This is a genomic window from Pseudomonas khavaziana (assembly GCF_019145205.1).
GTDB lineage: Bacteria > Pseudomonadota > Gammaproteobacteria > Pseudomonadales > Pseudomonadaceae > Aquipseudomonas > Aquipseudomonas khavaziana.
In genome coordinates this window covers 1-113,300 of sequence record NZ_JAHSTT010000014.1, presented here as the reverse complement: position 1 = coordinate 113,300, position 113,300 = coordinate 1, and the positions used below count along the sequence as shown (strand labels likewise).

General features: G+C 59.6%; 109 protein-coding genes and 3 pseudogenes (1 of these 112 running past the window's edge). 49 read left to right on the top strand and 63 right to left on the bottom strand.

Annotated elements, in window-relative coordinates; genetic code table 11:
- From sucC to sdhC, 8 genes are all read right to left on the bottom strand, one after another.
- Positions 1-248, bottom strand: partial view of an ADP-forming succinate--CoA ligase subunit beta gene (gene sucC / locus KVH01_RS25175; protein WP_003190011.1) — the start only. Its footprint begins 919 nt before the window's first position; 248 of the gene's 1,167 nt are visible here — the first part of the coding sequence; it begins with the start codon at positions 246-248; its stop codon lies off the left edge, out of view.
- Positions 249-452: 204 nt separating this feature from the next.
- The gene (gene lpdA, locus KVH01_RS25170; RefSeq protein WP_043051007.1) at positions 453-1,898 is read right to left on the bottom strand and encodes a dihydrolipoyl dehydrogenase; all 1,446 of its coding nucleotides are present in this window, start codon (positions 1,896-1,898) and stop codon (positions 453-455) included.
- 99 nt (positions 1,899-1,997) lie between these two features.
- A complete protein-coding gene (gene odhB, locus KVH01_RS25165) occupies positions 1,998-3,233 on the bottom strand; it encodes a 2-oxoglutarate dehydrogenase complex dihydrolipoyllysine-residue succinyltransferase (protein ID WP_057014101.1) in 1,236 nt (411 codons plus the stop codon).
- A 44-nt stretch (positions 3,234-3,277) separates the two neighbouring features.
- The gene (locus tag KVH01_RS25160; protein WP_043051005.1) at positions 3,278-6,109 is read right to left on the bottom strand and encodes a 2-oxoglutarate dehydrogenase E1 component; all 2,832 of its coding nucleotides are present in this window, start codon (positions 6,107-6,109) and stop codon (positions 3,278-3,280) included.
- Positions 6,110-6,371: 262 nt separating this feature from the next.
- Positions 6,372-7,076: a succinate dehydrogenase iron-sulfur subunit gene (locus KVH01_RS25155; protein ID WP_034118919.1), complete on the bottom strand. Its 705-nt coding sequence runs from the start codon at positions 7,074-7,076 to the stop codon at positions 6,372-6,374.
- A gap of 11 nt (positions 7,077-7,087) precedes the next feature.
- Positions 7,088-8,860 (bottom strand): succinate dehydrogenase flavoprotein subunit, encoded by a 1,773-nt coding sequence (gene sdhA, locus KVH01_RS25150; RefSeq protein WP_003190007.1) that lies wholly within the window; start codon positions 8,858-8,860, stop codon positions 7,088-7,090.
- Between the two features lie 3 nt (positions 8,861-8,863).
- Positions 8,864-9,232, bottom strand: a complete 369-nt coding sequence (gene sdhD, locus KVH01_RS25145; RefSeq protein WP_003172805.1) for a succinate dehydrogenase, hydrophobic membrane anchor protein — start codon at positions 9,230-9,232, stop codon at positions 8,864-8,866.
- The gene (gene sdhC / locus KVH01_RS25140; RefSeq protein ID WP_003190005.1) at positions 9,226-9,600 is read right to left on the bottom strand and encodes a succinate dehydrogenase, cytochrome b556 subunit; all 375 of its coding nucleotides are present in this window, start codon (positions 9,598-9,600) and stop codon (positions 9,226-9,228) included. Before sdhC ends, sdhD begins: the two co-directional genes overlap by 7 nt.
- Before the next feature lie 365 nt (positions 9,601-9,965).
- Here sdhC and gltA point away from each other — a divergent pair, with 365 nt between their 5' ends.
- Positions 9,966-11,255 carry a citrate synthase gene (gene gltA / locus KVH01_RS25135; protein WP_012723087.1) on the top strand — a complete coding sequence of 430 codons (1,290 nt, stop codon included), beginning with the start codon at positions 9,966-9,968 and terminating at the stop codon, positions 11,253-11,255.
- 562 nt (positions 11,256-11,817) lie between these two features.
- Here gltA and KVH01_RS30495 read toward each other — a convergent pair.
- From KVH01_RS30495 to KVH01_RS25120, 4 genes and pseudogenes are all read right to left on the bottom strand, one after another.
- A pseudogene (locus tag KVH01_RS30495) lies at positions 11,818-11,940 on the bottom strand (outer membrane lipoprotein carrier protein LolA); the annotation flags it as partial.
- 594 nt (positions 11,941-12,534) lie between these two features.
- On the bottom strand, positions 12,535-14,193 hold the full coding sequence (locus tag KVH01_RS25130; protein WP_217883286.1) for a cation acetate symporter: 1,659 nt from the start codon (positions 14,191-14,193) through the stop codon (positions 12,535-12,537).
- On the bottom strand, positions 14,190-14,501 hold the full coding sequence (locus KVH01_RS25125) for a DUF485 domain-containing protein (protein WP_057014105.1): 312 nt from the start codon (positions 14,499-14,501) through the stop codon (positions 14,190-14,192). Before KVH01_RS25125 ends, KVH01_RS25130 begins: the two co-directional genes overlap by 4 nt.
- A gap of 231 nt (positions 14,502-14,732) precedes the next feature.
- Positions 14,733-15,584, bottom strand: a complete 852-nt coding sequence (locus KVH01_RS25120) for a glycine betaine ABC transporter substrate-binding protein (RefSeq protein WP_046069092.1) — start codon at positions 15,582-15,584, stop codon at positions 14,733-14,735.
- Between the two features lie 333 nt (positions 15,585-15,917).
- On the opposite strand from KVH01_RS25120, the gene KVH01_RS25115 reads away from it, so the two are divergent.
- Positions 15,918-17,471, top strand: coding sequence for a glycoside hydrolase family 17 protein (locus KVH01_RS25115; protein ID WP_217883285.1), 1,554 nt, complete (start codon positions 15,918-15,920; stop codon positions 17,469-17,471).
- 106 nt (positions 17,472-17,577) lie between these two features.
- On the opposite strand, the gene KVH01_RS25110 is transcribed toward KVH01_RS25115, so the two are convergent.
- On the bottom strand, positions 17,578-17,946 hold the full coding sequence (locus tag KVH01_RS25110) for a hypothetical protein (protein WP_217883284.1): 369 nt from the start codon (positions 17,944-17,946) through the stop codon (positions 17,578-17,580).
- Between the two features lie 235 nt (positions 17,947-18,181).
- Here KVH01_RS25110 and KVH01_RS25105 point away from each other — a divergent pair, with 235 nt between their 5' ends.
- Both KVH01_RS25105 and KVH01_RS25100 read left to right on the top strand, forming a co-directional pair.
- On the top strand, positions 18,182-19,480 hold the full coding sequence (locus KVH01_RS25105) for a serine protein kinase PrkA (protein ID WP_005786557.1): 1,299 nt from the start codon (positions 18,182-18,184) through the stop codon (positions 19,478-19,480).
- Entirely contained in the window at positions 19,473-20,261 is a 789-nt protein-coding gene (locus KVH01_RS25100) for an MlaA family lipoprotein (RefSeq protein ID WP_217883283.1), read from the top strand. The genes KVH01_RS25105 and KVH01_RS25100 overlap by 8 nt, the downstream gene beginning before the upstream one ends.
- A gap of 57 nt (positions 20,262-20,318) precedes the next feature.
- On the opposite strand, the gene KVH01_RS25095 is transcribed toward KVH01_RS25100, so the two are convergent.
- Entirely contained in the window at positions 20,319-21,233 is a 915-nt protein-coding gene (locus tag KVH01_RS25095) for a DUF808 domain-containing protein (RefSeq protein ID WP_217883282.1), read from the bottom strand.
- A gap of 134 nt (positions 21,234-21,367) precedes the next feature.
- Here KVH01_RS25095 and KVH01_RS25090 point away from each other — a divergent pair, with 134 nt between their 5' ends.
- On the top strand, positions 21,368-21,973 hold the full coding sequence (locus tag KVH01_RS25090) for a TetR/AcrR family transcriptional regulator (protein WP_043051311.1): 606 nt from the start codon (positions 21,368-21,370) through the stop codon (positions 21,971-21,973).
- A gap of 119 nt (positions 21,974-22,092) precedes the next feature.
- Here the strand turns inward: KVH01_RS25090 and KVH01_RS25085 are convergent, their stop codons facing one another.
- Positions 22,093-22,533, bottom strand: a complete 441-nt coding sequence (locus KVH01_RS25085) for a GlcG/HbpS family heme-binding protein (protein ID WP_217883281.1) — start codon at positions 22,531-22,533, stop codon at positions 22,093-22,095.
- Positions 22,534-22,790: 257 nt separating this feature from the next.
- Here KVH01_RS25085 and gcl point away from each other — a divergent pair, with 257 nt between their 5' ends.
- The 9 genes from gcl to KVH01_RS25040 all read left to right on the top strand — a co-directional run bounded on the left by gcl (position 22,791) and on the right by KVH01_RS25040 (position 33,636).
- The gene (gcl, locus tag KVH01_RS25080) at positions 22,791-24,566 is read left to right on the top strand and encodes a glyoxylate carboligase (protein ID WP_034118907.1); all 1,776 of its coding nucleotides are present in this window, start codon (positions 22,791-22,793) and stop codon (positions 24,564-24,566) included.
- Between the two features lie 10 nt (positions 24,567-24,576).
- Positions 24,577-25,359 (top strand): hydroxypyruvate isomerase, encoded by a 783-nt coding sequence (hyi, locus tag KVH01_RS25075; RefSeq protein ID WP_217883280.1) that lies wholly within the window; start codon positions 24,577-24,579, stop codon positions 25,357-25,359.
- A 174-nt stretch (positions 25,360-25,533) separates the two neighbouring features.
- Positions 25,534-26,424 (top strand): 2-hydroxy-3-oxopropionate reductase, encoded by an 891-nt coding sequence (locus tag KVH01_RS25070; protein ID WP_043051307.1) that lies wholly within the window; start codon positions 25,534-25,536, stop codon positions 26,422-26,424.
- Positions 26,425-26,590: 166 nt separating this feature from the next.
- Entirely contained in the window at positions 26,591-27,871 is a 1,281-nt protein-coding gene (locus KVH01_RS25065; protein ID WP_217883279.1) for a glycerate kinase type-2 family protein, read from the top strand.
- Complete coding sequence (gene pyk / locus KVH01_RS25060; RefSeq protein ID WP_046069100.1) at positions 27,861-29,276, top strand: pyruvate kinase; 1,416 nt, start codon at positions 27,861-27,863, stop codon at positions 29,274-29,276. Before KVH01_RS25065 ends, pyk begins: the two co-directional genes overlap by 11 nt.
- Before the next feature lie 105 nt (positions 29,277-29,381).
- Positions 29,382-30,257 carry an urea transporter gene (locus KVH01_RS25055; RefSeq protein ID WP_217883278.1) on the top strand — a complete coding sequence of 292 codons (876 nt, stop codon included), beginning with the start codon at positions 29,382-29,384 and terminating at the stop codon, positions 30,255-30,257.
- A gap of 31 nt (positions 30,258-30,288) precedes the next feature.
- Positions 30,289-31,113: an ion transporter gene (locus tag KVH01_RS25050; protein ID WP_046069102.1), complete on the top strand. Its 825-nt coding sequence runs from the start codon at positions 30,289-30,291 to the stop codon at positions 31,111-31,113.
- Between the two features lie 94 nt (positions 31,114-31,207).
- On the top strand, positions 31,208-32,209 hold the full coding sequence (locus tag KVH01_RS25045; RefSeq protein WP_217883277.1) for a sulfate ABC transporter substrate-binding protein: 1,002 nt from the start codon (positions 31,208-31,210) through the stop codon (positions 32,207-32,209).
- 230 nt (positions 32,210-32,439) lie between these two features.
- The gene (locus tag KVH01_RS25040; RefSeq protein WP_217883276.1) at positions 32,440-33,636 is read left to right on the top strand and encodes an MFS transporter; all 1,197 of its coding nucleotides are present in this window, start codon (positions 32,440-32,442) and stop codon (positions 33,634-33,636) included.
- Between the two features lie 133 nt (positions 33,637-33,769).
- On the opposite strand, the gene KVH01_RS30490 is transcribed toward KVH01_RS25040, so the two are convergent.
- The 4 genes from KVH01_RS30490 to KVH01_RS25025 form a co-directional block, all read right to left on the bottom strand.
- Positions 33,770-34,888, bottom strand: coding sequence for a M10 family metallopeptidase C-terminal domain-containing protein (locus KVH01_RS30490; protein WP_318836586.1), 1,119 nt, complete (start codon positions 34,886-34,888; stop codon positions 33,770-33,772).
- Positions 34,818-35,720, bottom strand: a complete 903-nt coding sequence (locus KVH01_RS30085; protein ID WP_225924350.1) for a hypothetical protein — start codon at positions 35,718-35,720, stop codon at positions 34,818-34,820. Before KVH01_RS30085 ends, KVH01_RS30490 begins: the two co-directional genes overlap by 71 nt.
- A gap of 299 nt (positions 35,721-36,019) precedes the next feature.
- Positions 36,020-37,714 (bottom strand): M10 family metallopeptidase C-terminal domain-containing protein, encoded by a 1,695-nt coding sequence (locus tag KVH01_RS25030; protein WP_217883275.1) that lies wholly within the window; start codon positions 37,712-37,714, stop codon positions 36,020-36,022.
- A 917-nt stretch (positions 37,715-38,631) separates the two neighbouring features.
- The gene (locus KVH01_RS25025; RefSeq protein ID WP_217883274.1) at positions 38,632-39,255 is read right to left on the bottom strand and encodes a M10 family metallopeptidase C-terminal domain-containing protein; all 624 of its coding nucleotides are present in this window, start codon (positions 39,253-39,255) and stop codon (positions 38,632-38,634) included.
- 238 nt (positions 39,256-39,493) lie between these two features.
- Here KVH01_RS25025 and KVH01_RS25020 point away from each other — a divergent pair, with 238 nt between their 5' ends.
- Positions 39,494-40,210, top strand: coding sequence for a hypothetical protein (locus KVH01_RS25020; protein ID WP_217883273.1), 717 nt, complete (start codon positions 39,494-39,496; stop codon positions 40,208-40,210).
- An 836-nt stretch (positions 40,211-41,046) separates the two neighbouring features.
- On the opposite strand, the gene phnN is transcribed toward KVH01_RS25020, so the two are convergent.
- From phnN to ccmA, 12 genes and pseudogenes are all read right to left on the bottom strand, one after another.
- Positions 41,047-41,619 (bottom strand): phosphonate metabolism protein/1,5-bisphosphokinase (PRPP-forming) PhnN, encoded by a 573-nt coding sequence (phnN, locus tag KVH01_RS25015; RefSeq protein ID WP_217883272.1) that lies wholly within the window; start codon positions 41,617-41,619, stop codon positions 41,047-41,049.
- Positions 41,619-41,815: pseudogene (locus tag KVH01_RS30075) on the bottom strand (alpha-D-ribose 1-methylphosphonate 5-triphosphate diphosphatase); the annotation flags it as partial. The gene phnN and the pseudogene KVH01_RS30075, both read right to left, overlap by 1 nt.
- Before the next feature lie 266 nt (positions 41,816-42,081).
- Complete coding sequence (locus KVH01_RS25010; RefSeq protein ID WP_043050426.1) at positions 42,082-42,477, bottom strand: hypothetical protein; 396 nt, start codon at positions 42,475-42,477, stop codon at positions 42,082-42,084.
- A gap of 15 nt (positions 42,478-42,492) precedes the next feature.
- Positions 42,493-43,677 carry a c-type cytochrome biogenesis protein CcmI gene (gene ccmI, locus KVH01_RS25005; RefSeq protein ID WP_217883271.1) on the bottom strand — a complete coding sequence of 395 codons (1,185 nt, stop codon included), beginning with the start codon at positions 43,675-43,677 and terminating at the stop codon, positions 42,493-42,495.
- Positions 43,670-44,143, bottom strand: coding sequence for a cytochrome c-type biogenesis protein (locus tag KVH01_RS25000; protein WP_217883270.1), 474 nt, complete (start codon positions 44,141-44,143; stop codon positions 43,670-43,672). Before KVH01_RS25000 ends, ccmI begins: the two co-directional genes overlap by 8 nt.
- Positions 44,140-44,676, bottom strand: coding sequence for a DsbE family thiol:disulfide interchange protein (locus KVH01_RS24995; RefSeq protein WP_057014552.1), 537 nt, complete (start codon positions 44,674-44,676; stop codon positions 44,140-44,142). Before KVH01_RS24995 ends, KVH01_RS25000 begins: the two co-directional genes overlap by 4 nt.
- Positions 44,673-46,658 (bottom strand): heme lyase CcmF/NrfE family subunit, encoded by a 1,986-nt coding sequence (locus KVH01_RS24990; protein WP_217883269.1) that lies wholly within the window; start codon positions 46,656-46,658, stop codon positions 44,673-44,675. The genes KVH01_RS24995 and KVH01_RS24990 overlap by 4 nt, the downstream gene beginning before the upstream one ends.
- 3 nt (positions 46,659-46,661) lie before the next feature.
- Positions 46,662-47,129, bottom strand: a complete 468-nt coding sequence (gene ccmE / locus KVH01_RS24985) for a cytochrome c maturation protein CcmE (protein WP_043050431.1) — start codon at positions 47,127-47,129, stop codon at positions 46,662-46,664.
- Positions 47,126-47,302 carry a heme exporter protein CcmD gene (gene ccmD, locus KVH01_RS24980; RefSeq protein ID WP_043050432.1) on the bottom strand — a complete coding sequence of 59 codons (177 nt, stop codon included), beginning with the start codon at positions 47,300-47,302 and terminating at the stop codon, positions 47,126-47,128. Before ccmD ends, ccmE begins: the two co-directional genes overlap by 4 nt.
- Positions 47,299-48,054, bottom strand: coding sequence for a heme ABC transporter permease (locus tag KVH01_RS24975; protein WP_043050433.1), 756 nt, complete (start codon positions 48,052-48,054; stop codon positions 47,299-47,301). The genes ccmD and KVH01_RS24975 overlap by 4 nt, the downstream gene beginning before the upstream one ends.
- Positions 48,055-48,142: 88 nt before the next feature.
- Entirely contained in the window at positions 48,143-48,811 is a 669-nt protein-coding gene (ccmB, locus tag KVH01_RS24970; protein WP_043050434.1) for a heme exporter protein CcmB, read from the bottom strand.
- A complete protein-coding gene (ccmA, locus tag KVH01_RS24965) occupies positions 48,808-49,443 on the bottom strand; it encodes a cytochrome c biogenesis heme-transporting ATPase CcmA (RefSeq protein WP_217883268.1) in 636 nt (211 codons plus the stop codon). The genes ccmB and ccmA overlap by 4 nt, the downstream gene beginning before the upstream one ends.
- Positions 49,444-49,643: 200 nt before the next feature.
- Here ccmA and fliK point away from each other — a divergent pair, with 200 nt between their 5' ends.
- Positions 49,644-51,221: a flagellar hook-length control protein FliK gene (gene fliK / locus KVH01_RS24960; RefSeq protein WP_217883267.1), complete on the top strand. Its 1,578-nt coding sequence runs from the start codon at positions 49,644-49,646 to the stop codon at positions 51,219-51,221.
- Positions 51,218-51,547: an EscU/YscU/HrcU family type III secretion system export apparatus switch protein gene (locus KVH01_RS24955; protein ID WP_043050437.1), complete on the top strand. Its 330-nt coding sequence runs from the start codon at positions 51,218-51,220 to the stop codon at positions 51,545-51,547. The genes fliK and KVH01_RS24955 overlap by 4 nt, the downstream gene beginning before the upstream one ends.
- A gap of 146 nt (positions 51,548-51,693) precedes the next feature.
- Here KVH01_RS24955 and KVH01_RS24950 read toward each other — a convergent pair whose 3' ends face one another.
- A complete protein-coding gene (locus KVH01_RS24950) occupies positions 51,694-52,920 on the bottom strand; it encodes a molybdopterin molybdotransferase MoeA (protein WP_217883266.1) in 1,227 nt (408 codons plus the stop codon).
- Entirely contained in the window at positions 52,904-53,443 is a 540-nt protein-coding gene (gene moaB, locus KVH01_RS24945) for a molybdenum cofactor biosynthesis protein B (RefSeq protein ID WP_043050439.1), read from the bottom strand. The genes KVH01_RS24950 and moaB overlap by 17 nt, the downstream gene beginning before the upstream one ends.
- A gap of 76 nt (positions 53,444-53,519) precedes the next feature.
- On the opposite strand from moaB, the gene mobA reads away from it, so the two are divergent.
- Positions 53,520-54,122: a molybdenum cofactor guanylyltransferase MobA gene (gene mobA, locus KVH01_RS24940; protein WP_217883265.1), complete on the top strand. Its 603-nt coding sequence runs from the start codon at positions 53,520-53,522 to the stop codon at positions 54,120-54,122.
- A gap of 79 nt (positions 54,123-54,201) precedes the next feature.
- Entirely contained in the window at positions 54,202-54,423 is a 222-nt protein-coding gene (locus KVH01_RS24935; protein ID WP_005786486.1) for a YgdI/YgdR family lipoprotein, read from the top strand.
- Between the two features lie 55 nt (positions 54,424-54,478).
- On the opposite strand, the gene KVH01_RS24930 is transcribed toward KVH01_RS24935, so the two are convergent.
- The 3 genes from KVH01_RS24930 to KVH01_RS24920 all read right to left on the bottom strand — a co-directional run bounded on the left by KVH01_RS24930 (position 54,479) and on the right by KVH01_RS24920 (position 56,085).
- A complete protein-coding gene (locus KVH01_RS24930) occupies positions 54,479-55,369 on the bottom strand; it encodes a pseudouridine synthase (protein WP_217883264.1) in 891 nt (296 codons plus the stop codon).
- Positions 55,370-55,438: 69 nt separating this feature from the next.
- Positions 55,439-55,774, bottom strand: coding sequence for a transcriptional regulator (locus KVH01_RS24925; RefSeq protein ID WP_217883263.1), 336 nt, complete (start codon positions 55,772-55,774; stop codon positions 55,439-55,441).
- Positions 55,775-55,848: 74 nt separating this feature from the next.
- Entirely contained in the window at positions 55,849-56,085 is a 237-nt protein-coding gene (locus tag KVH01_RS24920) for a glutaredoxin family protein (RefSeq protein ID WP_217883262.1), read from the bottom strand.
- Between the two features lie 153 nt (positions 56,086-56,238).
- Here KVH01_RS24920 and KVH01_RS24915 point away from each other — a divergent pair, with 153 nt between their 5' ends.
- Entirely contained in the window at positions 56,239-57,975 is a 1,737-nt protein-coding gene (locus KVH01_RS24915; RefSeq protein WP_217883261.1) for a cation:proton antiporter, read from the top strand.
- On the opposite strand, the gene KVH01_RS24910 is transcribed toward KVH01_RS24915, so the two are convergent.
- Positions 57,962-59,170 (bottom strand): ammonium transporter, encoded by a 1,209-nt coding sequence (locus tag KVH01_RS24910; RefSeq protein ID WP_217883260.1) that lies wholly within the window; start codon positions 59,168-59,170, stop codon positions 57,962-57,964. The genes KVH01_RS24915 and KVH01_RS24910 overlap by 14 nt on opposite strands.
- Positions 59,171-59,514: 344 nt before the next feature.
- Between KVH01_RS24910 and KVH01_RS24905 the strand changes: the two genes are divergently transcribed.
- The 7 genes from KVH01_RS24905 (at position 59,515) to KVH01_RS24875 (ending at position 67,163) form a co-directional block, all read left to right on the top strand.
- Positions 59,515-59,829 carry a DUF883 family protein gene (locus KVH01_RS24905; RefSeq protein WP_005786475.1) on the top strand — a complete coding sequence of 105 codons (315 nt, stop codon included), beginning with the start codon at positions 59,515-59,517 and terminating at the stop codon, positions 59,827-59,829.
- A 5-nt stretch (positions 59,830-59,834) separates the two neighbouring features.
- A complete protein-coding gene (locus KVH01_RS24900) occupies positions 59,835-60,239 on the top strand; it encodes a phage holin family protein (RefSeq protein ID WP_043050447.1) in 405 nt (134 codons plus the stop codon).
- Positions 60,236-60,577 (top strand): hypothetical protein, encoded by a 342-nt coding sequence (locus KVH01_RS24895; protein WP_217883259.1) that lies wholly within the window; start codon positions 60,236-60,238, stop codon positions 60,575-60,577. The genes KVH01_RS24900 and KVH01_RS24895 overlap by 4 nt, the downstream gene beginning before the upstream one ends.
- Positions 60,578-60,742: 165 nt before the next feature.
- Positions 60,743-62,074, top strand: a complete 1,332-nt coding sequence (locus KVH01_RS24890) for a deoxyguanosinetriphosphate triphosphohydrolase (RefSeq protein WP_046071610.1) — start codon at positions 60,743-60,745, stop codon at positions 62,072-62,074.
- Positions 62,075-62,242: 168 nt separating this feature from the next.
- A complete protein-coding gene (locus KVH01_RS24885) occupies positions 62,243-62,635 on the top strand; it encodes a response regulator (protein ID WP_217883258.1) in 393 nt (130 codons plus the stop codon).
- A 257-nt stretch (positions 62,636-62,892) separates the two neighbouring features.
- Positions 62,893-63,519 carry a response regulator transcription factor gene (locus KVH01_RS24880; RefSeq protein ID WP_043050451.1) on the top strand — a complete coding sequence of 209 codons (627 nt, stop codon included), beginning with the start codon at positions 62,893-62,895 and terminating at the stop codon, positions 63,517-63,519.
- Between the two features lie 8 nt (positions 63,520-63,527).
- Positions 63,528-67,163: a transporter substrate-binding domain-containing protein gene (locus tag KVH01_RS24875; protein WP_217883257.1), complete on the top strand. Its 3,636-nt coding sequence runs from the start codon at positions 63,528-63,530 to the stop codon at positions 67,161-67,163.
- Between the two features lie 66 nt (positions 67,164-67,229).
- Here the strand turns inward: KVH01_RS24875 and KVH01_RS24870 are convergent, their stop codons facing one another.
- Both KVH01_RS24870 and KVH01_RS24865 read right to left on the bottom strand, forming a co-directional pair.
- A complete protein-coding gene (locus KVH01_RS24870) occupies positions 67,230-67,712 on the bottom strand; it encodes a GAF domain-containing protein (protein WP_217883256.1) in 483 nt (160 codons plus the stop codon).
- A complete protein-coding gene (locus KVH01_RS24865; RefSeq protein ID WP_043050454.1) occupies positions 67,709-68,599 on the bottom strand; it encodes an ATP-binding protein in 891 nt (296 codons plus the stop codon). Before KVH01_RS24865 ends, KVH01_RS24870 begins: the two co-directional genes overlap by 4 nt.
- A 165-nt stretch (positions 68,600-68,764) precedes the next feature.
- On the opposite strand from KVH01_RS24865, the gene KVH01_RS24860 reads away from it, so the two are divergent.
- Positions 68,765-71,074 (top strand): hybrid sensor histidine kinase/response regulator, encoded by a 2,310-nt coding sequence (locus KVH01_RS24860; RefSeq protein WP_217883303.1) that lies wholly within the window; start codon positions 68,765-68,767, stop codon positions 71,072-71,074.
- Between the two features lie 19 nt (positions 71,075-71,093).
- Here the strand turns inward: KVH01_RS24860 and KVH01_RS24855 are convergent, their stop codons facing one another.
- Together KVH01_RS24855 and msrB are read right to left on the bottom strand one after the other, a co-directional pair.
- Positions 71,094-71,579: a glutathione peroxidase gene (locus KVH01_RS24855; protein WP_043050455.1), complete on the bottom strand. Its 486-nt coding sequence runs from the start codon at positions 71,577-71,579 to the stop codon at positions 71,094-71,096.
- 155 nt (positions 71,580-71,734) lie between these two features.
- Positions 71,735-72,133 carry a peptide-methionine (R)-S-oxide reductase MsrB gene (gene msrB, locus KVH01_RS24850; RefSeq protein WP_043050456.1) on the bottom strand — a complete coding sequence of 133 codons (399 nt, stop codon included), beginning with the start codon at positions 72,131-72,133 and terminating at the stop codon, positions 71,735-71,737.
- Positions 72,134-72,335: 202 nt separating this feature from the next.
- Here msrB and KVH01_RS24845 point away from each other — a divergent pair, with 202 nt between their 5' ends.
- Both KVH01_RS24845 and htpX read left to right on the top strand, forming a co-directional pair.
- Positions 72,336-73,547, top strand: a complete 1,212-nt coding sequence (locus KVH01_RS24845) for a pyridoxal phosphate-dependent aminotransferase (RefSeq protein ID WP_217883255.1) — start codon at positions 72,336-72,338, stop codon at positions 73,545-73,547.
- Positions 73,548-73,850: 303 nt separating this feature from the next.
- Positions 73,851-74,738 carry a protease HtpX gene (htpX, locus tag KVH01_RS24840; RefSeq protein WP_043050458.1) on the top strand — a complete coding sequence of 296 codons (888 nt, stop codon included), beginning with the start codon at positions 73,851-73,853 and terminating at the stop codon, positions 74,736-74,738.
- A 54-nt stretch (positions 74,739-74,792) separates the two neighbouring features.
- Here htpX and KVH01_RS24835 read toward each other — a convergent pair whose 3' ends face one another.
- A complete protein-coding gene (locus KVH01_RS24835) occupies positions 74,793-75,449 on the bottom strand; it encodes a thiopurine S-methyltransferase (protein ID WP_217883254.1) in 657 nt (218 codons plus the stop codon).
- Positions 75,450-75,552: 103 nt separating this feature from the next.
- Between KVH01_RS24835 and KVH01_RS24830 the strand changes: the two genes are divergently transcribed.
- The gene (locus tag KVH01_RS24830) at positions 75,553-76,320 is read left to right on the top strand and encodes a DODA-type extradiol aromatic ring-opening family dioxygenase (RefSeq protein WP_217883253.1); all 768 of its coding nucleotides are present in this window, start codon (positions 75,553-75,555) and stop codon (positions 76,318-76,320) included.
- 82 nt (positions 76,321-76,402) lie between these two features.
- Here the strand turns inward: KVH01_RS24830 and KVH01_RS24825 are convergent, their stop codons facing one another.
- Positions 76,403-78,076 (bottom strand): DEAD/DEAH box helicase, encoded by a 1,674-nt coding sequence (locus tag KVH01_RS24825; RefSeq protein ID WP_043050461.1) that lies wholly within the window; start codon positions 78,074-78,076, stop codon positions 76,403-76,405.
- A gap of 410 nt (positions 78,077-78,486) precedes the next feature.
- Here KVH01_RS24825 and KVH01_RS24820 point away from each other — a divergent pair, with 410 nt between their 5' ends.
- Positions 78,487-79,278, top strand: coding sequence for a crotonase/enoyl-CoA hydratase family protein (locus KVH01_RS24820; RefSeq protein ID WP_217883252.1), 792 nt, complete (start codon positions 78,487-78,489; stop codon positions 79,276-79,278).
- A gap of 529 nt (positions 79,279-79,807) precedes the next feature.
- Here the strand turns inward: KVH01_RS24820 and KVH01_RS24815 are convergent.
- Entirely contained in the window at positions 79,808-80,563 is a 756-nt protein-coding gene (locus KVH01_RS24815; RefSeq protein ID WP_217883251.1) for a spermidine synthase, read from the bottom strand.
- 123 nt (positions 80,564-80,686) lie between these two features.
- Between KVH01_RS24815 and KVH01_RS24810 the strand changes: the two genes are divergently transcribed.
- Positions 80,687-82,033, top strand: a complete 1,347-nt coding sequence (locus KVH01_RS24810) for a class II 3-deoxy-7-phosphoheptulonate synthase (protein ID WP_217883250.1) — start codon at positions 80,687-80,689, stop codon at positions 82,031-82,033.
- 18 nt (positions 82,034-82,051) lie between these two features.
- On the opposite strand, the gene KVH01_RS24805 is transcribed toward KVH01_RS24810, so the two are convergent.
- Together KVH01_RS24805 and KVH01_RS24800 are read right to left on the bottom strand one after the other, a co-directional pair.
- Entirely contained in the window at positions 82,052-83,263 is a 1,212-nt protein-coding gene (locus tag KVH01_RS24805) for a winged helix-turn-helix domain-containing protein (protein ID WP_217883249.1), read from the bottom strand.
- A 45-nt stretch (positions 83,264-83,308) separates the two neighbouring features.
- Positions 83,309-83,515 carry a DUF1127 domain-containing protein gene (locus KVH01_RS24800; RefSeq protein ID WP_043050810.1) on the bottom strand — a complete coding sequence of 69 codons (207 nt, stop codon included), beginning with the start codon at positions 83,513-83,515 and terminating at the stop codon, positions 83,309-83,311.
- 70 nt (positions 83,516-83,585) lie between these two features.
- Here KVH01_RS24800 and KVH01_RS24795 point away from each other — a divergent pair, with 70 nt between their 5' ends.
- Positions 83,586-84,467, top strand: coding sequence for a LysR family transcriptional regulator (locus tag KVH01_RS24795; protein ID WP_217883248.1), 882 nt, complete (start codon positions 83,586-83,588; stop codon positions 84,465-84,467).
- Here the strand turns inward: KVH01_RS24795 and KVH01_RS24790 are convergent.
- Positions 84,457-85,206 (bottom strand): sulfite exporter TauE/SafE family protein, encoded by a 750-nt coding sequence (locus KVH01_RS24790; RefSeq protein WP_124411841.1) that lies wholly within the window; start codon positions 85,204-85,206, stop codon positions 84,457-84,459. The genes KVH01_RS24795 and KVH01_RS24790 overlap by 11 nt on opposite strands.
- Positions 85,207-85,314: 108 nt before the next feature.
- Between KVH01_RS24790 and KVH01_RS24785 the strand changes: the two genes are divergently transcribed.
- The 3 genes and pseudogenes from KVH01_RS24785 (at position 85,315) to KVH01_RS24775 (ending at position 87,539) form a co-directional block, all read left to right on the top strand.
- Positions 85,315-86,265 (top strand): LysR family transcriptional regulator, encoded by a 951-nt coding sequence (locus KVH01_RS24785; RefSeq protein WP_217883247.1) that lies wholly within the window; start codon positions 85,315-85,317, stop codon positions 86,263-86,265.
- Between the two features lie 80 nt (positions 86,266-86,345).
- Positions 86,346-86,797 (top strand): annotated as a pseudogene (locus tag KVH01_RS24780) (MarR family winged helix-turn-helix transcriptional regulator).
- A gap of 322 nt (positions 86,798-87,119) precedes the next feature.
- A complete protein-coding gene (locus tag KVH01_RS24775; protein WP_034126737.1) occupies positions 87,120-87,539 on the top strand; it encodes an organic hydroperoxide resistance protein in 420 nt (139 codons plus the stop codon).
- A gap of 65 nt (positions 87,540-87,604) precedes the next feature.
- Here KVH01_RS24775 and KVH01_RS24770 read toward each other — a convergent pair whose 3' ends face one another.
- Positions 87,605-88,177 carry an elongation factor P gene (locus KVH01_RS24770; RefSeq protein ID WP_003172723.1) on the bottom strand — a complete coding sequence of 191 codons (573 nt, stop codon included), beginning with the start codon at positions 88,175-88,177 and terminating at the stop codon, positions 87,605-87,607.
- A 49-nt stretch (positions 88,178-88,226) separates the two neighbouring features.
- Positions 88,227-89,360: an elongation factor P maturation arginine rhamnosyltransferase EarP gene (gene earP / locus KVH01_RS24765; RefSeq protein ID WP_217883246.1), complete on the bottom strand. Its 1,134-nt coding sequence runs from the start codon at positions 89,358-89,360 to the stop codon at positions 88,227-88,229.
- Between the two features lie 131 nt (positions 89,361-89,491).
- Here earP and KVH01_RS24760 point away from each other — a divergent pair, with 131 nt between their 5' ends.
- Positions 89,492-89,860: a hypothetical protein gene (locus KVH01_RS24760; protein WP_217883245.1), complete on the top strand. Its 369-nt coding sequence runs from the start codon at positions 89,492-89,494 to the stop codon at positions 89,858-89,860.
- Between the two features lie 5 nt (positions 89,861-89,865).
- The gene (locus KVH01_RS24755) at positions 89,866-90,348 is read left to right on the top strand and encodes a GreA/GreB family elongation factor (RefSeq protein WP_217883244.1); all 483 of its coding nucleotides are present in this window, start codon (positions 89,866-89,868) and stop codon (positions 90,346-90,348) included.
- A gap of 117 nt (positions 90,349-90,465) precedes the next feature.
- Here KVH01_RS24755 and cysB read toward each other — a convergent pair whose 3' ends face one another.
- The 5 genes from cysB to KVH01_RS24730 all read right to left on the bottom strand — a co-directional run bounded on the left by cysB (position 90,466) and on the right by KVH01_RS24730 (position 94,371).
- Positions 90,466-91,440, bottom strand: coding sequence for an HTH-type transcriptional regulator CysB (gene cysB / locus KVH01_RS24750; protein WP_003189876.1), 975 nt, complete (start codon positions 91,438-91,440; stop codon positions 90,466-90,468).
- Positions 91,441-91,544: 104 nt separating this feature from the next.
- Positions 91,545-92,045: a universal stress protein gene (locus tag KVH01_RS24745; RefSeq protein ID WP_046071589.1), complete on the bottom strand. Its 501-nt coding sequence runs from the start codon at positions 92,043-92,045 to the stop codon at positions 91,545-91,547.
- Between the two features lie 48 nt (positions 92,046-92,093).
- Positions 92,094-93,011 (bottom strand): 5'-nucleotidase, encoded by a 918-nt coding sequence (locus KVH01_RS24740; RefSeq protein WP_217883243.1) that lies wholly within the window; start codon positions 93,009-93,011, stop codon positions 92,094-92,096.
- 14 nt (positions 93,012-93,025) lie between these two features.
- The gene (locus tag KVH01_RS24735; RefSeq protein WP_217883242.1) at positions 93,026-93,988 is read right to left on the bottom strand and encodes a putative 2-dehydropantoate 2-reductase; all 963 of its coding nucleotides are present in this window, start codon (positions 93,986-93,988) and stop codon (positions 93,026-93,028) included.
- Positions 93,985-94,371, bottom strand: coding sequence for a YbbN family protein (locus KVH01_RS24730; protein ID WP_217883241.1), 387 nt, complete (start codon positions 94,369-94,371; stop codon positions 93,985-93,987). The genes KVH01_RS24735 and KVH01_RS24730 overlap by 4 nt, the downstream gene beginning before the upstream one ends.
- On the opposite strand from KVH01_RS24730, the gene KVH01_RS24725 reads away from it, so the two are divergent.
- The gene (locus KVH01_RS24725; RefSeq protein ID WP_217883240.1) at positions 94,370-94,804 is read left to right on the top strand and encodes a PilZ domain-containing protein; all 435 of its coding nucleotides are present in this window, start codon (positions 94,370-94,372) and stop codon (positions 94,802-94,804) included. The genes KVH01_RS24730 and KVH01_RS24725 overlap by 2 nt on opposite strands.
- Positions 94,805-94,934: 130 nt before the next feature.
- Entirely contained in the window at positions 94,935-96,011 is a 1,077-nt protein-coding gene (locus tag KVH01_RS24720; RefSeq protein ID WP_217883239.1) for a 3-deoxy-7-phosphoheptulonate synthase, read from the top strand.
- Positions 96,012-96,088: 77 nt separating this feature from the next.
- Here KVH01_RS24720 and KVH01_RS24715 read toward each other — a convergent pair whose 3' ends face one another.
- Positions 96,089-96,370 carry a GNAT family N-acetyltransferase gene (locus tag KVH01_RS24715; protein WP_217883238.1) on the bottom strand — a complete coding sequence of 94 codons (282 nt, stop codon included), beginning with the start codon at positions 96,368-96,370 and terminating at the stop codon, positions 96,089-96,091.
- A gap of 613 nt (positions 96,371-96,983) precedes the next feature.
- Between KVH01_RS24715 and oprI the strand changes: the two genes are divergently transcribed.
- Positions 96,984-97,235 (top strand): outer membrane lipoprotei OprI, encoded by a 252-nt coding sequence (oprI, locus tag KVH01_RS24710; protein WP_003172710.1) that lies wholly within the window; start codon positions 96,984-96,986, stop codon positions 97,233-97,235.
- A gap of 172 nt (positions 97,236-97,407) precedes the next feature.
- Here the strand turns inward: oprI and KVH01_RS24705 are convergent, their stop codons facing one another.
- The 3 genes from KVH01_RS24705 to KVH01_RS24695 form a co-directional block, all read right to left on the bottom strand.
- On the bottom strand, positions 97,408-98,370 hold the full coding sequence (locus tag KVH01_RS24705) for a L,D-transpeptidase family protein (RefSeq protein WP_217883237.1): 963 nt from the start codon (positions 98,368-98,370) through the stop codon (positions 97,408-97,410).
- A 79-nt stretch (positions 98,371-98,449) separates the two neighbouring features.
- On the bottom strand, positions 98,450-98,743 hold the full coding sequence (locus KVH01_RS24700; protein WP_003189866.1) for a hypothetical protein: 294 nt from the start codon (positions 98,741-98,743) through the stop codon (positions 98,450-98,452).
- A 58-nt stretch (positions 98,744-98,801) separates the two neighbouring features.
- Positions 98,802-99,407, bottom strand: coding sequence for an arylesterase (locus KVH01_RS24695; protein WP_217883236.1), 606 nt, complete (start codon positions 99,405-99,407; stop codon positions 98,802-98,804).
- A gap of 10 nt (positions 99,408-99,417) precedes the next feature.
- On the opposite strand from KVH01_RS24695, the gene KVH01_RS24690 reads away from it, so the two are divergent.
- Together KVH01_RS24690 and KVH01_RS24685 are read left to right on the top strand one after the other, a co-directional pair.
- Positions 99,418-100,101: an ABC transporter ATP-binding protein gene (locus KVH01_RS24690; RefSeq protein WP_005786391.1), complete on the top strand. Its 684-nt coding sequence runs from the start codon at positions 99,418-99,420 to the stop codon at positions 100,099-100,101.
- Positions 100,101-102,611 carry an ABC transporter permease gene (locus KVH01_RS24685; RefSeq protein ID WP_217883235.1) on the top strand — a complete coding sequence of 837 codons (2,511 nt, stop codon included), beginning with the start codon at positions 100,101-100,103 and terminating at the stop codon, positions 102,609-102,611. Before KVH01_RS24690 ends, KVH01_RS24685 begins: the two co-directional genes overlap by 1 nt.
- 37 nt (positions 102,612-102,648) lie before the next feature.
- Here the strand turns inward: KVH01_RS24685 and greB are convergent, their stop codons facing one another.
- A complete protein-coding gene (gene greB / locus KVH01_RS24680) occupies positions 102,649-103,128 on the bottom strand; it encodes a transcription elongation factor GreB (RefSeq protein WP_217883234.1) in 480 nt (159 codons plus the stop codon).
- A 125-nt stretch (positions 103,129-103,253) separates the two neighbouring features.
- Positions 103,254-104,318, bottom strand: coding sequence for a hypothetical protein (locus tag KVH01_RS24675; RefSeq protein WP_217883302.1), 1,065 nt, complete (start codon positions 104,316-104,318; stop codon positions 103,254-103,256).
- Between the two features lie 240 nt (positions 104,319-104,558).
- On the opposite strand from KVH01_RS24675, the gene KVH01_RS24670 reads away from it, so the two are divergent.
- Genes KVH01_RS24670 through KVH01_RS24660 form a run of 3 tightly spaced genes read left to right on the top strand, consistent with a single transcriptional unit; the run spans position 104,559 to position 107,962 of the window.
- Positions 104,559-105,485 (top strand): ABC transporter ATP-binding protein, encoded by a 927-nt coding sequence (locus KVH01_RS24670; protein WP_217883233.1) that lies wholly within the window; start codon positions 104,559-104,561, stop codon positions 105,483-105,485.
- On the top strand, positions 105,482-106,207 hold the full coding sequence (locus KVH01_RS24665) for an ABC-2 transporter permease (protein ID WP_217883232.1): 726 nt from the start codon (positions 105,482-105,484) through the stop codon (positions 106,205-106,207). The genes KVH01_RS24670 and KVH01_RS24665 overlap by 4 nt, the downstream gene beginning before the upstream one ends.
- 15 nt (positions 106,208-106,222) lie before the next feature.
- The gene (locus KVH01_RS24660) at positions 106,223-107,962 is read left to right on the top strand and encodes a Gldg family protein (protein WP_217883231.1); all 1,740 of its coding nucleotides are present in this window, start codon (positions 106,223-106,225) and stop codon (positions 107,960-107,962) included.
- Between the two features lie 4 nt (positions 107,963-107,966).
- Here KVH01_RS24660 and KVH01_RS24655 read toward each other — a convergent pair whose 3' ends face one another.
- The 3 genes from KVH01_RS24655 to KVH01_RS24645 form a co-directional block, all read right to left on the bottom strand.
- On the bottom strand, positions 107,967-108,275 hold the full coding sequence (locus tag KVH01_RS24655; protein ID WP_217883230.1) for a class I SAM-dependent methyltransferase: 309 nt from the start codon (positions 108,273-108,275) through the stop codon (positions 107,967-107,969).
- 259 nt (positions 108,276-108,534) lie between these two features.
- Entirely contained in the window at positions 108,535-108,969 is a 435-nt protein-coding gene (locus KVH01_RS24650; protein ID WP_124399933.1) for a DoxX family protein, read from the bottom strand.
- A gap of 104 nt (positions 108,970-109,073) precedes the next feature.
- Complete coding sequence (locus KVH01_RS24645) at positions 109,074-110,495, bottom strand: MltF family protein (RefSeq protein ID WP_217883229.1); 1,422 nt, start codon at positions 110,493-110,495, stop codon at positions 109,074-109,076.
- A gap of 236 nt (positions 110,496-110,731) precedes the next feature.
- On the opposite strand from KVH01_RS24645, the gene KVH01_RS24640 reads away from it, so the two are divergent.
- Positions 110,732-111,538 carry a TatD family hydrolase gene (locus KVH01_RS24640; protein WP_217883228.1) on the top strand — a complete coding sequence of 269 codons (807 nt, stop codon included), beginning with the start codon at positions 110,732-110,734 and terminating at the stop codon, positions 111,536-111,538.
- 95 nt (positions 111,539-111,633) lie between these two features.
- Positions 111,634-113,115: a methyl-accepting chemotaxis protein gene (locus KVH01_RS24635; protein WP_217883227.1), complete on the top strand. Its 1,482-nt coding sequence runs from the start codon at positions 111,634-111,636 to the stop codon at positions 113,113-113,115.
- Positions 113,116-113,300: the final 185 nt, after the last annotated feature.

Sequence of the window (113,300 nt, the reverse complement as noted above, 5' to 3'; positions counted from 1 at the left end):
GTTACCAGACGCTTGCCCAGCCACTGCTGTGCGAAGGCCTTGGCGTCTTCTTTGCTGCGAACCAGCTTGACGCCGCCCGCTTTACCGCGACCACCGGCGTGGACCTGGGCTTTGACCACCCACTCGCTGCCGCCGATTTTGTCGCAAGCTTCTGCTGCTGCTTCCGGGGTGTCTACTGCGTAGCCCTTGGAAACTGGCAGGCCGTATTCAGCGAACAGCTGCTTACCCTGATACTCGTGAAGATTCATGCTTTTTACCGTCTTCGTTAGGTACTGCGCATTCGGCGCTGCGCTCATTATGAGTGCCGCGCCACCTGTGACTGCTGCTTGCGCAACCTGCGGGGCTTATGGCCCGTAAAGCTGCGCAAGGCTGCGTCCAGCGGATATTCCGCGGTGAGTCTTGCGCGCAAGGCTCACGACGGGCAACTCCGCCGTGGTTTCTTATTATCTCGCTTAGCGCTTCTTCTTGTTGGCGATGTGGATGGCACCGCCATTCACTGCCAACGCGGCTTCATGCAGCGCTTCGGACAGGGTCGGATGGGAGAAGACCATCATGCCGATGTCCTCGGCACTGGTGCCGAATTCCATGCCGATCGCGCCCTGCTGAACCAGTTCTGCAGCGCTTGGGCCAATCACGTGGACGCCCAGTACGCGGTCAGTCTTGGCATCAGCGATGACCTTGACAAAACCACCGGTGTCGTTGGCTGCCATTGCACGGCCAGAAGCGGCGAACGGGAAGGTGCCGACGTTAACTTCAACACCTTCGTTTTTCAACTGCTGTTCGTTCTTGCCGACCCATGCAATTTCCGGGTGGGTGTAGATAACCGATGGAATCAGGTCGTAGTTCATCTGGGTCTTGTGGCCCTTGATGCGCTCGACAACCATGATGCCTTCTTCGGAAGCCTTGTGCGCCAGCATCATGCCGCGAACCACATCACCGATGGCGTAAACACCTGGAACAGCGGTAGAGCAATGATCATCGACATGGATGAAGCCACGTTCGTCGATCTCTACACCGCTGTCGGAAGCCAGCAGGTCGTTGGTCACCGGACGGCGGCCAACAGCCACGATCAGCTTGTCGAAGGTGATGGTCTGCTCGCCATCCTTGTCGGTGTAGGTCACCACGACTTCTTCGCCGTTGACCTTGGAGCCAGTCACGCGAGCGCCGAGCTTGATGTCCAGACCTTGCTTGGTCAGGGTTTTCAGCGCTTCTTTGGACACGGCGGTGTCGGCAGCCAGCAGGAACGTGTCCAGGGCTTCCAGCACGGTGACCTTGGAACCCAGGCGGGACCAGACCGAACCCAGCTCCAGGCCGATCACACCGGCGCCGATCACGCCCAGGCGCGCAGGCACGGCTTGGAATTCCAGGGCGCCGGTCGAATCAACGATTACGTTCTGGTCAACCGGAGCCGGTGGAATGTCGATTGGGCGCGAGCCTGGGGCCAGGATCACGTTTTCGGCTTCGATGACTTCAACCGAACCGTCCGGCTTGGTGACTTCGACTTTCTTGCCCGCCAGCAGCTTGCCGTGGCCTTGGATGGACGTCACGCCGTTGGCCTTGAACAAGGTGGCAACGCCGGAAGTCAGGCCCTTGACGATGTTGGCTTTGCGACCAACCATGGCAGGAACGTCCATGCGCAGGGTCTCACGGCTGATCCCTTGGATACCGTGAATGGCCAGGCCGTCTTGGGCTTCATGGAATTTCCAGGAGCTGTCCAGCAGCGCCTTGGAAGGAATGCAGCCAACGTTCAGGCAGGTACCGCCCAGCGCCAGCTTGCCTTCCTTGTCGGTGTATTTTTCGATGCAGGCAGTCGAGAGGCCCAGTTGCGCGGCCTTGATGGCGGCAACATAGCCGCCAGGGCCTGCACCAATCACTACAACGTCAAATTTCTGTGTCATGAAAATAGATCCTCTATTTGCGACAAGCTTTTAGCCACAAGCCGCAAGCCAAGCTGCTTTTTCCTACAGCTTGTAGCTCGCAACTTGCGACTGCTTCTATCAGATGTCCAGGAGCAGGCGAGCCGGGTCTTCCAGCAGGTTCTTGATGGTCACCAGGAACGTCACGGCTTCTTTACCGTCGATCAGGCGGTGATCGTAAGACAGTGCCAGGTACATCATTGGGCGGATCACGACCTGGCCATTGATGGCCATCGGACGCTGGATAATGTTGTGCATGCCCAGGATCGCGGCTTGCGGTGGGTTGACGATCGGCGTCGACATCATCGAACCGAAGGTACCACCGTTGGTGATGGTGAAGGTACCACCGGTCATCTCGTCGATGGTCAGCTTGCCGTCACGGGCTTTCTTGCCGAAGCCGGCGATGCCGCCTTCGATTTCAGCCAGGCTCATCAGCTCGGCGTTACGCAGTACCGGAACCACCAGGCCACGGTCGCTGGACACGGCAACGCCGATGTCTGCATAGCCGTGGTAGACGATGTCGCTGCCGTCGATGGAAGCGTTGACAGCCGGGAAGCGCTTCAGCGCTTCGGTGGCCGCTTTGACGAAGAACGACATGAAGCCCAGGCGCACGCCGTTGTGGGACTTCTCGAACAGATCCTTGTACTTCGAACGCAGGGCCATGACTTCGGTCATGTCGACTTCGTTGAAGGTGGTCAGCATCGCCATGTTCGACTGGGCTTCAACCAGGCGCTTGGCCACGGTGGCACGTACACGGGTCATCGGTACACGCTTCTCGGTGCGGTCGCCGGCAGCGAACACCGGAGCAGCGGCAGCAGGAGCAGCAGCCTTGGCAGGTGCGGCAGCCGGGGCGTTTTTCTTGGCTTCAACGGCAGCAACCACGTCTTCCTTGGTCACGCGGCCGTCTTTGCCGGTGCCTTTGATGGAAGCCAGGTTGATACCATTTTCATCAGCCAGTTGACGTGCAGCCGGTGCAGCGATTGGATCTTCGCCACCTGCAGCCGGTGCGGCGGCAGGCGCCGAAGCGGCAGGCGCAGCAGCCGGAGCAGCAGCGGCCGGCGCGGCGGCAGCGCCACCCTCTTCGATCGAGCCCAGCAGTTGGTTGGACAGTACGGTGTCGCCCTCATTGGCACCATCAGCGATTGCACCCAGCACGCCGTCAGCTTCAGCCAGCACTTCGAGTACGACTTTGTCAGTCTCGATGTCAACGATCAGCTCGTCACGCTTGACGGCGTCGCCTGGTTTCTTGTGCCAGGTGGCAACGGTGCCATCGGCAACCGATTCCGGGAATGACGGGGCTTTGATTTCGATAGCCATTATCTGTAGGTCCTTAAAATTCGGTTTCAGTCAGCGCGAAGGCGTTAAACAGTGAAAGCATCTTGCAGCAGTTTTTCCTGCTGCTCGGCGTGCATCGACGCATAACCACAGGCAGGTGCAGCAGAAGCATCACGACCGGCGTACTCCAGGCCCAGGGCCTTGTTGTGGTTGCCGATGCTGCGACGCAGATGATGCTGGCTGCTGTACCAGGCGCCCTGGTTCATCGGTTCTTCCTGACACCACACTACGTTCGTGAGGTTGGTGTAAGGCGCGATGATCTCCATGAGGTCATCTTCCGGGAACGGATAAAGCTGCTCGATACGCACGATAGCAATGTCTTCGCGGCCTTCGGCACGGCGTTTTTCCAGCAGATCGTAGTAGACCTTGCCGCTGCACAGGATCAGGCGAGTGACCTTGGCGGCGTCCAGTGTGTCGATCTCTGGAATCACGGTCTGGAACGAACCTTCGGCCAGGTCTTCCAGGGTCGAGACGGCCAGTTTGTGGCGCAACAGCGATTTCGGCGTGAGTACGACCAGCGGCTTGCGCAGCGGGCGGATCACCTGGCGACGCAGCAAATGGTAGATCTGCGCCGGGGTGGTCGGCACGCACACCTGGATGTTGTGCTCGGCACACAGCTGCAGGTAACGCTCCAGACGGGCCGAGGAGTGCTCCGGACCCTGACCTTCATAACCGTGTGGCAGCAGCATGGTCAAACCGCACAGACGGCCCCACTTGTGCTCGCCGCTGGTGATGAACTGGTCGATTACAACCTGGGCACCGTTGGCAAAATCGCCGAACTGGGCTTCCCAGATCACCAACGCGTTCGGCGTGGTGGTCGAGTAGCCGTATTCGAACGCCAGTACGGCTTCTTCGGACAGGAACGAATCGTACAGGTCGAAACGTGGCTGGCCTTCGTACAGGTGTTGCAACGGAATGTAGGTGGAAGCGTCTTTCTGGTTGTGCAGAACCGCATGACGGTGCGAGAACGTACCACGGCCGATGTCCTGGCCGGTCATGCGGATCGGGTGACCTTCGAACGCCAGGGTCGCGTACGCCATGGTTTCAGCGTAACCCCAGTTGATCGGCAGGCCGCCGGCTTGCATCTTCTGACGATCTTCGTAGATCTTCGCCACCTGGCGCTGAACGACGAAACCTTCGGGAATTTCCAGCAGCTTGGCAGAAAGCTCCTGCAAGGTCTTCAGGTCGAAGGAGGTATCGTGACGCGCAGTCCAGGTGTGGCCCAGGTACGGACGCCAGTCGACGAAAAGCTCCTTGTTCGGTTCCTTGACCAGGCTTTTTACTACATGCAGGCCATTGTCCAGGGCGTTGCGGTATTCGTCGACTTTCGCCTGGACACGTTCATCATCTACCACGCCGGCCTTGGTCAGGCTTTCGGCGTACAGCTCACGAGTGGTGCGCTGCTTGGTGATCTGCTGATACATCAATGGCTGGGTGCCGCTTGGCTCGTCCGCTTCGTTGTGACCGCGACGGCGGTAGCAAACCAGGTCGATCACCACATCACGCTTGAACTGCATGCGGTAGTCGACAGCCAGTTGGGTCACGAACAGCACGGCTTCCGGATCATCGCCATTCACGTGCAGGATCGGCGCCTGGATCATCTTGGCAACGTCGGTGGCGTACTCGGTGGAGCGCGCATCCAGCGGGTTGCTGATGGTAAAGCCGACCTGGTTGTTGATGACGATGTGAACGGTACCGCCGGTCTTGAAGCCGCGAGTCTGCGACATCTGGAACGTTTCCAGGACCACGCCTTGACCGGCGAATGCCGCGTCACCGTGGATGGAAATCGGCAGGACCTTCTCACCGGTGGCGTCGTTACGACGATCCTGGCGAGCACGTACCGAACCCTCGACCACTGGCGAAACAATTTCCAGGTGGGATGGGTTGAACGCCATGGCCAGGTGAACTTCACCGCCGGTGGTCATCACGTTGGACGAGAAGCCCTGGTGGTACTTAACGTCACCGGAACCCAGCTCGACCTTCTTCTTGCCTTCGAACTCGTCGAACAGCTCACGCGGGTTCTTGCCGAAGGTGTTGACCAACACGTTCAGGCGACCACGGTGAGCCATGCCGATAACGACTTCCTTGGTGCCGTAGGAACCGGAACGCTGGATCAGTTCGTCGAGCATCGGAATCAGGCTCTCGCCGCCTTCCAGGCCGAAACGCTTGGTGCCTGGGTATTTGGTGCCCAGGTATTTCTCCAGGCCTTCGGCTGCGGTCACGCGCTCCAGCAAGTGGCTGCGCACATCAGCGGACAATACCGGACGGCCACGCACGCCTTCCAGGCGGTGCTGGAACCAGTGGCGCTGCTCGGAATCGGTGATGTGCGTAAATTCAGCGCCAATGGTGCGGCAATATGTCTGCTGCAACGCTTCGTGAATTTCGCGTAGGCTCGCTTCCTCTTTGCCGATGAACAGGTCGCCGGCACGGAAGGTCGTATCAAGATCGGCATTGGTCAAGCCGTAATGATTGATCGACAGGTCTGCAGGTGCAGGACGCTGCCACAGCCCCAGCGGGTCAAGCTGGGCTGCCTGGTGGCCACGCATACGGTAGGCCTGGATCAGTCGCAGTACTTCAACTTGCTTCTTCTCATGCTCGCTGCTCACGCTGCCGGCGGAAACCGGCTGGGCGCGGCGCTGGTTCTTTGCCAGCAGCACGAACTGATCGCGAATTGTTGCGTGCGATACATCGGTGGCAGCGTTGCCGTCTGAAGACAACGTCTGAAATTTGGTGCGCCATTCTTCTGGCACAGCGTTAGGGTCGTGCAGGTAGAGCTCATAAAGCTCTTCCACATAGGCAGCGTTACCACCTGAAAGATAGCCGCTGTTCCACATGCGCTGCATCACGCTTTCTTGCATGCTTGGTCACCCTCGATTTGGGGACACCACCGGCGAAAACACCGAGTTTGCTTGCAAAAGGCCAAGTGCAGCGACCAAAACAAGCCACTTAGGATCACGCTGATAGTTCGGGTACCAACCCGAATGCCCCTGCTTGTCTCATTTCTTCAAAATAAGAGCCGCGGCTTTGTAAGTCGCTGCTCAAGTTAAAACTACGGCGCCGGTTGAAGCCTGCGCCGCAGCATTTACGGGCACAACGGTCCTGCTATTACTACAACGTCAGTTACACGCCGCTCTGCAGCAGCATGTTACGGATGTGACCAATGGCCTTAGTCGGGTTCAGGCCTTTAGGACATACGTTGACGCAGTTCATGATCCCGCGGCAGCGGAATACGCTGAACGGGTCATCCAGCGAAGCCAGGCGCTCGGACGTCTTGGTGTCACGGCTGTCTGCCAGGAAGCGGTACGCTTGCAGCAGGGCAGCCGGGCCCAGGAACTTGTCCGGGTTCCACCAGAAGGATGGGCACGAAGTCGAGCAGCAAGCGCACAGAATGCACTCGTACAGGCCATCGAGCTTTTCACGCTCTTCCGGGGACTGCAGACGCTCGATGGCCGGAGCCGGCGTGTCGTTCTGCAGGAACGGCTTAACTTTTTCGTATTGCTTGTAGAAGATGCTCATATCGACGACCAGGTCACGGATAACCGGCAAACCTGGCAGAGGACGAACGATCAGCTTGTTACCTTTGACAACAGCGGACAGCGGCGTGATACACGCCAGGCCGTTCTTGCCATTGATGTTCATGCCGTCAGAGCCGCAGACACCTTCACGGCAAGAGCGACGATAGGAGAAACCCTCGTCCTGCTCCTTGATCAGGGCCAGCACGTCCAGCACCATCAGGTCTTTACCACCGGTATCGACCGAGAATTCCTGCATGAACGGCGCGGCGTCCTGATCAGGGTTGTAGCGATAAACACTGACTTTCAACATGGCAGCCACCCTTAGTAAGTCCGAATCTTCGGTTCAAACGTCGGAACCGTCTTCGGCGAGAAGTTCACGGCACGCTTGGTCACGCGCTTGTCACCCGGGAAGTACAGGGTGTGGCACAACCAGTTTTCGTCATCGCGATCTTCAAAGTCTTCACGGGCGTGGGCACCACGGGATTCTTTACGAACCTCGGCGGCGATCGCCGTCGCTTCAGCCACTTCCAGCAGGTTCTGCAGCTCAAGGGCTTCGATACGAGCAGTGTTGAACGCCTGGCTCTTATCGTTGATCTTGACGTTGGCGATACGCTTGCGCAGATCGGCCAGCTGGGCAATGCCCTTCTGCATGTATTCGCCGGTACGGAACACACCGAAGTAGTTCTGCATGCAGTTTTGCAGTTCACGACGCAGGGTTGCCACGTCTTCGCCATCAGTGCGCTCGTTCAGAGCGTTGAGGCGCGCCAGGGCAGCTTCGATGTTGGCGTCGGTGGCGTCATCGTATTCGATGCCGTCGGTCAGCGCTTTTTCCAGGTGCAGGCCGGCAGCGCGGCCGAATACCACCAGGTCGAGCAGCGAGTTGCCGCCCAGGCGGTTGGCACCGTGAACCGATACGCAAGCCACTTCGCCTACCGCGAACAGACCATGAATGATCTCGTCCTGGCCATCGGCGTTCTGGGTGATCGCCTGGCCATGAATGTTGGTCGGCACGCCGCCCATCATATAGTGGCAAGTCGGAACAACCGGCACCGGAGCAACCACCGGGTCAACGTGGGCAAAGGTCTTGGACAGCTCGCAGATACCTGGCAGGCGGCTGTGCAGCACCTCTTCACCAAGGTGATCGAGCTTGAGCAGTACGTGGTCGCCATTCGGGCCACAGCCGTTACCGGCGATGATCTCTTTAACCATCGAACGGGCTACTACGTCACGGCCAGCCAAGTCTTTGGCGTTCGGAGCATAACGCTCCATGAAACGCTCGCCATGCTTGTTGATCAGGTAGCCACCTTCACCACGGCAACCTTCGGTCACCAATACACCGGCGCCGGCGATGCCGGTCGGGTGGAACTGCCACATTTCGATGTCTTGTACCGGTACGCCGGCGCGCAGTGCCATGCCGACGCCGTCACCGGTGTTGATCAGGGCATTGGTGGTCGACGCGTAGATACGACCTGCACCGCCGGTCGCCAGAACAGTAGCCTTGGCGCGGATATAGGTGGTTTCACCGGTTTCGATGCAGATAGCGATCACACCGACGAACTCGCCTTGTGCGTTCTTGACCAGGTCAACCGCGTAGTACTCGTTCAGGAACGTGGTACCGGCTTTCAGGTTGCCCTGGTAAAGGGTGTGCAGCAGCGCGTGACCGGTACGGTCGGACGCGGCGCAGGTACGGGCAGCCTGGCCACCTTTACCGTAGTCCTTCGACTGGCCGCCGAATGGACGCTGGTAGATACGACCTTGCTCGGTACGGGAGAACGGCAGGCCCATGTGGTCCAGCTCGAACACCGCGGCCGGGCCTTCCTGACACATGTATTCGATAGCGTCCTGGTCACCGATGTAGTCGGAACCCTTGACGGTATCGTACATGTGCCAGCGCCAGTCATCGTTCGGGTCGGCGGACGCGATGGCGCAGGTGATGCCACCCTGGGCCGATACGGTGTGGGAGCGCGTCGGGAACACCTTGGTGATCACGGCAGTCTTGTGACCACCCTGGGCCAGCTGCAGCGCAGCGCGCATGCCAGCACCGCCGCCACCAATGATGATGGCGTCGAATGAAATAGTTGGAATGTTAGCCATGAATCAGATACCCCAAAGAATCTGCACACCCCAGACGAAGTAAGCGAACATCGCGACGCCGCATACTGCCTGGAAGAGGAAACGTACTGCAGTCGCGGACTTGCCCAGCGCCATCGGCGTCAGGTAGTCAGTCGCGATGGTCCACATGCCAACCCAGGCGTGAGCGCCCAGGGCTACAAGGGCCAGCAGACTGAAGATTCGCATCGCATTGTGGGAAAACAGGCCATGCCATTGCTCATAGCCAATACCCGGGTTTGCGACGAGGTATCCGATCAGGAAAATGAAATAAGCCGCGAGAACGACCGCAGACACACGCTGTGCCATCCAGTCATAGAGGCCCGAACGCGACAGATTCGTAACGCTGGTTACCATATCCAAACTCCTGCCAGAACGATCAGCACCACGGAAATGGCGATGATGATTTTCGAGCCCAGGCGGCCGCCTTCCAGCGTCTCACCGATGCCCATGTCCATGATCAAGTGGCGCACACCGGCTACCAGGTGATACAGCAGAGAGGACAAGAGGCCCCATGCTACGAACTTGGCCAGCGGGCTGGTCAAGCATGCCTTCACCTCGGCGTATCCTTCCTCGGAACCCAGGGATTTGCTCAATGCATAAAGCATGATGCCCAAGCCCAGGAACAGGATGATGCCGGAAACACGGTGCAGGAACGACGTAACGCCGGTGATGGGGAGTTTGATGGTCCTTAGGTCTAGGTTTACAGGTCGTTGGCTATTCACGGCTTTTTTTCACACTGAAGAGCCCCTAACAATCAGGGCAAAGTTGTTGGGGAGTGCGACTGGTCAGGTAAGCACCACCCAGGGAGTGCGACCCCCAATGAAAGCAAGCCCAAAAGCCCTTGGCGGTCGGTGGCCGAGTATAGACAGTTAGGTTACTAATGACAACGCGCACACCTCACCCTAATAGCTGATTGCGCTGACGGGATAAAAGGCGTAAATGGCAGTCATTTTCGACGAAAAAGTACGGTTAAAGCCTTCTGGCGCAAGACTTTAGGCAAATTGACATCTGGATTTATATCAATATAGTGGTGCGGGCCCTGCGTGGGGGGTCTGTCTGATGATTTGAAGCATAAATAGGAGGCCACATGGCTGACAAAAAAGCGCAGTTGATCATCGAGGGCGCAGCCCCCGTCGAGCTGCCCATTTTAACCGGCACCGTTGGTCCCGATGTTATCGACGTACGGGGCCTGACGGCCACGGGCCGTTTTACTTTCGACCCAGGCTTCATGTCGACCGCGTCCTGCGAGTCGAAGATCACCTATATCGATGGTGATAATGGCATTCTGCTTCATCGCGGTTACCCGATCGAGCAACTGGCTGAACAATCGGACTACCTGGAAACCTGCTACCTGCTGCTAAATGGCGAATTGCCGACAGCCGAGCAGAAAGCCCAGTTCGTCAGCACTGTGAAGAACCACACCATGGTTCACGAGCAGTTGAAGACCTTCTTCAACGGCTTTCGTCGCGACGCCCACCCGATGGCCGTCATGTGCGGCGTCGTTGGCGCCCTGTCGGCCTTCTATCACGACTCCCTGGACATCAATAACCCGCAGCATCGCGAAATTTCCGCGATCCGCCTGGTTGCCAAGATGCCGACCCTGGCCGCGATGGTCTACAAGTACTCCATGGGCCAGCCGATGATGTACCCGCGCAACGACCTGACGTACGCGGAAAACTTCCTGCACATGATGTTCAACACCCCGTGCGAGATCAAACCGATCAGCCCTGTGCTGGCCAAGGCCATGGACCGGATCTTCATCCTCCATGCCGACCACGAGCAGAACGCCTCCACCTCCACCGTACGCCTGGCCGGCTCTTCGGGTGCCAACCCGTTCGCCTGTATCGCCGCCGGCATCGCCGCACTGTGGGGCCCTGCCCACGGCGGTGCGAACGAAGCCGTGTTGACCATGCTCGATGAAATCGGCGATGTTTCCAACATCGACAAGTTCATTGCCAAGGCCAAGGACAAGAACGATCCGTTCAAGCTGATGGGCTTCGGTCACCGGGTCTACAAGAACCGCGACCCACGTGCCACTGTGATGAAGCAGACCTGCGACGAAGTGTTGAAGGAACTGGGCATCAAGAACGATCCGCAACTCGAACTGGCCATGCGCCTGGAAGAGATCGCCCTGACCGACCCGTACTTCATCGAACGCTCGCTGTACCCGAACGTCGACTTCTACTCGGGGATCATCCTCAAGGCGATCGGCATTCCAACCAGCATGTTCACCGTGATTTTCGCCCTGGCGCGGACTGTGGGCTGGATCTCCCACTGGAAGGAAATGCTCTCCAGCCCGTACAAGATTGGCCGCCCGCGCCAGCTGTACACCGGCTACGAGTCGCGTGACATTACCAAGCTGGAAGATCGCAAGTAAGCACTTAAGGGCTTGCCTGTAATGAGAACGGCCTCCCTCAGTGGAGGCCGTTTTTATTTGTGGTGCCTGGTGTGCCGCCATCGGGAGCAAGCCCCCTCTTATCAAACTTCAAATAATCTACTGATTTTAAAGAGTTAAAATTTAGTCTTAACACCGGATATTTTGGAGGCGGCCCAGGTTGCTGCGCGACGGCGCCACGTCGGCGATGTGACCGGGTTGTTGGGTTGTTGGGGCGAGTACATATCCGTTGCTTAGGTAACGGCCACTATAGGTTCCGCCCTTACGGCAGCTCACTTTGCAAAAGCGGCAAAGTAAGCAAAACGCTCTTGCCCCACCACTCGGCCCCTCGCCTAGGCTCGGTGTGCCCTCACTCCGGCTTGAAGCCGTGGGCCGCCGTCATGGGCCATCCCTGGCCCAGGACGGCTAACCCGGCGTCCTGCCGGGTTACCCACGGCTTCAAGCCTGCGTTCGGCCAGCGTGGTTTAACGGGGCGCCTAAGATCAAAAGCAAGATCAAGAGCGACTCGCTACGCATCGCAGATACGCTGGCGGCGCGTCTGCTTTACTGTAGGAGCGAGCTTGCTCGCGAAAAACCTGAGAACGCCGCGTTCTTTCTGGTTTCCCGTGTCATCGTTAACGACCTTCGCGGGCAAGCCCGCTCCCACAGGGGTACGCGCACGCTTCAACGATCAGGTGGGCTATAAGGCCGCCTCGCTGTGTTTTTGATCTCAGGCGCCCCGTTAAACCACGCTGGCCGGAATTCGACAGGGATTTGGGGGGTAAACCGGCAGGATGCCGGTTTAGCCGCCCCGCGCCATGGATGGCGCGTGGCGGCGGCCCCCCAAATCCCTGTCGGATTACGGGCACACCGAGCCTAAGCGAGGTGCCGAGTGGTGGGGCAAGAGCGTTTTGCTTACTTTTGCCTGGGCCGGCATTCCGGCCTTTCAAAAGTGAGCCGCTGTAAAAGCGGAACCATAAGTGGCCGTTGCCCAAATAACGGATATGTACCCAGGACGAAAACCAACATCCTGCTCGGCTGTCAGGCCGCCACGGGAGCAAGCTCCCTAGTTTGCTGCGCGACAGCGTCACATCGAAGATGTGGTGGGCGCTCCCACATTTGACTGTGTTCACAAGTTGAAATCTGCGAACCCAATCCAGTGTGGGAGGGGCGGTGCGACGATTCGACTTGCTCCCGATGAGGCCAGCCCACCCAACACAAATCTTCAGGCAAAAAAATACCCCAGCCTTTCGACTGGGGCATTTTCTATCCAGCTATAACCTTAGTGATTAACCGCCCCACTCGCCCCCAGGCCAGTCTGCGAACGCACAAACTGCGGGAAGTACAGCGCACGCTCTTTCTCTGCCGCCGCCGACTTGTCGGTGATGGAGAAGAACCAGATGCCGATGAACGCAATGATCATCGAGAACAGCGCCGGGTACTCGTACGGGAAGATGGCTTTTTCGTGGTGCAGGATCGAGACCCAGATGGTCGGGCCAAGGATCATCAGGCCCACGGCACTGATCAAGCCCAGCCAGCCGCCGATCATGGCGCCACGGGTGGTGAGGTTTTTCCAGTACATGGAAAGCAGCAGTACCGGGAAGTTACAGCTGGCGGCGATCGAGAACGCAAGGCCAACCATGAACGCAATGTTCTGGCTTTCGAACAGGATACCCAGGCCGATAGCCAGCACCGCCAGGGCGATGGTGGTGATCTTCGACACGCGAATCTCATCTTTCTCGTTGGCCTTGCCCTTCTTGATCACGCTGGCGTACAGGTCATGGGATACCGCCGAAGCTCCGGCCAGGGTCAAGCCGGCAACCACCGCGAGGATAGTGGCGAAGGCCACGGCCGAGATGAAGCCCAGGAAGATGCTGCCACCCACCGCGTTGGCCAGGTGCACCGCCGCCATGTTGTTACCGCCGAGCAAGGCGCCTGCCGCATCCTTGAACGCCGGGTTGGTGCTGACCAGCAGGATCGCGCCGAAGCCGATGATAAAGGTCAGGATATAGAAGTAACCGATGAAGCCCGTAGCGTACAGCACGCTCTTACGCGCTTCCTTGGCGTCGCTCACAGTGAAGAAACGCATCAGGATGTGCGGCAGGCCGGCGGTACCGAACATCAGGGCCAGGCCAAGGGAGAATGCCGAGACCGGGTCTTTCACCAGGCCGCCCGGGCTCATGATCGCTTCACCTTTGGGGTGAACCTTGATCGCTTCGGCAAACAGCATGTTGAAGTCGAAGTTGACGTGCTTCATCACCATCAGCGCCATGAATGAGGCACCGGACAGCAACAGCACCGCCTTGATGATCTGCACCCAGGTGGTCGCCAGCATGCCGCCGAACAACACGTACAGGCACATCAGGATGCCGACCAGGATCACCGCCACATGGTAGTCCAGGCCGAACAGCAACTGGATCAGCTTGCCCGCGCCAACCATCTGCGCGATCAGGTAGAACGCCACCACCACCAGCGAGCCACAGGCCGAGAGGCTGCGGATCTGGGTTTGGCCGAGGCGATAGGACGCCACGTCGGCAAAGGTGTATTTGCCCAGGTTACGCAGGCGCTCGGCGATCAGGAACAGGATGATCGGCCAGCCCACCAGAAAGCCGATCGAGTAGATCAGGCCGTCGTAGCCAGAGGTAAACACCAGCGCGGAAATACCCAGGAAGGACGCCGCCGACATGTAGTCGCCGGCAATCGCCAGGCCGTTCTGGAAGCCGGTGATCTTGCCGCCTGCCGCATAGTAGTCGGCCGCCGACTTGTTGCGCTTGGACGCCCAGTAGGTGATGCACAACGTCGCGCCGACAAAGGCCACGAACATCAGGATCGCTGCGATATTCAGCGGTTGCTTGTGCACTTCACCGGTCAATGCATCTGCCGCCCAAACGGCGGGTGCAAAGACGCCAGCACCGAATATAGCCAATAGACGACGGATCATTGCGCAGCCTCCTTGAGAATCGCATTGTTCAGGTCGTCGAATTCGCCATTGGCGCGTCGCACATAGATGCCGGTGAGGATGAAGGCCGAGACAATCAGCCCGACCCCGATAGGGATGCCCCAGGTGATGGATGAACCGGGGCTGAGCTTGGCCCCCAATACTTGCGGCCCGTAGGCGATCAATAGGATGAAACCGGAGTAAAGCCCTAGCATGATCGCCGAGAGAATCCAGGCGAACCTTTCCCTTTTCCTGACCAGCTCCTTGAAACGCGGGCTGTTTTGAATCGAGAGGTAAATGCTGTCGTTCATTGTTTTTATCCTCGCAGCACAGCTTTTTTATTATTGGAACGTATCCACTGTATGCGGCTGTGGAAAGGGTTCCAGACGACCTTAGTAGTAGATCGAGCTTAGCGAGGATTTGTAAAAAATGTAGGAGCGAGCTTGCTCGCGAAAAACGTCAACGATAACGCGTTCATTCTGGATGATCGCGGTGCCTGTGCGTTCTTCGCGAGCAAGCTCGCTCCTACAATTGGGGCGGGGTTATTTAGCGGTCCACTCCGCTACGCGCTCAGGGTGCTTGGCCACCCAATCCTTGGCGGCGGCGTCTGGCTTGGCGCCTTCCTGGATCGCGAGCATGACTTCGCCGATTTCATCCTTGGAGGCCCACTGGAACTTCTTCAGGAAAGCCGCCACTTCCGGTGCTTTCTTCTCCAGGCCCTTGCTGCCGATGCTGTTGACGGTTTCAGCAGCACCATAAATCCCTTTGGGGTCGTCCAGGAAACGCAGTTTCCACTTGGCAAACATCCAGTGCGGCACCCAACCGGTCACGGCAATGGAGTCCTGCTTGTCTTCGGCACGGGTCAGTTCGGCGATCATCGCCGCGCCCGAGCTGGCTTGCAGCTTGTAGTCCAGGCCATATTGCTTGATGGCTTCGTCGGTCTTGAGCATTACGCCTGAACCGGCGTCGATGCCGACGATCTTGTTCTTGAAGGTGGTATCGGTCTTGAGGTCTTCGATGGATTTGGCCTTGACGTACTCCGGCACGATCAAGCCAATCTTCGCGTCCTTGAAGTTAGGGCCGTAGTCGACCACCTTGTCTTTGTTCTTGGCCCAGTATTCGCCATGGGTCACAGGCAGCCAGGCAGAGAGCATGGCATCGAGTTTGCCGGTGGCGACGCCCTGCCACATGATCCCGGTGGCGACGGCTTGCAGCTTCACGTCGTAGCCAAGTTTTTCCCTGATCACTTCTGCCGCCACGTGAGTGGTGGCCACGCTGTCGGACCAGCCGTCCACGTAGCCGAGGCTCAGGGTTTTGCTGTCGGCGCTGGCCAGTGTGGAGCCCATCGCAACCACCAACGTGGCAGCTGCGCCCAAGAGTCGTCGCATCTTCATAGTACTTCCCCGAAAGTGCTGCGCTCGACGGATGCCGAGCGACGTCAAACTGTTGTTATAGGGTGCACCGCGCCTCCTTCACGCGCATCGATCCGGTTGCCCAAGACATCAGTGGAGTTCTGACCCTTCGATAATCAACCTGCCGGGTCCATGGACCTGCTCTGCCAGCGACCTCGGCTGAGCAAGAAACGACATCACATAGCCAGCAGGAAGCTTCCTACAACTTGACGCCAAAATCCCGCCCGAACTTTGCATGTCAAAATCATGCAGCCGCACTGAAAGGAGTCAATTGCGGGTAAGATGCGCGCCTTTGCTCCCCCAGATAAGCCGACCATGCCCGCGACTGCCCGCTTCCCTGCCCTGCCCTATTTCCTTGCCTTGATCCTCGGACTGCTTGCTCTTGTCGGCTATTGGTACGGCCTCGGCCGGCCGGTGGTGCTGCCGGACGTCGCCAGCGCCAGCCACAAGATGCAATGTGCGTCCTATACGCCGTTCGACAAGGACCAATCGCCCTTCGACCAGCCGTTCAAGCTGCGCCCCGAGCGCATGGACGCCGACCTGGCGCTGCTTGCCACACGCTTTGAATGCATTCGCACCTACTCCATGACGGGCCTGGAGTCCTTGCCCGACCTGGCGCGCAAGCATGGCTTGAAGGTGATGGCCGGGGCCTGGGTCAGCAGCGATCCAGTGGCGACCGAGAAAGAAATCAACGAGCTGATCGCTGCAGCCAACGCCAACCCTGACATCGTCACCTCGGTGATCGTCGGCAACGAAGCCCTGTTGCGCAAGGAAGTGACCGCCAAGCAATTGGTGGCGCTGATTCAAACAGTCAAAAGCCAGATCAAGCAGCCGGTCACCTATGCCGATGTCTGGGAGTTCTGGCTGCAACACCCGGAAATCGCCCCGGCGGTGGACTTCCTCACCATTCACCTGCTGCCGTACTGGGAAGATGATCCGTCCGGCATCGACCAGGCGCTCAAGCACGTGGGCGATGTGCGCCAGACCTTCGGCCACAAGTTCGCACCCAAGAACATCGTGATCGGCGAGACCGGCTGGCCCAGCGAAGGCCGCCAGCGCGAAACCGCCGTGCCAAGCCGGGTCAATGAGGCCAGGTTCATGCGTGGCTTCGTGGCCATGGCCGAAGCCAATGGCTGGCGCTACAACCTGATCGAAGCCTTTGACCAACCTTGGAAGCGCGCCAGTGAAGGTGCCGTCGGCGGGTATTGGGGGCTGTTCGATGCAGACCGCCAGGACAAAGCCATCCTCGCCGGCCCCGTGACCAATGTGCCGTACTGGCCGCTGTGGCTGGGCGTCGGCGGGCTCATCCTGCTCGGCACCCTGGTGCTCGGTGGCCGTGTGCGCAGCCTACGCTCGGCGCTGATGCTGCCCTTACTGGGCGCCGTTGCAGCCTGCTCTATTGGCACCTGGGCCGAACTGACCCGTGTCACTGCGCGCTTCAACGATGAGTGGGTATGGGCCGGTTTGCTGGTGGTATTGAACCTGCTGGTACTGGCCCACGCCGCCCTGGCCCTCAGCGCCCGTGACGCCTGGCGCGAGCGTGCATTTAACTGGCTGGAACAACGCGCTGGCTGGCTGGTGGCGATTGCCGGGTTTGCGGGGGCGGTGATGATGCTGGCGCTGGTGCTTGACCCGCGTTACCGCAGCTTCCCGAGCGCGGCGCTGCTGCTGCCGGCCCTGGTGTACCTGGTGCGCCCGGTAACCGGGCCGCGTCGGGAGATTGCGCTGCTAGCCTTCATTATCGGTGCCGGCATTGCGCCGCAGTTGTACCGGGAAGGCTTGTTGAACCAGCAGGCTTGGGGTTGGGCGGTGGTCAGCCTGCTCATGGTTGCAGCTTTGTGGCGCTGCTTGCGGGTGCGCAAGGCTTAACACTCCCATCGGGAGCAAGCCGCCTCCCACATTTGACCGTATTCACAAATAGAAATATGTGAACCCAATCAAGTGTGGGAGGCGGCCTTGCTCCCGATTGGCCCTATCAGGCGCCCCGAGGCTTCCTGACCAACCGCAACCCCGCAATCACCACGGCAAACACTGCAAAGGTGGTGTTGTACAACGCCAGGGCCGGCAGCCCGAACACCATCCCCAGCACTGCCAAAGCCCACCCGGCACGCCCCGGCACGAAAAACGCCAGCACCGACGTAATCAGCGCCGCCCAACCCAGCACCTTGAAGTGAATCATCAACCCCAGGTTCGCATGCACCTGGCACTCCCAGCGGCTGGCCTCCTCTGCGCAGAGGCCGACCCACTGCCCATCCTCCATAAAGCCATAACGTGCGGCATAGCTGGCGGCCAGCCATAACGGCAGGGCAATAAGCAGCAAAATCAACGGCAAGCGGCGGGACATGGGGCACTCCGATAGGCAAAAACGGCGCTCAGCTTAATCCCACGGCGGCCGTTAGCAAGGTGTTCGCGCAGATATCTGTTCAACAAGGCGTGGCAAAGTGTATCGTCTCGCTACTATTACCCCCGATTCCTACGTTTTTTCCGACTTTTCGTGCCGAGTGCTGGCACTTCGGTGACAAGGCGGTGGTCATAGCCTGCGAACTTCATTCAGCACGTTTCCTCTTAGGGATTAAGTCATGCTCCGTTCCTTGCGCTGTGCTGCCTTGCTGGGCAGCCTATTTTTGAGTGCGTCAGCACTGGCCGTCGATATCGACCAGGCCAGCTATGGCTACCCTTTGACCAACCCGTTCGAAGCCACCATTGCCACCACGCCTCCCGATCTTCGACCAACCTTGCCGACCGATGATGAGATCAACCAATCCGACTACACCCTGAATATGCGCCCCGAGCGCGAGTTCAGCCTGCCGGACAATTTCTGGGCGGTGAAGAAACTCACCTACCGCATCGCCAAGCAGGACCGCGCTGCGCCGCTGATCTTCCTGATCGCGGGCACCGGTGCGCGGTTCGACAGCAGCATCAACGAATACCTGAAGAAGCTGTATTACCAGGCCGGCTACCATGTGGTGCAGTTGTCATCGCCCACCAGCTTCGACTTCATCAGCGCCGCTTCGCGCTTCGCCACCCCGGGCATCACCCAGGAGGACGCCGAAGACATGTACCGCGTGATGCAAGCTGTGCGTGCACAAAATGCCTCGTTGCCAGTGACCGACTTCTACCTCACCGGCTACAGTCTGGGCGCCCTGGATGCGGCGTTTGTCAGCAAGCTGGATGAAACCCGCCGCAGCTTCAACTTCAAGAAAGTGCTGCTGCTCAACCCGCCGGTCAACCTCTATACCTCGATTACCAACCTCGACAAATTGGTACAGACCGAGGTCAAGGGCATCAACAACACCACCACCTTCTATGAGCTGGTGTTGAGCAAACTGACCCGCTACTTCCAGCAAAAAGGCTACATCGACCTCAACGATGCGCTGCTCTATGACTTCCAGCAGTCCAAGCAGCACCTGAGCAACGAACAGATGGCCATGTTGATCGGCACTTCGTTCCGCTTTTCGGCTGCCGACATCGCCTTTACCTCGGACCTGATCAATCGCCGCGGCCTGATCATCCCGCCCAAATACCCGATCACTGAAGGCACCAGCCTCACGCCGTTCCTCAAGCGTGCCCTGCAATGCGACTTCGACTGCTATCTCACCGAACAAGTGATCCCGATGTGGCGCGCCCGTTCCGACGGCGGCAGCCTGCTGCAACTGATCGATCAGGTCAGCTTGTACGCTCTCAAGGACTACCTGCGCGACAGCCCGAAAATCGCCGTGATGCACAACGCCGACGACGTGATCCTCGGCCCGGGCGACCTGGGGTTCCTGCGTAAAACTTTCGGCGATCGCTTGACCGTCTACCCGCTGGGCGGCCACTGCGGCAACCTCAATTACCGCGTCAACGCCGACGCCATGCTGGAGTTCTTCCGTGGCTAAATATCTTTTGCTGCTTGCCGCACTGATGTGCACAGGCGCGGCCAATGCCGACAACAGCAAGGCCCATGAACCGGTCAAGGTCGGTACCGACGGCTTCAAGGAGCCGCTGACCAAGCTCAAGTTCAACCCCGGCCTGGACCAGCGCGAGTTCGAGCGTTCATCGCTGACCGCCCTTAACGTGTATGACCCGCTGGAGTCGTGGAACCGCCGCGTCTACCACTTCAACTATCGCTTCGACCAATGGGTGTTCCTGCCGGTGGTGAATGGCTACCGCTATGTCACGCCAAGCTTCCTGCGTACCGGCGTGAGCAACTTCTTCAACAACCTGGGCGATGTACCCAACCTGTTGAACAGCCTGCTGCAGCTTAAGGGCCACCGCTCCCTGGAAACCACCGGGCGCTTGCTGGTCAACACCACCATCGGCGTCGCCGGCCTATGGGACCCGGCCACCGCCATGGGCCTGCCGCGCCAGAGTGAAGACTTCGGCCAGACCCTGGGCTTCTACGGCGTGCCCGGCGGCGCCTACGTGGTCCTGCCGATCTTCGGCCCGTCGAACCTGCGCGACACCACCGGCCTGATCGTCGACTACAGCGCCGAGACCCAGATCAACTTCCTCAACGTGTCAGAAGTCAGCTCCAATCACCCGGAAATCTGGGCCCTGCGCGCGGTAGATAAGCGCTACCAGACCAGCTTCCGCTATGGGCAGATGAACTCGCCGTTTGAATATGAGAAGGTGCGGTATATCTATACCGAATCGCGCAAGTTGCAGATTGCCGAGTAAACCCAGCGTCATCAAAAAGGCCATTCGATTGAATGGCCTTTTTTGTGCCCGCAAGGTTTAAGCCCTGACTGCTTTCCAACTTTTGCCAACCACACTGACCACCGCCAACACAGCGGCCCCGGCAATAATGCCCGCCACCGCATTCAGCAACGTCGGCATCAACCACGCCAGCGCCCCGGTGCTTTGGCTCACTGATTCAATCCAGTGATGCACCACCGGCACACCATGGGTGAGGATGCCGCCACCAACCATGAACATCGCCGCCGTACCGATCACCGAAAGGCTTTTCATCATGTACGGCGCGGCGCGCAAAATGGCACCGCCGATACGGCGTGCTACCTGGCCCGGCTTCTGGGTCAACCACAGCCCCAGGTCGTCAAGCTTGACGATACCCGCCACCAGCCCATACACACCCACGGTCATGACGATCGCGATGCCCGACAGCACTACCACCTGCTGCATCAACGGTGCGTCGGCCACGGTGCCCAGAGTGATGGCAATGATTTCGGCGGAGAGGATAAAGTCGGTGCGGATCGCGCCTTTGATCTTGTCCTTTTCAAAGGCCACCAGGTCGGTGGCCGGGTCGGCCACGGCTTCGACCAATTGCGCGTGCTCGGCCTTGTCCTCGGCCTTGCTGTGCAGGAATTTATGCGCCAGTTTCTCGAAGCCTTCGAAACACAGGTAGGCACCACCGAGCATCAACAATGGCGTCACCGCCCAGGGCGCGAAGGCGCTGATCAACAGCGCGGTAGGCACCAGGATCAACTTGTTGATAAACGAGCCCTTGGCCACCGCCCACACCACCGGGATTTCCCGCTCGGCGCGCACCCCGGAGACCTGCTGGGCATTGAGCGCCAGGTCGTCACCCAGCACACCGGCGGTCTTCTTCGCCGCCATTTTTGTCATCAGGGCGACGTCATCGAGTACCGCGGCGATATCGTCGATCAACACCAACAAGCTGCTTCCTGCCATGAATCAAGTATCCGTAAGGGGGAGATCGGGCGAGCATAGCGCGGCGCAAGGCGTTATGGGCAGATTGTTGAGGCCCGCGGATGGCCGGTGCTACCATGCGCAACCGCCTGTCACGGCAAGGAAACCTCTGGTTTATGAGCAGCATTCGCGAGCGCAACAAAGAAAAAATCCTGCGGGCGGCAAGCGAGGAGTTTGCCGACAAGGGCTTCGCCGCGACCAAGACCAGCGACATCGCCGCCAAGGCCGGGCTGCCCAAGCCCAACGTCTATTACTACTTCAAGTCTAAGGACAACCTCTACCGCGAGGTGCTCGAGAGCATTATCGAGCCGATCCTGGCCGCCTCCACGCCGTTCAACCCGGACGGCGAGCCCAAGGAAGTGCTGAGCAACTACATCCGCTCGAAAATCCGCATTTCCCGCGACCTGCCATTTGCCTCCAAGGTGTTTGCCAGCGAAATCATGCACGGCGCACCACACCTGAGCGCCGAGCAGGTTGAACAGCTCAACGCCCAGGCCAAGCACAATATCGATTGCATCCAGAACTGGGTGGACCGTGGGTTGATTGCGGCTATCGACCCTAATCACCTGATGTTCAGCATCTGGGCGGCGACCCAGACCTATGCGGATTTTGACTGGCAGATCTCGGCGGTGACCGGCAAGGCCAAGTTGGATGAAGCCGATTATGAGGCGGCGGCGCAGACGATTATCCGGTTGGTGCTCAAGGGGTGTGAGCCGGACTGAAAGAGCGCGGTGCCTGTGCCAATCGGGGGCAAGCACATAGGACCGCATTCCCATGTTGGAAATCGGTCTAATGTGAGAGGGGGCTTGCCCCCGATGGGGTTCTAAAGATCACCCCAGCATCAGGCTGACACCCCCGCATCTGCCAACAGGCCCATCCCTTCAATCGCAGTGATCGCGCACTGCTCGTCAATGTCTGACGTATCCCCGGTGATCCCGATCGCCCCCAACACCCTCCCCGACTGATCCCGTATCAACACCCCGCCGGGCGCCGGCACCACGCTGCCCTGCCCCAGACTGTTCAACGCCGCGATAAATGCCGGGCGCTGTTGTGCGTCCAATGCCAGCAGGCGTGAGCCTTTGCCCAGCGCAATGGCGCCCCAGGCCTTGCCGATGGCGATTTGCGGGCGCAACAGACTCGCGCCGTCTTCCCGTTGCAAGGTGATCAAGTGACCACCGCTATCGAGTACCGCAATCGTCAACGGCGCAGCCGAAATCGTGCGGCCAGCGGTAAGAGCCTGACTGGCCAGTTGGGTCGCGAGTTTCAAGGTTAAAGCGCTCATAGGTGCCGTCCTTATCTTGTTATGGGTAAAGCCTTGGCGTTCTGTTTGTTCAGATGCTCGACCAAACAAATAGAACACAATGATGTTTATTTTTGTATACAATATTTTCAAACAAAGTCTCCGTACGTCGAAAAAAGCCATTCCGATAGACGCATAGGCCCGTTCATAAAATGCATTGACCTACGCAGCCCGCCGTGAATACACTTTGTACCGACACCACTTGTATACAATTACAAAACGCAAGAGGCACCAAAACCATGAGCAAAATGAGAGCAATCGAAGCCGCCGTCCTGGTGATGCGCCGTGAAGGTGTGGATACCGCCTTCGGTATCCCAGGCGCTGCGATCAACCCGCTGTATTCGGCCTTGCAGAAGGTGGGCGGCATCGATCACGTCCTTGCTCGCCACGTTGAAGGCGCCTCGCACATGGCCGAGGGCTATACCCGCACCAAGGCCGGTAATATCGGCGTGTGCATCGGCACCTCTGGGCCAGCGGGCACCGACATGGTCACCGGCTTGTACAGCGCCTCGGCCGATTCGATCCCGATCCTGTGCATCACCGGGCAAGCCCCCCGCGCTCGCATGCACAAGGAAGACTTCCAGGCCGTGGACATCACCAGCATCGTCAAGCCGGTGACCAAGTGGGCGACCACCGTGCTGGAACCCGGCCAAGTGCCCTACGCTTTCCAGAAAGCCTTCTATGAAATGCGCTCCGGCCGCCCCGGCCCGGTGCTGATCGACCTGCCGTTCGATGTGCAGATGGCCGAAATCGAATTCGACATCGACGCCTACCAGCCCCTGCCTTTGGCCAAGCCGTTGGCCACGCGCATCCAGGTCGAGAAAGCCCTGGCGCTGCTGGACCAGGCTGAACGCCCACTGCTGGTGAGCGGTGGCGGCGTCATCAACGCCGACGCGAGCGAGTTGCTGGTGGAGTTCGCTGAATTGACTGGCATCCCGGTGATCCCGACCCTGATGGGCTGGGGTACCATTCCCGACGATCACCCGCTGATGGTGGGTATGGTCGGCCTGCAAACTTCCCACCGTTATGGCAACGCGACGATGCTCAAGTCGGACGTGGTGCTGGGTATCGGCAACCGCTGGGCCAACCGCCACACCGGTTCGGTGGAGGTCTACACCGAAGGGCGCAAATTCATCCACGTCGACATCGAGCCAACGCAGATTGGCCGCGTGTTTACCCCAGACCTGGGCATTGTGTCCGACGCAGGCAGCGCACTGACGATGTTTATCGAAGTGGCCCGCGAATGGAAAGCCGCCGGTAAGCTCAAGGATCGCAGCGCCTGGTTGCATGACTGCCAGCAGCGCAAAGCCACCTTGCACCGCAAGACCCACTTCGACAACGTGCCGGTCAAGCCACAGCGTGTTTATGAAGAAATGAACCAGGTGTTCGGCAAAGACACCTGCTACGTCAGCACCATCGGCCTGTCGCAGATTGCCGGCGCGCAATTCCTGCACGTCTACAAGCCACGCCACTGGATCAACTGCGGACAGGCCGGCCCGTTGGGCTGGACTATTCCCGCGGCGTTGGGCGTGGTCAAGGCCGACCCGAGCCGCAAAGTAGTGGCTTTGTCGGGCGACTATGACTTCCAGTTCATGATCGAAGAACTGGCGGTGGGCGCGCAATTCAAGCTGCCGTACATCCACGTGGTGGTGAATAACTCGTACCTGGGGCTGATCCGCCAGGCCCAGCGCGGCTTTGAAATGGACTATTGCGTGCAACTGTCCTTCGACAACCTCAATGCGCCGGAGCTCAACGGCTATGGCGTCGACCATGTGGCCGTCGCCGAGGGCCTGGGTTGCAAGGCCCTGCGAGTGTTCGAGCCGGGGCAGATCCAACCGGCCCTGCGCCGCGCCCAGGAAATGATCGAAGAATTCAAGGTGCCGGTGATCGTTGAGATTATTCTGGAGCGGGTGACCAATATTTCCATGGGCACCGAGATCAACGCGGTCAATGAATTCGAAGACCTGGCCCTGGTCGGCAACGACGCGCCGACCGCCATTTCCCTGCTCGATTAAGGAGAACCCTATGCCGCGCTTTGCCGCCAACCTGTCCATGCTGTTTACCGAACAGGACTTCCTTGCTCGCTTCAAGGCCGCCGCCGATGCCGGCTTCGAGGGCGTGGAATACCTGTTCCCATACGAATTCAGCTCTGCCGAGATCAAGGCGCAGCTCGATGCCAACGGCTTGAGCCAGGTGCTGTTCAACTTGCCGGCCGGTGACTGGGCCAAGGGCGAGCGCGGCCTGGCCTGCCACCCGGACCGGGTCGAGGAATTCCGCGCCGGGGTCAAGTTGGCTATCGCCTACGCCCAGGTACTGGGTAATACCCAGATCAACTGCCTGGCGGGCATCCGTCCACAGGGCGTAGACGACGAAATCCTGGAAAAGACCTTTGTCGCCAACCTCAAGTACGCCGCCGACAAGCTGCAAGCGGCGGGCATCAAGCTGGTGATGGAGATGATCAACACCCGTGATATTCCGGGCTTCTACCTGAATAACACGGCCCAGGCCCTGGCGATTCGCGAGCAGGTGGGCAGTGACAATCTGTTCCTGCAATACGACATCTACCACATGCAGATCATGGAAGGTGACCTGGCGCGGACCATGGCGACGCACCTGGGTGTGATCAACCATATCCAGTTGGCGGATAACCCGGGGCGCAATGAGCCAGGGACTGGGGAGATCAACTATCGCTTCCTGTTCGAGCATCTGGACCGCATTGGCTACACGGGTTGGGTTGGCTGTGAGTACAAGCCCTTGACCACCACCGAAGCGGGTTTGGGCTGGCTCAAAACCCATAACGCGCTCTAACACACACCGCCTAACCCCTGTGGGAGGGGGCTTGCTCCCGATAGCAATCTTTCATTCAACAGGTGTGTCGACTGATGCACCGCTATCGGGAGCAAGCCCCCTCCCATATTGGACCTGATGTGTCTGGCAGACCTCAACAAGTCTGCCTACCGGATAAAAAAGAGGATTTTGATCATGGCTAAAATCGGATTTATCGGCACCGGCATTATGGGCCAGCCAATGGCCGCCAACCTGCAGAAAGCGGGGCACCAACTGTTTCTGTCCGAGCATCACGGCAAGGCCCCGCAAGCGCTGATCGATGCTGGCGCCATCGCCTTGGCCAACCCGCAGCAAGTCGCGCAAGAAGCCGAATTCATCATCGTCATGGTGCCGGACACCCCACAGGTCGAAGACGTTTTGTTCCGCGCCGACGGCGTGGCCGCCGGCCTGTCGCCGAACAAAGTGGTGATCGACATGAGTTCGATCTCCCCCACCGCCACCAAGGCGTTCGCGGCGAAGATCAACGAGACCGGCGCGCAGTATCTGGACGCACCGGTGTCCGGCGGTGAAGTCGGCGCCAAGGCCGGCACCTTGAGTATCATGATCGGTGGCGAACCGCAGACATTCGAACGTGCATTGCCGCTGTTCCAGGCCATGGGCAAGAACATCACCCTGGTGGGCGGCAATGGCGATGGCCAGACCGCCAAGGTCGCCAACCAGATCATCGTCGCGCTGAACATCCAGGCGGTGGCCGAAGCGCTGCTGTTCGCCTCCAAGAACGGCGCCGACCCGGCCAAGGTGCGCGAAGCGCTGATGGGCGGCTTTGCGTCGTCGAAGATTCTGGAAGTTCACGGCGAACGCATGATCAAGGGCACCTTCGATCCGGGTTTCCGCATCAACCTGCACCAGAAGGACCTGAACCTGGCCTTGGCCGGCGCCAAGGAACTGGGGATCAACCTGCCGAACACCGCCGGCACCCAGCAAGTGTTCAGCACCTGCACGGCCATTGGCGGCGGTAACTGGGACCACTCGGCACTGATCAAGGGCCTGGAGCACATGGCCAATTTCTCGATTCGCGATAAGTAACCCATCTTGGAATGTAATCCAGTGTGGGAGGGGGCTTGCTCCCGATAGCAATCTGTCATTCAACCACTATGTCGACTGATGCACCGCTATCGGGAGCAAGCCCCCTCCCACCTTTTGATTGCGTTCCGAGTCCCAATGCTAATAACAAGAATCCGGGAGCCCGCTTATGTCGGTCGATCCGCAACACCTGCTTCGTGAGCTGTTTGCCGCAGCCATCGACGCCGCCCACCCCCGGCAAGTCCTTGAACCTTACCTGCCCGCCGACCGCAGTGGCCGGGTGATCGTGATCGGCGCCGGCAAGGCCGCGGCCGCTATGGCGCTGGTCGTGGAAAACTGCTGGCAGGGCGAAGTGTCGGGCCTGGTGGTCACCCGCTACGGCCACGGCGCGCCGTGCCAGAAAATCGAGGTGGTCGAAGCGGCCCACCCGGTCCCCGACGCTGCCGGCCTGGCCGTGGCCCAGCGCGTGCTGGAGTTGATCAGCCACCTGAGCGAAGACGACCGCGTGATCTTCCTGCTCTCCGGTGGCGGCTCCGCATTGCTGGCCCTGCCCGCTGAAGGCATCAGCCTGGCCGACAAGCAAGCCATCAATAAAGCCTTGCTCAAATCCGGCGCCACCATTGGCGAGATGAATTGCGTGCGCAAACACCTCTCGGCGATCAAGGGCGGGCGACTGGCCAAGGCGGCATGGCCGGCCACCGTGTACACCTACGCGATTTCCGATGTGCCGGGTGACCAGGCCACGGTGATCGCCTCGGGCCCAACAGTCGGTGACCCGAGCACCTCGCAACAGGCCCTGGCAATCCTCAAGCGCTATGGCATCGACGCTCCCGCCTCAGTGCGCAATTGGTTGCAAAACCCAGCCTCGGAAACCGTCAAGCCTGGCGACCCGATACTTGCCCGCAGCCACTTCCAATTGATCGCCCGCCCCCAGCAATCCCTGGAGGCGGTTGCCGTTAAAGTGCGCCAGGCCGGGTTCAGCCCGCTGATCCTCGGCGACCTCGAAGGTGAAGCGCGGGAAGTGGCCAAGGTACATGCCGGTATCGCCCGGCAGATCGTCCAGCACGGCCAGCCACTGGCGGCGCCCTGTGTGATCCTGTCCGGCGGCGAGACCACCGTCACCGTGCGCGGCAATGGCCGTGGCGGGCGCAATGCGGAATTCCTGCTCAGCCTCACCGACAGCCTCAAGGGCCTGCCCGGCGTGTACGCCCTGGCCGGCGACACCGATGGCATCGACGGCTCGGAAGACAACGCGGGCGTCATCATGACCCCCAACAGCTACGCCCGCGCCGAAGCCCTGGGCCTGTCGGCGAGCGAAGAGCTGGATAACAACAACGGCTACGGCTATTTCGACGCCCTGGGCGACTTGATCATCACCGAGCCGACCCGCACCAACGTCAACGACTTCCGTGCCATCCTGATCCTTGAGACTGCCAAACATGACGCCTGACAAGAAGGTCAAGATCCTCGCCACCCTGGGCCCGGCCACCGACGGTATCGATGACATCCTTGAGCTGGTGCAAGCCGGGGTGAATATCTTCCGTCTCAACTTCAGTCACGGCGAACACGCCGACCATGCCCAACGCTACCAGTGGATTCGCCAGGTGGAGCGCCAGTTGAACTATCCACTGGGCATCCTTATGGACCTGCAAGGGCCAAAGCTGCGGGTCGGGCGTTTTGCCGAAGGCAAGGTGCAGTTGATTCGCGGCCAGGCCCTGCGCCTGGACCTGGACCCGACGCCCGGTGACCAGCGCCGCGTCAACCTGCCCCATCCGGAAATCATCGCAGCCCTTGAACCGGGCATGGACTTGCTGCTCGATGACGGCAAGCTGCGCCTGCGCGTGATCACCAAGCATGCCGACGCCATCGACACCACCGTGCTCAATGGCGGCGAGCTGTCCGACCGCAAAGGCGTAAACGTCCCACAAGCTTTGTTGGAACTCAGCCCGCTCACCGCCAAAGATCGCCGCGACTTGAGCTTCGGCCTGGAACTGGGGGTGGACTGGGTGGCACTGTCGTTTGTACAGCGCCCGGAAGACATCCGCGAGGCCCGCGAGCTGATTGGCGACAAGGCGTTCCTGATGGCCAAGATCGAAAAGCCTTCGGCCGTGCAGCGCCTGCAGGAAATTGCCGAGCTGAGCGATGCGATCATGGTAGCCAGAGGCGACCTGGGCGTGGAAGTACCGGCCGAAAGCGTGCCGCAGATCCAGAAAGACATCATCAGCACCTGCCGCCAACTCGGCAAGCCAGTGGTAGTCGCCACGCAGATGCTTGAGTCCATGCGCTTCTCCCCGGCGCCGACCCGTGCCGAAGTCACCGATGTCGCCAATGCTGTGGCCGAGGGTGCGGACGCGGTGATGCTATCGGCGGAAACCGCGTCGGGCGAGTACCCGCTGGAAGCCGTGCAGATGATGAGCAAGATCATCCGCCAGGTGGAAAACGGTCCGGACTACCAGGCGCAACTGGACGTCAGCCGACCCAAGGCGGATGCCACGGTGTCGGACGCCATCAGCTGCGCGATCCGACGCATCAGCAGCATCCTGCCGGTGGCGGTGTTGGTGAACTACAGCGAGTCGGGCAGTTCCAGCTTGCGCGCCGCACGGGAACGGCCGGTGGCACCGATCCTCAACCTCACGCCGAACCTGTCCACGGCGCGGCGCTTGAGCGTGGCGTGGGGCGTGCATTCGGTGGTCAATGATCGTCTGCGCCAGGTGGATGAGGTGTGTTCCACCGCGCTGGAAATCGCCCAGGCCCAGGGTATGGCGCAACGCGGGGATACCTTGGTGATTACCGCGGGGGTGCCGTTTGGGCAGCCGGGGTCGACCAATTCGTTGCGCATCGAAACCCTACTGTAGGAGCGAGCTTGCTCGCGAAGAACGTCAACGATGACGCGGGTAGCCTGAATGTACGCGGCGCCCTCGGTTTTTTCGCGAGCAAGCTCGCTCCTACAGGGAGCTGACATGCACAACCCAACCTGCTCCGACTGGGCCGAAGCCCTGCTCAATGGCTTCAGCCAGATTTTCCTGCAACGCCACCCGCTGTGCGGCCTGCTGTGCCTGCTGGCGATCCTGGTCGGCGCCCCGGCCTTGCTCGGCGGTGCGCTGCTGGGCGGCGTCGCGGGTTTGCTCACGGCCCAGCGCCGTGGCTATCCCAAGGCTGAGCGCCAGGCCGGGCTGTACAGCTACAACGGCGTACTGCTGGGCTTGTTGATCAGCCAGCACTTTGCCTGGTCGGCACTGGTGCCGCCGTTGATCCTGGCGTGCGGCGGCTTGAGCGCGATCCTTACCCGGCAATGGTTGACACACGCAAGCCAGCCCCAGGACTTGCCCGTCTACACTGCGCCTTTTGTTGGCCTCGGCTGGTTGCTGCTCGGCCATGCCCCCCAAAGTACGCTTGCGCCGACCCAGGCCGACATGTTCGCTCTACTCGCAGCACCCTTTACCGGCCTCGGGCAGATCATGCTGATGGAGCAGCCTCTGGCCGGCCTTTTAATCGCCCTGGGCTTGCTGTTTGCTGACCGCCGTGCGGCCGCATGGGCTTTGGGCGGTGCCAGTCTCGGTGTACTGGCCGGTCTGTGGTTAAACGAAACTTCCGGCGCCCTGCTCGGCCTGCACAGCTATAACCCGGCATTGGCGGCCCTGGCCCTGAGCCCGTTACGTCGCCAACCGTGGTTGCCGCTGCTGGGCATCCTGCTGGCAATCCTCCTCACGCCAGGCTTCGCCGCTCTGCATCTGCCCGCGCTGACAGCACCGTTTATCCTCGCCTGCTGGCTGGTGCGCGCCAGCCAGCGAATGCTGCACAAACCCCACATGGACAGCCCGTTCGAATCCCCCTAGGCTTGCTCGATATTCGCTTCAGGCAGGACTTATGGACAGTAACAACGACTGGCGCCAGCGGCTCTACATCATGGTTTTCCAAAGCGACACCGTCGCCGGGCGGCGCTTTGACGGCATCCTGCTGCTGATCATCCTCGCCAGTCTGGTGATCGTGATGCTCGACAGCATCGATGAAATCCACCAGAACTACGCGGATGTGCTGGCCTATATCGAGTGGGGCTTTACGCTGATCTTCGCCATCGAATACGGCCTGCGCCTGTATTGCTCGCCCAAGCCGCTGCGCTATGCCTTCAGCTTTTACGGCCTGGTGGACTTGTTGGCCATCGTCCCCGGCATCCTCGCTCTGTACTACAGCGATGCGCAGTACCTGCTGATCATCCGCATCATTCGCATGCTGCGCATCTTCCGCGTGCTCAAGCTCAGCCCGTACCTCAAGCAGGCCAACTACCTGATGGCGGCGCTGCGCGGCAGCAAGCAGAAGATCGTGGTGTTCCTGGTCAGCGTGTGCACGCTGGTGACGGTGTTCGGCACGCTGATGTACGTGATCGAAGGCCCGGAACATGGGTTCACCAGTATTCCCAAGGGCATCTATTGGGCCATCGTCACCCTGACCACCGTGGGCTTCGGCGATATCGTGCCCAAGACGCCGCTGGGCCAGGTGATTTCGTCGCTGGTAATGATCACCGGTTATTCGATCATCGCGGTACCGACGGGCATTTTTACTGCAGAGCTGGCCAGTGCCATGCGCGGTGAACAGCTGCAAACCGACTGTCCGGCGTGCAAGAAGAACAGCCATGAGCCCAATGCGGCTTTTTGCTCGCGCTGTGGCAGTAACCTTTTTCATAAACTGGAATAAGCAAAGGTCGTTTTAATCTTTAAAGGTCTATGCAGGCCCGGCTATAGTCGCTGGCAAATTGCCTCCCCTCTTCTCCAACAACAAGGAATGAGCAGTGAAAAAGATCCTCAGCGCCTCTCTTCTGGCCGCCAGCCTGGCCTTGGCGGGCTCCGCCCAGGCCGCGACCACCCTGCTCAACGTCTCCTATGACGTGATGCGCGATTTCTACAAGGACTATAACGCTGCCTTCCAGAAGCATTGGGAAGCCGAGCACCCTGACGAAAAGCTGACGTTGCAGATGTCCTTCGGCGGCTCCAGCAAACAGGCACGCTCGGTGATCGACGGCCTGCCGGCTGACGTGATTACCATGAACATGGCCACCGACATCAATGCCCTGGTCGACAACGGCAAACTGGTGCCGGACAACTGGGTGACGCGCCTGCCGAACAACAGTGCACCGTTCACCTCCGCCACCGTGTTCATTGTGCGCAAGGGCAACCCCAAGGCGTTGAAAGACTGGCCGGATTTGCTCAAGGACGGCGTGCAGGTGATCGTTCCCAACCCGAAGACTTCGGGCAACGGCCGCTACACCTACCTGTCGGCCTGGGGCTATGTGCTCAAGAACGGCGGCGACGAAGAGAAGGCCAAGACCTTCGTCGGCAAGCTGTTCAAACAAGCGCCGGTGCTGGACACCGGTGGGCGTGCTGCCACCACAACATTCATGACCAACCAGATCGGCGACGTGTTGGTGACCTTCGAAAACGAAGCAGAAATGATCGCCCGTGAGTTTGGCCGGGATCAGTTCGAAGTGGTCTACCCAAGTGTGTCCGCCGAAGCCGAGCCGCCCGTGTCGGTGGTGGATAAAGTGGTCGAGAAGAAAGGCACCCGTACTGCGGCCGAAGACTACCTGAAGTACCTGTGGTCGCCGGAAGGCCAGGAAATTGCGGCCAACAATTACCTGCGTCCACGGGACCCGAAGGTATTGGCCAAGTACACCGACCGCTTCCCGAAGGTGGACTTCCTGTCGGTGGAGAAGACCTTTGGCGACTGGCGCACGGTGCAGAAGACCCACTTCAATGATGGCGGGGTGTTTGACCAGATCTACAGCGGTCAATAACTGAAGAAATGCGGTAACAAATGTGGGAGGGGGCTTGCTCCCGATGGCGGTGTGTCAGCCAAGACATAGGCTGACTGACATACCGCCATCGGGAGCAAGCCCCCTCCCACATTTGGTTTGAGTTGAGTCATTATTTCGCGGCATGACAGTTATCACGCCAAGCGGCCTACTCACTGCCGGCCCATGTCTTTATTCTCTCACCCCATCGTCCTTCGCCTTATGAGAACACCATGAGCCCAACCTCTCACGCTACAGGCACCATGACCCGGGGCATGGTCATGCTGTTCGCGTTTTGCTGCGGTGCCATCGTCGCCAACATCTACTACGCGCAACCGATCATTGAACTGATCGCCCCGGATATCGGCCTGACACCAGCAATGGCCAGCCTGATCGTGTCCCTGACGCAAATCGGCTACGCCCTCGGCCTCTTCTTTCTGGTGCCTTTGGGCGATTTGTTGGAAAACCGCAAGCTGATGATCTTCACCACGGTGGTGGCCATCGCCAGCCTGCTGGGTGCTGCGTTTACCGAACAACCCAATCTGTTCCTGCTGGTGTCGCTGCTGATCGGTTTCAGCTCGGTGTCCGTGCAAATCCTGATCCCGCTGGCCGCGCACCTCGCCCCGGCCGAATCCCGCGGCCGGGTAGTGGGCAGCATCATGGGTGGCCTGCTGCTGGGCATCCTGCTGGCGCGACCAGTTTCCAGCGTGGTGGCCGACCACTTCGGCTGGCGTGCGATGTTCATGGCTGCCGCTGCGTTGATGGCGCTTATAAGCGTGGTCCTGCTGCTGACCATTCCCAAGCGCCAACCCGATCACCGCGCCAGCTACGGCCAATTGCTGCGCTCCCTGGCTACCTTGCTGCGTGGGCAGCCGCTGCTGCGCCAACGGGCGTTCTACCAGGGCTGCATGTTTGCTGCCTTCAGCCTGTTCTGGACCGCCGCGCCGCTGGAACTGGCGCGTAACCATGGCCTTAGCCAAAGCGAAATCGCGCTGTTCGCCTTGGTCGGCGCTCTGGGCGCCATTGCCGCGCCCATCGCCGGTCGCCTGGCCGATGCCGGCCACACCCATCGCGCCTCGTTGCTGGCCATGCTGTTGGGGGCATTGAGCTTCCTGCCGGCGTTTGTGCACCCGCTGTACAGCGTGATCGGCCTTGCGGTCACCGGCGTGGTCCTGGACTTCTGCGTGCAGATGAACATGGTGCTGGGCCAGCGCGCCATCTATGCCCTCGACGCCAATAGCCGCAGCCGTCTCAACGCGCTGTACATGACCAGCATCTTCATTGGCGGCGCGCTCGGCTCGGCGATTGCCAGCAGTGTGTATGAACATGGCGGTTGGCTGGGCGTGATGCTGGTGGGCAGCGCCTTTCCATTGATCGCATTGCTGCGATTCCTGGGTGCGTCCCGTGGGGTCGAGGCGGCCACCGCCTGAGAACGGTGTGACCAAGATCAGGCAATGTTGGGCACACATAATCACAGGCACAAAAAAGCAGGACTTGATCATATGAAAAAGTCCTGCCCTGTCTTACTCCAAAGGCGATGGTTGCTAGCTCGCCATTACAGCGTTACAGATAACCAGCATCCCTTATGTTCAACCCGATGACATCTTCCGGGCTGATCATTCGAGTGCTCTTGATAAGGAAATCCGTCTTGCCGTCACCATCCAAGTCTATCGCCAACAAGTAACGCCCTGTTTGCGGGTTGAACTTGATAATGGTATCGCCGGCCTTACCGGTGTATTCCTCAACGAAGTTAAATGCAACCTTGCCATCAATGGCCATTTGCGACAGATCAATCTTGTCCTGACCCGTGTTGAAGTCCAACAGCAAATCGGCTTGCGTGCGGGTAGAGTCGGAAAAAGCGTTGAACTTGAACGTGTTCCAACCACCGCCCCCAACCAGGTTATCGGCGCCTGCACCACCGACCAGCACGTTATCGGCACTGTTACCAATGATTCGGTCGTTACCGCTACCACCCACTGCATTTTCGATCACGGTCGAGGTACCGATCCTGACGTTCTCCCGCAAGCCGCCCACGCTGGAAAGCGAACCACTGCGCAAGTCGATGATCTGGTCCTGTTTGAAGCCGGAGAAATCAAAGGTATCGACCCCTTTCGTATCCCAGATGTTGAACTGTGGTTTATCCGTAGCAGATGTAAGCGTCGTTTCCGGCCTGCCAGTATTGGAATTAAACCCATAGATTGTGTCAACGGGTGCGTCTGGACCTGTTGGCTTGACATTGGTCGTGTCAATAGACGAATCCGGGGCTTTGGGCTTGGGCCCCACTGGGGGGTGCGGCTGATTGCCCTGTGGCTTAGCAGGATCGATTTTGGGATTGGTCTGCTCCCCGGCGACCTTGGGCTTGTCCCCTTGCGGTCGGTTTTCCTCACCCGCTACCTTGGGTTTATTACCCGTTTGCCTGGTGTCCGTTCCGGTTGCCTTGGGCTGGTCCGCTTGCGGTGCGACCTTGGGTTTATCACCCGTTGGCCTGGTGTCCGTTCCGGTTGCCTTGGGCTGGTCCGCTTGCGGTGCGACCTTGGGTTTATCACCCGTTGGCCTGGTGTCCGCTCCGGTTGTCTTGGGCTGGTCCCCTTGCGGTGCGACCTTGGGTTTATCACCCGTTGGCCTGGTGTCCGCTCCGGTTGCCTTGGGCTGGTCCTTGCGGTGCGACCTTGGGTTTATCACCCGTTGGCCTGGTGTCCGCTCCGGTTGCCTTGGGCTGGTCCCCTTGCGGTGCGACCTTGGGTTTATCACCCGTTGGCCTGGTGTCCGCTCCGGTTGCCTTGGGCTGGTCCCCTTGCGGTGCGACCTTGGGTTTATCACCCGTTGGCCTGGTGTCCGCTCCGGTTGGCTTAGGCTGGCCACCTTCTGTTTTGGCGTCAAAGCCGACAGGTTTAGGCTTATCACCAGCAGGCCTGGACTGATCGTTTTTTGGCACTATCTCTTCACAGAATGGCTGAGGCTGATCGCCGGCTGGCCTTGTTTGCTCACTAGCCGGCTTGGGTTGCCCGCCTCTGGGCTTGATCTCCCCAGCGGCCGGCTTGGGCTGCTCACCTTTGGGCTTGATCTCCTCAACGGCCGGCTTGGGCTGCTCACCTTTGGGCTTGATCTCCCCAGCGGCCGGCTTGGGCTGCTCACCTTTGGGCTTGATCTCCTCCCCCTTCGGCATAGGCAGGCAATTAGCAGTCAGAACATTGCCGTCCACTCCCCCCATACTCAAGAGAAGCCTATTGCCGATCATTGTTTCACCAGCCTGCAGCAGACCTGATGCAGTCGGACTCATATTCGATCCATATAGCCGTTGCAGGCTGGAAAGCCCACCTGCCGACTGCGCAGAAAGACTCAGCAATCTGGCCCCTTTTGAGATCGATGGATCATTTCCATAATGCGAGTCGTTGGAGGTACCCACAGGCTCTTTTCCCCCATAGGCCCTCGACGGTGCCGCCGGCAATGGCTTAGGGGCCGTATCTAATGTAGGTACATAGGAGTTCAAACCAGATAGATTCACATTAACCATACTTCACACCTTACTTAGTTAGTTAGTTATATAAAACAACAGCCAACGCTCCGCAAGCTCAACACTTACGAACTACTAAATTGCTAACTATCTGACGATAAAACGCCTTTCAGCCAGCAACTAAATAAAAATAAAATAAATAAACTGTTAATACGTCCTACACCCATCCTGCTGATAGGTGCAAAAAAAATGACTACTTCCAACCCATGATAATCGGCACTTTTCAGCACTACTTTTAGAGGCTTCGACCAGCAATTGCCTGCCGGAGAGGGCGCCTTATTTGGATAAATTTTGCGCTGTCACCCGTGAACCGATCCGCCCCATGCGCGCGCTGTAAAGGCCCATTGATCAGATGCGGGCATCAATGTCGATCGACGCTGATCGGCACCGGTCTTGCCGTCAACTGCCGGCCGCATGGGAGGCGCATTAGTTTTAGGCCCGCGTTCGTTGATCGTGCTTATGACACATGAGGCTGGCGTCGGCGCACGTCGTTCTGGTTTCGGCTCACATAAGACTGCGCGTGGCTTCGGCCTGGGCTCACACGCATCTTGACGTGGCTTCGGCGTGGGCCTACACGAGTCCGGAAATGAATCGACCTTCGGCTTTTTCGGCTCGGGCCGCGTATCCGGCTCCGGATTCTCCGGTTCAGGATCTACCGAGGGGCTGACGCCGTGGTACACATCATCGGCATTTATCCGGCCAATACTCTTTATCAATACATCAGCCCTACCATTTCCGGTCAGGTCCAAGGCGAAACTTCCCTCTCCACTGCCCTCGTCGTAGTTCAACACGGCTTGGCCAGGTTGACCGGTCAGGCGCTCGCCGAATGTCAGCGCCTTGATATTCGTTCCTTTGAACAGCGCAGAGACATCCAGACGGTCCACGCCGCTCTCGAAATCGAGGATGACGTCAGGGTTATCCGGGGTTGAATCACTGGTATGGTCATAGACAAACGTGTCTGCACCACCACCGCCTTGCAAACTGTCGGCTCCGCCTCCACCGGTCAGGCGATTGGCAACGTGGTTGCCTATCAAAGCGTCGTTCCCGGTGCCCCCCACGGCGTTCTCCAGGGTGACGCCCTTGGCAATAGAGACATTACCTTTCAATGCCCCCACATCTGAAAACGACTCGGCATTGAGATTGATCTTCTGATCCTGAGAGAACCCGGAGAAGTCCAGCGTGTCGTTACCGCCACCGTCCCACACACAAAAGACAGGATTGTCATTGGCCGTTTTCAGGCTCAGGGCGTCACGATTCGTATTGGAGTTGAACCCATAGGTCGTATCGGTATTACGCGTATTGGTATTAGCCCCATATAGCCGCTGGGCTGCAGCAATGTCGTCCATCATCGGCGCAGAGGGATGCAGCGAATGGAAATCATGCCCCGGTTGATTCCTTTCCGAGAAATAGCTCATGACACTACGGGCTCGAGTGTCCCCGGCATACTCGGCGTGCGTTGCATAGGTCCCGGAACCATCATATTTACCCGGGTGCTCCAGCCCGATTGCATGTCCTGTTTCATGAATCAGTACTTGGCGAAAGAACCCGCCCTGCCTAGGGTTTGTGCCCGCATCTGCCGTGCCGATATTAGCGAATGTATTTCTTAAGTACCGATTTGGCAGTGAAGCCACACCGTTATTGGTTCCTGGCATACCACCGATATCAACATGACCGTCGAGGTTCGCGGCGTTTTCAGTGAACGTCACGTTGGCGATATCCTGCCAGGATTTCAATGCTTGCCTGGCCAGTTCTGCCTGCTGCGGTGTGAACTCCTTGGAAATCCGGAATGACAGGTCAATCTTCTGATCACCATTACGGTCATGAAATCGGAAGTCACGCCGAGTGATATGTTTTCCAGCCTGCTCAGTCGTGAATAGCGCTTTTTTACTATTGAGGGCGTAGGACGGCCTCAACCGCTCAGAACTCATAGCCCCCCGAGCAGCAAAATCCTTTTCTTGCGAAACATCAATAGCGGTTGGTCCTGATAATTTCATACAACCTAAGTCCTCATGCAATAACCCAAAACATCGTACTCCCACTCCATACGAGCAATAGCACTTGTCGGCACCCCCTTAAGTTCGCACAGAGATACGCTGTCCGCCAGACACTAATTAGTGCACTCCGACACACTCTAAAATCTCAAAATACTTTGGCGATAGAGGCGCAACGTCCCGCAACAACACCTGCACCCCATACGCCACTACAACTGCGCCAACCAACTGATTTATATTGAAAAAACAAGAACTCACACACTCATAATCCATTTCGGTTGCAACCCATTACTCACAAACAGATAACACTCCAAGACGCAGCTTCGAGCCGGCATTTCAGTGCAAACTCCTCTACCTACACTCCGCTGCAACTAAACAAGAGAATACTGAGTAAGAGTCGAACGAAAAACGTTACCTTCTTCAACTTATTAAATCCACGCCTTCGCCACACCGTAAATTAATACACTGCCACAACCGATCATTCTGACAAGGCCGACCCCGAGTCTATGAACAACTGGCATAAAGACCTAATGACCAGGCATGCGCGGATTTGCTGCAGGAAAATGCAGACCTATATGAAACAGGCATGCAACCGTCTGCCGTTGGCGCAAAGAGCGCCGGACAAGACAATATTGGGTTTGGGTTGGAGTCAACGTGCGGGTGATATGATCAAGCCAGCGGGCTCGATCCAGGCCTACGAAACAAGCGCATGCGCGATGCCGCCAAAGCAGCAGCGCACATCAGGTTGACAGGCTTGTACGCGGTATCAAGCGAGTAACCAGCCTGTCATTAGGTAACGAGATAGTGATTTTTATCGGCGTATAGCGAGATGTGCCGTGGCATTCCTTGAAACGAGCATTGACAGGCATGAGGTTGACGCAAAGCGTCAACTCACGCTTATCATCCAGCCAGCGCCGTACTCAAGCCAGGCCCATGACATCATCAGGGCTGATCGGACGCGTACTTTTTATAAGAAAGTCACTTCTGCCGTTGCCCGATAGGTCGATCGCCAAAAAATAGCGACCGCTGTACATATTGTATTTAATAACCGTATCGCCGGGCTTGCCCGTAAAGTCGGCAACACAGTTCAGACTGACTCCCGCAGTGTTTGCCAGGGTGCATAAATCAATCTTGTCCCAGCCGGTCTTGAAGTCAATGAGCAAATCAGCCGCTGCGTAGCCAGAGTCCGCTACCGAGTTGTATTTGAAGACATTGCGTCCCCCTGCACCTCGCAGCGTGTCTGCACCTTCGCCCCCAACCAATACATTATTGGCCTCGTTGCCGATTATCCGATCATTGCCGGAGCCGCCAATGGCGTTTTCGATAACTGACGCTGGGCTGATATAAACATTGTTGGGTTTTCCGCCGACACTTGAATAAGCACCCGCCTCCAGATTGATGACTTGGTTCTGCCTGAACCCGGAAAAGTCGAATGTGTCATTACCCTGCCTGTCGTCAACTTCAAATTGTGGTTTGTCATGGGAAGCTACCAAGGACCGACCGGCATTTCCGGTGTTTGAGTTAAACCCGTATACGGTGTCCATCGGTGAACACTGTGTAGGCTCGGGTTCCGGGCATGGCTCTGGACTCGGGTATGGTTCTGGACATGGCTGGGGCTCCGGACATGGCTCTGGGGTCGGGCATGGTTCTGGACATGGCTGAGGCTCCGGACATGGCTCTGGGGTCGGGCATGGTTCTGACATGGCTGAGGCCTGACACGGCTCTGGGGTCGGGCATGGTCTGGACATGGCTGAGGCTCCGGACACGGCTCTGGGGTCGGGCATGGTTCTGGACATGGCTGAGGCTCCGGACACGGCTCTGGGGTCGGGCATGGTTCTGGAGATGGCCTTGGCTGAGGCTGCGATTCAGGACGTGGCGCGGGCCTCGGCTGTGGTGCCGGACGTGGCTCCGGCCTTGGCTGGGGCTGCGGATACGGTTCAGGCCTCGGCTCCGGTTGCGGATAAGGCGCGGGCCTTGGCTGCGGTGCCGGACGCGGCTCCGGCCTTGGCTGGGGCTGCGGATACGGTTCAGGCCTCGGCTCCGGTTGCGGATAAGGCGCGGGCCTTGGCTGTGGTGCCGGACGCGGCTCCGGCCTTGGCTGGGGCTGCGGATACGGTTCAGGCCTCGGCTGCGGTTGCGGATAAGGCGCGGGCCTGGGCTGCGGTGCCGGACGCGGCTCCGGCCTTGGCTGGGGCTGCGGATACGGTTCAGGCCTGGGCTGCGGTGCCGGACGCGGCTCCGGCCTTGGCTGGGGTTGCGGATACGGTTCAGGCCTCGGTTGCGGATAAGGCGCGGGCCTGGGCTGCGGTGCCGGACGCGGCTCCGGCCTTGGCTCAGGATACGGCTCAGGTCTCGGTCGCGGCGGCGGACATGGTACCGGCCGCGGCTGCGGGCGCGGACAGGGTTCTGGCCTTGGCGGTGGACACGGGTAAGGTCTGGGCTGCGGTTCTGGACAGGGTTCAGGCCACGGCCTCGGAGGTGGACACGGATTGGGGTTGATAGATCCCCCACAGCGACTCATTACCTGCCTGAATCCGTTAAAATTTTCCGCCAGCCCGTTTAATACGCTGCTTCGGCCTTGAAAGCCGTTGAAAACACTCTTATCAGTACTTCTAGAGGGATGCCTATCGACATGATAGTCCTCGCCCTCCAACGGGCTGTAGAACGGACTGAATGCAGGGGTATTACGAGGACATGGAGTAGAGACACTCTGACGGCCACTATCCATGTTGGACTTATTAGTTTCACTCGGTCTGCTCAGAGGATTAAATTGTCTTGGGGCACTGGAAAAGCCATCACTTCGAGACCCCACACTGGAAACATTAACCTGCATTTTAAAATCCGCCTATCCAAGTTGAAATAATTAAAATCAATGTAGTCTGCCGAGGGCGAAATTCGCTGTGAAAATATACGAGCACGCGATCAAAGCGGCGTTAAATTCCCACAATCAAAAACACCAAACAACACCTCTTCTATTTCAACTTAAAACGTCACTTCATGTACGTTAGACCGATTTCACGACACCACAAGAATACATTTACCCACAACTAAAAAACCTCACAAAACGTGCACACCTTTAAACCTTGCAACATAGAACCTTGAAATTTCAGAATGACACAACACGGATAAACACTCACACAACAGTATTACCCAACAAACGGATAATCGAACACGAATGACTTTTACCGCACTTGGCGATTACCAATGAATACGGTGAGCTCCGAGGTCACGACCCCGTACCGCAAGCCCCCCCTATTCAGACGAAGCAAACCCGCATGCCGCGCATTCGCAACCGTACACCTGAACTTGCCATGCATCGCCGTTGCCGAGCAGGGTCAGGCGCATACCGAGTGCCCGTGATCCAGGCAGCACAGCAGACGGGCGACGGTATGTTCCAATGGGCCGGAGTTATCCAGTACAAACAAGCCCGCGCCATTGCCAGCGATCAGTTCGGCAGTAAACCGCGCATTGCGCGCCAGGCGCTCTTCGATGTCCTCCTGGGATTCTCGCCCCCGTGCGATCAAGCGCTGGCGCAACACGGCCTGATCCACCGTCAGCAGCAGCACCAGCAACCTCGGATAACGCTCGCGGGTCTGCGCCAGGTGGGCGCGGGAGCCATTGACCAGCACATCGTCCCCGGCTGCCAGCCAGTCGTCGATCTCACGAGGAATTCCATAGGACAAGCCATTGGCCTGCCAGCTCAAGGCAAACGCGCCCTGGGCATCCATCGCCGCAAACTGCCCCGGGCTCACCCCTTGTGCCGCTTCGCCCACTGCCTCTGCCGAGCGCGTGATTACCCGGCGTACCAGGCGACAGCCGCGCTCGACCAAACGCGGGCGCGCGGCATCCAGCAGGCTGTCCTTGCCCGAACCCGATGGCCCGATGAGATAGATCAACCTGCCTGCCATCAAAACACCCTCTTCGCTTGTCTCCAGACTTGTTGTACCACCGGCAAGCCTTAGCGGCTCCGCCCTGTTGATCAGCCAGTACAGACGCCACGTGCAACAGGCTGGCCGGGTAGTCACAGGAAAGTATATCCAGCAATCGTGCATCGGCCACGCCGACGGCGGCCACCTTACCCGAGTGCGACCCACCGCGCACCACGTATGCGCCACGCGTAATAAAGGATTTTACCTACGGCCAAGCATGCGCAATGCCTCCATCATGCCGAGCGAGCTGCACGCAGGAGGTCGTGCCCCAACCAGGTTTCCATCCCTGGTCGACCGCCTGCGTACAGCTCGCCCTGTTTGACTCACTCCATCAGTGACTGAACCTATATCGGGGGCAAGCCCCCTCCCACATTTGCCCAGCGGTGATTGGCAGAGTGCATTTCAAGGCCATGAAAAAGGCGACCCGAGGGTCGCCTTTTGTCATTGTGCGTACTGCTTGCTCAAGCCCGGCGGTACGCCCTGTACGTTGGTCTCTTCCCAGGGCCCGTTGGGACTGATGGAGCGGCTCCAACCGTTGCTCCAGCGATAGTAGGTGCGCTGGCGGTAGAAGGTGTCGGGCTGGTCGTCGAGTACGTACACCTGCATCTTGCCGTCCCAGTGGCTGGCGGCGCCCGGTGGTGGAGCGAAGGTGGGCGATTTGGTTGGCAGTGGCTTCGGCGGCGGGGTCACCGGGCCCGACGGCTTGGTGCTCGGCTGGGTCGACGGGCCCGACGGCGGGATGGTCGGGCCGGTGGGGCCCGGCGGTGGGCGGTGAACCGCACAAGCGCTCAAGCCAAGTACCAGGCTAAGCAGGGTGATGCGTGCAAATGCGGTCATGGGCGTTTCCTCGCGTTATTTATCCGGACTGTCGATGGTCAGCTGCTGCGGCGCAGTGGTGCTGCTGGCCAGGGGTTGGCTGCGGCCGATCCATTCGCCAGTGGTCGGAACACCTGCCCGGGATATGCGCGCAACCAATTGGACTTCGGGGAAGTTGGACAGTTTCAACTGCGGCATCATTGCATCGGCATCGCCGAGTTCGACGGTGATGGGAAGGTCGGCGACGGTCACGCGTTTGGCCGCCAAGGGTGCCGGCGGGCCTGTTACGGCACGGGCGAAGATGAACACGCTGTCGGTTGGCAGGGCTTTGGCCTTTACTTCGGCGGACAGGTCCACACGCACTGTCATGACCGCCTTGTGCGCGACCGTACCGCCGCTTTCCTTGAGCTTCTCGGCTGCGCGATCAATACCGCCTTGCAGCGCCACACGGGAATTGTCTTGGGGCGGCAGTTGCGCCAGCAGGCGGTTCCAGTAGTCGATCGCCTCTTGGTAACGCTGGCCTTCAAAAGCTGCGATACCCAACAGGCCAAGACTGGTGACTTCCTTGGGGTCGAGCTTCAACGCCTCGTCCGTCAGCGCCTGCACCTTGGGCGACCACTGTTTGTTGTCGGCAAAGTATTGCGCCTGGGCCCACTGGCCGAGCAGTTCCGGCTGGCGCCCGGCCAATGCCACGGTACGCTCGAAGACTTTGGCGGCATCGGCGGAGCGGTCCTGGGCCATGTAGGCGCGGCCAAGGAAGTACAGGCCCTCGGCCGAGTCCGGCTGGGCTGCCGCGGCACGTTCCAGGCGCTGGGTCATGTCGGCCATGGACACTGGCGGCTGGGAGAACTCGCGGGTCAGTTCGACCTTGTCGCTCGCCCCATAATGCAGGTACAGCACAACGCCGAGCACGGGCACCAGAAACGCCGCCAAAAACGGCAACGGTTTACCCAAGCGCGATTCACGGGGCTTTTCCACGCCTTCGGTATCGGCCAGCAGCTCACGGGCGGCTTCGGCGCGGCCGGTGTCCAGTTGCGCGGCGTTCAATACACCTTCGTCCTGCTGCACTTGCAGCTCGGCAACGCGCTCCTGATACAGCGCCACGTTCAGCGCGGTGCGATCTTCTTCACGCTGGGCACGGCGGCCACGCATTACAGGGATCAACAGGAAACTCAGGGCAATCAGAAGCAGCAAGCCGGCTGCGAGCCAGAAATCAATCATCAGTCTTGGTGTCCAGCAATTGGTCGAGACGTTTGCGCTCTTCAGGGGACAGCGCATCGGAACCATCGGTCGGCGCGGCGCGGCGGCGACGCACGATCACCGCCATCACCACGACGCCGGCCAGCAGCAGGCCGGCAGGGCCGAACCAGAGCAGCGCGGTTTTGCCGGTGAGGGCCGGTTTGTAGCGCACGAAATCACCGTAGCGGTCGACCATGAAGTCGATGATCTGCTGGTCGTCCTTGCCCTCCCCAAGCATGCGGAAGATCTCTCTGCGCAGGTCGGTGGCGATGGGTGCGTTGGAGTCGGCGATGTCCTGGTTCTGGCACTTGGGGCAGCGCAGTTCCTTGGTCAGGTCGCGGAAACGCTCGCGCTCGGCGTCGTTGGCGAATTCGTAGGTGTCGATGGCAGCGTGGGCCACACCGGCCAGGCCTATGGCCAAAACAGCGGCGGCTAACAGACGCTTCATGGCTTGGCCTCATCGACGAGGGCCTGGTACTTGGCGGCCAGTTGCTCGCGCCACACCACCTCGTCGATCACGCCGACGTACTTGTCGCGGATCACGCCCTTGGCGTCGATAAAGAAGGTTTCCGGCGCGCCGTACACGCCAAGGTTCAAACCGAGGTTGCCGTCTTCATCGCGGATATCCAGCTGGTAGGGGTTATGGAACTCGGCCAGCCATTTAAGGGCCGCCGCATTGTCGTCTTTGTAGTTGATGCCGTAGATCACCACGCCCTTCTCGGCCAGCTTGTTCAGCACCGGATGCTCGACGCGGCAGGAAATGCACCAGGTCGCCCACACATTGACCAGCGCCGGCTTGCCCTGCAAGTCGGCCTGAGTCAGGGTCTTGTCGCCCTGCACTGTCGGCAGGTTGAATGCCGGGAATGGCTTGCCGATCATCGCCGACGGCAATTCGGCCGGGTCCAGGTACAGGCCGCGATACAGGAACACCGCCACCAGCAGGAACAACGCCAGTGGCACCACCATCAACCAACGCTTCATACCGCAGCTCCCATACCCAGTGCTTCACGCACCCGGCTTTTGACCTTGACCCGATAACGCCGGTCCAGCGCCGCGAGCAAACCGCCAAAACCGGTGAGCAAACCGCCGAACCAGATCCAGCGCACGAAGGGTTTGACATGCACCCGCACGGCCCAGGCGCCGTCGCCCAGGGGTTCTCCGAGAGCCACATAGAGGTCACGGGTGAAGCCGGCGTCGATGCCCGCTTCGGTCATCATCGAACTTTGCACGGTGTACAGGCGTTTTTCCGGGTGCAGCACGGCGATTTCCTTGCCATTGCGCACGACGCGCACCGTGCCTTTGTCTGAGGTGAAGTTCGGCCCTTCGAAGTGCTTGGCACCTTCGAAGACGAAGTGGTAACCGGCCAGGTCCATGGCCTCGCCCGGCGCCAGGCGCAGGTCGCGCTCGGCGCTGTTCTGGCTGGACAGCACCACACCGAGGGCGCACACCGCGATGCCGATGTGGGCGATCTGCATGCCCCAGTAGCTGCGGGTCAGGGTCGGCAGACCTTTGAGCAAACCTTTGTGACGGGTCTTGTCGAAGATGTCACGCACACCGGCCAGTAATACCCAGGCGGAGAGCAGGAAGGTAGCGAGCACTGCCCAGTTGAAGTCGCCGTAGGCGATACCGGCGACCACGGCCAGCGCAACGCTGCCGAGTAGCACCGGAGCGAGCATGCCCACCAGCCATTTCACCGGAGTGTCTTTCCAGCGCACCAGCACGCCGACCGCCATCACCACCATCAACAGGCCCATCAGCGGGATGAACAACGCATTGAAGTACGGCGGGCCGACGGACAGCTTGGCGCCGCTAAGGGCATCCAGCACCAACGGGTACAGGGTGCCGAGCAGGATCATCGACGCGGCCACCACCAGCACCAGGTTATTGCCCAGCAGCAGGGTTTCCCGCGACCACAGGTTGAAGCCGACCTGGCTCTTGACCACCGGCGCGCGCAGGGCAAACAGGGTCAGCGAGCCACCCACTACAAAGAGCAGGAAGATCAGGATGAATACGCCACGCTCGGGATCAGAGGCGAACGCATGCACCGAGGTCAGCACGCCCGAACGCACCAGGAAGGTGCCGAGCAGGCTGAGGGAAAACGCGGCGATGGCGAGCAACACAGTCCAGCTCTTGAACACGCCGCGTTTTTCGGTGACCGCCAGGGAATGAATCAGCGCAGTGCCCACCAGCCAGGGCATGAAGGACGCGTTTTCCACCGGATCCCAGAACCACCAGCCGCCCCAGCCAAGTTCGTAGTAGGCCCACCATGAGCCCAGGGTGATACCGATACCGAGGAAGGCCCAGGCAACGATGGTCCATGGCCGCGACCAACGCGCCCACGCCGCATCCAGACGCCCGCCAAGCAAGGCGGCGATGGCGAAGGCAAAGGCTACGGAGAAGCCGACGTAGCCCATATAGAGCATGGGCGGATGCACGATCAGGCCGATGTCCTGCAACAGCGGGTTGAGGTCATGCCCGTCCGCCGGGATCTGCGGCAGCATGCGGCTGAAAGGGTTGGAGGTCATGATCAGGAACAGCAAAAAGCCAATGCTGATCATGCCCATCACCGCTAGCACCCGTGCCAGCATGACTTGCGGCAGTTGGCGCGAAAACACCGATACGGCGAAGGTCCAGCCACCGAGGATCAACGCCCACAGCAGCAACGAACCTTCGTGGGCGCCCCACACGGCGCTGAACTTGTAATACCAGGGCAAGGCGCTGTTGGAGTTGTTTGCGACATAGGCGACGGAAAAGTCGTCGGTCATGAAGGCGTAGGTCAGGCAGCCGAAGGCGAACAAGAGAAAGGCAAACTGGCCCCAGGCGGCCGGCTGCGCCAGGCTCATCCACAGGCGGTCACCGCGCCAGGCGCCGAGCAATGGCACCACGGCCTGGACCACGGCAAAGCACAGGGCGAGAATCATCGCCAACTGGCCCAGCTCCGGAATAAACAGTGCGGACGTCATCACTTAGCCCTCCTTGGCAGGCTGCGGATTCGCGCCAGGCGCGGACTGGCCGCTGTCTTTCAAGGCCTTTGTGACCTCCGGCGGCATGTACTTCTCATCGTGCTTGGCCAGCACTTCGTCAGCCACTACCACGCCATCGGCATTGAGCTTGCCCAGGGCGACGATGCCCTGGCCTTCGCGGAACAGGTCGGGGAGGATGCCGCGATAAGTGATGGTCACGGCCTTGTTGAAATCGGTGACCACGAAGGTCACGTCCAGGGAATCGCCGGAACGCTTCAACGAGCCCTGCTCCACCATGCCGCCGGCGCGGATGCGCGTGTCCAGCGGGGCTTCGCCATTGGCGATCTGGGTCGGGGTGTAGAACAGGTTGATGTTCTCCCGCAGGGCGCTCATCGCCAGGCCCACGGCAATACCCACACCGGCCAGGATGGCAAGGATGATCAACAGACGCTTTCTACGCAGCGGATTCACTTTTCGGTCTCCCGGCGCAGACGTCGCGCCTCTTGTTGCAGGTAACGTTTGCGGGCCAGGATCGGCGCGGCGACGTTGAGCACCAGCACTGCCAGGCAGATGCCATAGGCGGTCCAGACATACAGGCCGTGGTGGCCCATGGCGAGAAAATCACTGAAAGAAGCAAAACTCATCCACGCGCTCCCAGGCTGGTTTGCACTTCGGCTTTTACCCAACTGGTGCGGGCTTCACGCTTGAGCACTTCGAGGCGCATGCGCAGCAACAGCACGGCGCCGAAGAAGCAGTAGAACCCCAACACCATCAGCAGCAGCGGCGCCCACATTTCCACGGGCATCGCCGGTTTTTCGGTGAGGGTGAAGGTGGCGCCCTGGTGCAGGGTGTTCCACCACTCCACCGAGTATTTGATGATCGGGATGTTGATCACCCCGACAATCGCCAGCACCGCGCAGGCCTTGGCGGCGCTGTCGCGGTTGCTGATCGCGTTGCCCAGGGCAATCAGGCCGAAGTACAGGAACAGCAGGATCAGCATCGAGGTCAGGCGTGCGTCCCACACCCACCATGAACCCCAGGTCGGCTTGCCCCAGATGGCGCCGGTGACCAGCGCCACGGCGGTCATCCACGCGCCAATCGGCGCGGCGCATTGCAGGGCCACGTCGGCCAGCTTCATCTTCCACACCAGGCCAACGATGCCGCACACTGCCAGCATCACGTAGCAGGACTGGGCCAGCATCGCGGCAGGTACATGGATATAGATGATGCGAAAGCTGTTGCCTTGCTGGTAGTCGGGCGGCGCGAAGGCCAGGCCCCAGACCAGGCCGATGCCGATCAGCAACACGGCGGCGACGCTCAACCACGGTAGCAGCTTGCCACTGATGCCATAAAACCATTTGGGCGAGCCGAGCTTGTGAAACCAGGTCCAGTTCATTGCAGTTTCCATCACGGGTGCTTTTCGTCGTGGCGAGAAGCTCAGGGTCTTTACTGACTCAACGTCATCAACGCCGGGTCAGACCTCATTATTCGCCGACGCTGATTTTCAGGCCGGCGGCTATAGCAAAGGGTGTCAGGGTTACCGCCAGGGCGGTCAGGCTACCGAGCCATAAGAGGTAACCGGTCGCCGGCATGCCCATCAGCGCGGCTTGCAAAGCGCCGCTGCCGAGGATCAATACCGGGATGTACAAAGGCAGAATCAGCAGGGCCAGCAACAGACCACCGCGCTTCAAGCCAACGGTCAGCGCCGCCCCTACGGCTCCCAACAGGCTCAGGGCCGGCGTGCCAAGCAACAAGGATAGAAGCAACACCGGCAGGCACTCGCCGGGCAACCCTAGCATCATCGCCAGCAAGGGAGAGAGCAGCACCAGCGCCAGGCCGGAAAAAGCCCAGTGTGCCAGTACCTTGGCCAGTACCAGAAGTGGCAGGGGGTGCGACGAAAGGACCCACTGTTCCAGGGAACCATCTTCGAAATCACTGCGAAACAGCCCGTCCAGCGAGAGCAGGACGGACAAAAGTGCCGCTACCCATACCAATCCTGGGGACAAGGTTTGCAACAGTTTAGTCTCCGGGCCGACCGCCAGCGGAAACAGCGCGATCACAATCGCGAAGAACACCAGCGGATTGGCCAGCTCCGCCGGACGACGGCACAACAACCGGGCTTCACGGGCAACCAACAGGGCGAACACACTCATAGTGACCACCGCCCGAGGTCCAGCTCGCGAAAACCGGCGGGCAGGCGCGTCAATGTGTGGTGGGTGGTCAGTAACACCAGGCCGCCTTTCTCGCAGTGCCGGGCCAGGTGCTCTTCGAGTTGGGCCACGCCTTGTTTGTCGAGGGCGGTGAAGGGTTCATCGAGAATCCACAGCGGCGGCCCAGGCAGGTATAAACGCGCCAGGGCCACACGGCGCTGCTGGCCAGCGGACAGGGTATGGCAGGGAACGTCTTCGAAACCCTTGAGGCCCACTGAGGCCAGGGCCTGCCAGATGGCGTCGCGGGAAGCGGGATGATGCAGGGCGCTGAGCCAGCTGAGGTTTTCTTCGGCGGTGAGCACGTCCTTGATACCGGCGGCGTGACCGATCCAGATCAGGTTGCGCGCCAGTTCGGTACGTTGTTCGTGTAAAGGCTTGCCGTTGAGTTGGACTTCACCTGCCGTGGGCTGCATCAAACCGGCCATCAGCCGCAGCAGGCTGGTCTTGCCGCTGCCATTGGGCCCGCTGATTTGCACCATGTCGCCGCCCGCCAGCCGCAGCTCGAGTTGCTCGAACAACAGGCGCAGGTCGCGTTCACAGGCAAGCGCTACGGCTTCAAGAAGAGGGCTGGTCAAGAGATCGCGGGCCTTTACGGTTCAAGTCGGCGGTGCAGCGGCCGTTAAAGAGAGATGCACAATAACGACTTTGGCGACCGATTTTAGAGAGCTGGATCAAATAGTTGTGAGGTTTTTACCGCTCTCTTTGCAGACGGGCGGCATTATACATGCGATGCCCTACTCTAAAGAGGGCAATTTCCCCAGAGACGACGTGCACGATGACCGGCGAGATCAACCTACCTCCACTGCCTCCAGCGCCAGCGCCCAAACCTGCCCCGCTGCCTGCGGCGGGTGAGCTGCTCAAGCTGCTGGAGCCGCAGGCCGGCCTGATCGGCCCAGGGAAAACTGTGAACGCCGAGGTCATCGCGCTGAAACAGGGCAGCGAAGCCTTCCAGTTGTTGCTCAAACTGACCCTCGAAGGCGGTCGCCAGACCCTGGTACAGGCCAGCAGCGCCCAGCCCTTGCCATTGGGCAGCAATGTGGCGGTGAGCCAGGCGCCTGCGGGCAACCTGGCCATCACCTTGCAGCAGGCCATGAGCGCCAACGTTGCCGCCCTCACCCGCCTCGATACCTCGCAAATGCCGGTGGGCACGCTGCTGCAAGCCAAGGTGCTGACCACGCAGATGCTGCCCCAGGGCACGGGGCAGCCGGCGATCTATCGCTCGCTGGTGAGCGTGCTCAATAACGCCCTGGCCGGTGCCACCCTGACGCTGGAAAGCCCTCAACCCCTGCGGGTTGGCAGCTTGCTCAGCGCCGTGGTGCAGAACGCGCAAACCCTGAGCTTCGTGCCATTGAGCGGCTTGAAGGACCAACTGGCCGTAACCCAGCAGCTTGCCACCCAGCAAAGTCGCCAAGGCTCGCTGGATGCCGTGTTCAGCGCCTTGCAAAACCTGCCTCGTGGCGACAGCACCTCCGCCGACCTGCGGGCCGCTGCCGAGCGTTTATTGGCGGCGTTGCCCGACCTGGCGCAAGTCAGCAACCCCAAGGTGCTGGCGCAGGTGATCCAGAACAGCGGTGCTTTCCTGGAGGCCAAATTGCTCGCCGGGCAGAACCCGCAGATCCCCCCGCTGGATATGAAAGGCGCGCTGTTGCGCCTGGTCGCGGACCTGCTGCCCACCCTGCCCGCCAGCACCAACCTGAATGCCATCCTCGCCGCCAATACCCTGGCCCAGGCGCTGCCACACTTTGTCCGCAGCCCGTTGAACACCCTCGGCCAGGTCGGCGCCCGGCAGATACCCGCAAGCTTCCCGCTGCCCGAGCGGTTGATGGCCAAACTCGAAGGTGAAGGCGACCTCGAGAACCTGCTGCGCCTGGCCGCCGGCGCGATCTCCCGCTTGCAGAGCCATCAATTGTCGAGCCTGGAACAGACCGGCACCACCGCCGACGGCCGCCTGCAAACCACCTGGCAGCTGGAAATCCCCATGCGCACCTTGCAAGACATCGTACCGTTGCAGGTCAAGTTTCAGCGCGAGGAACCGGCGCCCGACAAGGACCAGCCCGAACGCAAGGATAAAAAAGAACCGAAACAGATGCTCTGGCGCGTCGAACTGGCCTTCGACATGGAGCCGCTGGGGCCGCTGCAAGTCCAGGCGCAATTGACCCAGGGCAAACTGTCCAGCCAGTTGTGGGCCAGCCGCCCGTTCACGGCCAGCCTGATCGAAAGCCACTTGGGCAGCCTGCGCGAACGCCTGGTGTCCTCGGGGATTGACGTCGGCGACCTGAATTGCCACTTGGGCACCCCGCCACGCGGCCCCAAAACCGGACTGGAACAACGCTGGGTGGATGAAACCGCATGAAGAACGCCACCCCACCCCGCCAGGCCATTGCCCTCAAGTACGACGGCCAACAGGCACCCACGCTGACCGCCAAGGGCGACGAGGCCCTGGCCGAAGCCATCCTCAAGCTGGCCCGGGAAAACGAAGTACCCATCTATGAAAACGCAGAGCTGGTGAAGTTGCTGGCGCGCATGGAACTGGGGGACAGTATTCCAGAAGAGCTCTATCGCACGATTGCCGAGATCATTGCGTTTGCGTGGACATTGAAGGGCAAGTTCCCGGCAGGGTACGACCCGGATGCGGGGCCGGTGGAGCGGGATGTCACAGAGCGTGGCGACGATTACTGAGTAGCCACAGGCATATACACATCCAAGTGCGGGAGGGGGCTTGCTCCCGATTGCGGTGTGTCAGTCACATTATTTCAACTGATACGCCGCTATCGGGAGCAAGTCGCCCTCCCACATTTGGAGCCGGCCACATTTTCGCTCTGTGTTCAGCTCAAGACTTCGCTCAAGGGAATGAAATTGACTTGATCACCGATATCCAGCGTCGTGCCTTCCATCACCTCCACAAACCCTTCAGCCCACGCCGCGCTGCGCAGCACGCCGGAACTCTGGTTGTGGTAGATGACCGCCTTGCCCTGCTCGATACGCCCACGCAGGTATTCACGACGGTTACCCGGCTTGGGCCAGGCGAACCCTGCTGGCACTTCGAAACGCAGCGGCTGCACCTGCACCACACCTTGGCGGCGTAGCAGATAGGGGCGCGCCAACAGCGCAAAGGTCACCAGGGTCGAGGCCGGGTTGCCTGGCAGGCCGATCACCGGCACGCCACGAAAATGCCCGAAGGTCAGCGGTTTGCCCGGCTTGATCGCCAGCTTCCACAGCGCCAGCTCGCCCTCTTCACGCAAGGCGATGCCGAGGAAGTCCGCTTCACCTACCGAAACACCGCCAGTGGACAGGATCAGATCGACGCTGCCCAGGCCCGCCAGGCGCGTGCGGGTCTGTTCCAGATCATCCGGCAGGATTCCGGCATCGATCACGTCACAGCCCATGCGCGCCAGCCAGTTGCACAAGACGCGGCGGTTGCTGTTGTAGATCTGCCCCGGGCCCAGCGGCAACCCCGGCTCGATCAACTCATCGCCGGTCGACAGTACGGCCACGCGCACGCGGCGCACCACGTCGAGACGATCACACCCCAGGGACGCGGCCAGGCCCAGCTCGATGGGCCCCAGTCGCGTACCGGCGGTGAGCACGCACTCACCGACCGTGGTTTCCTGGCCCTGGGGGCGGATGTTGTCGCCCACTTGCAGCGGCTCGGTAAAACTGACGCGCTGGTCGGCATGCACCACCGCGTTTTCCTGCATTTGCACGCAGTCCGCGCCCTGGGGTACCGGCGCGCCGGTAAAGATGCGGGCGCAAGTGCCGGGCGCCAACGGCTCGGGCGCATTGCCGGCGAAAATGCGTTGGCTCACCACCAGCGGTTCGCCGGTCCAATCCGCCAGGCGCACGGCGTAGCCGTCCATGGCGCTGTTGGGCCAGGGCGGCAGGTCAAGTGTGGAGATCAGGTCCTGGGCCAAGACCCGGCCGTCACACTCAGCCAGGGGCAGCACTTGCTGCTCGCGAACCGGCGCGGCTTCGGCCATGGCCAGCAGACGCTGCAAGGCGTCTTCCACCGGCATTAATGCACCGGTCTTGCCCGGCTTATCCACGGGATTCACAGGGTTCAGCCTGTTTCAGATGTGGGACGAAGTTGCACGGGCGGTGACGGCTATCCAGTTGCTCGGCGAGGATGCCGTCCCAACCGGTGCGCACGGCGTTGGTGGAACCCGGCAGGCAGCACACCAGGGTGCCATTGGCCAGGCCGGCCAGCGCGCGCGATTGCACAGTGGAAGTGCCGATATCGGCCACGGATATCTGGCGGAACAGCTCGCCAAAGCCGTCGACCTGTTTGTCGAGCAGGCAGCTCACGGCTTCAGGGGTGCTGTCGCGGCCGGTGAAACCGGTGCCGCCGGTAATCAGCACCACTTGCACCACGTCTTCGGCGATCCAATGGGCAACCTGGGCGCGGATCTTGTAGAGGTCGTCCTTGAGCAGTACGCGCTCGGCCAGGTGGTGGCCGGCGGCAGTCAGGCGGTCGACGAACACCTGGCCGGAGGTGTCGGTGTCCAGGGTACGAGTGTCGCTGACGGTCAATACTGCAATATTCAGGGGTACGAAGGGCGCATCGGCCTTGGCTTTCATGGCACGGTCCGGTTGTCGAAGGAACAGCCCGATGTTATATCACAGGCCCCCATTTACGTGCCGCAGCGGAACCACCATGTCTCTTCAATCTTCACCCCTGCCCTGTTCGATCCTGCTGTTGGCCGGTGGCCGCGGCCAACGCATGGGCGGCCAGGACAAAGGGCTGCTGCAATGGCGGGGCGAACCGTTGATTGCCCACCTGCAAAGGCTGGCCCGGCCGCTCACCGATGACCTGATCATCTCGTGCAATCGCAACCATGAACGCTATGCGCCTTATGCCGATCAATTGGTGAGCGATGACAACCTGGAATTTCCCGGACCGCTTGCCGGTATCCGTGCCGGACTACTCGCGGCACGCCATGAGCATTTGCTGATCCTGCCGTGCGATGTGCCGCAGATCGATGGGCGACTGCTCGCCGACTTGCGTGAGACCGCCCAGCGCAACCGGCAGCTGCCAGTGATGGTACGCCAGGGCGAGTTCTGGGAACCCTTGCTGTGTATCATCCCGACCAGCTTGAAAAACCAAGTGGAACAGGCGTGGCAAGCGGGTGAGCGCAGCCCGCGCAAGATCTTGCTGGAACTGGGTGGCGTGGCCCTGCAATGCACTGCCGATGACCCGCGCCTGGCCAACCTTAATACGCCCGAGCTGTTGCACCCACGGGCTGGCGTGTCAGAATGAGCCTTGCACAAGGAACTTTGCCGACGTCCCATACGTCACAAGGTCAGCAATTTAAAAGTATTCTCTCGGAGACAAACTCATGACTCAACGGACCATCGCCGCTCTCATGCTTGCACTGGGCCTCGCCACCCTCGCCGGTTGCGCTTCGCCAACAGTGATCACCCTGAATGACGGTCGCGAAATCCAGGCCGTCGACACCCCGAAATTTGACGAAGATTCGGGCTTCTACGAATTCCAACAGCTTGACGGCAAGCGCACCCGCATCAACAAAGATCAGGTTCGCACCGTTAAAGACCTGTAAGCCACAACGTTTGCACACAAGGCCCGCCTCGCGCGGGCCTTGTTGTTCCTGGGGTTTACCAGTCGAGGGTGATCCGGCTGCGGAAACTGCGTTCTTCACCGCTCACCGGATCGATAAAGCGTACGCCTTGGGCCAGCAGTTTCAGGGGGTTGGCGTAGTCATCCTCGGCATCCTTGATCACCTCGGGGTAGAACGGGTCATTGCAGATACTCGCGCCAAGGGCGGTCATGTGCACGCGCAACTGGTGCTTCTTGCCAGTCACCGGGAACAGGCCGTAGCGCCATAAGTGGCCGTTTTTCTCTCGCACTTGCACAGCCGTTTCGGTGTTACTGGCGCCCGGCCCTTCCTGCATGCGAAAGAACGGCTCGCCATCCACCAGCCGGCTTTTGTGCACCAAAGGAAAGCTGCGGTTCGGCAAGGCTGGGGCGATGGCTTCGTAGAATTTATCGATACGCCGCGTGGGAAACAGTTGCTGATACGCCGAGCGGCTTTGCGGGTTGGCCGAGAACAGCACCAGCCCCGCCGTATGCCGGTCGATACGGTGCAGGGGCACCAGCGCGGGGTTGCCCAGGCGCCGGATCAGGCGACGCAGAAGCGTCTGCTCAACGTACTCGCCAGCAGGCGTAACCGGCAGGAAATGCGGTTTGTCCGCCACCACCAGGTGTTCATCGGCGTACAGAATGCTTTCCTGTACCGGGATGACTTTCTCGTTGGGCACTTCGCGAAAGTAATAGATGCACAGGCCTTCTTTGTAGGCCAGGTCCAGGCTGATCGGGCTGCCATTGATATCCAGTACCCTGCCCCGCGCAATCCGGTCCAGCCACTGTTCGCGGCCGATGGCCGGGAAGTGCTCGCACAGGCAATCAAGCACCGTCGCCCATGGGCCTGGGGGCAGGTACAAGGTACTGGCTTGGTGCTGGGAAGGGGAAAAACCGGAAGTGGACATGCAGATGCTCGAAGCCTGGGAAACAGGCGGGCATTATCCCGCATGGCGCACGATTGCCTAGGGCCTATCTCAGCCCTTGGCCAATTGCGCCCGCAGGACCGGCGACGCGCTTGCCGCCTCGGTGAACTCCTTGAGCCAGCGCAATACGTCCACCGCTTCCCAACGGCCTGGATCATACAGCGCGTAAAGCAAGCCCTGGTAACCCACTACATCCAGCTGCTTGTGATAACCGGCACGCTGGAACAGCGCCTCGATTTCCGCAAAGCAGGTGTTGAAATGCACCTTGTTAAACGGCGTCTTGCCTTCCGTGACCAGGCCATCGAGGCGCAGCTCATTTACCGCGTCACGCACGACATCGGCAGACATGCGATTGACGCTGCTTTTCAGTTGTTCAACATTCACCACGGGCGTTCCCTCTAATCAATCGCTGTACGAATATACAGTAACGTAATATTGGGAAACCCGCCATCGCATAAATTTCAGCGCAGGAAGGCGACGACCTGATCACTGTCGAATGGCCAGTCCAGTTCTGCCCCGGTGTCGACCCGCCGCAGTACCGGGATCCTTAGGCCGTAGGCTTCGGTCAGGTCTACTGGATCAGCAATATCGATCAATTCAACCATCAGGCCGTGTTCGACCAACGGCATGAGGACCTCTTCGGCAAGTTCACAAAGATGGCAACCCAGGGTGCCGAACAGCTGGCATTCAGGAGGCATGACGAAAGAACCCGGTCAGAAAAACAAGTGATCATTCTAAACCCGCTCGCCCCATGAAATCCCATTGCCGACAAAACACCTGACCCAGGTCACCATGGCCTATAACTGATTCAGCGATTCTCGCGGCTTTTTGCCCGTCCACCTGCAACGGAGATGCTTGTGTTTGCCAACCTGCTGATCATCCTGGCCTCATCCCTGGTGGTGATAGCGCTGTTTCGACGGCTGCAACTGCCGCCCGTGCTGGGCTACCTGTGCGTGGGCCTGGCGGTAGGGCCGACTGCACTGGACTGGGTGAACGATAACGAGGACCTGCCGGACCTGGCCGAGATGGGCGTGGTGTTCCTGCTGTTTTCCCTGGGGCTGGAGTTTTCCCTGTCGAAAATGTTCGCCCTGCGCCGTGTGGTGTTTGGCCTGGGCAGTTTGCAGGTGCTGGGCTGCGGTGCGCTGCTGGGTGGCCTATTGATGGGCTTTGGCCTGGCGCCGGGCATCGCGCTGTTGCTCGGCGCAGGCCTGGCGTTGTCGTCCACGGCCATCGTCAGCAAGGAGTTGACCAGCCTCGGTGAGATCTTCAGCAGCCATGGCCAGAATGCGATTGGCGTGCTGCTGTTTCAGGACGTGGTGGCGGTATTGCTGCTGACGCTGGTGCCAGTGTTTGCCGGCAGCAGTGACCAAGCCTGGTACTGGGCGCTGCCGCTGACCCTGGGCAAGACTGTGGTGTTGTTCGTGGGCCTGCTGTTTGCCAGTCGCTGGTTGCTGCCGCGGTTGTTTCGTGAAGTCGCGGCGTCCCATTCGGCGGAGTTGTTTGTCTTGCTGGCGCTGGTGATTGTGTTGCTCACAGCCTGGCTCACCCATCTGCTCGGCCTGTCCCCTGCCCTTGGGGCGTTCCTGGCCGGCATGTTGCTGGGTGAAAGTCATTATCGTCACCAAATCGAAGCGGATATCCGACCGTTCCGAGACATTCTGCTGGGGCTGTTTTTTGTCAGCATCGGCATGTTGATCGACTTGCAGTTGTTCATCAGCCATAGCCTGTTGATACTCGGCCTGACCCTCACGCTGATGCTGGTCAAGGGTTGCGTGGTCGCCGTACTGGTCAAGCTGCGTGGCAGCGACACCGAAACCGCCTGGCGCAGCGGCCTGGCCCTGGCCCAGGGTGGCGAGTTCTGTTTTGCGTTGATGGCGCAGATGCAACAGAGCCGGCTGATTCCGGATCAATTCAACGGGCTGCTACTGGCCGCCACGTTCTGCTCGATGCTGATGACACCGTTGCTGCTGCGCGCCGCCCCGGCCTTTGCCCTGCGCCTGCACCGCAAGCCCAACCAGCAGGTGCAACTGGAGCAGATCACCGCGCTCAATGCGCAACTGCACGGGCATGTGGTGATTTGTGGTTATGGGCGGGTGGGCCAATCCATCGGGCGTTTTATGCGCCGGGAACACCAGGCGTTTATCGCCCTGGATGACGACCCCGCACGCGTACAGGAGGCCGCCACCGAGGACAGCAGCGTGCATTATGGCGACTGCCGCCGTGGCGCCTTGCTCAGTGCCGTCGGCCTGGAGCGGGCGCGATTGGTGGTGATCGCCGTGGACAACAGCGATGTCGCCCTGCTGGTGCTCAAGGAAGCGCGGCGAATCAACCCTGAGGTGCCGATCCTGGTGCGCACTCGCGATGCCAGCCAGTTGGCTGAGCTCAAGGCAGCCGGTGCCAGTGAGGTGGTGCCTGAGTTGCTGGAATCAAGCCTGATGCTCGCCTCCCACGCGCTGATCCTGCTGGGCCTGCCGGACCAACAGGTGCAGGCGCGGGTCGATGAAGTGCGGCACAACCACTATCGCCTGCTGCACGGATTCGATCCGCAGGCCCGCACTGACGAAGAGGCGCCGATCAATCCTGACTGACTGCGCCAATCTTGTGGATCGACAGGTCAGCACCGTAATACTCCTCTTCCTGGCTCAGGCGCAGGCCGTGCATACGCTTGATCACGCCGTACACCAGCAAACCGCCGCCGAAGGCCACCACTACGCCAAGACCGGTGCCGATCAACTGGCTGATCAAGCTCACGCCGCCCAGCCCACCCAGGGCGGTCTGCCCGAAGATGCCACAGGCGATACCGCCCCACACTCCACACAAGCCATGCAAGGGCCATACACCCAGCACGTCGTCGATCTTCCAACGGTCCTGGGCGGCGATAAAACACCACACGAACAGGCCTCCGGCAATGGCCCCCGTGACCAGCGCGCCCACCGGGTGCATCAGGTCGGAACCGGCGCAGATAGCCACCAGCCCGGCCAATGGGCCGTTGTGCAGGAAGCCCGGGTCGTTACGCCCAATCACCAGCGCGGCAACGGTGCCGCCGACCATGGCCATCAACGAATTGACCGCCACCAGGCCACTGACCCCATCCAGGGTTTGCGCACTCATCACGTTAAAACCAAACCAACCGACGATCAGGATCCACGACCCCAGCGCCAGGAAGGGGATGCTCGACGGCGCAAACGCCACCAGGCGCCCTTCGCGATAACGCCCGTTGCGCGGGCCCAGCAGCAACACGGCTGCCAGCGCGAGCCAACCGCCCATGGCGTGTACCACCACGGAACCGGCAAAGTCGTGGAAGCCGGCACCAAAGGCTACGAGCAGCCAGGCTTGCAGGCCGAAGTTGCCGTTCCACACCATGCCTTCAAAAAAGGGGTAGATAAACGCCACGATCAACGCGGTGGCGCACAGCTGCGGAGCAAACTTTGCTCGCTCGGCAATGCCGCCGGAAATGATGGCCGGGATGGCCGCAGCAAAGGTCAGCAGGAAGAAAAACTTCACCAGGCCGTAGCCATGATCGGCGCTGATCACGGCTGCTGGTTGCATGAAGTTCACGCCATAGGAGATCCAATAGCCTATAAAGAAATAGGCCAGGGTGGAGATCGCGAAGTCGCTGAGGATTTTCGACAAGGCGTTGACCTGGTTCTTCTGGCGCACCGTGCCGACCTCCAGGAAGGCAAAGCCGGCGTGCATGGCCAGGACCATGACTGCACCAATCAGAATGAACAGAGTATTGGAGCTATGGACAAGGGTATCCACCGCACTTTGCAAATTTTCCATAGGTCTTGGCAGGCCTGCATCAAGGCAAAAAGCACCAAAGCGGTTCAAGCCAGGGTTTCGCGCACTAAATTGGCACCGCCGGCCCGCCCTTCTTCAGAGGGCGTGAACCGCTTTAGCGCAGCGACCAACAACACAGGCCGTTGCCGACAGGGTTTTTCCGCGAGTTTCAGTAATTTAGGGTAAGGTTTTTCAAAGCCGCAGCGTCAACCGCCCAGATTCAGCGCAGGCCCCAGGACCTGCGCACCAAGGCAAAGCAAAAGCTGTACCAGACAATTGCACTGAACCTTCGGCGAACCCCGCGACTCGAAACCACACGTACAGATCAGCCACACACGGAGACAACCATGGCCGGTAAAACAGCAAAGACTGCTCAAGAGATACTGATGGCGGATTTTCAAACCCTGGTCAGTGATACCGAAAGGTTGCTGGACGACACCGCTGTGCTGGCCGGTGACCAGGCCGATGAGCTGCGCACCAAGATCCACGAGAGCCTGCTCAAGGCCCGCGAGACCCTGCAGTTGACCGAAGACTCGCTGCGTGAGCGCGGTCAGGCGGCGATCACTGCCACTGAAGACTACGTACAAGCCAACCCATGGCAGTCCGTCGGTATCGCTGCCGGCGTGGGCTTTTTGATCGGTCTGCTGGCTACAAGGCGCTAAATATCATGTCTATCGGCGAATCCAGCTCATCAACGAGCGCACACTCTTCAGGAACCAGTTCCACCTCCCGGCGCCTGGGCGCTGCCGTGCTGGGCTTGCTGCACAGCCATGTGGAGTTGTTCGGGATCGAATTGCAGGAGCAAAAGGCCCGCACCGTCAGCCTGTTGCTGTTCGCCGGGCTGGCGCTGGTGTTTGCCCTGCTATTGCTGGTGGGGTTGTCGACGCTGGTAATGATCCTGGTATGGGACACCGGCTACCGACTGACCGGAATAATCTGTCTGTGCGTGTTCTATAGCCTGGCTGCCGCGTTCTGCGGGGTGCGCTTGAAAGCGGCAGTGTTCGATGAGTCCACGCCCTTCCACGCCACGCTTGAAGAGCTGGCCAATGACCGGGAGCGCTTGCTGCCATGAGCATGACTGAGATCCCGCAAAACACCTCCCGCCGGGAAATGCGCAAGGCACTGATTCGCCTGCGCATGGAAATGCATCGCCAGGAAATCCGCCATGAGTCCCAGCAACTGATGGCGCCGCTGCAAAAAATGCGCAATATGCGCCACAACTGGCAGGACAGCCTGGGCATCAAGCACGCGCCACTGTGGGGCGTAGCGGCGGTGACGCTGATGGGCTTCTTTACCGGCAAGGGCGCCAAAGGCGACAGTATCAGCAGCGTGACGCGCCTGATACGGCTAGGTGCCGGTTTAATCCCACTGATCAAACTGGCCATGCAAGGCACTTCGCGCAAAAGCTGACCTGCGTGCGTCAAAGACCGTAATGACCCGATATGTCCTGGTCATTGCGGTTTTTTGCGCTGCCTGTTAATTGATATCGACACTGCCGACCGTTGGATTCGCTTGCCCCAGCGAGGCCGAACCGGGAAGCTGAACCTGTCATTCACCGTACGGAGAGTACCCGCCTTGGATTGGCCCACCCTGCTGACCCGCGAACGCCTTGGAAAACCCCTGCACAGCCCGGAAGAACTGGGTCGCAGCCCCTTTCACAAAGACCACGATCGCATCATCTTTTCCGGTGCATTCCGGCGCCTGGGGCGCAAGACACAAGTGCACCCCGTATCGAGCAACGACCATATCCACACGCGCCTGACTCACTCGCTTGAAGTCAGTTGCGTCGGGCGCTCCCTTGGCATGCGCGTGGGCGAAACCCTGCGCAGCGCCCTGCCCGACTGGTGCGACCCGAGCGACTTGGGCATGGTGGTGCAATCGGCCTGCCTGGCCCATGACATCGGCAACCCGCCGTTCGGACACTCCGGCGAAGACGCCATTCGCCACTGGTTCCAACAGGCCGCCGGGCGCGGCTGGCTGGATGACATGACCAGCGCCGAACGCAATGACTTCCTCAACTTCGAAGGCAATGCCCAGGGCTTTCGGGTGCTGACCCAGCTTGAATACCATCAGTTCGACGGCGGCACGCGGCTGACCTATGCCACCTTGGGGACTTATCTCAAATACCCCTGGACTGCCCGCCACGCCGACTCACTGGGCTACAAGAAACACAAGTTCGGCTGCTACCAGAGCGAGCTGCCGATTCTTGAGCAAATCGCCCACAAGCTCGGCCTGCCCCAACTGGAAGAGCAACGCTGGGCCCGTCACCCGCTCGTTTACCTGATGGAGGCCGCCGACGACATCTGCTACGCGCTGATCGACCTGGAAGACGGCCTGGAAATGGAGCTGCTGCAGTACGCCGAGGTCGAGTCGCTACTGCTGGACCTGGTCGGCGATGACCTGCCACAAACCTATCGGCAGTTGGGCCCGCTGGACTCCCGACGCCGCAAGCTGGCGATCCTGCGTGGCAAGGCCATCGAACACCTGACCAACGCAGCAGCAAGGGCATTTGTCGAACAGCAGGACGCCCTGCTCGCCGGCACACTGCCTGGCGACCTGGTCGAGCACATGCACGGCCCGGCAAAACGCTGCGTACTGGATGCCAAGGACATGGCGCGCAAGAAAATCTTCCAGGATAAACGCAAAACGCTGCATGAAATCGGCGCCTACACTACCCTGGAAATCCTGCTCAACGCATTCTGCGGTGCGGCCCTGGAACAACATGGCGGGCGTACCCCATCGTTCAAGAACAGGCGCATTCTCGATTTACTGGGCAATAGCGCGCCGGACCCGGCCTGGCCATTACATGCGTCGTTCCTGCGGATGATCGATTTCATCGCCGGCATGACCGACAGCTACGCCACAGAAATGGCGCGGGAAATGACCGGGCGCTCCAGCCCTCAGTAACGACTCGACCACGCATCCTGTTCCCTGAAGAGAATCGCCCTACGATGGGAACAGAGCGGCCTGATCGAATTCGTACATACACCCGAAGAATAATCACGCACGCTCTTAACAGACCAGCCGAGCAATTCCTACACCCCCCATCGACGCTTGACTCACTGTGTGTTCTCTATGCCCAGATACCCTCTTCATATTCTTTTGGTGGAGGATCACCCCTTTCAGCTCCTGGCCACCCAATGCCTGCTCAAAAGCTTCGGTTTCCACCAATTGACGCCCGTGGAAAATGCCGAGCAGGCCATACGCTTGATGAGCCAGTCCGAACACCCCTTCGATCTGATGCTATGTGACCAATGCCTGCCTGACTTGCCCGGGCTTGAACTAGTGGAAATCGCCAGCCGCCAGCGCTTTATAACCAGTGCGATCCTGTTGAGCGGGTTACCCCAGGCGGAACTGATCAATCTGAAGCGGCAAGCCCTGCAACGAAATCTCCCACTCCTTGGCTACTTATCAAAACCGTTGGACAAAAATCAACTTGAAAGTCTGATCGCCTCGTTTTTCACTTAATAAATGTAGGAAATTAAACATTTCCACTAGAGAAAACCTACGTGAAGCCAGGCGCAAATCCCAAGGCGCCATTCCATGACGCAATCATGCGCAAAATGCTTACATACACCTTCATCACACCTAGCAACTTGTAGGGTAGCGCCTTTTCTAATGTAGGAACTTTCCTGTTTTGCTTCTACTGCCCCTGGGCTTCATGCTGCAACCTCACCTTCTGAGCTAATGTGCCCGCTTTATTTGCACCTGCATGGAATGTGATTATGAACTCTGTTTTTATTATCGATGACCACCCTGTTATACGACTCGCCATTCGAATGTTGCTGGAGCACGAGGGTTACAAAGTCGTTGGCGAAACAGATAACGGATGCGATGCCATACAGATGGTGCGTGAATGTCTTCCGGATCTGGTGATTCTAGACATCAGCATTCCCAAACTGGATGGCCTTGAAGTGCTCTGCCGCTTCAACGCGATGAACACATCGATGAAGACCCTGGTGCTGACGGCCCAGTGCCCTACGCTCTTTGCGACGCGATGCATGCGTTCGGGCGCCGAGGGGTATGTGTGCAAGGAGGGGGACCTGAGCGAGTTACTCAGCGCCATTCGTGCAGTGCTGTCGGGCTATAACTACTTCCCCAGCCAGGCGCTGAATGGTCCCGGCACCGAAGGTATGGACGCCCAGGAGCTGGAACTCTTCAAGACAGTCAATGATCGCGAACTGATGGTGCTGCAGCTATTTGCACAAGGCCGTACCAACAAGGAAATAGCCAAGGGTATGTTCCTGAGCAATAAAACCGTCAGTACTTATAAAAAGAGGCTAATGCAGAAACTCAAGGCCAAATCCTTGGTAGAACTCATCGAGATGGCAAAACGAAACGCGCTAGTGTGAGAAAGCGGATGCCCAGGCGTATAAAGGACTATCTGATTATATTGAGTGCCGGTTTGTACTTCAGCACCACCGTGCTCGCGGAGCACCAAACCAGCCCGGAACGCTTCACCCTCTTGAGCCGTGCCGGAGCCGTCCAACTAGATACTCATTTTGACAAGGCTCAGCGCCAGTGGCTACAGAACAAACGCGAACTGGTGCTGGGTACCTCCGCACCTGACTACCCGCCCTTCGACCTCACGTCCAGCGGTCATGATTACGAAGGTCTCACCGCTGATTACGCTGGATTGCTGGCCAAGGCGCTCTCCTTGCCCATCAATGTCATGCGCTATCCGTCCCGCAAGGATGCCATTCGCGCCCTGGAAGCCGGGGAAATCGATTTATTGGGCTCCTCCAACGGCTTTGAGGCCGCGACCCCCAATCTCATCCTGTCTGAACCCTACGCCGTGGACCAGCCCGTACTGGTCACCCGCGAGGGAGAAACCCGTAGTCTCAATGAGGGCCTGGAAGGGCTACGACTGAGCCTTGTCTACCATTACCTGCCACTCAACGAAGTAGAGAAGCTCTACCCCAATGCGATCATCCGCGCCTATCCGTCTTATCAGAATGCCTTGAATGCAGTGGCGTTCGACCAGGCGGATGTGTTTCTCGGTGACACCATTTCCACCCATTACATGATCAACAAGGGCTATCTCAAGAACATCCGCATGGCCAACTTTGGCAAGCATGAGGCTTATGGTTTCAGCTTTGCTACGCGCCAGGACAATCGGATCCTGCTGAGCATTGTCGACTCAGTCCTGGCAGCCGTGCCGGTCAACGAACGGGATAGCATCGCCAAACGCTGGAGCGCCGGCAGCGATATCCTGCTGACCGATAAGAAACTGCAACTGACCCAGCGCGAAGAGCGCTGGCTCAAAGAGCATCCGGTGGTGAAGGTGATCGTGAACGAAACCTTCGCACCACTCACCTTCTTTGACGCAGACGGCAATTTTCGCGGGATTACCGCCGACCTCCTGGAGCTGATACGCCTGCGTACCGGCCTACGTTTTTCGATCGAGCGCGGACGTGACGTCAACGCGATGATCGAACAAGTCACCAGCCAGAAAGTCGATATGATCGGCGCTATCGTCCCGAGCAACGAAAGAGACTCGCAACTCAATTTCAGCCGCCCGTACCTGGAAAACTCCTATGTATTGCTCACACGCAAAGAGCCCGGTGCGCCCGCCAACATGGAGCAAATGGCCGGCAAGCGCCTGGCGATAACCCAAGGCAATCCATTGGCCGCGAGCTTGAGCACGGACTTCCCGCAGATTCACCTGGTGGAAACCAGCGATACGTTCAGGGCGTCAGAATTGCTCGCCCAAGGGCAAGTGGACGGCGCCGTGAACACCCTGGTCATCGCCAATTACTTCCTGTCTTCCCAGGTTTTCCAGGACCGGCTGCAAATCAGCGCCAGCATCGGCACGACCCCCGCCACGTTCACCCTGGCCACGTCGCGCCAGTCCACAGAATTGAGTTCAATCCTCGACAAGGCGCTGCTCAGCATCGCCCCGGATGAAATGGGCGTGATCAACAGCCGCTGGCGTGGCTACACCGCCGCGTCCGACAGCTACTGGCGCAATTACCACCAACTGATCGCGCGGATCGTCATAGGTACCGGGCTTTTGCTATTGATTTCCTTGACCTGGAACGCCTACATGCGCCGCCAGATCAAACACCGCAAAATGGCCGAGCGCGCCCTCAACGATCAGTTCGAATTCATGCGCGCACTGGTCAATGAGACGCCCCACCCGATCTACGTGCGCGACCGCAATGGCCTGCTGCAGACCTGCAACGACAGCTACCTGCAGGTGTTCGACGTCAAGCGCGAAGACGTGATCGGCAAAAGCGTGACCCAGATGAGCATGGCCCTGGAGTCGGAGGCGGCGCAATACCATGCCGATTATCAGCGCGTGGTGGCCGAGGGGAACCCACTGATCCTGGACCGCAGCCTGCATATCCATCAGAAGAAGCTGACCATCTACCACTGGATCCTGCCCTACCGGGACTCCACCGGCGAGGTCCAGGGCATTATCGGCGGTTGGATCGATATCAGTGATCGACGCCAGTTATTCGATGAGCTACGCGCCGCCAAGGAGCGCGCCGACGAGGCCAATCGCGCCAAAAGTACGTTCCTTGCCACCATGAGCCATGAGATTCGCACGCCGATGAATGCGGTGATCGGTATGCTCGAACTGACACTCAAGCGCGCCGACCAAGGGCACCTTGATCGCCCGGCGATTGAAGTGGCCTACAACTCGGCCAAGGACCTGCTGGAATTGATCGGCGATATCCTCGATATCGCGCGTATTGAGTCCGGTCGTCTCAGCCTGGCCCCGGAACGCGTCAACCTGCGGGAAGTGATCGAGTCGGTCGTGCGCGTTTTCGACGGCCTTGCACGTCAGAAAACCCTGAGCCTGTTGCTGGAGTTCAAGCCCGATCTCAATGACGTCGAGGTGCTGATAGACCCCCTGCGCTTCAAGCAAGTGCTCTCGAACCTCGTCAGCAACGCGATCAAATTCACCGAACACGGGCAGGTGAAAATCAAAGTGGAGATACAGCCTACCCAGGCGCCGGAGCAGATCGAGTTGAAACTCGTCGTGGAGGACACTGGCATCGGCATCACCAGGGAAGACCAGTTGCGCCTGTTCGAGCCCTTTGCCCAAGCCGACAACTCTGGGCATCTGGCCAGGAGCGGTGCGGGGTTGGGATTGGTGATCTGCCGCAGCCTGTGCGAAATGATGGGCGGTCAATTAAGCCTCAGTAGCGTGCCCCTGGTAGGCACCCAAGTGCACGTCAACCTCAGGATGCCGCGCCTGAGCCCGGTCCAGGCGTTGGGAGAGCACACGCCTGAGACGCCGGCCCGCACCCCCGTGCTGAACGTGCTGGTGGTCGACGACCATCCGGCGAACCGCCTGCTGATGTGTCAGCAACTGGGCTACCTGGGCCATCAATTCACCGCCGCCGAGCACGGCGCAGCCGGATTCCAGGCCTGGCGCCAGGAACGTTTCGACCTGGTGATCGCCGACTGCAACATGCCCATCATGAATGGCTACGAGCTGAGCCGTTCAATCCGCGAATACGAACAACGAGAACAATTACCTGCCTGCGTGGTACTGGGTTTTACTGCCAATGCCCAGCCGGAGGAAAGACTACGGTGCGTGCAGGCCGGCATGGATGACTGCCTGTTCAAACCCATCAGCCTGACCATGCTGGAACGGCAACTGGGGCAAATCACTCCTCAATCGGCAAGCGCTTGGCTGGACCTGGGGTGCCTGGAGGCCCTGACCGGCGGCGACCCGCAATTGAGTCGACGCTTGCTGGAAGAGCTGTTGAGCAGCAGCCGTCAAGACCGCCTGGCACTCATGGACCTGCTGAACCGAAAAGGCTCGCTCACGGAGGTCATTGAGCAGGCCCATAAAATCAAGGGAGCTGCTCGTATCGTTCAAGCCACTTCACTGGCCGGGCAATGCGAAGCACTGGAACAAGCCTGTTCGCGCAATGAGCACTGGGCTGTGATCGAAACCGGTATCAAGGCCCTGGAAAAACTCATGTTGGAACTGGAGAGGGTCCTGCAAATTCAACTGGATGACCTGGACAGCCTGTAAGCGCCTGCATGCTGTAGGAGCGAGCATACTCTCGCGCCTACAGCAGACAGCATCAGCCCGCTTGTCTCAGCAATCGGTCAATCGCAGGAAGATGGCCGCCAGCTGTTCAACCCCCACTTGGTCCTGAGGTGTAAAACGGCCCAGCAACGGGCTATCGAGGTCGAGGACGCCGACCAACTGACCGTCCTTGACCAACGGCACCACCAATTCGCTGTTGGAAGCGCTGTCACAGGCGATATGCCCCGGGAAAGCATGCACATCCTCCACTCGCTGGGTTTGCCGCGATGCCGCCGCTGCGCCACACACTCCGCGACCGAAGGGAATGCGCACACAGGCGATCTGCCCCTGGAATGGCCCAAGCACCAGTTCTTCATTGCGATTGAGGTAGAAGCCTGCCCAATTCAAGTCATCCAACTGATTGAACAGAAACGCGGAAAACTGCGCACTGTTGGCAATAAAATCCCGCTCATCGGCGAGCAACGACTCAAGCTGCGCGCACAGCATGGCATAGCCATCAAGGCCGGTACCGGCCTGTTGTAAATCGATCATGGTTGACGTTCCAGCAATTTAAGACCCACCCAGTAACGGGCGAATTGATAGGCACAGCGGCCATTGCGGTTGCCGCGGCCGGTAGCCCAGCGCACCGCCAGCACATCCAGTTGTTCATCGCGCTGCCACTGCAAGCCAGCCTTGCCGGCCAACTCGCCGATCCAATGTTCCACCACATCCAGGAAGTGCTCCTGGGTGAAGGGGTAGAACGATAGCCACAAGCCAAAACGGTCTGACAAGGCAATCTTGTCTTCTACCGCCTCACTCGGGTGCAACTCGCCATCCACGCGTTTCCAATTGTCGTTGTCGCTCTGGTTTTCCGGCACCAGGTGGCGACGGTTGGACGTGGCGTACAGCAGCACGTTTTCCGGCGCCTGTTCAAGGGAACCGTCGAGCACGCTCTTGAGCACACGATAGTCGCCTTCACCAGCTTCGAACGACAGGTCATCGCAAAACAAAATGAAGCGCTGTGGTAATTTGACCAGTTGCTCGACCACCCGTGGCAAGTCGGCCAGGTGGTCGCGCTCGATTTCAATCAAGCGCAAGCCCGCCTTGGCATGCTGGGCGAGCAAGGCGCGAACCATGGAGGATTTGCCAGTGCCGCGCGATCCCCAAAGCAGCGCATGATTGGCGGGCAAGCCATCGAGGAACTGCTGGGTATTGCGCGCCAGTTGTTCACGTTGTTTATCGACGCCGATCAGATCCGACAGGCGCATGTCCAGGCTCACTTGCAGCGGCAATAGAAAGCCACTGCGCCCTTCGCGCTGCCAACGGGCTGCCAGGCACTGGTCCCAGTCGATGGCCTCGCGCAGGGCGGGCAACAAGGGTTCCAGGCGTGCAAGTACCGCATCGGCGCGTTCAAGGAAGGCATTCAATCGAGAATCCATGACTATTCCTCTGGCAAGTTCTTGTAAAAGATGGCGTATTAGCAACCCTGCGGCGCACCGCATGAGGCTGCATCAAAACAACGATTCATGCCGGGCGAGCCAGAGCTTGTGGATGTTCAGCTATGCTTGCCGGGCGAAGGGAAACGTGAAGTGGTTCAACACTCGATGGATATCAAGTTCGCCCACCGCTTGTCTTATAAACAAGCCAGATTGACTGTGCTGGTCGGTTTCGTCTTGGGAACCTTGCTCAGCCTGATCCAAATCGGCATTGATTATGCCAGTGAAGACGCATCCATCAACCGTGAAATACGCTCACTGATCGAAATCAGCCATAACCCCGCCTCACGCATCGCCTACAACATCGATGCCGAACTCGCCCAGGAACTGGCCCTGGGGCTGCTGCACTCCCCTGCCATCACCCGGGCGCAGTTGATCGACAATAATGGCGTGGTCCTGGCCGACGTCGATCGCCCGCGCAAGGAAAGCAACTACCGGCCCCTCAGTGATTTTCTGTTCAGCGCCAACCGTCAATTCGAGGACCGGCTGTACCTTGGCCATATGCCGGACGAATCACTTGGCGTGCTGCGCCTTGACGTCGATACCTACACCTTCGGCAGCCGTTTCCTGCATCGTGCCGAGATTACCTTGCTTAACGGATTCGTCCGCAGCCTGCTCCTGACCGGGATTCTGCTGGGCTTGTTCTACGTGATGCTGACCCAGCCGCTGGTGCGCATTATCCGAGAGCTGAGTACACGCAAACAGGCGCGCCTGGATTGCCCACCGGGGCACGAAAATGACGAGATCGGTGTGCTGGTCAACGTCGCCAACCAGCAATTCGAAAATATGGAGACCGAAATCCAGCAACGGCGCCACGCCGAGGACCGCCTGACGGAATACCTGGGCCAGCTGGAAAATATTGTTTCTGCGCGCACCCTTGAACTCAAGGCCAGCAACCAGCGCTTGAGCCAGTCCAACGATGAACTTGAAGCGGCGAAGACCACTGCACTGGCCATGGCCCAGGCAAGGGCGGCCTTCCTGGCTAATATGAGCCATGAAATCCGCACACCGCTCAATGGATTGCTGGGGATGATTGCATTATCACTGGACAGCCCGCTGACCGCCGAACAGCGCCAGCAACTGTCCATCGCCCATGATTCAGGCAAAGTACTGGTCGAACTGCTCAACGACATCCTCGACCTGTCCAAATTCGACGCCGGCCAGCTGGAACTGGAACATATCCCGTTCGACCTGGGCTCGCTGGTGGAAGACACCGCCAACCTGCTGTCGCAAAACGCGGCGCCAAGTGTGGAACTGACCTGCCTGATCGATCCACAGTTTCCCGCCCAAGTCATCGGCGACCCGACTCGTGTGCGGCAAATCGTCAGTAACCTGCTGTCCAATGCCCTGAAGTTCACCCGCTTCGGACGCGTCGACGTACGCCTGCGTGCCGTGGAGGGCCGGGTCAACATTGAAGTGTGTGACACCGGCATCGGCATCGCCCAGGATGCCCAGGCGAAGATTTTCCAGCCGTTCACCCAGGCCGGTGCCGGCATAACCCGCCAATTTGGCGGTACAGGGTTGGGGCTGGCGCTGACCCGTAACCTGTGCGAAGCCATGCAAGGACGCTTGAGCATCAGTTCGGAGGTGGGTTTTGGCAGTCAGTTCTGCGCCGATCTGCCGCTGCCTACGCATCTACCTGCCAACCGCTACACCCCGCTCACAGGTGACGTGATTGCCATCACCCACGCCGGCGGCGGCTTGACGGAGTTGCTTACCACCCTGCTGCCTTCCTGGGGGCTGACACCACGCTGTTATTCCCAGGACGATGACTTGAGCGCACTGGCCCCCGACCTGCTGATCACCGATTGTCCGGAGTGCCTGTTCCGTTTGCGCCCTGGGATCCGCGCCCCGATCTTGCTGGTCACTGCCTACGGCAACTTCATGCCTGGCGAAGAGGTAGCTGCCCTGGCACCGCTGCAGCAACAAGCACGCCCATTGAGCCGCAACGCGCTTTACCAGATCCTGCAACGCAACCTGCGCAACGACGTTGAACTGATCCTCGACCCTGTTCAGATGGAATCCGCACCGCTTGTTCATCGGGCACGTATCCTGTTGGTGGAGGACAACCCAGTCAATCAACTGGTGGCCAAGGGTATGCTCAGCAAGTTGGGATGTGAGGTCATCGTGGCCGCTCATGGCGGCGAAGCCCTGACGATGCTTGAGGACCAGCGCTTCGACATGGTGCTGATGGACTGCAACATGCCGGTGATGGATGGCTATGAGGCCAGCCGGCAGATTCGCCGCAGTGGGCGCTGGCCAGACCTGCCCATCGTCGCCTTGACCGCCAACGCCCTGTCCGAAGAGCGAGAGCGCTGCCGGGCGGCGGGCATGAACGACTACTTGGCCAAGCCGTTTCGCCGCGAAGAACTACATGCCCTGCTGGAGCTATGGGTACCGACGATCACAAGTCTCTGATCTGCACCCGCACTGCATCTCACTTGAGCAGGGCTTCGATCGCCTGGGTCAAATCCTGGGGCTTGGTCGTCGGCGCAAAACGCTTGACCTGCTTGCCGTCACGGCCGATGAGGAACTTGGTGAAGTTCCACTTGATGTTCTTGGAACCCAGTAACCCCGGGGCCTGTTTTTTCAACTGCACGAACAGAGGGTGGGCATCGCTGCCATTGACATCGATCTTCTTGAACAGTGGAAAACTGACCCCGAAGTTCAACTCACAGAACTCGGATATCGCGTCTTCGTTGCCCGGTTCCTGCTTGCCAAACTGATTGCATGGAAAGCCGAGCACCACCAGGCCCTGATCCTTATAGTGCTGCCAAAGTTGCTCCAGGCCCTTGTACTGCGGCGTGAAGCCGCATTTGCTGGCAGTGTTGACCACCAGAATGGCCTTGCCGGCAAAATCGGCCAAGGTCTTTTGCTCGCCCTTGATGGTGGTGCAAGGGATGCTCAGCAGGGATTCGCTCATGGCAGAGCCTCAAGTCAGGGAAAGAAAGTGTAGGAGCGAGCTTGCTCGCGAAAAACTCACAGGCGCCGCGTTCATTCAGGAAGCATGCGTTATCGTTGACGTTTTTCGCGAGCAAGCTCGCTCCTACAGTGTTCCGTGTAGGCCTGTTTACAGCTTCAAGCCTGGCGCGGCACCAGGTCCAGGCACACCGAGTTGATGCAATAGCGTAGCCCGGTCGGCGGCGGGCCGTCTGGGAACACATGCCCCAGGTGTGCGTCGCACTTGGCGCAGGTGACCTCAGTACGGATCATGCCGTGACTGACGTCGCGGATCTCGATCATCGCGCTGTCGGCAATCGGCTCGTAGAAGCTGGGCCAGCCGCAGCCGGAGTCAAACTTGGCCCTGGAATCGAACAGTGGCTCGTTGCAACAGATGCAGTGGTAAACGCCATCGGTCTTGGTGGCGTTGTACTTGCCGCTGAACGGTCGCTCGGTGCCCTTGAGGCGGCACACGTTGTACTGTTCGGGATCAAGCATGGCTTTCCATTCATCAACGGTTTTCTGCAACTTTTCCATTGGTACACCTCGGCAACTGAAAAACCCTGATCTGTGTCTTTTCCATGGATCAGGCGGCACGTATGATTGCGCCACTTCAAAACGCCAGTCTGGCACCCGCGCCTCCGGCATTCAAACGTATTTATGGGTGCGAACCGCGCAGGATTCACCCCAGGGTAGTGCCTGCGCCGTCTGGATCGTTCATTTTCAGGATCACATCGCCATGCAGGTCAGCAAATCGAACAAGCTCGCCAACGTCTGCTACGACATTCGCGGCCCGGTGCTCAAGCACGCCAAGCGCCTGGAAGAGGAAGGTCATCGCATCCTCAAGCTGAACATTGGCAACCCGGCGCCGTTTGGTTTCGAAGCGCCGGACGAAATCCTCCAGGATGTGATTCGCAACCTGCCGACGGCCCAGGGCTACAGTGATTCCAAGGGCCTGTTCAGTGCGCGCAAGGCGGTGATGCAGTACTACCAGCAAAAGCAGGTTGAAGGTGTCGGTATCGAGGACATCTACCTGGGTAATGGCGTGTCCGAGCTGATCGTGATGTCGATGCAGGCGCTGCTCAACAATGGCGACGAAGTGCTGGTGCCGGCACCGGATTACCCACTGTGGACCGCTGCCGTGACCCTGGCTGGCGGCCACCCGGTGCACTACCTGTGTGATGAAGGTGCCGACTGGTTTCCGGACCTGGCCGACATCAAGTCCAAGATCACCCCGAACACCAAAGCCCTGGTGATCATCAACCCGAACAACCCCACCGGCGCGGTGTACTCCAGGGAAGTGCTGCTGGGCATGCTCGAACTCGCACGCCAGCACAACCTGGTGGTGTTCTCCGACGAGATCTACGACAAGATCCTCTACGATGACGCAGTGCACATATGCACCGCGTCCCTGGCCCCGGACCTGTTGTGCCTGACCTTCAATGGCCTGTCCAAGTCTTACCGCGTGGCGGGTTTCCGCTCCGGCTGGATTGCCATCTCCGGCCCCAAGCACAACGCTCAGAGCTATATCGAAGGCATAGACATGCTGGCCAACATGCGCCTGTGCGCCAACGTACCGAGCCAACACGCCATCCAGACCGCCCTCGGTGGCTACCAGAGCATCAACGACCTGATCCTGCCCCAGGGGCGCCTGCTGGAGCAGCGCAATCGCACCTGGGAGCTGCTCAACGCAATCCCGGGCGTCAGCTGCGTGAAGCCCATGGGGGCGTTGTATGCGTTTCCGCGGATTGATCCAAAAGTGTGCCCGATCTTCAACGACGAAAAGTTCGTGCTCGACCTGCTGCTGTCGGAAAAGCTGTTGGTGGTCCAGGGCACCGCGTTCAACTGGCCGTGGCCGGATCACTTCCGCGTGGTGACGTTGCCGCGGGTGGATGACCTGGAGATGGCGATTGGTCGCATCGGCAACTTCCTTAAGTCCTATCGCCAGTAAGGGAATTGACGCTGTGCGGCCCACTTCGGGTCGCACAGCGATTATCTGCAACACTTCTTTGTCGCTTACGTGTTGTGTTATTTCACTTGCCCCCCGTCCACGGCGTACCCCCTATAATCACGGGGCGGCAAGGCAAACTCGTGTCGGCCATGGCTGACAATACAGGTCGGAAAATCCCTTCAAGCCTCTACATTCAAGCTGTAGGACACAGTTTGAAATAGTCGCTCGGTTGAATCACCCCATGCCGCACCTTATATACCCCGCAGTACGCGACATATTAAGCATGAGGAGAACCCTACAACCATGATGCGCATCCTGCTGTTCTTGGCCACTAACCTGGCGGTCGTGCTGATTGCCAGCATCACCCTGAGCCTTTTCGGCTTCAACGGGTTCATGGCGGCCAACGGGGTTGACCTGAACCTCAATCAGCTGCTGGTCTTCTGTGCGGTCTTTGGTTTCGCCGGCTCACTGTTTTCGCTGTTCATCTCCAAATGGATGGCGAAGATGAGTACCAGCACCCAGGTCATCACCCAGCCACGCACCCGGCATGAGCAATGGTTGCTGCAGACCGTCGAGCAGCTGTCCCGCGAAGCGGGTATCAAGATGCCCGAGGTCGGGATCTTCCCGGCCTATGAAGCCAATGCCTTTGCCACTGGCTGGAACAAGAACGACGCGCTCGTTGCCGTCAGCCAGGGCATGCTCGAACGCTTCTCGTATGACGAGGTGAAAGCCGTACTGGCCCACGAGATCGGCCACGTGGCCAACGGCGACATGGTGACGCTGGCGCTGGTGCAAGGTGTGGTGAACACCTTCGTGATGTTCTTCGCGCGTATCATCGGCAACTTTGTCGACAAGGTAATTTTCAAGAACGAAGAAGGCCGTGGCATCGCCTACTTCGTGGCGACTATCTTCGCTGAACTGGTACTGGGCTTCCTGGCCAGCGCAATCACCATGTGGTTCTCGCGCAAACGCGAGTTCCGCGCAGACGAAGCCGGTGCCCGCCTGGCCGGCACCGGGGCGATGATCGCAGCGCTGCAACACTTGCGCTCCGAACAGGGGCTACCGGTGCACATGCCGGACAGCCTGACCGCCTTTGGCATCAACGGTGGCATCAAGCAGGGCATGGCTCGCCTGTTCATGAGCCACCCGCCGCTGGAAGAGCGGATCGACGCACTGCGTCGTCGGGGCTGACAACCCGGTCATACGAAAAGGGGCGATTGATCGCCCCTTTTTCGTGGCCGCGATTTACCTCTTGGTCAGCCGATAAACGCGCTCCTCAAGACGGGTGACGCCGTCCGCCATGAATTTGCGGCTCTGACTCAGAATGTCCTGCTCTTGCAACGTGACCACACTCCAGTGCGAGCCCAGCAGCGACCGCACTTCCTCGTCCGGGACAGAAAAAGGTGGGCCAGCCCTTTGTGCTTGGTCGTAGTCGACAACGATCAGCAGGCCCTCACAGCCACGGGCCAGCAGGGTGTTGAGATGCTCGGTGTATTGCGGCCGCATCTGCTGTGGCAAGGCAATCAGTGCCGCACGATCATACAGCGCCTTGCAGTCGGCCACGGCCCCTGCGTCAAGGGCAAAGTAATCACCACACCACACTTCGATCAGGCCCGCCTGATACACCTTGAACGCGCCTCTTTGATCGACCTGCGGCGTAAGCGCCTGCTCGCTGAAGAAGGCCTTCACCGCCTGCTCCGACACCTCCACACCCATCACACGATGCCCACGCCCCGCCAGCCACATCATGTCCAGACTTTTGCCACACAATGGCACGAAGACTTTCGAGCCCGCGGCCAAGGCCAACGTTGACCAATGCTGCTGCAAGTAGGGATTGACCTCGACCTGATGAAAACCGATCTGATTGGTGGCCCAGCGTTCCTGCCAAACTTTTGCGTCCATGCACCCTCCTGATAAATCGATCAAAAGACACTAAAACTTATATTAGATCTAGATAAACATTCCGATTAAAGATAGCTCGATATTAACCTTCAGGACGCTTCCTATGCTCCCCAGCCTGTTTATCTCCCACGGCTCGCCCATGCTGGCGCTACAACCCGGTGCCAGCGGCCCTGCATTGCTGCGCCTGGCGGCCGAGCTGCCACGGCCGCAGGCGATCGTGGTGGTATCGGCGCACTGGGAAAGCCAGGCACTGCTGGTCAGTGGCGGCGCCGCGCCCGAAACCTGGCATGACTTTGGCGGCTTTCCTCGCGAACTGTTTGCCGTGCAATACCCTGCGCCGGGTGACCCACGATTGGCGAGCGACATTGTCGAGCTGCTGCAAGCAGACGGCCTGGACGCACGCATCGATAACCAACGGCCCTTCGACCACGGCACCTGGGTGCCCCTGTCGCTGATGTATCCAGCCGCCGACATTCCGGTGGTGCAAGTCTCGTTGCCCAGCCGCATGGGCCCTGCCCTGCAAACCCGGGTCGGGCTCGCCCTTCGCAGCTTGCGCGAGCAAAGGGTGTTGTTGATCGGTTCCGGCAGCATCACCCATAACCTCGGTGAGCTGGACTGGCGCGCCGGGCCAGAGACGATCACACCGTGGGCGCAAGAGTTTCGCGACTGGGTAGTGGACAAACTTGTGGCCGATGACGAAACCGCCCTGCATGACTATCGGCGCCAGGCGCCCCATGCCGTGCGCAGCCATCCCAGCGATGAGCATTTACTGCCGCTGTATTTTGCCCGGGCGGCAGGTGGGCAGTTTGGTTTGGCGCATCAGGGGTTCACGATGGGGGCATTAGGCATGGACATCTATCGCTTCGGCTGAATGAGACCTGTAATTCAAGGCAAAAAAAATCCCCGAACCAGTCGGGGATTTTTTATTTGCGATCAATCAGCCAAAGGGCGGATCAATCTTCGCGGTAGCGACGCAGCTTGAGCTGCTTACCGGCAACGCGAGTGTCTTTCAACTTGGCCAGCAGTTTTTCCAGGCCGTCTTCCGGCAGCTCCACCAGGGAGAAGCTGTCACGCACCTGGATGCGACCGATGGCTTCACGCGCCAGGCCACCCTCATTGAGGATAGCGCCCAGCAGGTTTTTGGCAGCGATACCATCACGCGCACCCAACGCGGTACGGCAACGTGCACGGCCTTCAGCCAATGGCACCGGAGCGCGACGCTCACGATCACCACGGTCCGGACGGTCGCCGGAACGCTCTGGACGATCACCGCGTGGCGCGCTGTTCGGCACCAGTGGGCGCTCTTTCTCGATGGCGGCCAGGGTCAGGGCCTGACCGTTTGTGGCTTTGCGCAGCAGGGCTGCAGCCAAGGCACGTGGGGTGCAACCGATATCGGCGGTCAGACGGTCCAGCAGGTCGCCGTGGGTCGATTCAGCGTCAGCCACCAGGGGTGCAAGGCTGTTGGTCAGTTTCTTGATGCGGGCATCGAGAACGGCCTGGGCATCCGGCAGGCGGACCTCGGCAACTTTCTGACCGGTTACACGCTCGATCACCTGCAGCATGCGGCGCTCACGTGGAGTCACCAGCAACAGAGCACGACCTTCGCGACCCGCACGGCCGGTACGGCCGATACGGTGAACGTAGGACTCTGGATCGTACGGCATGTCAACGTTGAACACGTGGGTGATACGTGGAACGTCAAGGCCACGGGCAGCAACGTCGGTCGCCACAACGATGTCCAGGCGGCCATCCTTGAGGGAGTCGATCACGCGCTCACGCTGGTTCTGGGCAATGTCACCGTTCAGCGCAGCGGCCTTGTAGCCTTTGGCTTCCAGGGCACTGGCCAGGTCCAGGGTCGCTTGCTTGGTGCGCACGAACATGATCAGGGCGTCGAAGTCTTCGACTTCCAGCAGGCTCAATACAGCCGAGGTCTTCTGGTCGGCGTGAACCAACAGGTGAGCCTGTTCGATCGCGGTAACGGTCTGGGTCTTGGTCTGGATCTTCACGTGTTGCGGATCGCGCAGATGGCGCTCGGCAATGGCACGGATCGACTGCGGCAGGGTGGCCGAGAACAGTACGGTCTGACGGGTTGGAGGCAGCGCCTTGAAGATGACTTCCAGGTCATCCATGAAGCCCAGCTTCAACATTTCGTCGGCTTCGTCCAGAACCAGGTGGTTCACGGTCGACAGCACTTTCTCGTCACGACGCAGGTGGTCGCACAGGCGACCAGGGGTGGCGACAACGATCTGTGCGCCATTGCGGATGGCTTTCAGTTGTGGGCCCATAGGCGCGCCGCCGTAAACGGCCACAACGGTAACGCCCGGCATTTGCTTGGCGTAGGTTTCGAAAGCGGTTGCTACTTGCAGCGCCAACTCACGGGTTGGCGCCAGGATCAGGGCTTGCGGCTCGCGCTTGGCAGGATCGATGCAGTGCAGGATAGGCAGGGCGAACGCGGCGGTTTTACCGGTACCGGTTTGCGCCTGGCCAATCATGTCTTGGCCGGCCATGATGATCGGGATCGATTGCTGCTGAATAGCCGAAGGTTCTTCGTAGCCAGTCGCGATGACGGCAGCAAGAATGTTCGGGTTAAGATTAAAAGCGGCGAAGCCGCCGGTTTCCTGGGTCATGGGTCTGCCTCTAAGTGCATCCGCAAAGACCCATGCTCCAAAGCTGCGCATGCCGTGTTGAGACTCAAGAGTCGCCCTGGCTGCTTTGTCGGCGGGGATTTGCGAAAACGAATGAATGAAAAAGATTCGTCAAGGAAGAGTCCGCTGTGCGGACGTGCAGCCGAAGCTGACTTCGGGGAATTGCGCTACCTAAACGCGGCCCGGTTAAAGGCCGGCGCGCACTATACCGGAAATAGCTGAAAAAGGGAGCTTTTTTTATCGCCAGGCACCGATAAACCGCGCTGCGTCACGGTTTTTGCAGATATCGGTGCCAGGGTCTATTTTTCAAAAGCCCGGCCCTGTTGGTGATGACGCTTAAACGGTTCACCTTCCATTGGTCTGAAACCTTTCCCCGCCCGAGGGCAAACCCGATGAATCAAGCCAGCAGCAGCCGTGTCAGCCGTGAACTGCAGGGCCACGTCCTGCTTTTAGGCCTGGATCGAGTCGCCAAGCGCAATGCCTTTGACCTGGACTTGCTCAATGAACTGAGCCTGGCCTATGGCGAATTTGATCGACATAACGAAGCACGGGTCGCCGTAGTATTTGCCCACGGCGACCATTTCACCGCCGGCCTGGATCTGGCCAACGTCAGCGGCGTGATGGCAGGAGGCTGGCAACCGCCGCTGGGAGGTTGCGATCCGTGGGGCGTTTTCGCAGGCCCCAGGGTCAGTAAACCGGTGATCGTCGCCGCCCAGGGCTACTGCCTGACCATCGGTATCGAGTTGATGCTCGCTGCGGATATCAATCTGTGCGCGAGTAATACCCGCTTTGCGCAGATGGAAGTGCAGCGTGGGATTTTTCCGTTTGGCGGCGCGACATTGCGCTTTCATCAGATCGCCGGCTGGGGCAATGCAATGCGCTGGCTGCTCACTGGCGACGAGTTCGACGCCCATGAAGCCTTGCGCCTGGGTTTGGTGCAGGAGGTGATGGCCAGCGAAGACCTGCTGCCCCGCGCCATCGAGCTGGCCAACCGAATCGCCCGCCAGGCGCCGCTCGGCGTGCAAGCGACGTTGATGTCGGCCCGCCAGGCGCGCATGGAGGGCGAAGCCATTGCCGCCGTCGGGTTGCCGCCGATGGTGGAGAAACTGCTTAACAGCGAAGACGCCAGGGAAGGTGTGCGGGCGATGGTGGAGAAGCGGCCGGGGGTGTTCAAGGGCATCTGAGTTGGCAGCACCGACGCCATCGGCATCTACACAACTTTTAGCAGTCAACGGTAACCACGATGCGCAGCGAGCCGCTCTTGATCTTGATCTGCTTTTGATCTTGATCTTAGGCGCCCCGTTAAACCACGCTGGCCGGAATTCGACAGGGATTTGGGGGGTAAACCGGCAGGGATGCCGGTTTAGCCGCCCCGCGCCATGGATGGCGCGTGGCGGCGGCCCCCCAAATCCATGGCGGATTACGGGCACACCGAGCCAAAGCGAGGTGCCGAGTGGTGGGGCAAGAGCCCTTTTGGTTACTTTTGGGGCTCTTTTCCAAAAGTGACCCGCTGTAAAAGCGGAACCCTAAGTGGCCGTTGCCCAAATAACGGATATGTACTCAGTCTGATCCAACATCCTGGTCGGCTGTCAGGCCGCCATCGGGGGCAAGCCCCCTCCCACATTTGACTGCATTCCAAATGGGTGTAAGCGCACACATGTGGGAGGGGCGGTGCGACGATTCGACTGCCCCCGATGGCGCCAGAGCAGACAACTAGGTTGCCGGCCGAATAGCCTTGATCAATGGCTGCAACGAATAACCCAACCGCGGCGCCAAGGCTTCGGCACGAGCCGAAAGCGCCTCCAGGTCCAACTCCTGGTCCAGCTCCGAAGGCACCAAAAGAATCACATTGCCCTCTTTCACCGGCAGCTCCCAATAGTGTCGGTGATACAACCCACGCAGCAACGCCGCGCCCAACGGCTTGCCATCATCGGTTGCCCACTGGTTGATCACCAGCCAGCCGCCAGGGTTGAGCTTCTTCTGGCAGTTTTCCAGAAAGGTCCAGGCCAAATGGCCCACGCCCGGGCCGACATCGGTATACAGGTCGACGAAAATCAGGTCGGCCGGCTCGGCGGTATCGAGCAATTGCAGCGCGTCACCGATGCGGATGTACAGGCGCGGGTCGTCGTCCAGCCCCAGATATTCAATCGCCAGGCGCGGTACATCAGGACGCAGTTCAATGGCCTCGACATCTTCCAGCGCCAGGAACTTAAGGCACGCCTGGGTCAGCGTGCCAGCTCCCAGGCCAAGGAACAACGCGCTCTCAGGTTGCTCATGGCACAACGCACCGATCAACATGGCGCGGGTGTAGTCGTACTCCAGCCAGCTCGGGTCGGCAGTGAACACGCAGCTTTGCTCGATGGCGTCGCCAAATTCGAGAAAGCGGTAATCGGCCACTTCAAGCACACGGATCATGCCGAAATCATCATGGACTTCGGCCAGCAGGCGCTCGACACGCTCCTCGGTCATCACTACTCCTAAAGGGTTTACCGCACGACAAAGGCGCGATTGTCGGCCAGCGGCCGCAGCAGGTCACGCACTAATTGCTGCTAACATTGGTGCCCGAACATCCACCCACCACACGAGTTCACGATGAGCCAACCCTGGAGCCCCGACAGCTGGCGTGCCTTGCCGATCCAGCAACAACCCCAGTACCCGGACGCTGCGCACTTGCTGCAAGTGGAGCAGAGCCTGGCCAGCTACCCGCCGTTGGTGTTCGCCGGGGAAGCCCGTGAGCTGCGCCGTCAGTTTGCCGAGGTGACTCAGGGGCGCGCATTCCTGCTGCAAGGCGGCGATTGCGCCGAGAGCTTTGCCGAGTTTTCCGCCGCGAAAATCCGCGACACCTTCAAGGTGCTGCTGCAGATGGCCATTGTCATGACCTTCGCCGCCGGCTGCCCGGTGGTGAAAGTCGGACGCATGGCCGGCCAATTCGCCAAGCCACGCTCGGCCAACGATGAAACCATTGACGGCATCACCCTGCCCGCCTACCGCGGCGACATCGTCAACGGCATCGGTTTCGACGAAAAAAGCCGCGTGCCGGACCCGGACCGCCTGCTGCAGTCCTACCACCAGTCCACCGCAACCCTCAACCTGCTGCGCGCCTTTGCCCAGGGTGGTTTCGCCGACCTGCACCAGGTACACAAGTGGAACCTGGACTTTATCGCCAACTCCGCCCTGGCCGAGAAGTACAGCCAACTGGCCGACCGCATCGACGAGACCCTGGCCTTCATGCGTGCCTGTGGCATGGACAGCTCGCCGCAATTGCGCGAAACCAGCTTCTTCACTGCCCACGAAGCATTGCTGCTCAACTTTGAACAAGCCTTCGTGCGCCGCGATAGCCTGACCAACGACTACTACGATTGCTCGGCCCATATGCTCTGGATCGGCGACCGCACTCGCCAACTGGACGGCGCCCATGTCGAGTTCCTGCGTGGCGTGAACAACCCGATCGGCGTGAAGGTCGGGCCGAGCATGAACCCGGATGACCTGATCCGCCTGATCGACATCCTGAACCCGGACAACGACCCTGGCCGCCTCAACCTGATCGCCCGCATGGGCGCGGGCAGGGTCGGCGACCACTTGCCCAACCTGATCCGCGCCGTGCAGCGCGAGGGTAAGCAGGTGCTGTGGAGCTCCGACCCGATGCATGGCAACACCATCAAGGCCAGCAGCGGCTACAAGACTCGCGACTTTGCGCAGATTCTCGGCGAGGTGAAAGAGTTCTTCCAGGTGCACCAGGCCGAAGGCAGCTATGCCGGCGGGATTCATATCGAGATGACCGGACAGAACGTCACCGAATGCATCGGCGGCGCACGGCCGATCACCGAAGACGGCCTGTCGGACCGTTATCACACCCATTGCGACCCGCGGATGAACGCCGATCAGTCGCTGGAGCTGGCGTTCCTGATTGCCGAGACCTTGAAGCAGGTCAAAAGGTAGGAGCGAGCCAGCTCGCGCCTACACCAGTGCCGCCCTTAACCGGGCGGCACTGGGCCGCTGGCAATTGAGCTGGATCTGCTCCAGCCCCAGCCAGTCGGCCATCTGGCGCAGGTTCAAGGCCAGCGCCGACATGCCTTCGTCATCCAGGCCCGGCTCTTCCTCGTGCACCGCATGCACCGCCAGGCGCCCATGGGCACGCTCGGCCCGCAGGTCGACGCGGGCGGCGATCCGCTCATTGTGCAAAAACGGCAGTACGTAGTAACCGTACACCCGCTTGTCCTGTGGGGTGTAGATCTCCAGTCGATAGCGGAAATTGAACAAACGCTCCGTGCGGCTGCGCTCCCAGATCAACGAATCGAACGGTGACAGCAAGGCGCTGGCCGCGACTTTGCGTGGCAACTTCGGCATCGGCAGGCAGTACGCCGGTTGTTTCCAGCCCTGCACCTGGCACGCCAGCAGCCGCCCATCCTCGACCAACTCGGCCACGCGCTTGCGGCTGTCGGCGGGGTCGAGGCGGAAGTAATCGCGCAGGTCCTTCTCGGTGGCGACGCCCAACGCCGTTGCGCTATGCAGCAGTAAGCCGCGTTGAGCGTGGGCCTCGGTGATGACGGTTTGGAGAATCTCGCCGGGGATAACACGCTCCGGCAAATCATACAGTCGCTCAAACCCCCGCCGCCCTGCGACGGTGACCAAACCGGCGGCGAACAACCATTCCAGGGCGTGCTTTTCATCACTCCAATCCCACCAGGGCCCGGCGCGCTCCTCACGAGTCGACAAACTGCCCGCCCCCAGGGCGCCCTGCTGCTCGACAGTGTGCAGCACGCGCTGGATGGTCGCCTGCTGTTCACGGCCGAAACGCGCCATCTGCGCATAGATCCCCTGCCCCTGCCTGGCCCGCTCCATGCGCCAACGCATCAGCGGGTACAACGTCATGGGCAACAGCGAGGCCTCATGGCCCCAATACTCGAACAGCGAACGCCGCCTGCCCAGGCTCCAGGCCGCTTGTTCAAGGATCAACGGGGAATAATGGCCCAGGCGGGAAAACAACGGCAGGTAATGGGAACGCACCAGCGCGTTGACCGAGTCGATCTGCACGACACCCAGGCGGTCGATGAGCCGATTGAGGTGCGCGGCTTTTATCTGGGCAGGCGCCTGGCGCCCGGAAAAACCCTGGGCGGCCAGCGCCATGCGTCGAGCTTGCTTGAGTGAAAAAGACAGGTCGGCGGGCATGGGGCTCTCCATGGAAACTCGCCCTCTACCCTACTGCATCCTGGCTTATTTGCGCAGCGGGTCTTCCCAGAAATGCCGATGGGTTTCCTGCGCTATGTCGGCACGGTTGAGCCCAATGTCCTTGAGCGCATCATCGCTCAAGGTCGCCAGCAACTGGCGCTCCTGATGCAGCATCTGCCAACGTGCGACCGTATGAAACAGGCCGGTAAACGGCCATTTTTGCAACAACACAGAACCTCTTTGACCTTTCATCTTCTCGCCCTCCAGTGGGGATGACGAAAGTGTGGGCCTGGCGCTATGATCAATCCAACGAATGTTTCTTATGCAATACATCTCTGAGATTGATCAATTGTCTGGCTACCCGAGCATCGACACCGAAGTGCTGCGCACCTTCGTCGCCATCGCCGACCAAGGTGGTTTTACCCGCGCCGGCGAGCTGGTCAACCGCACTCAATCGGCGGTGAGCATGCAGATGAAGCGCCTGGAGGAAGATGTACTGCAGCGCAAGCTGTTCGAGCGCGATGGAAGGCAGGTACGGCTTACGCCCGAAGGCCAGGTACTGCTGGGGTATGCGCGGCGCATCCTGAAGCTGCACAGCGAAGTGTTCAATACCCTGCGCGAGCCCCATATGGTGGGGCTTGTACGCATTGGTACGCCAGATGACTATGTGATGCGTTTCCTGCCGGGGATCCTGAAGCAGTTTTCCAAAGCCTACCCACTGATTCAGATTGAGATGCACTGTGAAGCGTCGTCCGTGCTGATGCAGCGGCGGGACCTGGCGCTGACCGTGATCAGCCGCGAGCCAGGCAATGATATTGGCGAGTTACTGCGCACTGAACGCATGGTCTGGGCAGCATCACCGTGCTTCTGCGTGGATGAGCATGACGCGCTGCCCCTGGCGATTTCCGGCGATGACTGCCTGTACACCCATTGGGCGCGTGCAGCACTGGACGCAGCTGGACGCGATTACCGCCTGGCCTACCACAGCTCCAACGGAGCGGCGATCCAGGCGGTGGTCAGTGCTGGCCTGGCGGCGATGGTCAGCATGGAAAGCCTGGTCACCGAGGACCTGCGGGTGCTGGGCAGCGACGAAGGCTTTCCACCGTTGCCGTCAATGAACCTGCGCTTGCTGCGCAATCCACAGATGACGTCACCGATCACCGAATGCCTGGCCGAGTACATCGTCGAAGGCTTCAAACTTTAAACGTCAGCATCACCGCACACACCACCAGGAAGCCACAAAACAGCCCGCGCAACAGCCGCTCCGGCAATGCATGGGCCACTTTCACGCCCCAGCTGATACTGAGCAGGCCCCCCACCGCCAGCGGCAGGCCGATCATCCAGTCCACCTCGTGGTGCCAGGCGTAGGTGACCAGGGTCACGCCGGTGCTGGGCAGCGCCAAGGCCAGCGACAAACCCTGGGCCACCACTTGAGTGGTGCCGAACACGCTGGTGAGCACTGGCGTGGCGACTACCGCGCCCCCTACCCCAAATAATCCACCCATGGAGCCGGACGCTGCGCCCAACACGCCCAGCCAGGGCCAGGAGTAGCGCATCTGCGCCGTTGGCGGCGCGTTGCGGGTAAACATGCGCAGCAGGTTGTAGGCCGACAACGCCACCAGGAAAACAATAAAGCCGATGCGCATTGCCCCGGCATCCAGCCCCACCGCCCAGATCGACCCCAGCCACGCAAAGCAAAAGCCCATCACGCCAAGCGGCAAGGCGTGGCGCAGCTCGATGCGATTACGCTGGTGATAACGCCACAGGGCGAGCATCACATTGGGTACCACCATGACCAACGCGGTGCCCTGGGCTATTTGCTGGTCCAGGCCGAACAACACGCCGAGCACCGGAATGGCTATCAGCCCGCCACCGATGCCAAACAGCCCACCTACGGTGCCCAAAGCCGCACCCAATACCAGGTACATCACTAAATCCAACACCGCTCGTTACTCCGCAATCCCAAGGCTGACATGCTACGCAGTCGGCCCTGGCGCGGAAACGCATAGCAACGCACAATGGCTATGCCGATCCCGCACAAGCGCGCGTCTATGAACCCTAATACGCTGACCGATCAACTGAGCCTGTTTCTCGATGTGATGGAAACCGCTAGCTTTTCCGCTGCCGCACGACGTCATCCACTGACGCCCTCCGCAGTCGCCCGCCGAATCGACAGCCTGGAAAGTTCAGTGGGTAGCCGCCTGTTCCAGCGCAGCACCCACGCGGTGGTGCCTACACCTGCCGGCCTGGCTTTTGCCGAACGCGCGCGGCGGATTGTCAGTGAACTGCAATTGGCGCGGGCCGAAGCGGTGTCCCTGAGCCATGCGCCGGAAGGCTTGATCCGGCTGGATGCACCGGCAGCGTTTGGTCGCCGCCACCTGGCGCCGGTGATCGCGGACTTCCTGAACGTGTATCCAGGGCTGGATGTGCACCTGCACTTGATCGACAGTTTTGTCGATATGCAAGGCGCACACCTGGGCAAGGTCGACCTGGTGCTGCGCGCCGGGCATATCGTCGACACTCGCCGGATCGCTACACCCCTGGCGAGCATCGTGCGCATTGCCTGCGCCAGCCCGGCCTACCTGAAAAACCGCGGCACACCCACCCATCCTCGGGAACTGAACGAGCATGACGGCCTCGATTGGGATGGCCTGGCGCCGATGTTCGCCTGGCGTTTTGAACTGGACGGGCGCCGCACGACCTATCGCCCCCGGCGCATCCGCATGAGCGCCAATAACGCCGAGGCGCTGCTTTCGGGCGCACTGGCCGGGCTGGGCATCGCGCACCTGCCGACCTGGCTGGCCAGTGAATACCTGGTGCGTGGCGAGCTGTTGCCGCTGTTTTGTGAAAACGGCTTGCCCAGCCCGGAAACCGCCGGCATTTACGCGCTGCGCCTCGAACAGCAGCCCAACGCACGTAGCCGGTTATTGCTCGAATACCTCAAATCCCGTTTCAGCCCGGTGCCGCCCTGGGATCTGGCGTTGCAAAGCGGGCTAGTCTGACCATCCGGGCAGAATTACCTGGCGCATTAAAGATTCGCCCGCTAGATTCAAGTGCAGACATGCTTTTTCGAGGCACCACCATGAGCAAAAACCCAGCCCCCTGCGAATCGCTGCTGCTGGATAACCAGCTGTGCTTCGCCCTGCACTCCACTTCGCTGTTGATGACCAAGGTCTACAAGCCCCTGCTCCAAGCCCTCGGGCTAACCTACCCGCAATACCTGGCCATGATGGTGCTGTGGGAAGAGGACGGATTGACTGTCGGCGAAATCAGCAGCCGCCTGCTGACGGATCCTGGCTCACTGACGCCGCTGCTCAAGCGCCTGGAAGCCGAAGGCCTGCTCAGCCGCACCCGCAGCCGCGAGGATGAGCGGGTGGTAGTTGTGGAACTGACCGACGCCGGCCGCGCGTTGCAGAGCAAGGCCAAGGATGTTCCCCACTGCATCCTGGGCGCCAGCGGGATGCAGCTTGCGCAAATGCATAGCGCAAGCTCGGCACGATCGCGCTGCGCGGCAACCTGCAGAGCGCTGTCTAAAGCGGGAGGGGCTTGCCTTAATGCCAGTCAGCCAAGGCTTTTTGTAGGAGCGAGCTTGCTCGCGAAAAACTCACAGGCGCCGCATTCATTCAGGAAGCACGCGTTATCGTTAACGTTTTTCGCGAGCAAGCTCGCTCCTACAGAGGGCGATGTAAGCTTAACTGACTGGCATTAGGGCCCACCTCCTCCCACATTTTTTCTCGCCATCCTCGAAAAAATATTTATACATTTATATTGCGCGCTAAACATTAGCGCTATACATTGGTTTCGCCAACTACTTAGCGCGCAAATATTTAGCACGACAACCCAAGAGGAACGCCCCATGCAAACGCTCTATACCGCAGTAGCCACCGCCACTGGTGGCCGTGATGGTCGCGCTGTTTCCAGCGATAACATCCTCGACGTCAAACTCTCTACCCCCAAGGAATTGGGCGGTGCCGGTGGCCAGGCCACCAACCCGGAGCAACTGTTCGCGGCCGGCTACTCCGCCTGCTTTATCGGCGCGCTGAAATTTGTTGCCAGCCAGACAAAACGCAAAATCCCGGACGATGCCTCGATCACCGCTCATGTCGGCATCGGCCAGATCCCCGGCGGTTTTGGCCTGGATATCGACCTGCACGTCAGCCTGCCGGGCCTGGCCCAGGATGACGCACAGAGCCTGGTCGATGCCGCCCACCAAGTCTGCCCGTATTCCAACGCCACCCGTGGCAATGTGGATGTGCGCCTGCATGTGACGGTCTGATAAACCGGCGGCCACAAAAAAGCCCGACTCAAGGTCGGGCTTTTTTCGTATCGGTGGGGCCAGAATTACTTCTTGGCGCGACCTTTGTACGAACCACCTTCGCGGGTGTCGATCTCGATCAGGTCGTCGATTTCGATGAAATCGGCTACTTGCAGTTCGGTACCGTTGCTCAGCTTGGCAGGCTTCATCACTTTGCCCGAAGTGTCGCCGCGAGCGGAACCTTCGGTGTAGGCAACCTTACGCACGATAGTGGTCGGCAGCTCTACGGAAACCAGGCGCTCTTCGAAGAAAATAGCTTCGCAGACGTCTTCCATGCCTTCTTCGATGAACGGCAGAACGGCTTCGATATCTTCAGCGTTCAGCTCGTACATGGTGTAGTCAGTGGTGTCCATGAACGTGTAGGTGTCGCCGCTGATGAAGGACAGCGTCGCTTCCTTGCGGTCGAGGATTACGTCGTCCAGTTTGTCATCGGCGCTGTAGACGATCTCGGTCTTGTAACCGGTCAGCAGGTTCTTCAGCTTGGTCTTCATGATTGCGCTGTTACGACCAGACTTGGTGAACTCAGCTTTCTGAACCAGCCAAGGGTCGTTTTCGAGACGGATCACTGTACCGGGTTTCAGTTCTTTACCAGTTTTCATTGCATATATCCGAAATTTGGATGGGATTTACAAAAATCAAGGTGGCGTATCATATCCAACTTTCATAAAACTGTACCAGCGCCGTCGCAAGATCGGCCTGCAAGCCTTGTTCCAGACACCAGTTCACGGCGTGCTCATTTACCTCGGGCCAATGTTCCAGGAGTATTTTCCAGGCCTGCGCCATATCGCCCTCGGTGTTCCAGGCTTGCCAAAGCGCGATGACAGCCGCTTTGGCGGCCGGCGACAGTGCGGCGGTGTACAGCGCCAGGAAGGCATCAAGCTTGTCGAGGTGGATGTCTTCGTCCTGGCGATAGATATGCCATAGCAACGGCCTCCCCGCCCACTGAGCGCGCACGAACGAGTCCTCGCCGCGCACCGCGTTGAACGCGCAACACCAGAGCAACCGGTCGTATTGCTCCTGACGTACGAAGGCAATGACCTGCACCGTCAGCGCGCCACGCACCTGGATGTCGCCCGCCGACAAGCTGCCCACCCCCAGCCAGCGCTGCACATCCGCCAGGATGCGTCCTTCCGGCACCAGTAAGTGAGTCGCGCGCCCGTCTGCTGCAAGCACGTCCAACCAGCCGGCCAACCCGGGGTTCTCATAGGCGAACAGCGACATCAGTCGTGCATCGGCCGCCGGAGCCACTCCTAGGGTTTGCAGGAATTGTCGCTGCGCAACCTCATCTAGCTGAAAAGCCTGGCGCCGCTCCAATAACCCGGCTTCACGCAACAGGCCGCCGGTGCCCGGGCGAAAGCCGGGAAAGAAAAAGTACTTCTGCACCCCCTTGAACTTCACCGAAGGCAAACGGTGACAGCCCACCACCCAGTCTTCGGCGCTGAGATAGTCCAGGTTCATCCACAACGGCGGGTGTTCTCGCTCGGCCATGCGCTCCATGTACTCCGGCGGCAGTTGACAAGCGAACGCGGCAATCACCACATCGGCTGATTGCGCACCTGGCCATTGCGCCGGCCAGTGGCGCACTTCGACACCGTCCTGCCACTGCTGGCTCACCTGCACATCAATCTGCGGACACATGCGCTCGAAAGCCCGCAAGTCATCGACCCACAAACGCACTTCACAGCCATGTTCCACTACCAACTGACGGGCCAGGCGCCAGGTCACGCCGATGTCGCCGTAGTTGTCGACGACGCTGCAAAAAATATCCCAGCGGGCTTTCATTCCGGGCTCCATCGATCAAAGACTCGATTGTCCGCATAAATGCACCGATGCAGAAGGCTTGTTCGCAATTTTCTGCGTGGCGGCTGTGCGACAATCGCCGTCACGCCGTTAAACCCCGCCAGGAGGCGATTATGTCGGACCGTCCGTTGTCGCTGTTCAAGCTCTGTCTCGCCATTGCAGCAGGCCTGTGGCTGGGGTTTATCGCCATTGCGCTGACCACTTGGCTGGCGTCTCGCTACCTGTTCCCCCAAAGCCTGGCACCCGTGGCCCAGGCGGTTGAGCAGCTGGGCAAGCCGGCCGCCGCTGTGCCGGAGCCGCCGAACCGCATGTTCGAGCAATACCAGCAGAACCTGCAAAAGCAGGAACAGCAGCAGGCCTTGGACCAGGCCCGGAATAATGCGCGCAACCTGTCCAACCCCAAATGCCAGTTCTGGCTGCAACAGGACCGGAACGCCCCCAATGAAAAGTCTCGGGCCAATGTCCTGCAATTCTGCGATTGAAGACCATGAATAAACACGCCGTCCTCCAGTTGATCCTGGAAAAACTCGCCGTCGACCTCGATATCGCCCAACGTGCCGCGCAGACTGCCTACGAAACCGCGACTCACGAAGAAAACATCGCCGAAAACAAATACGACACCCTGGGGCTGGAGGCGTCTTACCTGGCGGCCGGGCAGGCCAAGCGGGTCGAGGAAATCAAGCAGTCGCTGGCGCTGTGCCAGAACCTGCAGCTACGTGCTTTCGATGATCAGCGAGGTATAGAGATTGGCACACTGCTGGGCCTGGAAGACGAGAATGGCCGCCAGCAATGGCTGTTCCTGGCGCCGGACGCCGCAGGCTTGAAAGTCGCTGTGGTCGGGCAACCGGTGACCGTCATCACCCCGCGTTCGCCCTTGGGCAAAAGCCTGCTGGGAAAGTTTGAAGGGGATGAGGTACAGATTCTGGTGGCAGGCGCCCGGCAGGGCTTTACGGTTAAGGAGGCCAAATAACGCCTGTAGGAGCGAGCTTTCTCGCGAAGAACGCATGGGCACCACGTCAACCCTGGCGCCCCGCATTATCGTTGGCGATTTTCGCGAGCAAGCTCGCTCCTACAGGGGCAAGCGTGATCAGTGAACCGGCAGCTCGACGCCGTCGAAGAGCTCTTCCAGCTCTTGCTTGTTGTGGCACTGGATCGCCTTGGCCATGACTTCGCGGGTCAGGTGGGGGGCGAATTTCTCGATGAAATCGCACATGAATCCGCGCAGGAAGGTGCCACGGCGGAAACCGATCTTGGTTACGCTGGACTCGAACAGTTCGCTGGCATCCAGCACCACCAGGTCTTTGTCGAGGTTGGTGTCGACCGCCATCTTGGCGACGATGCCCACACCCAGGCCCAGGCGTACATAGGTCTTGATCACGTCGGCATCGGCGGCAGTGAACACCACCTTTGGCGTAAGGCCACGGTGACTGAAGGCTTCATCGAGCTTGGAACGGCCGGTAAAGCCGAACACGTAGGTCACGATAGGGTATTCAGCCAGGGCTTCCAGGGTCAGCTTCGGCAGCTTCGCCAACGGGTGACCTTGAGGCACGACCACGCAGCGGTTCCAGCGGTAGCACGGCATCATTACCAGGTCGCCGAACAGTTCCAGGGCTTCGGTGGCGATGGCGAAATCGACAGTGCCATCAGCGGCCATCTCGGCGATCTGCATCGGCGACCCCTGATGCATGTGCAGGGCCACATCGGGGTATTGCTTGATGAAATCACGGATTACCGGCGGCAATGCATAGCGCGCCTGGGTGTGGGTGGTGGCGATCGACAGGGTGCCTTTCTTCTCGTTGGAGAATTCCTGGGCAATCTGCTTGATGCTCTCGACTTTACGCAGGATTTCGCCGGCGGTAGTGATGATGCGCTCGCCGGCCGGGGTGACACGGGTCAGGTGCTTGCCGCTGCGGGCGAACACTTCGACGCCCAGCTCGTCTTCGAGCAGGCGGATCTGCTTGCTGATACCGGGTTGCGAGGTGTAGAGGCTTTGAGCGGTAGCGGAAACGTTGAGGTCGTGGTGCGCCACTTCCCAGATGTAGCGCAGTTGTTGAAGCTTCATATCAATCCCTCAAAGCAGATAGACGCCACGGGTATCAGCGACGATATATAACTATATTAAAGGTCAGACGGATAAATCTAGAACTTTTTATCCTTTTCTACCGGTCAACTATCCTCACTGCGCCGATGTTGCAGCGACGGCACCAGGTAGACCGGCACCGGGGACAGCTGCAATACCCGTGCAGCGGTGCGCCCAAGGGGCACGGTCACCCTGGTTGCCTGGCTGTGACTACCTACGATCAGCAAGTCGACGGACAGTTTTCGCATCTGGTCGAGAATCACCTCGCAGGGGTCCCCCTGGATCACCCTGACCGAGCGAATCAATTGCAAGTCCTGCTCGCCCTCCCCCAACTCCTCGCGAAAGCTGTCCAGCACACGTTGTTCAATCGTCGCCATGACCGTGCTCAACCCCCGGCTCTGCCATTCACTCAGGGCCTTCTCATCAAGGTAGCTCTGTAACACCGATTCGGCGAACAGCCCGATGGGCTCGACCACGTGGATCACGTAGAGGTCAGCCTTGAACGTCCGCGCCAGCGCCAGTGCATGTTGCATCACATACGGTGCATACAGACCCAGGTCCGTGGCATACAGCATCGAACGAATCATAAAACCTCCTGGACTGCCAGGATGGCGGGGATTGAATGAGCTTAGCAGCTAGCTCTGGGTCTGGATTTTCAACTCATTACTGATGCCATGGGGCACGTGCCCGGTGGCGACCACCTCCCTGGCCTTCTCACAATGACCGGCCTGGTCATCGAAAAATACATCGGCGGCAAAGGCTTCCAGGAACGCGGACTTTTCCAGGCCACCGAGGAACAGCGACTCGTCCAGGCGGATATCCCATTCGCGCAACGTACGAATCACCCGTTCATGGGACGGTGCCGAACGGGCGGTGACCAGCGCCGTGCGAATCGGACAGGCGTCATCGGCAAACTCGCGCTGCAACAAGTTAAGCGCCGCCAGGAAGCCCTTGAACGGGCCACCGTGCAAAGGCTGGCGCGCCGACTCGCGCTCACTGGCCTGAAAAGCGACCAGCCCACCGGCCTGATAAACGCGTTCGGACTCGTCGGAAAACAACACCGCATCGCCGTCGAATGCGATGCGCAATTCTTCACTCGATGCCCGACGCGCACCACCGGACAGAATCGTTGCCGCCGCAAAGCCGGCGTCGAGTGCGCTGCGCACATCTTCCGCATGGGTCGAAAGAAACAGATGACAACCAAAGGCGGCCAGGTATGGGTAGGGACTACGCCCTCCTACGAAAGCGGCGCGGGAAATATCCAGCCCGTAATGCTGGATCGAGTTGAACACCCGCAGGCCGGTATCGGCACTGTTGCGCGACACCAGCACCACCTCGACCCGGGCCCGGCCCAGGCTGACGTTGAGGCTCAGCAGCTTCTTGACCAGCGGGAAAGCGTCACCCGGCTCAAGGGTTTCTTCCTCGTGCTCGATCTGGTACTTGCGGTAAGCCTCCACCCCTTCGGCCAGGTACACCTTGTGGCTGTCGCTCAGGTCGAACAGTGCCCGCGAAGAAATCGCCAGCACCAGCTTGTCACCCAATCCCTTTGCCATGGTGTGTCCCCCAATCAGCGGTTGTGCCGATCCATAAAACTCAAGGCCTGGTACAACGCCTGCATACGCGGCAGTTCGCAACCGGCCGCCCTGGCAGCGGCCAAGGGGCGGGCATAGATAGCCGCCAACTCCAACGGGCGCTTGTGCACATAGTCGTGGTACATGCTGGGCAGATAGTCGTCCATGGTTTCGGTCATGGCGAACATCTGCCCCGCATAGCTGGAAGGAATCTCATGGCCGCAGGCGCGGGCGCCCTGCACCACCTCGGCCATCAGCGCCTGGATCAATTCACGGCTGGACTCGTCGGCCATCATGGCCGTGGTGCCCGTGCCCAGCAAGACCGAAAGGCCGTTATAAGGCACGTTCCAAACCAGTTTATGCCAGCGCGCTTGATGCACATTGGCCATGGCCTGCGACTCGATCCCGGCGTGGTGGAACAGTCCGGCACCGGCTTCGACAATTGCCTTTTGCTGCGCCTCATCATTGGCGGCCGTACCGCTGTGATAACCCAGGTTGACCCGGCCCAGCGCCTGATGCTCGACCACCCCGGCGGCGGAGCGGTGCACACCGATGTAGCACAGCCCGCCCAGCAGGTGCAGCGACGGCGGCAGGTGTTCACGCAGGCTGTCCTCCACATCGAGGCCGTTTTGCAACAGCACCACCTTGGCACCCGGTGCCGCGGCCTGGGCGATGGTCGGGGCCAGGTCGACGTTGCCGGTGGACTTGGTACCGACCAGCAACCAGTCGCACGGCGGCATGTCGGCGGCACTGGCATAGGCCTGTACCGGGTGCAGATGCAGGTGGCCATGCACCGTGCTGTTGAGGTGCAGGCCATGCTCACTGACCGCTGCGTATTCGCTGCGCAACAGGAAATGCACATCGAAACCGGCACGCGCCAGCATCAATCCGTAGAAACCACCAATGGCACCGGTGCCGATGATGCCAATACGTGGCGACGGGGACGCAACTGCTGTCATGGCAAATCCTCTGGTAGGCGGGTAAGCGCCTGGTTTACGCATTCGGCGAGGTCGGATGCTGTAAGATGTGTCTGTAATTGCCCGAGGAACTGACCCTCGCACACCAGGAACAACGCCGGCAAATGAAAGATCTGGTAGCGTTCGACTGCACCGCCGTTGTGCCCGGCATCGACCCAGCACACACGGTCCACCGGCAAGCGCCAGCCCGGCACTTGCTGGCGTGCCCAGCGGCAACTGGAACAACCGACACTGGTGAACACTACCAGCGAAATACCTGGCAATCCCAGCAATTGCTGGTCAATATCCAGGTCGGTCAATTCCAGTTCCTTCACTATACTGCTGCCACTGCCGTCAAATGGACGGTGCTCGGAGTCCGTGTACATGGGTCGTTTTTTACCTCACCCTGATGATGTCGCTGTCGAGTTGATCCAACGTCCCTCTCCTGCCCTGCCGCGCCAACGCCTGCACACTATCGGCCGAGGCGGCGTCGCCTGCAATTGGCCGCGGGCCTGGCGCCCCGGCACGGCGGTGGACCTGCATATCCCCTCCCTGGGACCCAGCGCCCGTTACCCAGGCTATGTAGCCTGGTGCCGCAAAGTCGAAGACGGTTATCGCATCGGCATTTGCTTTGCCGATGAACACGCCCTGTTCGGTGCGCGGATGGGTGAGCAAGTGTGCCAGATCGAACGTCATTGCCGCCCGCACCAAGACGCCGAGCTCACGCCACAGCAACTTGAGGCCATGGCCCGCGACTGGGTATCGCGCCACGCCGGCGAGTTCTCCCATGAGGCGGTTGTGCAGCCAGCACTGGATTAAACCGGACTTTGCCCATTGTCGCGGGCCGGTGTAACGCGCTAAGGTTCCTTCCCCCTGTATTCAAATCATGCTGTGCCCGCCGCACGGGGATGGCTGGCGGCCGGCACCCGTGACCCTGGCGAGTAACACGATGGCTGATTTACCGATCAATGACCTTAACGTCGAATCCAACGAGACCCTGATCACTCCCGATCAGCTCAAGCGCGAAATTCCCCTGAGCGACGCTGCCCTGCAGACCGTCACCAAGGGCCGCGAAGTCATCCGTGACATTCTCGACGGCACCGACCACCGCCTCTTCGTCGTGATCGGGCCCTGCTCGATCCACGACCTCAAGGCCGCCCACGAATACGCCGAGCGCCTCAAGGTGCTGGCGGCGGAGGTGTCCGACACCTTATACCTGGTGATGCGCGTTTACTTCGAGAAGCCGCGCACCACTGTCGGCTGGAAAGGTTTGATCAACGACCCGTACCTGGATGACTCGTTCAAGATCCAGGATGGCTTGCATATCGGTCGTAAATTACTGCTGGACCTGGCCGAAATGGGCCTGCCCACTGCAACCGAAGCCCTGGACCCGATTTCTCCGCAGTACCTGCAGGACCTGATCAGTTGGTCGGCCATCGGCGCACGCACCACCGAATCCCAGACCCACCGCGAAATGGCGTCCGGCCTGTCCTCGGCCGTAGGCTTCAAGAACGGCACCGATGGAGGCCTGACCGTGGCGATCAACGCCTTGCAATCGGTCTCCAGCCCTCACCGCTTCCTGGGTATCAACCAGGAAGGTGGCGTCTCCATCGTCACCACCAAAGGCAATGCTTACGGCCACGTGGTATTGCGCGGTGGCAATGGCAAGCCCAACTATGATTCGGTCAGCGTTGCCCTGTGCGAGCAGGCGTTGAACAAGGCCAAAATCAAGCCGAACATCATGGTCGACTGCAGCCACGCCAACTCCAACAAAGATCCGGCGTTGCAGCCGTTGGTGATGGAAAACGTTGCCAACCAGATCCTGGAAGGCAACCAGTCGATCATCGGCTTGATGGTCGAGAGCCATTTGAACTGGGGTTGCCAGGCGATTCCAAAGAATCTGGCCGACTTGCAGTACGGCGTGTCGATCACCGATGCCTGCATCGACTGGGCGGCCACCGAAACCACCCTGCGCAGCATGCACGCCAAGCTCAAAGACGTACTGCCCAAGCGCAAACGCAACTGAACCACGCATTTGTTCTGAATCAGGCATACACAAAAACGCCGGGCTAAGCCCGGCGTTTTCTATTGGCAACGGCTCAGCTACAGCTTCGCGGCATGACGCTGATGACGCTCCATATAGCGCTCTACATAAGAGCACGACGGGATCACCGTGTAGCCGGCCTCTTCGGCAAACTTCAAAGCTGCCTCGGTCAACGCGGCCGCAATACCTCGGCCCCGCAGCGCGTTGGGCACAAATGTGCGATAGATATCCAGGGTTTGCTTCCCGAGGTCCATATAGGTCAGATAGGCACGATGACCGTCCACATTGGTCTCGAACTGATGACCAACCTGGTCATGGTGGATGGACAACGCCTCGCTCATCACTACTCCTCGCGGGTCTAAGATTGCGACCCCTACCTTACCGATGTTTTTCCGGCGAAGGAACATCTACGCCACCCCGTGCCGGTTTCGACAACGAGAAAACCGTGAGCGCTCACAACCAGCACATAGGGAATAGTAGGCACCAATCCTGCAATTGCTCAAGGCGCACTCATCATTCCCTGCCCCGGGTGGATATAGAAAGGGCATCGATCAACCGGTGACCGATAGCCTGAACATTGCCGGCAGTTGAACCTTGAGACGAACTACCGCTCTTAAAGTCACCTCTAGATGGGCAAAAAGATGCCAGCCGGAGTAAAGCCACACAGAACGAAAGTGCCCGCTTCGTTATATAAAATCTCATCTGTTTACAAGGCTTCACACATGCGGGCCGGCCCTTTCAGCCGGGATCCAATACCTGTCGAGATAGAAAAAATTGGACAGTTTCTATACAGGTCTCCGAAAGATTAGCCAAAATAGATTCGGCGCAGGATTTTTTTTTGCTTCTTGCGCAACGTCAGTTTACTTACTACAAGTAATGGGTAGTATGTACGCCGGCTATTAGCTCACCCTGAGACAGTAGCCATCTAATTGAAAGTCCTTGAAGGGGAACACGATGAACAACGTTCTGAAATTCTCTGCTCTGGCTCTGGCCGCAGTTCTGGCTACCGGTTGCAGCAGCGTCTCCAAAGAAACCGAAGCTCGTCTGACTGCAACGGAAGACGCAGCAGCTCGCTCCCAGGCTCGTGCAGACGAAGCCTACCGTAAAGCTGATGAAGCTCTGGCTGCTGCCCAAAAAGCACAACAGACTGCTGACGAAGCTAACGAGCGCGCCCTGCGCATGCTTGAAAAAGCAAGCCGCAAGTAATAATCCTTCGGGGTTGTTATCAAGCCGATCCATGTTTGGATCGGCTTTTTATTGCCTTGGATTTGGCGCGCGCCACCTGTAGGAGCGAGCTTGCTCGCGAAAAACATCAACGATAACGCGTGCTTCCTGAATAAGCGCGGCGCCTATGGGTTTCTCGCGAGCAAGCTCGCTCCTACAGGTCGACCGGCGTGGCGGCGGCCACCGGCGCCGCGCCCGGCACGCCAATCTCGGTCGGCAAACCATCTTCCGCCGCAACCACGTCACGCACCTGGTCCCAGTTCACCCGCAGGTTATTGGCCAGGTCTTCACGCTTGAGCAAGGCGTTGATCACCGCGGTGTGCTTGTCGACCACGGAAGGGGTACCGTCATCATTCAAAGGTGTATGGGCCTCAAGGTAGACCTTGCCGCCACTGCTGCCGAACTTGTAGGCATCGTTGATGATGCGCACCGACGTACCCACCGGCACCATGCCGGCCATCTCCAATACATTGTTATTGAACATGCGGAAGCAACCGTGGCTGGTGCGCGTGCCAATACCAAACTTCATGTTGGAGCCGTGGATCAGATAACCCGGCGTGCCGAGGGTGAACTTGAACGGCCCCAGCGGGTTATCCGGACCGGCAGGCACAACGTTGGGCAACGGGTCACCATTGGCCGCGTGCTCGGCCTTGATCGAGGCCGGTGGCGTCCAGGTCGGGTTTGGCGTTTTGGCGATGATACTGGTGTGGGCGATCGGCGAGCCCCAACCTTCCCGGCCAATGCCCAGCGGAAAGGTGTAGACGACGTCCTGGCCCTTCGGATAGTAGTAGAGCCGGTATTCCGCCAGGTTGATCACGATGCCTTCGCGTGGGCCGGGCGGCAGGATAAAGCGTGTCGGCAGCACAATCTCGGTCCCCGCCCCCGGCAACCAGGCATCGACACCCGGGTTGGCCGCGACCATTTCTGAATAGCCCAGGTCATAGGTGGTGCCCAGGTCGGCGAAGGTGTCTTCGTACTTGGCCTTGATCACCTGGACCTGGCCGACAATGTCCTCGCCCGGAGGCGGCAAGGGCAACTGCAAGGCTGCCGCCGAACCGGCCGCACAGAGCGCAGCGAGAGACAGGCAGCAGGTGACGACGGAAAGGCGCGACAACATCCGGAAAATCCTTCGCAAGACGACGGGTAGGTAAAAAATGATTGTATACGGCTTCGCAGCCGCAAGCTTCAAGCTGTTTTTATAGCTCGAAACGCAGCTCTGGCCAGATCGGCGGAGTGCCACGCTTTTGCGATTCGAGTATCGCCCGGCATAAGGGGCACAGGCGCTGGTCCTGGAAAATCGAACGATTCACCGACGACCAACGTGGTTGCGCAGGCAATAAAGTGCCACAAAGCGTGCGATCGATCGAACCGCCCAGCTCCAATTGGCGTGCCACCAGATGCACCCGCACTTCCTGGCAGGCGAACAGATCCAACTGCTCGTCCGGCTCGATCAGTTGGTAGTTAAACAGGGACCAGGCAGGGCGCGACATCGAGGGCTCCAGATCAGGGGGGCGCCACCTTAGCCGAAAGCCTGCCGGTAGAAAAGCGTCATAGCAGCGGTTTTAGCGTCGGCCAGACATTTTCCAGCAGCTTGTCCTGGGCGGCGACTGCCGGGTGCAGTTGATCAGCCTGCATCAGCTCCGGATGACCACCCACGCCTTCAAGGAAAAACGGTACCAGCGCAATGTTTTTTTCCTTGGCCAGCGCACCATAGACTTCGGCAAACGCGGTGGTGTATCGCGGCCCGTAATTAGGTGGCAATTGCATGCCCAACAGCAGCACCTTGGCGCCGCCGGCCTTGGACTGATCAATCATCGACGCAAGATTTTGTTTCAATTGCGCTGGCGGTTGCCCACGCAAGCCGTCGTTCCCCCCAAGTTCGATAACCACCACCTCAGGCTTATGCTCTGCAAGCGCCGCCGGCAGCCGCGCCAGGCCGCCTGCACTGGTGTCGCCGCTGATGGACGCATTGACGACCTTATCGTCGAAACCCTCCCGCTTGAGGCGTTGCTCCAGCAGTGCGACCCACCCTTTGCGGGTATCCAGGCCGAAACCGGCACTGATACTATCGCCAACGATCAGGACTGTACCCGCCGCTGCGTTCTGGGCCATGCACATCAAGGCCAGGCCAGCACTCAAAAACCACATTCGCATCGGATTCTCCATGGGCGCAAGCATTCTCACCGCGCGGAACCTTAGCAAAGTGGTTCCCAGCGCGGAAGGTGAACTGACTATCCTGCACGAACTGAGCCTGGAACTGAACAAGGGCGATAGCCTGGCTATCGTCGGCAGTTCCGGTTCCGGTAAATCCACCCTGCTGGGTCTGCTGGCCGGCCTCGACCTGCCCAGCAGCGGCGAAGTCACTTTGGCCGGGCAAGCCCTGAGCACCCTCGACGAAGACCAGCGTGCGCGCATCCGTGCCGAGCATGTGGGTTTCGTTTTTCAATCGTTCCAGCTGCTTGACAGCCTCAACGCGCTGGAAAACGTGATGTTGCCGCTGGAACTCGACGGGCGTAAAGACGCCCGCGAGCGTGCCAGGCATCTGCTGGAGCGCGTGGGCCTGGGCCAGCGCCTGACCCACTCGCCACGCCAGCTGTCCGGTGGCGAGCAGCAACGGGTCGCTATTGCCCGCGCGTTTGCCGCCGAACCGGACGTGCTGTTTGCCGACGAACCCACCGGCAACCTCGACAGCCATACCGGCGAGCGCATCAGCGACCTGCTGTTTGAACTCAATAAAGAGAGCGGCACGACCCTGGTACTCGTCACCCATGACGAGCGCCTGGCCCACCGTTGCCGACGCCTGATCCGCCTTGAAGCCGGCCTGATGGTCGCGCCCCTGGAGCCTTGATGGCACGCTTGCCGCTGTTGCGCCTGTTCAGCCTTGCCATGCGCCAATTACTGCGCGATGCCCGCGCAGGCGAACTGCGCGTGTTGTTCTTTGCCCTGCTGGTGGCCGTGGCTGCCAGCACCGCCATCGGCTACTTTGGCGCCCGTCTCAACGGCGCCATGCTGCTGCGCGCCACCGAGTTCCTCGGCGCCGACCTGGTGCTCGAAGGCAGCTCGCCGGCTCGCCCCGAGCAAATCAGGTCCGGCACCGAACTGGGCCTGGATCACGCCCGCATCGTCGAGTTCTCCAGTGTTATCGCCACGGACAACGGCATCCAGCTCTCCAGCATCAAGGCGGTCAACGAGCAGTACCCATTGCGCGGGGAGCTGAAAAGCAGCGCCGAGCCCTTTGGCACTGAAAGCCCTGGCGGCGGCCCCAAGCCTGGCGAAGCCTGGGTGGAGGCAAGGCTGTTGACGGCGCTGGACCTCAAGGTCGGCGACAGTATCGATGTCGGCATGAAGACCCTGCGCCTGGCACGCATCCTGACCTATGAACCTGACCGTGCCGGCAACTTCTACAGCCTCACCCCAAGGGTGATGATCAACCTGGCGGACCTGGGCGCCACCGGCGTGGTCCAGCCGGGCAGCCGCGTAAGCTACCGCGAACTGTGGCGCGCCCCACAAGGCAGCGCCGCACTGCAAACCTATCGCGACCTGGTCAAGCCGGGCCTCGCTGCCAACCAGCGCCTGCAGGACTCCCGTGACGGCAACCAGCAGATCGGCGGCGCCCTGGGCAAGGCCGAGCGGTACCTGAACATGGCCAGCCTGGTGGCGGTGCTGCTGGCCGGTGTGGCCGTGGCGCTGTCGGCCAACCGTTTCGCCAGTCGACGCTTTGATGCCAGTGCGTTGCTGCGCTGCCTGGGTCTATCGCGACGCGAGGCCATGCTGCTGTTCAGTCTGCAACTGAGCGTACTGGGCCTGCTGGCGAGTCTGGTCGGCGCCCTGCTTGGCTGGCTGGCGCAATTCGGCCTGTTCTACTTCCTGCACGACCTACTGCCAGCCGACGTGCCGCCGGGAGGGTTGCTGCCAGCCGTCGCGGGGATCGGCACCGGGCTGGTCGCCCTTGCCGGCTTCGCCCTTCCGCCCTTGGCCGCGCTGGGTCGCGTACCGCCGCTACGGGTACTGCGTCGCGATCTGCTGCCGATCCCCTCGAGCACCTGGATGGTCTACGGCGCGGCACTGTTTGCGCTGGGCCTGATCATGTGGCGCCTGAGCCTGGATCTGGTATTGACCTTCGCCTTGCTGGGCGGCGGCGTGGTGGCGGCATTGATCCTGGGCGGCTTGCTGCTGTTGCTGCTCAAAAGCCTGCGACGGTTATTGGCCCGCGCCTCCTTGCCTTGGCGCCTGGGCCTGGGCCAATTGCTGCGCCACCCATTGGCAGCGGCAGGCCAGTCCCTGGCATTTGGCCTGATCCTGCTATCCATGGGTTTGATCGCGCTGTTGCGAGGCGAGTTGCTCGATACCTGGCAAAACCAGTTGCCGAAGGACGCACCCAATTACTTTGCATTGAACATCCTGCCGGCCGACAAGGAGGCCTTCGGCAAACGCCTGCTGGACGTACAGGCGCAAGCGGCGCCGTTGTATCCGGTAGTGCCGGGGCGGTTGATCAGCATCAATGGCGAACCCGTGCAGGAAATTGTCAGCAAGGACTCCAGCGGCGACCGTGCCGTTCAACGCGACCTGAGCCTGACCTGGGCTGCCGACTTGCCACCGGGCAATGCCCTGACCGCAGGCGCCTGGTGGTCAGCTCAACCAAGCGATGACATCCCTGGCGTGTCGGTGGAAGCCAAGGTCGCCGAGAGCCTGAAACTCAAGCTCAACGACCATCTGTTGTTCACCATCGGCGGGGAAAATCGCGAGGCACGGGTCACCAGCCTGCGGACCATCAACTGGGATAACTTCCAGCCCAACTTCTTCATGATCTTCCAACCGGGCACCTTGAAGGATTTACCCGCGACCTACCTGACCAGCTTCTACTTGGCGCCCGGCCATGACCAACAGATCGTCGATCTGTCACGGGCTTTCCCGGCCGTCACCATCCTGCAGGTAGAGGCCCTGCTGGAGCAGTTGCGCAGTATCCTGGCCCAAGTGACCCTGGCAGTGGAATACGTGCTGCTGTTCGTGCTGGCGGCAGGCATGGCGGTGCTGTTCTCCGGTCTCCAGGCCACCCTGGATGAACGCATCCGCCAAGGCGCACTGCTGCGAGCCCTGGGTGCCGAGCGTAAGTTGCTGGTCAAGGCCCGGCGTATTGAATTCGGCCTGCTGGGTGCCGTCAGCGGCCTGCTGGCGGCACTGGGAACAGAACTGGTGACCTGGGTGCTGTACCGCTACGCCTTTGATCTGGCGTGGCACCCCCACCCGTGGTTGTTACTGCTACCCGTGATCGGTGCAGTGCTGATTGGCGCTGCCGGGGTATTCGGGACACGTCGAGCCCTGAATGCCAGCCCGTTGACGGTATTGCGCGAAGGTTGAAGCCTGAAGGCTCGTACTTTGCCCGGAGTGCGAGCCTTCAGGCCGGCTTCACGTACTCGATCTTGGTGATCCACCAACACACCTCGCCGCCGGGGGTCTGTACGATTGCCTCGTCGTCGACTTCCTTGCGCAACAGAGCCCGCGCCATGGGTGAGTCAATGGAGATGTAATCCATCCGCTCGTAAATTTCGTCATAACCGACGATGCGAAAGCGCTTGGTCTCACCCTGATCGTTTTCGATATCGACCCAGGCACCGAAAAATACCTTGCCCTCCTGCTCGGGCATGTACTCCACCACACGCATATCTTCCAGGCGTTTACGCAGGTAGCGCACCCGCCGGTCGATCTCACGCAGCAGTTTCTTGTTGTACTGGTAATCCGCGTTTTCGCTGCGATCTCCCAGGGAAGCCGCCCAAGTCACTTTGCGAGTGGTGTCCGGGCGCTTTTCACGCCATAGGTAATCCAACTCTTTTTTAAGTGCTTCATGACCTTCTTTGGTAATCAGCTTGGTACTCAAACGCTTGCATCCCCAAACAGTGTTCACTGGTGCCGACACGCCAGGACATCATGGCCTGGCGCCGGCTGGCTGGGCGTGATGATAAATGAACCCTGGAAAGTATCCAGGCCGAGCGGTTCATTGGCTCACCCCTGTCCCTCCAGAACCTGGTCCAGTTCAAGCAGCGTACCTTGCATTCGCTGACGCATGCCTGAAAGCTGCAACATCATCATCGCCAGTTTTTCGGCCTTCTTGCTGACCTCAAGCCCTTGGTCCTGCAACTGAGTATGGCGCAGCTCCAACTCACGGCTCTTTTCGTCCAATTGGCTTTGATGCTGCTGAAGACGTGCCTGCCACTGTTCGAGCATCGCTTCCTTCTCGAGGACTGCACATTTTTTTTGCGTCAACTCCTGGGCGACCTTGGCCAGATTGCTCAACGCGCTGTCCATCTCGAGCAAAGAGGTATGCTCCAGTTGGGCAGGCGGCTTGGATGGCTGGGGTTCGTATGCTTCGAACTGAGTGTCGTTTTGTTCAACTGGGACAGGCGATATGCTGATCTCCTCCTGTACCTCCGGCATGGTGATCAATGACTGGACCGGCTCTTCTAGAGCCGACTCCTGCTGGGCCAATTCCTCCTGGACCGACGCTTCAATGGGATCTTCATCCATAGGCTGCGGCGGCGCCTTCGGCGAACGCGGGTTCCGCGGGGGGGCAACCATTTGCGATGAAAAGCGAATCGACGGCACGATCACTGTATTGCTTTCGATCGCAGGCAGCGCCGGGGCCGACATCCCCAAAGTAATCACCTTCATGACCAAGGCTTTCTTGATAATCACCGAGTGATGATCTTCTGGCCTGGCAGGTGGTAATCGACAGCCTTTCAGATCGATAAAATGAAAGGGAACCTTGGGGTCGGCAATCGGGCTTGTCTTCGAGCCCGTTGCTGCTGCCAGCATCAGAATCTGTTTGAAGACCTGCATCGCTGCCTGCAGGTCTTCTTTGGAATCAACTCCCCCCAGAAAATAGCGCTCGAGCTTTTTACGCAACTCTGCGATATAGACCCTGGAGTGTCCGGGCTCGGCCTCTTCATCCAGGCTATACACAAGAAAGTTTGATTCTGTTTGAGCGACGGCAAACGCACACAGCAGCGCGCCGTTAACAGGTGTGTCTTCATCATTACGTTCAAGAACAAGGGTACGTAGAAGCATCATGGTCATCAGGCCTCATTAAAAAAAGAAAACTTTATATAAACATCAAATAAACATCCGAGCATTAATAAGACTTCATCACGAAAACAATTGTTTCAGTGCATGAACGTCCCGAACGTAGGATTCTTCTTATTAATTCTCTATCGCGTTCCCAAGCACAGCCATTGAACGTACCCTTTTTAAAGCTCACTTATACACCAACGGCGCCCCCTCACACCCCAGCCAAACTTATTCGGTAAACACATGATCGAGATAAGCAACCTGACGAAATACCTGGGCAAAAAATACGTAATCAGCAACTTCTCCTTCAGCGCTCAGGTCCAGGAATGTGTAGGCGTATTTGGCGAGAGCGGCGCAGGCAAGACAACACTCTTGAGTTTGATCGCAGGTGCGATCAAACCGACCTCCGGGCAAATCAATATCCAAGGTTTCAATACTCGGACTCATTCACTTCAAGCGAAAAAGGCGATTGGCTACCAACCTCAGGGCGGCCTGAGCCATCCTCAGATGACCATCAAGAACCTGCTCAATTTCATCGCTGCCATTCGAGGCTTCAGGGGGGCAGAGAAGCGCAGCCAGGTGGGCATGGCAGCCGCGCGGCTGGAGCTGTTACCGATGCTCAATTGTCCCGTCGGCCTATTGCCCCTTGGCGTCAAACGCAGAGTTGCGATTGCCCAGGCCATCCTGCACTCCCCCAGCCTGCTTCTGCTCGACGAGCCCACGGAAGGACTGTGCCCAGCGGAACGACTCAAGTTCAGGGGGTTGATCCAGTCGCTGACCGAAGACATGACCGTCATCATTGCCTCTCGCCATTATGGCGAGCTCGCAGACATCTGCACCCGAGCATTGGTCATCGCCAATGGCAGCCTCATGGCTGACACATCGCTATCGCAATTGCAACGTAGCTCCCGACATTACCGGGCCGTAACCCTGGCTGCAGATTCGCCGCTCGACCTACTGGCAATGGCGGTAATACCTGGCGTTGCGGGAATAGAAGAGGACCGGGACGCACCGGGCACGGTGACCGTCCTGGCCATGCCTGGGCACTCTATTTTCCCCTCGATCAACGCGCTCATCGCTCACCGCGGCTGGAACATAACATCACTGAATCTGGAGCCAGGTCGGCTAGACGATGTCGTTCATCATCTGAGCCAGGAGGCTTCATCTTGAGACTGCTGCCCATCGTATTCAAACGCCAACTCGTCAGTTTTGCCTCCTCACCCAGTACCTACCTGAGCGTGGCGGTTTTCCTGGTACTGTGTGCCGCATTGGGGCTGCATGCCAACCATTGGATGGAGCGTAACAGTAGCGACTTGCAGGCGTTCTTCGAGTTGCACCCGTGGCTCTATCTACTGTTGATCCCCATCTTGTCGACGCAACTGTGGGCAGATGAACGCGACACCAGTTTTGCCGACACCATGAACACCTTACCCGTCACCACGGTGGAACGGGTGATCGGAAAGTTCATGGCCGCGTGGGTCGTGTGCGGCATCGCCTTACTATTGAATATCCCATTGGTGATCGCCGTCAACTACTTGGGCATGGCCGATAACCTAGTGATCACCTCACAATTTGTGGCCAGTTGGTTATTGGCAGGCAGTTATCTTTCCGTTGGCTGCTTCGTGTGTGCACTGGCACACCAACGTCTTGTCATTCTCCTATTGACGCTAGGTTTGCTGTCGACCGTCAGTGGTCTTTCCTCAATATTGGACGCACTTGAACATCAGGCCCCGCTCTGGGTCGTCGACAGTTTGATATCCCTTGATCCTATTTTCCGCTTCAGCATGATGGACAGCGGTAAACTGACACTGCATGACAGCCTGTATTTTATAAGCATGATCCTTGCTTTTCTTTCTGCGACGACCATCACCCTCAATTACAAACACAGCTGAGAAGGAAAGCCACTGATGCGTTCCGCTCTCCGTGCTGGCATGACATTAATCGTCACACTGTTACTTTTCCTGGCCTTCAATCTGGTCTGGCTACCCAAGTTACCCGATAGTCGCTGGGACTTTTCACAACAAAAAATCCATACGTTATCACCCGCAACAAGGCAACTACTCAGAAGCCTTGAAAGCCCGGTGGATCTATATTATTTCAATTCGAAGATCCCTCAAAAAAATCATGCATTGAAACGGTACGGCCAGCGCGTGGAGGACTTGCTCAAGGAGTTCGAAAAAGCGGCCAAGGGCAAGATCAATCTGCATGTCATCAACCCCTTCCCGTTCTCCGAAGACGCCTATAAAGCCAGCTTGTTTGGCCTTGACGACACTCACGGGTTCATTGGTCTGATCGGCACGCGTGCCGGCCAGGGAACACAACGCATTGAAGCGTTCCGCCCCGACAATGAGGCGTTGCTCGAGTATGAAATCAGCCATCTGATCTATAAGTTAATGTACCCCGAACGCCCCACAGTCGGCCTGCTGTCGGGGCTGCCCCTGGCTGCACCTGCCGGGAATCTATTGGAGCAAATGCGCAGGCACTTCAATCTGGTAGAGCTGGCACCGACGCTCGCTCAAGTGCCGGCGTCTATAGCCACATTGATGGTGGTACAGCCGTATGCCTTACCGGAGAGGGCCCTATATGCGATCGAACAATCTGTATTGAGGGGCACCAAACTGCTGGTCTTTATCGACCCCGTGAGCGAGATCGGGGCCAGCGCCGGGTCGGCAAATGCCCGGTTAAATGCACTGCTCAACGCTTGGGGAATACAGATGCCTGCAGACAAGCTTCTGGTGGACAACCTGTATGCTTCGTCGGCCAAGCCTGGCCCTGGAATGCCCACGGTACTGCACCCGGCGAGGCTCCAACTTCCGCGTCAGGCCATGGCCGCGGACGATGTCAGCACCTGGAAATTGAACTCGGTAACTGTGTCGAGCAGCGGTGCACTCTCCCGTGCCGCAAAGAGCCATACCGTCTTCACCCCGCTACTACAAAGCTCACCACAGTCCTCATTATTGGACGCGGGGCGGTTTGCATCGTCGACGGCGTTCGACACCTTCGCTGAGGAAGCGTCCACGTCGGGGCAGCGTCACGTGATCGCCGCTCGCCTTGAAGGGCCCGCCTTTTCGGTATTTCCCGACGGCCTCAAGGGGCAGCCCCCCGGCCGTCAAAAGGCGGAACAGGTCCAGGTAGTGGTCGTAGCCGACACCGACTTGCTTTCGGACGCTGTCAGCACTGCCCACCCCAATAGCAACGCGCTGTTTGTATTGAACACACTGGATAACCTGGCGGCGCCCGAGGCGCTTCGGCGTATTCAACCCCGCGCGATGACACAACCCCTGCGCCGGCTGGAACCCATGCGCGAGGCAGCCGCCCAGGCTTACCGGCAAGGCGCAGCCAAGTTGGAACGACGACTTGAGCACACTGAACACGCTTGGCAACGGTTGAACCCACCCTCAACAAGTCTCGGCACCCACGCGGTGCACACCAATATCCAGTTGCAGGCCCTCAACAAAGAACGCCTACGTCTGCCCATGGAATTGCATGCGCTGAAGATCCAGGCCTATGCGTCGTTACATCGCTTCGAACAAAAATTGAAATGGTTGATGGTCGCCCCGATGCCACTCTTGCTGTGCCTGATTGCCTGGGTGCTTTTTCTCTACCAGCAACGACGTCGAACAACCGCAATAACGGTCGCCTGTTGAGCCCTCAGCGACGAGCAATCAGCCCTTGCCGGGCAATGCGCGTCAATTGACAGATCACCTCATCGGCTTCGCCGGCACTCGGCGCCTGGATAACCGCCAGGTCGAAGCTATTATTGGCGAATCGAGCCAGGGACTCGCCGTCCTCGACAAACTGAATCAGGAATGCCGAAGGCCGGCCGCTGCGACGTGGCCAGCCGTCCAGGTAACGCAGCAGCGTAGGCTGGTGTTTGCCACCCAGGAGTATTTTCGGGTTGCGCTGGGTCAGGTCCGCGGTGATCGGAGCCAGGCGTATGAGAGGGCGTAGTGCATTCATCGTGTCGTGTCTCTGCCTCAAAAGTCTGCGGGCAGGTGAGAGGCAACACCGAACCAGCGCTTTAGCGGTATTTCGAAGCGCTCCCTGTGTGAGGGGTCATACTTCTGTCGGGATACATTGAGTCCCAGTGGCGCCCCGCAATTAGCTGTTTAAATCGGCGCATGAGCAGCATCCTAGAGAAGCCGGTGGGGCAGTGTCAAGAATCCTGCGCAACGAAAAGGCCCGCACATGCGGGCCTTTTACGTAGCTTGTGAAGCGATCAGTTTACGATCGCACGGTCGACCGAGAGTTTACCGGCGCCTTCCAGCAATACCGCCAGCGAGCCGCCGAGCAGGGCCAGTGCGAACTCATAACCATTGTTAGCCATGAACAGACCGTTATGGATGTGCACCGAAAAGATCGCCACCAAAGTCAGGAAGGTCAGGCCCAATGCCGCCGGTCGCGCAAGCAAGCCAATGATCAACGCCAGCCCGGCGAAAAACTCTGTACCGCCCGACAACACCGCCATCAGGGTGCCCGGCGCCAGACCGATGCTTTCCATCCACTGTGCAGTGCCGGCCAGGCCACCGCCGCCAAACCAGCCGAACAACTTTTGCGAACCATGTGCGGCAAAAATGATGCCGACGAAAATACGCAGAATAGTCAGACCGTAACCGGCACGGGTGGACAGAACGCGGGTAATCATAGGGCTCATGTAGTAAATCCTTTTCCAGGTAGGGGTTTGGTTGGCCGCTATATTAATCAGTTTAAGCAATGTTAAAAGCCGAAAAATTGCCTAATCAATATCAATAAATTCGATTATTTGCGCAAGGCAATTTTTGGCGCCGGCGGTTCAAGGGACTCTCGCTCCCGATCAAATGCCAAGTAATATTTATTGACGCTATTAACATAGCTGACGCCGCCCATTCCTACCTGCTCCATGGCAATGCGTTCAACCTGGAAGAACCACTGGTTGGGGTTGAGCCCACGTCGCCTGGCCTCGGTGCGCATGCCCTGCACGCGCTCCGGCCCCATGTTGTACGCCGCCAGCACAAAGGCCATACGCTCGCGCTCGTTAAGTTTGGGGCTGGAGAAAAACTTGCGACGGATCATCGCCAGGTAACGCGCGCCGGCTTGCACGTTGCTGTCGAGACTCTCGATATTGTTCACCCCTACCCGCTGCGCCGCCGAAGGTGTGATCTGCATCAGGCCGGTCGGGCCGCCACTGTTGCGAGCGCCCGGGTCCAGGGACGATTCCTTGTACGCCAGTGCCGCCAGGTTCAACCAGTCCATACCTTGCTCACGCGCATGTTTTTGCAGGACCGGGCGCAGTTTTTCCAAGCGCTGACGGTCAGCGCGCGCCAGCGGATTGCGAACTTGATAGAGGCGTCGATAGATGCGCTGGAACGCCACGTCTTGGTCGGAAGGCGTCCGATAGGTCTTGAGAAATCGATCGATGCTGGCGCGCAACATCGACGCGTCCTGGCGCACGAACCAGAACTCGTCGCCCGGTTCGCTGATCACGACCTGCTTGTCAAAGCGCAACTTGGGCAGGATTTTCGACCAGCGCTCGGCAATCGGCTTTTCAACGATAGTCAGGTGAAAGATCCCGGCCTGGACCATCTCCAGGACGTCCTCCACTGCCAGGCTCGGGTCGACCCATTCGATCTTCACTGGCGGGCGTTTGTGCAGGGCCAGTTTCTGATTGACCTGGCTGACGGCGTCCGCCGCCGCGCTACCGGTAGTCAGCGTCAACGTCCGCCCAGACAATTGCTCCAACTTGGTAAAACGTCGTTCGCCCTTGACGCCAACCAGCCACAGCGGCACGCCACTGGCAATCGGCGCGCTGGTACTGATCTTGTGTACGGCCTTCGCATCCAGCAACTCACCGGGCGCCACCAAGTCGCCCTCGCCACGGGCCAACGCGCCGAGCAATTGGTCCTTGGCCTTGGGGATGATCTTGAGGTTGATTTCCTGCCCATCGCGGGCATGGCCGTTGAGATATTGCTCGAAGGCGCGCAAACGATGGTATTCGACACCGATGGCCTGGCCCTGCACTTCACCGGAACTGTTGCGGCTCTGATTGACCAACACACGCAGGGTGCGACTGGAACGAATTTGCGCCAGGTCACGCACCTTGCCGGGTTTGGTCACTTCCAGCGGCCCGTCCAGACGCGCGACCGCTGCCATGGGCAGCAGCAACGTCATGCACAACACAAGCAATGCCGAGGGTCGGATCATCCGCTCTCCGGAAAGAATACTGGCCAGCGCCATCGCGAATAACGAAGGACTGGAGGTCAGAAACAGAGCGCTTCAAGCGCTGGCAAAGCGCGCAACGGCGGCACAGTGACGGGCAACAGCCCAACCACAATGTCGCTTGCGACGTTCAAAGACAGCGATAACGCGTTGTAGTTCTTGGTTTTTCTTATAAATCTACAGCTCTGATATGCTTTCCGGCCGCAGGCGGAGATAGCACCATGCAACTCATTGATATTGGCGTCAACCTGACCAACCCCAGTTTCGACGAGAGGCACCAGGCCGTTCTCGAGCGCGCCTACGCCGCCGGCGTGCAGCAACTGGTGCTTACCGGCACCAGTATCGAGGGCAGCGAACAGGCGCTGGAGCTGTGTGTAAAGCTCGATGAAAGCGGCCAACGCCTGTTCAGTACTGCCGGTATCCACCCTCACTCCGCCAGCGACTGGAGTGGCGATAGCGCCCAACGCTTGCGTGGCTTGCTCGGTGAAAGCCGGGTGCGCGCCGTGGGTGAATGCGGGCTGGATTTCAACCGGGACTTCTCCCCTCGCCCACAGCAGGAAAAAGTCCTTGAAGAACACCTGGCCCTGGCCAGCGAGCTGAAACTGCCGGTGTTCCTCCACGAACGCGACGCCAACCAGCGCCTGCTGGAGATCCTCAAGGATTACCGCGACCACCTGCCCGCCGCAGTGGTGCATTGCTTCACCGGCGAACAAGCGGCGCTGTTCAGTTACCTGGACCTCGACCTGCATATTGGCATTACCGGCTGGATCTGCGATGAGCGCCGTGGGACGCACCTACATCCATTGGTCAGGGAAATTCCCCGCGGCCGTCTGATGTTGGAAAGCGACGCTCCGTACCTGCTGCCACGCACCCTGCGCCCCAAACCAAAGAATGGCCGCAATGAACCGGCTTACTTGCCTGAGGTATTGCGCGAGGTTGCCCTGCACCGCAACGAAACCATGCAAGACCTGGCAGCCCATAGCACCGCTTGCGCCCGCGCCTTTTTCGGCTTGCCTGCCGTGGAGTGATGCGGCCCATTGACCCACGTCAAAACTCATCTCCCGGGTAGCGGCACAATAATGGCACATTGCCAATGCTGTTTCCGCTATCAGAGAAAACCTTCATGGGTGCCTGGATTAGCAATATCTCGCTCAAGTACAAGTTCTGGGCCGTCAATGCGGTCGCCTTCGTTACCACCCTGCTGTTGGTGCTGTACGCCGTGCAGCTTGAACAACAGGCGCGCAGCCATGCGTCCCAGGCATCTGCCCAGGCCCAGGGGCGATTGCTCAGCGCGTGGCCAGCCGACAAAGTCCTGCCCACCGGCAAGCATTGGCTTACTTATGCCCAAGGGCAGAGCCCACAATTGGCCGACTTTGATCTGTCAGACTTGAGCACTGCCAGCGGTTGGGTCGAGCTCAATCACATGCCGTTATTCGGCAAAAACCCACTGATAGGCGCCGAGGTGATCAGCCGCGCCGACGGTCAACACGTCGCCGTGCTGGCTTACGCGCCAAGCCTGAGCCAAGTATTCAGTGAACGCTTCGCCAACTACGCCGTCGCCGTGGCCATCCTGATGCTGGCCATGCTCGGTGCCTCGCAGCTGTTGATCCGCTTCCTGCTCAGCCAACTCAACACCCTCAAGGACGTGATGCTGCACGTTGAGAAAACCGGCGACCTGTCGGCGCGCGTGCCCTTGGCCTGCAAGGATGAAGTCGGGCAGATGGCCAGCGCGTTCAATGCCATGCAGGCCGGCTACCAGCGCGTAGTCAGTACCGTGGCACGCACTGCCCGGCAACTGGATGACGGTGCAGCCCGCCTGGCCAGCAGCATGAACGAGGTACAGCACGGCATGCTCGGCCAGCAGAGCGAAACCGACCAGGCCGCCACCGCCATCAATGAGATGACCGCCACTGTCCACCATATCGCCCAGCACGCTGGCGCCACCCGCGACTTGTCCCAGACCGCCGACACCCTCGCAGGCAGCGGCCAGGACGTGGTCACCCGGGTACAGCGTTCGATTGCCGGGCTGTCCACTGGCGTGCAACAAACCGCCGAGATGATCCAGAAACTCGCCGAAGACAGCCAGAAAATCAACGGCGTGGTCGGGGTGATCCACAGCATCGCCGAACAGACCAACCTGCTCGCCCTCAACGCCGCTATCGAAGCCGCCCGCGCCGGGGACATGGGCCGAGGGTTTGCCGTGGTCGCCGACGAAGTGCGCAACCTGGCCAAGCGCGTGCAAAACTCCACCGACGAAATCACCCGCATGGTCTCGGCACTGCAGGCCGGCACCCGCGACGCGGTGGACTTCATGCAGGAAAGCTCATTCAAGGCCGACGACTGTGTGCAACAAGCCCTGGAAGCCGGCGCCGCACTGGCTGAAATCACCGGTGCAGTGGCACAGATGCGCGAGAGCAACACCCAGATCGCCGTGGCCGCCGAACAGCAAAGTCACGTCGCCGAAGAGATGAACCGCGCCGTGGTAAGCATTCGCGATGTGACTGAAAACACCGTACAGCAAACCGTGGCGTCGGCGACCACCAGCAATGAATTGGCGACGTTGGCTGGGGAGTTGAGCAAGGCGATTGGGCAGTTGAGGCTGTAAGACTTTTTCACCTGTAATCCGACTCCTACCGCCAAGTCTCGGTTTGCCCAAAGTTAAGGCGAAACTTCCCCGCAATCCCCGCGAATAACGCCGACTTCTTTTACCTAAGAACCCCTGCAAAGTCCCTCGCCTGATCAACAGCGCGAGGGATTGCAGATGGTTTTTTTGGTTACAGCCCTGGTTGG

Coding starts and splice junctions, on each gene's coding strand:
- moaB (WP_043050439.1), bottom strand. CDS start 53,443: ATGAAAGCCAAGGCCGATGCGCCCTTCGTACCCCTGAATATTGCAGTA.
- KVH01_RS24885 (WP_217883258.1), top strand. CDS start 62,243: ATGCCCAGATACCCTCTTCATATTCTTTTGGTGGAGGATCACCCCTTT.
- KVH01_RS25125 (WP_057014105.1), bottom strand. CDS start 14,501: ATGAACGACAGCATTTACCTCTCGATTCAAAACAGCCCGCGTTTCAAG.
- KVH01_RS24810 (WP_217883250.1), top strand. CDS start 80,687: ATGAGCCAACCCTGGAGCCCCGACAGCTGGCGTGCCTTGCCGATCCAG.
- cysB (WP_003189876.1), bottom strand. CDS start 91,440: ATGAAGCTTCAACAACTGCGCTACATCTGGGAAGTGGCGCACCACGAC.
- KVH01_RS24910 (WP_217883260.1), bottom strand. CDS start 59,170: ATGGAAAATTTGCAAAGTGCGGTGGATACCCTTGTCCATAGCTCCAAT.
- phnN (WP_217883272.1), bottom strand. CDS start 41,619: ATGGCAGGCAGGTTGATCTATCTCATCGGGCCATCGGGTTCGGGCAAG.
- KVH01_RS24715 (WP_217883238.1), bottom strand. CDS start 96,370: ATGAGCGAGGCGTTGTCCATCCACCATGACCAGGTTGGTCATCAGTTC.
- KVH01_RS24635 (WP_217883227.1), top strand. CDS start 111,634: ATGGGTGCCTGGATTAGCAATATCTCGCTCAAGTACAAGTTCTGGGCC.
- KVH01_RS25105 (WP_005786557.1), top strand. CDS start 18,182: ATGCTCCGTTCCTTGCGCTGTGCTGCCTTGCTGGGCAGCCTATTTTTG.
- KVH01_RS24695 (WP_217883236.1), bottom strand. CDS start 99,407: ATGCGAATGTGGTTTTTGAGTGCTGGCCTGGCCTTGATGTGCATGGCC.
- KVH01_RS24735 (WP_217883242.1), bottom strand. CDS start 93,988: ATGACAGCAGTTGCGTCCCCGTCGCCACGTATTGGCATCATCGGCACC.
- KVH01_RS25130 (WP_217883286.1), bottom strand. CDS start 14,193: ATGATCCGTCGTCTATTGGCTATATTCGGTGCTGGCGTCTTTGCACCC.
- KVH01_RS24775 (WP_034126737.1), top strand. CDS start 87,120: ATGCAAACGCTCTATACCGCAGTAGCCACCGCCACTGGTGGCCGTGAT.
- KVH01_RS24920 (WP_217883262.1), bottom strand. CDS start 56,085: ATGCCTCCTGAATGCCAGCTGTTCGGCACCCTGGGTTGCCATCTTTGT.
- KVH01_RS24905 (WP_005786475.1), top strand. CDS start 59,515: ATGGCCGGTAAAACAGCAAAGACTGCTCAAGAGATACTGATGGCGGAT.
- KVH01_RS24740 (WP_217883243.1), bottom strand. CDS start 93,011: ATGGCAAAGGGATTGGGTGACAAGCTGGTGCTGGCGATTTCTTCGCGG.
- KVH01_RS25055 (WP_217883278.1), top strand. CDS start 29,382: ATGCACAACCCAACCTGCTCCGACTGGGCCGAAGCCCTGCTCAATGGC.
- KVH01_RS24755 (WP_217883244.1), top strand. CDS start 89,866: ATGAATAAACACGCCGTCCTCCAGTTGATCCTGGAAAAACTCGCCGTC.
- KVH01_RS24730 (WP_217883241.1), bottom strand. CDS start 94,371: ATGTACACGGACTCCGAGCACCGTCCATTTGACGGCAGTGGCAGCAGT.
- KVH01_RS25010 (WP_043050426.1), bottom strand. CDS start 42,477: ATGACCGCATTTGCACGCATCACCCTGCTTAGCCTGGTACTTGGCTTG.
- KVH01_RS24995 (WP_057014552.1), bottom strand. CDS start 44,676: ATGAAGCGTTGGTTGATGGTGGTGCCACTGGCGTTGTTCCTGCTGGTG.
- KVH01_RS25095 (WP_217883282.1), bottom strand. CDS start 21,233: ATGGCAGGAAGCAGCTTGTTGGTGTTGATCGACGATATCGCCGCGGTA.
- KVH01_RS25155 (WP_034118919.1), bottom strand. CDS start 7,076: ATGTTGAAAGTCAGTGTTTATCGCTACAACCCTGATCAGGACGCCGCG.
- KVH01_RS24700 (WP_003189866.1), bottom strand. CDS start 98,743: ATGTCGCGCCCTGCCTGGTCCCTGTTTAACTACCAACTGATCGAGCCG.
- sdhA (WP_003190007.1), bottom strand. CDS start 8,860: ATGGCTAACATTCCAACTATTTCATTCGACGCCATCATCATTGGTGGC.
- KVH01_RS24685 (WP_217883235.1), top strand. CDS start 100,101: ATGGCACGCTTGCCGCTGTTGCGCCTGTTCAGCCTTGCCATGCGCCAA.
- KVH01_RS24705 (WP_217883237.1), bottom strand. CDS start 98,370: ATGTTGTCGCGCCTTTCCGTCGTCACCTGCTGCCTGTCTCTCGCTGCG.
- KVH01_RS30085 (WP_225924350.1), bottom strand. CDS start 35,720: ATGGTTAATGTGAATCTATCTGGTTTGAACTCCTATGTACCTACATTA.
- KVH01_RS25160 (WP_043051005.1), bottom strand. CDS start 6,109: ATGCAAGAAAGCGTGATGCAGCGCATGTGGAACAGCGGCTATCTTTCA.
- KVH01_RS24825 (WP_043050461.1), bottom strand. CDS start 78,076: ATGACCCAGGAAACCGGCGGCTTCGCCGCTTTTAATCTTAACCCGAAC.
- gcl (WP_034118907.1), top strand. CDS start 22,791: ATGAGCAAAATGAGAGCAATCGAAGCCGCCGTCCTGGTGATGCGCCGT.
- KVH01_RS24745 (WP_046071589.1), bottom strand. CDS start 92,045: ATGATTCGTTCGATGCTGTATGCCACGGACCTGGGTCTGTATGCACCG.
- KVH01_RS25065 (WP_217883279.1), top strand. CDS start 26,591: ATGTCGGTCGATCCGCAACACCTGCTTCGTGAGCTGTTTGCCGCAGCC.
- KVH01_RS25070 (WP_043051307.1), top strand. CDS start 25,534: ATGGCTAAAATCGGATTTATCGGCACCGGCATTATGGGCCAGCCAATG.
- KVH01_RS24930 (WP_217883264.1), bottom strand. CDS start 55,369: ATGTCCACTTCCGGTTTTTCCCCTTCCCAGCACCAAGCCAGTACCTTG.
- KVH01_RS24650 (WP_124399933.1), bottom strand. CDS start 108,969: ATGAGCCCTATGATTACCCGCGTTCTGTCCACCCGTGCCGGTTACGGT.
- KVH01_RS24670 (WP_217883233.1), top strand. CDS start 104,559: ATGATCGAGATAAGCAACCTGACGAAATACCTGGGCAAAAAATACGTA.
- KVH01_RS24900 (WP_043050447.1), top strand. CDS start 59,835: ATGTCTATCGGCGAATCCAGCTCATCAACGAGCGCACACTCTTCAGGA.
- KVH01_RS24815 (WP_217883251.1), bottom strand. CDS start 80,563: ATGACCGAGGAGCGTGTCGAGCGCCTGCTGGCCGAAGTCCATGATGAT.
- KVH01_RS24690 (WP_005786391.1), top strand. CDS start 99,418: ATGGGCGCAAGCATTCTCACCGCGCGGAACCTTAGCAAAGTGGTTCCC.
- KVH01_RS24760 (WP_217883245.1), top strand. CDS start 89,492: ATGTCGGACCGTCCGTTGTCGCTGTTCAAGCTCTGTCTCGCCATTGCA.
- htpX (WP_043050458.1), top strand. CDS start 73,851: ATGATGCGCATCCTGCTGTTCTTGGCCACTAACCTGGCGGTCGTGCTG.
- KVH01_RS25050 (WP_046069102.1), top strand. CDS start 30,289: ATGGACAGTAACAACGACTGGCGCCAGCGGCTCTACATCATGGTTTTC.
- KVH01_RS24820 (WP_217883252.1), top strand. CDS start 78,487: ATGAATCAAGCCAGCAGCAGCCGTGTCAGCCGTGAACTGCAGGGCCAC.
- odhB (WP_057014101.1), bottom strand. CDS start 3,233: ATGGCTATCGAAATCAAAGCCCCGTCATTCCCGGAATCGGTTGCCGAT.
- sdhD (WP_003172805.1), bottom strand. CDS start 9,232: ATGGTAACCAGCGTTACGAATCTGTCGCGTTCGGGCCTCTATGACTGG.
- pyk (WP_046069100.1), top strand. CDS start 27,861: ATGACGCCTGACAAGAAGGTCAAGATCCTCGCCACCCTGGGCCCGGCC.
- KVH01_RS24990 (WP_217883269.1), bottom strand. CDS start 46,658: ATGACGTCCGCACTGTTTATTCCGGAGCTGGGCCAGTTGGCGATGATT.
- ccmD (WP_043050432.1), bottom strand. CDS start 47,302: ATGAGTTTTGCTTCTTTCAGTGATTTTCTCGCCATGGGCCACCACGGC.
- KVH01_RS24830 (WP_217883253.1), top strand. CDS start 75,553: ATGCTCCCCAGCCTGTTTATCTCCCACGGCTCGCCCATGCTGGCGCTA.
- KVH01_RS25115 (WP_217883285.1), top strand. CDS start 15,918: ATGCCCGCGACTGCCCGCTTCCCTGCCCTGCCCTATTTCCTTGCCTTG.
- KVH01_RS24845 (WP_217883255.1), top strand. CDS start 72,336: ATGCAGGTCAGCAAATCGAACAAGCTCGCCAACGTCTGCTACGACATT.
- gltA (WP_012723087.1), top strand. CDS start 9,966: ATGGCTGACAAAAAAGCGCAGTTGATCATCGAGGGCGCAGCCCCCGTC.
- KVH01_RS24880 (WP_043050451.1), top strand. CDS start 62,893: ATGAACTCTGTTTTTATTATCGATGACCACCCTGTTATACGACTCGCC.
- KVH01_RS24955 (WP_043050437.1), top strand. CDS start 51,218: ATGAAGAACGCCACCCCACCCCGCCAGGCCATTGCCCTCAAGTACGAC.
- ccmI (WP_217883271.1), bottom strand. CDS start 43,677: ATGATTGATTTCTGGCTCGCAGCCGGCTTGCTGCTTCTGATTGCCCTG.
- KVH01_RS24865 (WP_043050454.1), bottom strand. CDS start 68,599: ATGGATTCTCGATTGAATGCCTTCCTTGAACGCGCCGATGCGGTACTT.
- KVH01_RS25120 (WP_046069092.1), bottom strand. CDS start 15,584: ATGAAGATGCGACGACTCTTGGGCGCAGCTGCCACGTTGGTGGTTGCG.
- KVH01_RS25110 (WP_217883284.1), bottom strand. CDS start 17,946: ATGTCCCGCCGCTTGCCGTTGATTTTGCTGCTTATTGCCCTGCCGTTA.
- ccmB (WP_043050434.1), bottom strand. CDS start 48,811: ATGAGTGTGTTCGCCCTGTTGGTTGCCCGTGAAGCCCGGTTGTTGTGC.
- KVH01_RS24640 (WP_217883228.1), top strand. CDS start 110,732: ATGCAACTCATTGATATTGGCGTCAACCTGACCAACCCCAGTTTCGAC.
- KVH01_RS24855 (WP_043050455.1), bottom strand. CDS start 71,579: ATGAGCGAATCCCTGCTGAGCATCCCTTGCACCACCATCAAGGGCGAG.
- KVH01_RS24935 (WP_005786486.1), top strand. CDS start 54,202: ATGACTCAACGGACCATCGCCGCTCTCATGCTTGCACTGGGCCTCGCC.
- oprI (WP_003172710.1), top strand. CDS start 96,984: ATGAACAACGTTCTGAAATTCTCTGCTCTGGCTCTGGCCGCAGTTCTG.
- KVH01_RS25090 (WP_043051311.1), top strand. CDS start 21,368: ATGAGCAGCATTCGCGAGCGCAACAAAGAAAAAATCCTGCGGGCGGCA.
- KVH01_RS24975 (WP_043050433.1), bottom strand. CDS start 48,054: ATGAACTGGACCTGGTTTCACAAGCTCGGCTCGCCCAAATGGTTTTAT.
- KVH01_RS24785 (WP_217883247.1), top strand. CDS start 85,315: ATGAACCCTAATACGCTGACCGATCAACTGAGCCTGTTTCTCGATGTG.
- KVH01_RS24660 (WP_217883231.1), top strand. CDS start 106,223: ATGCGTTCCGCTCTCCGTGCTGGCATGACATTAATCGTCACACTGTTA.
- KVH01_RS24655 (WP_217883230.1), bottom strand. CDS start 108,275: ATGAATGCACTACGCCCTCTCATACGCCTGGCTCCGATCACCGCGGAC.
- KVH01_RS25030 (WP_217883275.1), bottom strand. CDS start 37,714: ATGAAATTATCAGGACCAACCGCTATTGATGTTTCGCAAGAAAAGGAT.
- KVH01_RS24800 (WP_043050810.1), bottom strand. CDS start 83,515: ATGAAAGGTCAAAGAGGTTCTGTGTTGTTGCAAAAATGGCCGTTTACC.
- KVH01_RS24645 (WP_217883229.1), bottom strand. CDS start 110,495: ATGATCCGACCCTCGGCATTGCTTGTGTTGTGCATGACGTTGCTGCTG.
- KVH01_RS24870 (WP_217883256.1), bottom strand. CDS start 67,712: ATGATCGATTTACAACAGGCCGGTACCGGCCTTGATGGCTATGCCATG.
- mobA (WP_217883265.1), top strand. CDS start 53,520: ATGTCTCTTCAATCTTCACCCCTGCCCTGTTCGATCCTGCTGTTGGCC.
- KVH01_RS24895 (WP_217883259.1), top strand. CDS start 60,236: ATGAGCATGACTGAGATCCCGCAAAACACCTCCCGCCGGGAAATGCGC.
- KVH01_RS24835 (WP_217883254.1), bottom strand. CDS start 75,449: ATGGACGCAAAAGTTTGGCAGGAACGCTGGGCCACCAATCAGATCGGT.
- hyi (WP_217883280.1), top strand. CDS start 24,577: ATGCCGCGCTTTGCCGCCAACCTGTCCATGCTGTTTACCGAACAGGAC.
- KVH01_RS25000 (WP_217883270.1), bottom strand. CDS start 44,143: ATGAAGCGTCTGTTAGCCGCCGCTGTTTTGGCCATAGGCCTGGCCGGT.
- KVH01_RS24720 (WP_217883239.1), top strand. CDS start 94,935: ATGGCTGATTTACCGATCAATGACCTTAACGTCGAATCCAACGAGACC.
- KVH01_RS25085 (WP_217883281.1), bottom strand. CDS start 22,533: ATGAGCGCTTTAACCTTGAAACTCGCGACCCAACTGGCCAGTCAGGCT.
- KVH01_RS24770 (WP_003172723.1), bottom strand. CDS start 88,177: ATGAAAACTGGTAAAGAACTGAAACCCGGTACAGTGATCCGTCTCGAA.
- fliK (WP_217883267.1), top strand. CDS start 49,644: ATGACCGGCGAGATCAACCTACCTCCACTGCCTCCAGCGCCAGCGCCC.
- KVH01_RS24805 (WP_217883249.1), bottom strand. CDS start 83,263: ATGCCCGCCGACCTGTCTTTTTCACTCAAGCAAGCTCGACGCATGGCG.
- KVH01_RS25040 (WP_217883276.1), top strand. CDS start 32,440: ATGAGCCCAACCTCTCACGCTACAGGCACCATGACCCGGGGCATGGTC.
- KVH01_RS25025 (WP_217883274.1), bottom strand. CDS start 39,255: ATGGACACCGTATACGGGTTTAACTCAAACACCGGAAATGCCGGTCGG.
- KVH01_RS24875 (WP_217883257.1), top strand. CDS start 63,528: ATGCCCAGGCGTATAAAGGACTATCTGATTATATTGAGTGCCGGTTTG.
- KVH01_RS24675 (WP_217883302.1), bottom strand. CDS start 104,318: ATGATGCTTCTACGTACCCTTGTTCTTGAACGTAATGATGAAGACACA.
- lpdA (WP_043051007.1), bottom strand. CDS start 1,898: ATGACACAGAAATTTGACGTTGTAGTGATTGGTGCAGGCCCTGGCGGC.
- earP (WP_217883246.1), bottom strand. CDS start 89,360: ATGAAAGCCCGCTGGGATATTTTTTGCAGCGTCGTCGACAACTACGGC.
- KVH01_RS24795 (WP_217883248.1), top strand. CDS start 83,586: ATGCAATACATCTCTGAGATTGATCAATTGTCTGGCTACCCGAGCATC.
- msrB (WP_043050456.1), bottom strand. CDS start 72,133: ATGGAAAAGTTGCAGAAAACCGTTGATGAATGGAAAGCCATGCTTGAT.
- KVH01_RS24860 (WP_217883303.1), top strand. CDS start 68,765: ATGGATATCAAGTTCGCCCACCGCTTGTCTTATAAACAAGCCAGATTG.
- KVH01_RS25020 (WP_217883273.1), top strand. CDS start 39,494: ATGGTTCTGGACATGGCTGAGGCTCCGGACACGGCTCTGGGGTCGGGC.
- KVH01_RS24915 (WP_217883261.1), top strand. CDS start 56,239: ATGCTTGTGTTTGCCAACCTGCTGATCATCCTGGCCTCATCCCTGGTG.
- KVH01_RS24725 (WP_217883240.1), top strand. CDS start 94,370: ATGGGTCGTTTTTTACCTCACCCTGATGATGTCGCTGTCGAGTTGATC.